The following is a 110,268-nucleotide window of genomic DNA, read 5'->3' on the forward strand; positions in this document are numbered from 1 at the left end:
TCGCCCTGGCGCTGGCCCTGTCGCGCGGCCCGCTGCTCCTGCGCCTCGCGGGGGCGGCGGGCGCCGCCTCGGCCCTGGTCGGCGTGGTCCTGACCCTGTCGCGCGCGTCCTGGCTGACCTTCCCGATCTCGGCCGCCCTCCTGATCCTGCTGGTCTACCGCGACCGCCTGTTCTCCCGGACGAGCCTGATCGTCTTCGGCCTGCTGGCGGTCGTCGGCGCCGTCGCGGCGCTCTACGCCGGCCCGCTGATCTGGGAGCGGCTCACCGCCGACGACGGCGGCTCGGCCGCCCAGCGCGGCCCGCTGAACGCCGCGGCCCTCGCCCTGTTCGAGCAGTTCCCGATCTTCGGCGTCGGCCTGAACAACTTCGGCAACCAGTTCGCGGTCCTCGACAGGACCGGCCTGTCCCGGCTCGCCGGACTGTTCGACCGGTCGAACCACGTGGTGCACAACCTGCACATCCTGATCCTCACCGAGGTCGGGGTCGTCGGCTACGCGGCCTTCGCGCTGGTCTTCGGCATCGGCATCGCCCGGGGCTTCCGCGCCGCCCGCCGCGCGCCGGTGGGCGATCCGCTCGCGGCGATCGCGGCCGCCTGCGCGGTCGGCCTGATCGCGCACCTGCTGCACGGGCTGGTCGATCCGGGCTTCCGCCTGAATCTCGGCATCGCCGAGCTGCTCTACACCGGCCTCGGGCTGATCGCCGGGGTGCGGGCGGCGCAGCGTCGCAGGGCCGTCGCAGCGTCCCGGGCGGTGGCGTCGACGGGCCCGATCGGCGCGGCGCGCGCCCGACCGGAGCGGGTCCCCTCGCCGCGCGGCCCTTCGCGCGCGGAGCCGCCTCGGCGTCGCCCCTCCCTCGCAGCGTACGGAGACCGTCCGTGAGCGCCGTCAGCCTCAGCGTCCTGATCGTCACCTACAATGCCGGCCGGGACATCGAGACCTGCCTGGACCTGCTGGCGGCGAGCCGGGTGAGACGCCCCTACGAGGTGATCCTGGTCGACAACGCCTCCACCGACGGGACGCCGGAGCGCGTCGCGCGGGCGTTTCCCTGGGTGCGGGTCATCGCCGAGCCGTCCAATCACGGCTTCGCGGGCGGCAACGCGCGCGCGCTGGAGCACGCGCGCGGCACCGCGATCCTGCTCCTCAACCCCGACGCGTTCCTGCACGACCCGGACGCGCTCTCGGGCCTCCTGGACCATCTCGACGCGCATCCGGATGTCGGGGCGGTCGGCCCGCGCCTGACCTTCCCGGACGGCACGCATCAGGTCGGTGACGCCGGCTACGAGCCGCGCCCGCTCTCGATCCTGGTGCACGCCGCAGGCCTGTCGGGCCGCCTCGGGCTGCGCGGCCTCTACCTCGCGAGCCGCCAGGCCAGGGGGGCGCGGGCCCTCGACGTCGACTGGATCTGCGGGGCCTGCCTGCTCCTGCGCCGCTCGGCGATCGCCGCGATCGGCGGCCTGGAGAGCCCGATGTTCCTCTACGGCGAGGACGTGGACTGGGGCTGCCGCCTGCGCGATGCCGGCCTGCGCGTCGCCTACCGCCCGGACATCGCCGTCACCCATCTCCAGGGCGGCTCGGGAAGCGCCCGCTCGGCCCGCTGGCTCGACGGCCTGGCAGCCATCTACAGCCTGCGCAATGCCGGGCGGCTCCTGTCGTCGCCCGCCTTCTTCTCCGGCCCGCTCCGGCTCGGCTTCACCCTGCGGGCCGTGGCCTACGGTGTCGCGGCCCGGCTGCGCCGGCAGCCGGACCTCGCCCGCAAGGCCGAGGACATGCGCAGGTTCTCCGGGCACCTGCGCAGTCTTCGTCTCCGACCGCGATGAACCGTCACGGCCGTTTGCGGATGAACACCATGTGGTAGCCCTTGAAAGGACCCGGCGTGAGCCGGAACAGCAGCTCCCAGAACTTGCCCAGGACGATGTTCTCGCCATGATAGAACGGCTGCCCGTCGAAACTGTAGGTGAAGTGCTCGAACCGGTCAGTTGGGAAAAGCCGCTTCCGCGCCGCCTCCGTGTTCATCGTGTAGAGCGGCACGAACGAGTCGATCTCGACCCGCCGCGGCTCGACGAGGCGCAGCACCCGGGCGTGCAGCCGCTTCGGCACGAGCCGCGCCCCGATCCCGACATAGCCCCAGCGGTTCGGCGTCCAGGCGCAGAGCCAGCCGCCCGGCGCGAGCACCCGGCCGAGCTCCGCCGCGGTGACCTCGGGGTGCTCGATATGCTCGAGGACCGAGAAGGCCGAGATCAGGTCGAAGCTCCCGTCCGGAAATGGCAGCACCCCGTCGTGACCGATCAGCCGGACCTCGTCGGCCGACCGGTTGCCGAGGACCGCCTCGTCGACGTCGCAGGCGACGACCTGGGCGCAGCGCCCCCGGAAGTCGCCGAGGCTTCGGCGCAGTGGGACCGGGTCATCGCTCCACTTGCCGCGCCCCGCGCCGAACTCCATGACCCGCATGTCGGAGCGGAGCAGCGCGTTGACGCGCACGATGTACTCCATCCGGTGGTCGTGCCGGGAATAGCCCCCGGCTCCCATCTCCCGGAACAGACGCTGTTCGACCGTGACCATGCCTCAGGCTCCTCTGAACGTGCTGCGCCGACGGCGCATATGAAATCCGGGGGATCGGGCGGGCGCCCGACGGTGGCGATCCTCGGCACCCGCGGGGTGCCGGCGGCGCACGGAGGGTTCGAGACGCTGGCGGAGCGCCTCGCGCTGGAGCTCGTGGCGCGCGGCTGGCGGGTCGAGGTCTATTGCCAAGTGCGCGAGCCGGCGCCGCCAATGGTCTGGCGCGGGATCCTGCTGATCCCGGTCGCGGTCCGGGGCGACGGCGCCGTCTCGACGATCGTGTTCGACCTGAAATGCACCCTGCGGGCGGCGTTCCGGCCGGCCCTGCCCCTCGTGCTCGGCTACAACACCGCGGTGTTCTCGCTGTTCTACCGGCTGACCGCCAAGCGCAGCGTGATGAACATGGACGGCATCGAGTGGAAGCGCGACCGCTGGTCGAAGCCCGCCAAGGCCTGGTTCTGGCTGAACGAGCGGCTCGGCAGCCTGTTCTCGACCCACCTCGTGGCGGACCACCCGGAGATCGCCCGGCATCTCGCCCGCCGGACCTCGGCCGCCCGGATCACCACCATCGCGTACGGCGCCGACCCGGTGCTGGAGGCCTCGACCGAGCCGCTGGCGACGTTCGGCCTGCGCCCGCGGGATTACGGCCTGCTGATCGCCCGGGTGGTGCCCGAGAACCTCGTGCTCCAGATCGTCCGGGCCTGGAGCGAGGTCCGGCCGGGCCTGCCGCTGCTCGTGCTGGGCAAGCTCGCGGAGTCCGACCCGTACCACCGCGCCGTCCGCGCGGCGGGCGGCCCGGACGTGATCTTCGCCGGCGCGATCTACGAGGCCGAGCGCGTGGCCGCGCTCCGCTTCCACGCCCGGTTCCACATCCACGGCCACACCGTGGGCGGGACCAACCCGTCGCTGGTCGAGGCGCTGGGGGCGGGCTCGCCGATCCTCGCCCACGACAACCCGTTCAACCGCTGGGTGGCAGGGCCGCAGGCGCTGTACTTCGGTGACGAGACCGAGCTGCGGCGGGGCATCCTCGGCCTGGTGCGGGCCGGGCCGCGCCGCCTCGCGGTCATGGGCGAGGCGTCCCGTCGCCGCCACGCCGAGGCGTTCACGTGGCGCGGCATCTTCGACGCCTACGAGCGCGTGCTGCGCCGCCAGCTGGCGCCCAGCCGCCAGGGCCGGGAGGTGCGGCCCGCCGTCCGCCGCGAGCACGGGCGCGCGTGAGCCGGGCACCGGCCCGGCGCGTCCGGATCTAGCGCCCACGGCCCGCCTCCGGGCCGCGGCCGCCGCTGCGGAGCTGCCGCTGGACCAGCATCGTCACGGTGCCGGCCGGGACGTCCCGGAGGCTGCAGACCCCGATCCCGATCGTCGCGCCCGCGCCGATGGCGACCGCCCCCTGCACGGCGGCGTGCGCGCCGACCACGGCGCCGTCGCCGAGATGGGGGCCGTCGGCGGGGAACGGCTGGCTCGGGAAGACCCAGTCCCGCGGCCCGACCAGGGTGCCGGGCAGGAGCGTCAGGTCGGCGCCCCCGGTGCCGCAGAAGGCGACCCGCGCCGGGTGCGGCACGAACAGGCCGGGCCCGAGGCGCGAGCCCGGATGCAGGCAGGCGCCGGTCAGCCGCAGGGACAGGTCCGCCATCAGGGCGGCGCAGCGGCGCCAGCCCCGGCCGTGCAGCAGGTGCGCGGTCCGGTGGAGGATCGCCACCTGCATGGCCGGCAGCGTGAGGTGCATCGCGCGCCGCAGCCGCGAGGTCGGCTTGCCCCCCGTCGTCTGGCGCAGGACGCGGGCGAAGTCGGCCGCCAAGAGGCGCCGCAGGCCCGGCAGGGTGACGTGGTCGGTCATCGGGCCGCTCACGCCGCCCCCCCCCGGCCGGGAAGCGGCCGCCAGGGCTGCGGCATGACCTCCTCGTCGGCCTGGACGGGCTTGAGGATGGTGGTCCGCGGGCCGATCCGGGCCCGGTCACCGATCGGGACGGCGCCGAGCACGATGGCGCCCGCCTCCAGGACGACCTCGTCGCCCAGCACCGGCAGGCCGGGGCCGCCGCCGATGTCCTGGTCGGGCTCCTTCAGCAGGCCGCCGATGGAGGCCTGGATCCCGAAGGCGGCGTCGCGGCCCACGGCGCCGGCGATGACCGTCCCGTAGGGCTGCGGCAGGAACAGGCCGCCGGCGATGCGGCTGGAAGGCGGGATGTCGGCGCCCGTCCACCAGCCGTTCACCAGCCACAGCAGCCACGCCGCCATCCGCCAGCCGCGCTCGTGGGCGTAGCGGGACAGGCGGTAGAGCCAGACCGCGTGGTAGCCCCGGCGCAGGCGGGCCGGTCCGCCGCCGCGGCGGCGCCAATGATCGCGGTCGGCGGACAGGGCAGCCCGCACCTCGGCCCACCGGAGACGCCCCGCCTCCGCGTCCGCTCCGCGCGAGAGACGCAGATCCGGTCCAGCGGCTGTCTCGGACATACGCAGTCCTCCGGTTTTTCCCAACGCGACAACTCTGCAACCATAAATTGAGCTTGCGGTTGCAAGCCATACGCAGCCTGCCACGATGCAATCGTAGGTCGCAGTTTTCAGTCAGGCTTCACCGAGAGATGCTTCGCTTGGTAAACCGATTGTCGGGACGGAGGCGCGCCGGCGGGCTGCGCTACGGCGCGAACCTGCTCGGTCAGGCGGCGGGGCGCGGCGTCTACCTCGCGGCCGGCTTCGCGGCCTTCGTGATGGTCGGCCATTTCGCCGGCCCGGCGGCGCTGGGCCGCTACGGCCTCGCCCTGGCGATCCTCGCGGTCGCGCTGATCGCGTCGGATTTCGGCACCACCCTGACCTTCGGGGCGCGGCTCGGCGCGGTCGGGCCGGAGATGCGGGCGGCCGAATTCGGCCGGATGCTGTCGGCGCGCCTCGTCCTCGGTCTCGGGACCGGCGCCGCACTCCTCGGCGTCCTGCCGATGCTGCCGGACGCGATCCGGCCCGCCCTGGCGCTGGCCGCTCTCCTCATGCCGCTCGCGGCCGCCCGCTTCCTCGACGCCCTGTTCCAGGTCTGCGGGCGGCCGGGCTGGTCCGTCTGGCCGTCGCTCGCCAACGCCGCCCTGCTGATCGGCGGGACGGCACTCGCGCTCTGGCTGCAGCTTCCGGAGGCGGCGCTCAGCCTCGTGGCGGTGGCCGCCGGCATCGCGTACGGCGCGGTCGGGCTGGCGCTGGCGCTGCGCCTCGTGCCCGCCCGCCCCGCCTCGCTGCCGCACGCCCTCGCGACCATCCGCGCCGCGGCGGGGGTGGGCGTCTCGAACGCCCTCGGCTCGCTCAACGGCCGGATCAGCCTGATGATGCTGGCCGCCTTCGCGGGCGCGGCCGAGCTCGGCCAGTTCACGGCCGGCTTCCGGTTCTTCGAGCTCGGCGCCGCGGTGGCGATCACCCTGTGCGCCCCGCTGGTGCCGGTCTTCGGGCGCGCCGTCGGGCCCCTGGGCGACGGACGGTCGCGCGCCGGCACCACCGCCCTGCGCGCGCGGGTCCGCGGCGCGCTGGTCCCGATCCTCGCCGCGTCCTGCGCCGGAGCGGTGGCGACCTGCGCCCTCGCGGAGCCGCTGGTGCGCCTCGCCTTCGGCCCGGATTTCGGCCGCGCCGTCCCGGTGCTGCGCATCGCCACCGGGATGAGCGTCCTGCTGATCGCCGCCACGATCCTGTTCGCGGGCCTCGTCCCGCTGGGCCGGACCGGCTTCGCGGTGCGCGGGAGCGCGGCGGCCTGCGCCACGAACCTCTTCGCCTGCACGCTGCTGATCCCCTGGGATCCGCTCCTCGGCGCGGGCATCGCCGCGCTGCTCGCCGAGGCCGCGATGCTCGGCGTCCTGGCCCAGGCCTTCTGGCGGGAGGCCGGACCGCCCCTCGCCCTGGCCGACGTGCCGATCCTCGCCGCGCCGGCCCTCCTCACCGTCCTCGCCTGGGCCGCCGGTCCCGCCGCCCTGGCGCCCGCGGCGGTGCCCGCCGCCGCGGCCCTCTCGGCCGCCCTCGCGGGGTGGCTGTGCCTGCGCCGCGCCCCGACCGATCCCCTCGACCTCCCGCTCCCGGAAGCCTCCTCATGAGCGATCGACCCGTGCTCTCGGTCATCATCCCGACCTACAACCGCGCCGACACGCTGCGCCTGTGCCTGAGGGCCTTCGACCGGCAGGAGACGGACGCGCCCTTCGAGATCGTCGTCTGCGACGACGGCTCGACCGACCACACCGGGACGGTCGTCAGCCGCGCCGTCGCCACGGCCCGGATCCCCGTGGTGCACCTGCGCCAGGAGAATGCCGGGGCGAACGCCGCCCGCAACCGCGCCATCGCGGCGGCGCGGGGCGAGCGCCTCCTGATCGTCAACGACGACACGATCCCGGTCCCGAGCCTCGTCGAGGCGCACCGCCTCGCCCACGCCCGGCGGGGCGGTCGTGAGACCGCGATCCTCGGACGGATGACGATCGACCCCGCCCTGCCCTTCTCGCCCTTCTCGGCGCTCCACCACGACGCCTCCTACGACGCGCTGGCGGGCCGCGACGCGGTCGGCTGGGACGCGTTCCTGACCTGCAACGTCAGCGTCGACCGGCGCTTCCTGGAGGAGGCGGGCGGCTTCGACCCGAAGCTGTTCTGGCACGAGGACATCGAGCTCGGCGAGCGGCTGGCCCGGCGCGGCATGCGCCTGTTCTACGCGCCCGAGGCGCTGGGCTACCACCACCACCTCCTGGACGAGGCGGCCTACCTGCGGATCGCCGAGCGCGAGGGCGCGGCGCTGGTGCTGTGGTACCGCAAGCGCCCGGACCTCGTGGCGGATCTCGGCCGGCTCGGCCTCGTCGGGCCGCCGCCGCTGGGCGCGGCGGCGCGCCACCGGGTCGCCGACCTCGCCATGCCGCAGGCGCTCCTGCCCGGCTGGCAGATGGCGGCGCGCGCGCTGACGCGGATCAGCCCCGAGGCCGGCCGCAGCGTGTGGCGGCGGCTGTTCCAGCGGCGCAAGCGCCTCGCCATCGCCCGGGCGCTCGCGGCATGAGGTGGCCCCGCACGGTCCTCGGCGCCCTGTCGGCCCTGCTCCTGCCGGTCCTGTCCGCCTGCGGGCCGGCCGACGCGCAGGTGCAGCAGAACATCCTGGTCGATCCCGCCGGCGGCGCGAAGCCCGGCTACACCACGGTGGCGCGGCTCGCCGACGTGCCCTTCGCCAGTCTCGGTCCCGGATCGAGCGTGCTGGTCCGCGGCGGCAGCTACGGCGACGTCGTGTTCGTCGGGTCCCGCGGGACCGCGGCGGCGCCCGTGACGGTGGCGGCAGAACCCAGCACGCAGCCGCGGCTGTCCAACTCCGTGGTGTTCGAGAACGCCGCCTACGTCACGGTCACGGGCCTGAGCGTCCAGGGCGCGGTCAATTCCGGCTTCATCATCCGCCGGGGATCGAGCCACGTCACGGTCGCGGGCTCGACCGTGTCCCGCTCCGGCCTGGGGATCTGGATCGGCGACGGTGCCGGGGCGGGTCACCGCATCACCGGCAACACCCTCGCCGACAACCAGACCCACGGCGTGGCCGTCGACGTGATCAACGCGCCCGCGGAGGATCCGAGCTACATCCTCGACAACACCGTGACCGGCAACGGCATCCACGGGATGGAGATCAACGGCTCCGGCTACGTCGTGGAGGGCAACCGCGTCTCGGGCAACGGCGTGGGGATGTCGGGCACCTCGGGCATCCACGTCTACGCCAAGGACGCCGCCCAGGACGCCGGCGACCGCAACATCATCCGGTACAACATCGTCACCGGCCAGAAGGAGACCACCGGCCAGGACGGCAACGGCATCCAGATCGACCAGTGGTGCGACGGCAACATCGTCGCGTTCAACGTCGCGGCCGACAACGACGGCGCCGGGATCAACCTGTTCGACGCCGGCTCCAACACGGTGGTCAACAACACGACCACCGGCAACATGCGCGATTCCGGCGGCAAGCACGTCTATCGCGGCGAGATCGTGCTGGCCTCCGACTACACCAAGCAGGTCGACCGCACGTCGAACAACCGGGTGCTCAACAACATCGCCTACGCGACCCGGCCGAACGTGGCCGCGATCGTGGTCGAGGCGACCACCACCGACAACAACAACGCGATCGGGCCGAACTTCCTCGGCAGCGCCGTCGGCGCCCCGCTCTACCGCTGGGGCACGCAGGCCACCGGCGACGGGGCGAGCCTGCCGCTCGACGGTCAGGGTCCCGACCTCACCGGCACGCCCGCCTTCCGCGATCCCGCGAACCCCATGGCCGGCGGGCTCGCCCTGACGGCGCCCCCGGCCCGCGCCGGCCTCCCGCTCGGCGCCACCCGCGACATCGCCGGCCAGGCCTACGCCCCCGGCGAGGCCCCGACCTTCGGCGCCTACAGGAGCCCGTAACATGCTTCGCATCGGCATCGACGCGCACGTGCTCACCGGCAAGCCGCAAGGCAGCCGGACCTGGCTCGTGAACATCATCGGGCGCGCCGCCGCGCGCCACCCGGACGCCACCTACGTGGTGTATTCCGGCGACCCGGAGGCCTGCGCCCGCATCGTCTCGGGCGACAACATCGAGCACCAACGGCTGCCGCGCGTGCCCGCGACCGTGCGGCTGACCCTGGTCTGGCCGTGGCTGTTCCTGCGCGACCGTCTGGACACGCTGCTGACCACCTACATCGCCCCGCCGCTGGTGCCGGGCGACCGGCAGGTGGTGGTGGTCCACGACATCCTGTTCGAGACGCATCCCGAGTTCTTCCCCTGGTCGATGCGCTGGCGGAACAAGATTCTGACCCGGCTCTCGGCGCGGCGCGCCAAGCTGGTCCTGACCATCTCCGACTACAGCCGCGACTCCATCGCCAACGTCTACGGCATTGCGCGGGAGCGCATCGCCGAGGTGCGCTGCGGCTCCACGCCGCCGCAGGCGGTCACGGAGCGGACGCCGCTCGCCGACGGGCGCCCCTACCTGCTGATGGTCGGCCGGCTGGAGCCGCGGAAGAATCTCGGCCTCGTCCTCGACGCCTTCGCGCGGCTGCCGCAGGGCGCGGCCCGGCTGATCGTGGTCGGCAAGGGCGACGGCGAGCGGCCCGAGACCCTCGACCGCCTCGCCCGGACGCCGGACGCGGTGCACATCGCCGGCATCGACGACCGGGGCCTGTCGGACCTCTACGCCCGGGCCGCCGCCCTGGTCTTCCCGAGCCGCGGCGAGGGCTGGGGCATCCCGGTGCTCGACAGCCTCGCCCGGGGGACCCCCGTCATCGCCTCGAGCCTGACGGCCATCCCGGAAGCCGGCGGCAGCGCGGCGAGCTACTTCGACCCGGACGCGCCCGACCGGGTCGACCGTCTCGCGGAGCTGATGGGCGCGGCGGTCGAGGGGCGGCTGCCCTTCGACGCCTGCGCCGCGCGGGCCCACGCGGCGCGCCACGACTGGGACGGGCCGGCCGCCACCTTCGTCGACCTGATGCGCCGGAGCTTCACGGCCCGCACGCATCTGCGCGACCTGATCCTGGCCGCGCCGAACCTGCGGGGGTGACGCGAGAGGGTGGCGCGAGAGGGCGCCGTCGGCCGGCCTAGCGCGCGGCCCCGAGCGCGCCGACGGCGGGGCTCTCCGGACCCTCGTCGGCGATGGGATCCTGGATCAGCGTCCAGTAGCCCAGGGCCGCCACCAGGGCGATCACGGCGCCGGTGATGAAGGCCATGGAGAAATGGCCCGTGCCGCCGACGATGAAGCCGGTCACGGTCGGCGCCAGGGCGCCGCCGATGTAGCCGCCGAAATTCTGCATGGCGCCGAGCGACGCCGTGCAGCTGGCCGGCGCCGCCACGGAGGCCATTGCCCAGGCCGACGACGAGCTCATGTAGACCAGGAACAGCGAGGCCGAGATGCAGGCGATCGCGAGGGTGTCGCTCGGCGTCAGCGCCGCCACCACCGTGAACGCGGCGGTCGCCACCAGGGAGCCGACCATCGGGATCTTGCGGCTGCGGATCGGGTCGACGCCGCGGCGGACGAGGACATCGACGACGCGACCGCCCAGGATCCCGCCCAGCACGCCGAAGGCGAAGGGGATCGAGCCGACGAGGCCGGTCTTCTGCAGGGTGAAGTGCCGCTCGATCTCGAGGTAGCTCGGCAGCCACGCGGTGTAGAGCCACGTCATGTAGATGCAGCCGAAATAGCCGACGATCATCCCCCAGCTGGTTCGGAACCCGAAGAGCCGCCGCCACGCGCTCCAGGTGACCGCGCGGCCGGCGTTCGGGGCATCGCCCTCCTCCAGGAAGGCCCGCTCCCCCGGCGTGAGGTCGGTCTCGCGCGGGTTGCGGAACACGAGGTAGACGATCGCCGCGAGGACGAGGCCGGCCGCGCCCATGATGACGAACATCGCCCGCCAGCCGAAGCTCACCATCAGGAAGGTCAGCAGCGGCAGGGCCAGGAAGGTCCCGAGCGAGGAGGCGCAGTTCCAGATCCCCGTGGCGGTGCCGCGCTGGCGGATGTTGAACCAGTCGCGGGAGACGCGGGCGCAGGTCGGGAGATGCGGCGCCTCGCCGATTCCGAGGACGATCCGGGCGCTCACGAACTGCCAGAACGACGTCACCGCGCCGCCGAGCATCTGGCCGAACGACCAGCAGGTCAGGCCGAGCGTCAGCGTCAGGCGCGGGCCGAGCCGGTCGGCGAGCGCCCCGGCCGGCAGCTGCGCGAAGGCGTAGGCCCAGAGGAAGGCCGAGAGCAGCAGGCCCATGTCGGGGATCGAGAGGCCGAGATCCTCGCGGATCAGCGGGTTGGCCACCGCGAGGGTGGCCCGGTCGACGTAGTTGACGACGCCCGCGGTCACCAGCAGGGCGAGCGAGATCGTCTGGATGCGGCGCACGCGCGGCGTTGCGGCCAGGGCCATCGTGTCCTCCCCGAATGACGGGCCCCTTGGGGGTCTCCGCGGCCGGCCGGTCCTTCGCGACTCGTGGCGGCCGCGTAGCATTCTGCACCGAACGCCGCCGGACGGAAGGGCCGCCGCCCCTCGCCTCGCGGCGCCGGGCGTCGTAGACGGGCCGCTCCGTCACCCTCCGAGTCCGCCCGTTGCGCCTGATCCAGATCACCCACCACGACCTCGACGGCTACGGCGCCTCGACGGTCGCCGCCGCCTGCGCCCCGGTCGAGCGCGTCGTCCACGTGCCCCGCTACAGCGATGTCGGCCCGGTCTTCGAGGACGAGATCCGGCGCCTCGGCCGCGCGGCGGAGCGCGAGATCCTGCTGATGACCGACCTCGGCCTGGAGGAGCAGACCATCGCGGGCCTGAAGAAGTTCGCCGCGATGAACCGGCGCCGCGAGGACGGGCAGAAGCACCGCCTCGTGGTCCTCGACCACCACGCCTCCTCCCTCGACCAGATGCGGCGCCTGGGCCTGGACGCGGCGCCCGACGCCGAGCGGCCGGCGCTCCACCGGATCGACCTGGGCGACCCCGAGATCGCCGTGCTGATCGAGGACGACATCTGCGCCACGCGGATGGCCTTCGAGCACCGGGCCCTGTTCGCCGCGCACGAACCCGCGACCGACCTGTCGAGCCTGCTCACCGCGGTCGATGCCCTCGACCTGTGGCGCAAGGAGAGCCCCGCCTTCCGGGGCGGCCTGGCCCTGGACGAGCTGTTCTGGGAGGTCGTGTCGAGCTACGTGCCGGTCGGGCATCCCTGGCACGACCGGTTCGTGTCCGAGATCCTGCTCGCGGCCGCCGCCGCCCTGCGGGACGGGGCGAGCCCGGCCGAGCTGGAGCGCCGCGCCTCGGCGCTGCGCGCCGGCGTGGTCGACACCCTGCTGCGCGACGCGCCGGACGACGACCCGGCGCTGACGACGCGCATGCGGCTCGCCCGGGCGCTCGCCCGCTCGGACTCCCTGTTCCGCCCGCTGAAGGACGGCACGCTCCTGTCCTTCGCCCTCGATTCGGGCACCTTCCAGCGGGTCTCCGACCTGATCATGGACGCGGGCCGGGCCAAGCGCGTGGTCAACGTCCAGCGGATGGGCACGCTGTCGTTCCGGTCCAACGACGGCACGGCGCTCGACGGCGCCCGCCTGTTCCGCGGCGGCGGCCACCGCGACGCGGCGGGCGGCCGGCTCCAGAGCGGTTCGGCCTTCTCGATGGCGGACGCGATCGCCCAGGTGGAGCCGGTACTGAACCCGGAGAAGCCCGCGGGTTCGGACAGCCCCTTCGCGGCGCTGAAGAACTGGAAGGGCTGAGCGACCGGCCTAGAGCCGGAAATCCTCGCCGAGATAGAGCCGGCGCGCGTCCGGGTTCGCCACGATCTCCTCGGGCGTGCCCTCGGTGAGGATGCGGCCGGAATGGGCGATGTAGGCGCGGTCGATCAGGCCCAGCGTCTCGCGGACGTTGTGGTCGGTGATCAGCACGCCGATGCCGCGCTGCTTCAGGTGCTTCACGAGGTCCTGGATGTCGCCGACCGCGATCGGGTCGATGCCCGCGAAGGGCTCGTCCAGCAGCATGAAGGTCGGCGACGAGGCGAGCGCCCGGGCGATCTCGCAGCGCCGCCGCTCGCCGCCCGAGAGCGCGATCGAGGGCGACTTGCGCAGGCGCGCGATGTCGAACTCCTCGAGCAGCGAGTCGAGCTTGCGCGCGCGCGCCTTGCGGTCCGGCTCGACCACCTCCAGCACCGCCCGGATGTTGTCCTCCACGGTGAGCCCGCGGAAGATCGAGGCCTCCTGCGGCAGGTAGCCGATCCCGAGCCGCGCCCGCTGGTACATGGGCAGGTGCGTGATCGGCAGGCCGTCCAGGGTGATGTGGCCGCGATCGGCCGCCACCAGCCCGGTGATCATGTAGAAGATCGTGGTCTTGCCGGCGCCGTTCGGCCCGAGCAGCCCGACGGCCTCGCCGGTGCGCACGGTGAGGCCGGCCTCGTGGACGACCGTGCGGGCGCCGTAGCTCTTGCGCAGGCCGCGCACGCTGAGGATGCCGAGACCGCCCTCCTCGGCCGCGGACCAGCCGTCGGTCTCGGCCGGCTGTTCGGCCTGCCGCGCGCGCCGGCCGAACAGCCGGCCGAGCCAGCCCGTCCGGGCCGGCTCCTGCGGGCCCGCCTGGAACGCCACGGCGCCGCTCAATCGACCTGCGCCTTCGGCCTGGGCGGCGGCTGGCTGCAGCCCTTCGCCTTGCCGTCCTTGGCGTCGGACTTCTCGCCGGGCACGAACAGGGCCGAGACGCGGCCGCCCGCCACCGGGTCCATGTTCGCGCGCCCGGTGTTCATGTCGTAGACGAGCCGCTGCCCCCGGGTGACGTTCTGGCACTGGCTCAGGACGACGTTGCCGGTCAGCACGATCCGCTTGGCGTCCTGGTCGAACACCGCGTGATCGCCCGTGGCGACCTGGTCCTTCTGCACCACCGTCACCGGCCCGGCGCAGTCGACCTTCTGGATCCCGTTCTCGGCGGGGTTCCGCGGCGCCGCGTCGGCGCCCTCGTCCCGCGCCTCAGGCTTGGCGTCGCCCTTGGCGCCCTTGCCCGGCGCGTCCTTGCCGCGCTTGTAGGTCACCGTCATGGTCGAGCAGCGGATGGTGCTGTCGCCCTGCACGGCCACGACGTTACCGGCGAAGACCGCCTTGTTCTCCCGGTCGAACACGTCGAGCCGGTCGGCGTCGATCTTGATCGGATCCTTGCCGCCGCCGCCGATATTGCCGAAGGGCGAATCCTTGCGCGCCGGCTTCTCGGCCAGCGCCGGGCCGGCGAGGACCAGCCCGGCCGCCAGGGCGGCGCAGAGGAGGCGGGCGGCGCTCATCGGGCACCGTCCGCGGCTTCGGCGTCCGAGGTCAGGATGCGGGCCTGGGGCTTCTCCCCCGGCGCGTCGCTGACGATGACCACGTGGACGTTGCCCACGAAGGAGATCCGCTTGCCGTTCTCGACGACGTCGAGGGTGTCGGCCTTCACGTTGGCCCGCGCGCTCGAGACGGTGACGGGCTCCTGCGAGCTGATGGAGCCGGTCTTGAACGCGACGGCGGCGGAGCGCAGGCGCGCCTCCTCGCCCTTGTCGGTCCAGATGCGGATGTCGTCCTTCAGGTCGAGCGCCTCGCGGGCGGTGTCGAACAGGCCCGACGTCGCCGAGAGGCGGGCGATGCCGCCCTGGTCGTCGGTGGCGATGTGGCCGCGCATCTGCTGCAGCTCGATCTGGCTCGGCTTGCGGACATCCTGGAGGGCGGCGTCGGCCGTCACCTCGTAGCCGCGCGTGCCCTGGCGGAAGCCCGAGAGCCGCGGGTTCTCCATGCGGACCTTGGAGCCGGCCAGCGTCACCGGGCCGACCGAGACGCCCGGCAGCTGCGCCGCGAAGGGATTGAATAGGTAGCCCAGCAGCAGCGCCACCGCGCCGCCGGCGACCACCGGAATCAGCCGGCGCATGGTGCGCACGCGTCCGCTGTGGCGGTACGCCCGGGCGTGGGCCCGGGTCCGCGCCGCCGCGACCGCCTGTCCGTTGCCGGCTTCAGCCTCGACCGGGTTCATGCAGCGTCCGTGAGGCGCGCCCGAGGCGCGCGAGAGGGTTCGGCTCAGACGCCTGCGGCCCCCACCGCGCCCGCGCCTTCGGCCGGGCAATGATCCCGACCGGTGGCGAAGTTATGGCTCGACCATTTCCGAATGATCAACCGAACCCACAATCATCCCGAACGGATGTGTGTGGAGACACACGCCGCGCGCGGCGTCCCGGCAGCGCGCGGCGCGGGTCTCCGTAGTCCTACGCGCCCCGCGCGGCCGCGAGCGCCGCCGCCACCGTGCGGGCGAAGGCCGCCGGGTCGCGGGGGCTGTCGCCGTCCTGGATGCGGGCGAGGTCGAGGAGTGTGCCGGCGGCCTGCGGCACCTCCGATTCGGGCGCCGCGGCCAGCGCCCGAATCAGCGGGTGGCGCGGGTTGATCTCCAGGACCGGCTGCCCGGCACCGGCCCGCCCGGCCCGGCGCATGAGCCGCTGCATCTGCAGGTCGGGTCCGCCGGTGCCGGCCGAGAGGACCACGGCCGAATCGACGAGCCGGTCGGTGGTGCGCACGTCCGAGATCTCGGCGCCGAGGGCCGTCTTCACGGCGGCGACGAAGGCGTCGATGCCCTCAGGCGCCTCCGGCTGCTCGCCCTCCGGCGCGAACTTCGACAGGTCGAGGCCGCCCTTGGTGATCGAGCGGAGCGGCTTCTCGTCGAAGGTGCCGAGCTGATCGGGCCAGAAGGCGTCGACGTGGTCGGAGAGGAGCAGCACCTCGAGGCCGCGGGCCCGGAAGCCCTCCAGCTGCGGCGACGACTTGAGCGCCTCGGCGTCGTCGGCGACGAGGTAGTAGATCGCCTCCTGGCCGTCCTTCATGCGGGACACGTAGTCGGGCAGCGAGGTCCAGCCCTCGACCGCCGAGGAGCGGAAGCGCAGGAGCGGCGCGATCTCGCCCCGGCGCTCGAAATCCTCGTAGATGCCCTCCTTGAGGACGGGGCCGAAATTCTCCCAGAAGGACTGGTAGCCCTCCGCGTCCTTGGCGCGGGTGGCGAGTTCGGAGACGACGCGCCCGGTGACCGCGCGGCGGATCCGGGCGAGCGCCGGGGTCGATTGCAGCATCTCGCGGGAGACGTTCAGCGGCAGGTCCTCGGTGTCGACGACGCCCTGGACGAAGCGCAGCCACGGCGGCAGCAGCTCGGCCTCGTCGGTGATGAACATCCGCCGGACATGCAGCCGGACCTTGCTCTGCCGCTCGTTCTCGAGGGCCTGGAACGGCTTCGAGCCGGGGATGAAGAGCAGCGCGGAGAACTCGAGCTGCCCCTCGGCGCGCCAGTGGAGCGTCGCCCACGGCTTGTCGAAGTTCATGCCGATGGAGTGGTAGAATTCCTCGTACTGCTCCTCGGTGACCTCGGACTTCGCCTTGCGCCAGAGCGCGGTGCCCTGGTTGGCCGACTCGTCCTTGCCGTCGCGCACGACGGCGATCGGCACCGTGATGAAGTCGGCCCATTTCCGCACGAGATGGTCGAGGCGGTAGGGCTCGAGGTACTCGTCGGCATCCGCCTTGAGGTGCAGCACGATGTCGGTGCCGGGCTCGGCCCGCGTCGCCGGCTCCAGCGTGTAGCTGCCCTGTCCCTCCGAGGCCCAGGTCCAGGCCTCGTCGCTGCCGGCGCGGCGCGACGTGACGGTGACGCGGTCGGCGACCATGAAGGCCGAGTAGAAGCCGACGCCGAACTGGCCGATCAGGCTCGGGCGGTCCTCGGCCTTGGCGGATTCGAGCGTCTGCGAGAAGGCCCGCGTGCCGGAGCGCGCGATGGTGCCGAGGTTGGTGGCGAGATCCTCCTTGGTCATGCCGATGCCGGCGTCCGACACGGTCAGGGTCCGCGCCTCCTTGTCGGGCGCGATGCGGACCTTGGCGTCCGGCGGCAGCGCGCTCGCCGCCGAGGTCAGGGCCTCGAACCGCCGCCGGTCCATGGCGTCGGCCGCGTTGGCGACGAGTTCGCGCAGGAAGATCTCGCGGTCGGAGTAGAGCGCGTGCACGACGAGGTCGAGGAGGCGTCCCACCTCCGCCCCGAATTCGTGCCGCTCGATCGTCTCGCTCACGGGTGATGCCTCCGCTGTGGGGAAATTGCGGTGGCGATATGCTGGCGAACGGGGCCGTTTTCAATGCGAAAGACGGCCGCCCCCGGCCTCCGACGCGCGCCGCGGGCAGCGCCCCCGCGCGCCGCGACCGGTCAGATCTCGATCTCGGTGCCCACCTCGACGATCTGCCGGGTCGGCAGGCCGAAATGGGCGCCGGTGCGCTCGGCGTTCCGCTTCATGAAGGCGAACAGGCCTTCCCGCCACGGCGCCATGCCGGGATGGGTCGGCGACGGGATCACCACCTCGTGGCCCACGAAATACGTCATGTCCTCCAGATATTCCGGCGGCAGCAGCCCGCTCGCCACCGCGCATTGCAGCCCCTCGGGGATCGAGGCGGTCTGCATGAAGCCGTAGCGCAGCACGACGCGCTCCATGCCGGGCGTGTACTTCGAGATCGCCTTGCGGATCCCCTGCGCCACCAGCGTGACCTGCGCCCGCTCGCTCGCCGGGATCACCGGCTCCTCCTCGTAGACGACGGTGATCAGCAGGATCCGCTCGTGCAGGCAGCGGCTGCGCTCCAGCAGGCGGCCGAGCGCCATCGGGATGCCCTCGGTGGCGGCGGTCAGGAAGGCCGCGGTGCCGGGCAGCGTCACCGGCGGGTGCGAGCCGAGGCTGGAGAGGAAGGAGGCCTCGGACATGCGCATGGTCTGGCGGACGGATTCGAGGACGTGGTTGCCCTTCATCCAGGTCAGCATCAGGAAGGCGACCACGCCGGCGAGCAGCAGCGGAAACCAACCGCCCTCGAACAGCTTCACGCTGTTGGCGGAGAAGAACACGAGGTCGATGCCGAGGAAGAAGCCGTTGACCGCGAGGACCAGGACCGGGTTGTAGCCCCAGCGGAGCGCGATCAGCGCGGCGAGCAGCGTGGTGATGCCCATGAGCGCCGAGACCGCGATGCCGTAGGCGCCGGCCAGGGCGTCGGAGGAGCCGAACACCACCACGGCCGTCAGGGTCGCCACGGCGAGCAGCCAGTTCACCGCCGGCACGTAGATCTGGCCGCGCTCGTCCTCATCGGTGTGCACCACCCGCATCATCGGCATGAAGCCGAGCTGGATCGACTGCTGGGTGAGCGAGTAGACGCCCGAGATCACCGCCTGCGAGGCGATGACGGTCGCCATCGTGGCGAGCGCCACCAGCGGGTAATGCGCCCAGTCCGGCGCGAGCCGGTAGAACGGGTTCTCGATCGCGCTCGGGTCGGCGATGATCAGCGCGCCCTGGCCGCAATAGTGGATCAGCAGCGCCGGCAGCACGAGGCCGAACCACGCGATCCGGATCGCCGGGGCGCCGAAATGGCCGAGATCGGCGTACATCGCCTCGCCGCCGGTCACCGCCAGGAAGGCCGCGCCGAGCATCAGGAAGCTGACATGCCAGCCGGCATGGATCAGGAAGTCCACCGCCCGGAACGGGTTGGCCGCCGCCAGGATCTCCGGCGCGTGCAGGATGCTCGGGACCGCGAGCAGGACCAGGACGACGAACCAGACGAGCATGACCGGCCCGAACACCCGCCCGATGGCGGCGACGCCCTTGTGCTGGACCAGGAACAGCCCGACCAGGATGGCGAGGGTGATCGGCACGACGTACGGCCCGAGCGCCGGCGCGTCGATCTTCAACCCCTCGATCGCCGACAGCACCGAGATCGCCGGCGTGATCGCGCCGTCGCCGTAGAGCAGCGCCGCGCCCACCAGCCCGACCACCAGGAGCAGCGCCTTCCACGTCCCCGGCCGGGCGTGCCGCGCGCCGAGCAGCGCCAGCATGGCGACGATGCCGCCCTCGCCGCGGTTATCGGCGCGCAGGATCAGCACCGCGTATTTCAGCGACACGATCAGGATCAGCGACCACAGGATCAGCGACACCGCGCCGGTGGCCGCTGCCGGCACCGAGGCACCGCCGCTGGTCGCGGCCTTCACGGCCTCCTTGAACGCGTAGAGCGGGCTCGTGCCGATGTCGCCGTACACAACGCCCAGCGCGCCCAGCATCAGCGCGCCGCCGGGCCCGTGCCGGACCGCGCCGGGCTTGCGCGCCACCGGCGCCGCCGGACGATCGACCGCCGGGGCAGCCGCGGAAGGCAGGGCTTGGCTCACGCTCGGGTCCGGTCGATGGCGTCGCGGTTGGCCGAAATCTTAGCGAGTCGGTCGCGCGGCGATAGACTCGGCAGATCTCCCGAGCGACCGCGGCGAAGACTTGTCACCCGAACGTGATGACAGTCGAGCGACCGCTTCGGCCCCGCCGCTCCGGCGGCGCGCGGGGCCCGCCGGTCAGGCGGCGTCGAGCCCCAGGTCGATGATCGCCGCCGAATGGGTGATCCAGCCGCAGGAGATCAGGTCGACCCCCGAGGCCGCGACGGCCCCGACCGTCTCGCGGGTGATCCGGCCCGACGCCTCGGACAGGGCGCGCCCGTCGATCATCGTCACGGCGCGGCGGAGCAGGTCGGGCCCCATATTGTCGAGAAGCACCGCGTCGATCCCGACCGACAGGGCCTCCTCCAGCTGCTCCAGGCTGTCGACCTCGCACTCGATCTTCACCAAGTGGCCGGCCCGGGACCGGGCGCGCTCGATCGCCGGGACGATGCCGCCGGCCACCGCCACGTGGTTGTCCTTGATCAGCACCGCGTCGTCGAGGCCGAAGCGGTGGTTCGAGCCGCCGCCGGCCCGGACCGCGTGCTTCTCCAGGGCGCGCAGGCCCGGCGTCGTCTTGCGGGTGCAGACGATCGAGGCCTTGCCGTGCGGGCGCGCGGCCTCGACGAGGCCGTGGGTGGCGGTGGCCACGCCCGACATCCGGCAGAGCAGGTTCAGCGCCACGCGCTCGGCCGTCAGGATCGCCCGCGCCGGCCCCTCGAGGCGCAGCACCACGTCGCCCGGCGCCACGCGGGCGCCGTCGCCGCGCTCGACCGTCACGGTGACGGCCGGGTCCACCAGCGCGAACGCGATGGCAGCGGCGTCGGTGCCCGAGATGACGCCGTCCTGCCGGGAGGCGATCACGCCGCGCATCCGCTCGCCCGGGGGCACGATGGCGTCGGTGGTGATGTCGCCGGCCCGGCCGAGATCCTCCAGCAGGGCGGCGCGCACCACGGGCTCCACGAGGAGCCGCGGCAGGGGGAGGATCTCATCGGAGAGAACCGACTGGGTCATGGCGTCAGCGCCTCCTCGGCGGACGGGGTCGCGGCGATCGGGTCGGCCAGCGCAGCCTCGGTGTGCGCGGCCGCGGCGAGATGGGGGAAGTCGCTGCGCCAGTGGGCGCCGCGGCTCTCCCGGCGAGCGAGCGCGCCGCGGGCGATGAGCAGCGCCACGAGGGCGGCGTCGCAGGTCTCAGCCCCCGCCTCGAGGACGGCGACGGCTTCCTCGAGGCCGGCGGCGTCGCGCACGACGCCGACCCTGCGCTCCATCAGCGCGCGGATCGCCGACAGGTCGCCGGCGGCACGGACAGACACGGCCTCGGGCACGATCGCGGCGGGCGGCGGCGCGTCGAGCCCGTCGGCGATGAAGCGCGCGTAGGCGAGGCCCTCCAGCAGGGAGTTGCTGGCGAGCCGGTTGGCGCCGTGCAGCCCCGTGGAGGAGACCTCGCCGCAGGCGTAGAGGCCCGGCACCGAGGTGGCGCCGTACGCGTCCACCTTCACGCCGCCCATGTGGTAGTGCGCCGCCGGGCGGACCGGGATCGGCTGCACGGCGGGGTCGATGCCGGCGGCGGCGCAGAGCCCCGCCACGGTCGGGAAGCGCGTCGGCATCGCGGCGCCGAGCGCGCCGCGGGCGTCGAGATAGACCGTGCGGCCCCGCTGCAGCGCCTGGAAGATGCCGCGGGCGACCACGTCGCGCGGCGCGAGGTCGCCGCCCGCGATGCCGGCCATCACGGCGGCGCCGGTCTCGTCGATGAGGCGGGCGCCCTCGCCGCGCAGGGCCTCGGTCGCGAGCGGCATCGGGTCGGCGCCGGCCGCGATGGCCGTCGGGTGGAACTGCACGAACTCCATGTCGCGCATCACCGCGCCGGCCCGGGCGGCGAGCGCCAGCCCGCGGCCGACGGCGCCCGGCGGGTTGGTGGTCGCCGCGTAGAGGGCGCCGACGCCGCCGGTGGCGAGCACCACCGCGCGGGCCGGGATGCGGAAAAGCGCGCCGTCGCGCTCGGCGACGATGCCGGCGACCGCCCCGCGCGTGTCCCGGAGCAGGTCGCAGGCCCGCGCCGTGACGACCTCCACGGACGGCGCCGACAGCACGGCCCGCACGAGCCCTTCGAGGACGCGGGCGCCGGTGGCGTCGCCGCCGGAGCGGACGATGCGGCGGCGGCCGTGGGCCGCCTCGAGCCCGAGGGCCAGCGCGCCGTCGTCGGTGCGGTCGAACGGGACGCCGATCCGCACGAGCCAGTCGATCAGCGCGGGGCCCTCCGCGGCGACCCGGAGCGCCACGTCGGGCTCGGTGAGCCCGGCGCCGGCGGCCTTCGTGTCGGCGGCGTGGAGCGCCGCCGCGTCGTCGGCGCCGACCGCGGCCGCGATGCCGCCCTGGGCCCAGCCGGTGGCGGTGCCGAGGCCGAGGGCCGAGGCCGTGACCAGCGTCACCGGGCGGGGCGCGAGGCGCAGCGCGACGCTGAGGCCCGCGACGCCGCCGCCGACCACGACGACGCGGTCGGCGCTGTTCGGGGAGATCGCGTTCATCGTGTGCGCACCTCGAGCATGCGCTCGACCGCGGCCCGGGCGCGGTCGGCGAGCGCCGGGTCGACCGTGACCTCGTGGGTCATCGTCTCGAGCGACCGCCGGATGTTGCGCAGGCTCATCCGCTTCATGTGCGGGCACATGTTGCAGGGCTTGATGAACTCGATGTCCGGGTTCTGCGCCGCGATGTTGTCCGCCATGGAGCACTCGGTGACGAGTACTACCTGCTTCGGCCGCTTCTCGACGACGAAGTCCATCATCATCGCGGTGGAGCCCGAGAAGTCCGATTCGGCCACCACGTCCGGCGGGCATTCCGGGTGCGCGATCACGGTCACCCCGGGATAGCTGTCGCGGACGTCGCGGATGTCGGCCGGGGTGAAGCGCTCGTGCACCTCGCAATGGCCGGCCCAGGTCAGGATCTCGACCTCCGGGATCTCGGCCTGGACGTTCTGCGCGAGGAACTCGTCGGGGATCATGAGGACGCGGGGGGCGTTCAGCGACCTGACCACCGCGACGGCGTTGCCGGAGGTGCAGCACAGGTCGGACTCGGCTTTCACGGCCGCCGAGGTGTTCACGTAGGTCACGATCGGCACGCCCGGGTATTTGGCGCGCAGGCCGCGCACGTCTGCGGCGGTGATCGAATCGGCCAGCGAGCAGCCGGCGCCGATGTCGGGGATGAGCACGGTCTTGCTCGGGTTCAGGAGCTTGGCCGTCTCGGCCATGAAGTGGACGCCCGCCAGCACGATCACGTCGGCGTTCACGTTCACCGCCTCGCGGGCCAGCGCGAGGCTGTCGCCCACGATGTCGGCCACCGTGTGGAAGATCTCGGGCGCCTGGTAGTTGTGCGCCAGGATCACGGCGTTGCGCTCCCGCTTCAGGCGCAGGATCGCCTCGATGTCGGGTGCGAGCGCCGGCCACTCGATCGCGGGGACGTGCCGGCTGACGCGTGCGTACAGATCCGGAAGGGGCAGGCCCGGGATCGTCGTGCGGGAGACGGGTGCAACGGTCGCCGTCATGGCGTCCTCCATTATGCTCAGTTTGAGCATTGTGCCGTCTAACTTATGGGGGCCGGACGCGCCTGTCCAGATATGCTAGCTGTGAGCATAAATCTTTTGCGGTGCGATGTTACGCTGCGCCGCCGAAGGCTCGAGCGCTCAGCAGAAGGTCGCTGGGTCAGGTCCGATCCGGCCGTCGGCCCGGTCGAGGCCGGCGATCCGCGCCATCTCCTCCGCGCCGAGCTCGAAGTCGAACAGCGCGATATTTTCGGCGATGCGCCGCGGGGTGGCGGTCTTGGGGATTGCCACGCATCCGATCTGGATCTGCCAGCGGAGCACCACCTGGGCGGGCGTCTTCCCGTGCGCTTCCGCGATTGCGAGGATGACCGGGTCGTTCAGCTCCTTGCCCCGGCCCAGCGGGCTCCACGACTCGGTCACGATCCCGTGACGGGCGTCCTCCGCGCGCGGTTCTTTGCGCTGGAAATAGGGGTGCAGCTCGATTTGGTTGACGGCCGGGGCCACGTCGGTCTCGCCGATCAGCGTGGCGAGATGCTCGGGCGAGAAGTTCGACACGCCGATGGACTTCGCGCGGCCCTCCTTCCGGAGCTCGATCAGCGTCTTCCAGGTCTCGACGAACAGGCGACGCTGCGGGCACGGCCAGTGGATCAGGTACAGGTCGACATAGGGGAGACCGAGTTGCCGCAGGCTCTCGTCGAATGCGCGCCGCGCCTCGTCGCGGCCCTGGCGGTCGTTCCAGAGCTTCGTGGTGACGAAGATCTCCTCGCGGGGGATCCCCGCGTCCCGGATGCCGCGCCCGACGCCCGCCTCGTTGCCGTACGCCGCGGCCGTGTCGATCAGACGATAGCCGGCGCGGAGGGCCTGTCCGACGAGATCCGGAGCCTGGGCATCCGAGAGCTGCCAGCAGCCGTAGCCGATCTGCGGGATGTGTCGGCCGTCGTTGAGCGGCAGGGTCGGGATAGCCATGAGGCGAGGCTCCGGTGTCGTGGTCCGATCAACCCAAACGCTCGCAGCGGGACGCGTTCCAAGGCGTCACCGTTCTCGCGAGCGCAGCGAGGCAAGGACAGAGCGATCGGGTCACGACATGGGTCCAGCGCCCGTAGCGGCGGAGCCGCGCTGAACGGGCGCAGTCTGGACAGGATCTAATCCATCCGGCCGGACGTTGGCGCACCAGATTCCAAGCTGCGCGCGGCGTCCCACGCGCGGTGCACGGGCTGGATGGCAGCATGACAGACGCGACTCCGACGAAGCCGCTCGCGCTGACGCGGCGGGCCGTGGTGGAGGGCTGTGCGGTGGCCGGCGCACTCGGCGCCCTCGGGTTCCGGCCCAGTCCCGCGATGTCCGCGGCGGCGCCGGGCGATCCGGCTCCGCAGACCATGCCGGTGCGGCTCAGCATCAATGGCCAACCGCACGATCTCGTCCTCGACACCCGCACGACACTCCTCGACGCTCTGCGCGAGCACCTCGCGCTCACCGGCACCAAGAAGGGCTGCGATCACGGCCAGTGCGGGGCCTGCACGGTCCTGGTCGACGGCCGGCGGATCAATTCCTGCCTGACGCTCGCCGCGATGCACGAGGGCGACCCGATCACCACGATCGAGGGCTTGGCGGACGGGGACAAGCTTCACCCGATGCAGGCGGCGTTCCTGGAGCATGACGGCTTCCAGTGCGGCTACTGTACGCCGGGCCAGATCTGCTCGTCGGTCGGCATGCTGAGCGAGGCCAAGGCCGGCTGGCCGAGCCACGTCACCGAGGACGTCGCGGCGACTCCGACGCTCAGCGACGCCGAGATTCGCGAGCGGATGAGCGGCAACATCTGCCGCTGCAGCGCCTACCCGAACATTGTCGCGGCGATCCGCGACGCCGCCGCCACCAAACTCTGAGGAGGCGGAGATGAAGGCCTTTGCCTACGAGCGCCCCGCCACCGTGCAGGACGCCGCGAAACTCGCGGCCGAGCGGCCGAACGCCAAGTTCATCGCCGGCGGCACCAACCTCCTTGACCTGATGAAGCTCCAGATCGAGACCCCGGCCACGTTGATCGACGTCAACCGGCTGCCGCTCGACACGGTCGAGGCCACGCAGGATGGCGGCCTGCGCATCGGCGCGCTCGTCCGCAACGCCGACCTGGCCGCCGACCCGCGGGTCCGGAAGGACTACGCCGTGCTGGCGAAGGCGCTGCTCGCCGGCGCCTCGGGCCAGTTGCGCAACAAGGCGACGACGGCCGGCAACCTGCTCCAGCGGACGCGGTGCTACTATTTCTACGACACCGCTATGCCCTGCAATAAGCGTGAGCCCGGCTCGGGCTGCTCGGCGATCGGCGGGTTCAACCGCATCATGGCGGTGGTCGGCGCGAGCGAGGGCTGCATCGCCACCAACCCGTCCGACATGAACGTCGCCATGCGGGCCCTCGACGCGACGGTGGAGACCGTCAACCCGGACGGGCAGGCGCGCAGCATCCCGATCGCCGACTTCCACCGGCTGCCCGGCGACACGCCGCAGGTCGAGACCGAGCTGCGCAAGGGCGAGATCATCACGGCCGTGACGCTGCCGAAGCCGGTGGCCGGCACGCACATCTATCGGAAGGTCCGCGACCGGGCGTCCTACGCCTTCGCGACCGTGTCGGTGGCCGCCGTGATCGCTGGCGCCGAAGGCGGCAAGCCTCAGGCCGCGCGGCTCGCCTTCGGCGGCCTGGCGCACAAGCCCTGGCGGGTGGCCGAGGCCGAGACGGCGCTGGTGCAGACCGGCTCGGCCGACGCCGCCGCCGACGCGGTGCTCAAGGGTGCCCGCGGCTACGGCAGCAACGACTTCAAGATCCCGCTGACGCGCCGGACCCTTCGGGCCGTCGTGGCGCAGGCGACCCGCGCGTAGATCCCGGCAAGGACCGTTCCCATGGAGATGAACCAGCCGATCGGCCGGACGCCCCTCGACGACCGGCCCGACGGGCTCGTCGGCAAGCCGCTGAACCGGGTCGAAGGCAAGCTCAAGGTCACGGGTCACGCGCCCTACGCGTACGAGACCCGGGCCCTGAAGACCCCCGCCTACGGCTTCATCGTGCCGGCGGCGATCGCTTCCGGCACGATCCGGTCGATCGACGCGGAGGCCGCCCGCAAGGCGCCCGGCGCGATCTTGGTGATGACCCACGAGAACGTGCCCGAGCAGGGGGAGAAGAAGGAGCAGGTCTGGCCGCAGCTCCAGGGGACGGAGGTCCGGTTCTACGGGCAGCCGGTCGCCTTCGTGGTCGCCGAGACCTTCGAGCAGGCGCGCGCCGCCGCGATGCTAGTCAAGGTCCGGTACGACGCGGCCAAGCCCAAGGGGCTGCTCAAGGACAGCCTGGCGGCGGCCTACGAGCCGAAGCCGGTCAATTCGCCGCCGGATTCCAGGCTCGGCGACTTCGACGCCGCCTTCGCGGCCGCACCGGTCAAGCTCGACGTGGAGTATGTCACGCCGAACCAGATCCACGCGCAGATGGAGCCGCACGCCACCATCGCGTCCTGGGAGGGCGACGGGGTCGTGCTCTACACGGCCAACCAGATGCCGAACCGGGGCCAGAAATCCCTCGGCTCGGTGCTCAAGCTCCCCCCCGAGAAGGTGCGCATCGTCAGCCCCTATATCGGCGGCGGATTCGGCGCGAAGCTGCAGGTCCAGCCGGAGGCGACGCTCGCGATCCTGGCCTCGAAGGTGATCCAGCGTCCCGTGAAGGTCGCGCTCACCCGGCAGCAGGAGTTCCACGTCGCGACCCACCGGACCGACACGATCCAGCGGATCCGCCTCGGCGCCGACCGCGACGGCCGTCTCTCCGCGATCAGCCACGAATCCTGGTCCGACACCGCCGAGGGCGACGGGTTCTTCGAGACCTCGGCCAACGTCACCCGCTCCCTGTACGCCGCGCAGAACCGCGTGACGCGCCATCGGCTGGTCAACCTCAACATGCCGATCGCCTCGGCGATGCGCGCTCCCGGGGAGGCCGTAGGCCAGCTCGCCTTCGAGTGCGCCATGGACGAGCTCGCCGAGCAGCTGAAGATCGACCCGATCGAACTCCGGGTGCGCAACGAGCCGGCCGAGGATCCCGAGAAGAAGGTCCCGTTCTCGACCCGCAAGCTGGTGCCCTGCATGCGCGAGGGCGCGCGCCTGTTCGGCTGGGACAAGCGGCAGGCCGCGGGCTCCCGGCGCGAGGGCAACTGGCTCGTCGGCATGGGCATGTCGGCGGCCGCGCGCCTCAACCCGCTGATGCCGTCCGCCGCGAAGGTCCGCCTCGGACCGGACGGCGTGCTGGTGGTGCGGATGGCGATGACCGATCCCGGCACCGGCACCTACACGATCCTGACCCAGATCGCCGGCGAGATGCTGGGGCTGCCGCCCGAGCGCGTGCGGGTCGAGATGGGCGACACCGACTTCCCGTTCGCGGCCGGCTCCGGGGGATCCTTCGGCGCCGGCTCGGCGGGCTCGGCGCTCTACGTCGCCTGCGACAACCTCCGGCAGGCCCTGCTCAAGGCCGGCGACCTCAACCCGGACGGCGCCACCTTCCGCGACGGCGCGGTCACATCCGGCAACCGCACCGAGTCGCTTACCGATCTCGCCAAGTCCGGGCTGGAGGCCTCCGGCGAGATCAAGCCCGGCGAGATGAAGCAGAAGTTCTCGCAGTACTCGTACGGAGCGCACTTCGCCGAGGTCGGGGTCGACGTCGATACCGGCGAGATCCGGCTCCGGCGGATGCTCGGCGTGTTCACCGGCGGGCGCATCCTCAACGCCAAGACCGCGCGCAGCCAGGCGATCGGCGGCATGACCTTCGGCGTCGGCGCGGCTCTGATGGAGGATGCGGTGGTCGATCCGCGCTACAGCTACTTCGTCAACCACGACATGGCCGAGTACCACGTGCCGGTCCACGCCGACCTTCCAGAGATCGACGCGGTGTTCCTGCCGGAGCTCGACGACAAGGCGAACCCGCTGAAGAGCAAGGGGCTCGGCGAGCTCGGCATCTGCGGCGCCGGCGCCTCGCTCGCCAACGCGATCTACAACGCCACCGGGATCCGGGTCCGCGACTACCCGATGACCCTCGACAAGATGCTCAAGGGCTTCGAGGAGCAGGAGGGCCAGGCGCAGCGGCGGACCTGAGGGCCAGACTGCCCGGGGGCCGCGCTCGCCGGCGGGGCGACGGCCCCAGTTGACGCAGGCGCGCCCAGGCGGGACACCCGGCGAAAAGCCGCCCGCGGGGAGCGCCCGGTGTCCGACAGCCAGCACGATGACCGCCGTCCGCCGGCCCGCTTCAACGCGGCGCGGTACTGCCTCGCCGAGAACGCGCGCCTGCGTCCCGACAAGACCGCCCTGGTGATGGTCGGCGACGGCACCGCGGACCGCCTCAGCTTCGGCGAAGTCGAGCGGGCGGTGCGCGGCATCGCGGCGGGTTTCCTCGGCCTCGGCCTGAGGCCCGGCGACCGGGTGATGATCCGGATGGGCAACGAGGCCGACTACGTCCTCGTCTACTTCGGCGCCCTGGCGGCCGGCCTCGTGGCGCTGCCGTCCTCGCCGCAGCTCACCGAGAGCGAGGCGGCGTTCCTCATGGACAATTCCGGGGCCGCCGCCGTGGTGATCGGAAGCGGCTGCACGGTCGCGCCCGAGGTCCTGGGCGGGCGCCTCCTGCTCGACGCCGCCGCGGTCTCCGCCCTGAAGGCTGGCCCACCCCTGCCCGACTACGCCGACACCGCCGCCGACGACCCGGCGATGCTGATCTACACCTCCGGCACGACGAGCCGGCCGAAGGGCGTGCTGCACGCCCACCGCGCCGCCTACGGCCGCCGCCCCATGCTCGACCACTGGCTCGGTCTCACCGAATCCGACGTGATGCTCCACGCCGGCACCATGAACTGGACCTACACGCTGGGCGTCGGCCTGAGCGATCCCTGGTCGGTGGGCGCGACCGCGGTGCTCTACAACGGCCCGCGCGATCCCGGGGTCTGGCCGCGCCTGATCGCGGCGTACGGCGCGACCCTGTTCGCCGCCGTCCCGACGCTCTACCGCCAGATCCTCAAGTACGGCGACCTCGGCGCCCACGACCTGTCGAGCCTCCGCCACGGCTGCACGGCCGGCGAGCCCCTCGCGGTGGAGCTGCTGGAGGCTTGGCGGCAGGCCACCGGCAAGCCCCTCTACGAGGCGCTGGGGATGAGCGAGATCTCGACCTACATCTCCAGCGGCCCGACCATCCCGGTGCGCCCCGGCTCGCCCGGCAAGCCGCAGCCGGGCCGGCGGGTGGCGATCCTGCCCGTGGCGGGCGAGCCCGTGCCGCTCCAGGCCGGAGAGAGCGGGCTCCTCGCCGTCCACCGGACCGAGCCGGCGCTGATGCTCGGCTACTGGAACCGGCCGGAGGAAGAGGCGGAGGTCATGCGCGGCGACTGGTTCGTCGGCGGCGATCTCGCCCGCCTCGACGCCGACGGCTACCTCTGGTTCGAGGGCCGCAACAACGACCTGATGAAGGCGATGGGCTACCGGGTCTCGCCGAACGAGGTGGAGGCGGTGCTGTCGACCCACCCGTCCGTGGCGGAAGTGGGCGTCGCCGAGCTGCCGGTGCGGGCGGACGTCTCGGTCATCTGCGGCTTCGTGGTGCTGCAGGCGGGCGCCGAGCCCGAAGCGGAGGCCCTGCTCGCGTGGTGCGCCGAGCGGCTCGCCGCCTACAAGCGCCCGCGGGAGATCCGCTTCCTCGACGCCCTGCCGCGTACGGCGAACGGCAAGGTCCAGAGGAAGCGGCTGGCCGAGGCGGTTACGGGATGATGCGCGGAGGCCTTCCTACAGCAGCGTCCCGCGCAGGATGAGCAGCGCCACCGAGAAGTAGATGACGAGGCCGGTGACATCGACCAGCGTCGCCACGAAGGGCGCCGAGGCGGTGGCCGGATCGAAGCCGATCCGCTGGAGCAGGAACGGCAGCATCGAGCCGGCGAGCGATCCGAAGGTCACGATCCCGACCAGCGCCGCGCCGACCGTGGCGGCGACCAGCGGCCAGTGCGCGCCGTAATCGTAGAGGCCGAGCTTCTGCCACGCGACGATCCGGATCACCGCGATCACGCCGAGGATCGCGCCGAGGAAGATCCCGGTCGGCAATTCGCGCAGCGCCACCCGCCACCAGTCGCGCAGGCGGATCTGGTGGAGCGCCAGCGCCCGGATCAGCAGCGAGGTCGCCTGCGAGCCGGAATTGCCGCCGGAGCTCATGATGAGCGGGATGAACAGGGTCAGGACGATCGCCTTCTCCAGCTCGCCCTCGAAGCCCTGCATGGCCGAGGCGGTGAGCATCTCCGACAGGAACAGCGCGCACAGCCATCCGGCCCGCTTCCGGATCATCGTGAAGAAGCCGATATCCATGTAGGGCTCGGGCAGCGCCTCCATGCCGCCGAAGCGCTGCACGTCCTGCGTCTGCTTCTCGATCATCGCGTCGATCATGTCGTCGACGGTAACGATGCCTATCACGTGGCCGACCGCGTCGACGACCGGCAGCGCCAGGAGGTCGTACTTGGAGATCAGCCGGGCCGCCTCCTCGCGGCTGGCCGTGGGCGAGACCGCGAGCGGCCGGCGTCCCGGCGCGACGCTGAGCACGTTGTCGCCCGGGTCCCCCGAGATCAGGCGCCGCAGGGGCACCGCCTTGGTGAGCGCGCGGGTGCGCGGGTCGAGCACGAAGATCGCGTAGATCGTCTCCCGGGTCTTCTCGACGTGGCGGATGTGCTCCAGCGTCTGGCCCACCGTCCAGGTCCCCGGCACGGTGACGAACTCGGTGGTCATCAGCGAGCCCACGGTCTCCTCGCCGTAGGCCGACAGGCGATCGACAGCGCCGCGGGTCTCGGCGTCGAGGCGGGCACGCAGGTCGGAGCGGCCCGGCTCCTCGATCTCGCGGAACACGTCCGTGACCCGGTCGGCCGACATGCCCGACAGGTAGCCCGCGACCCGGTCCCGCGGCAGCATCTCGATGATGTCGGCGGCGCAGTCGAGTTCCGGCTGGTCCAGCACCTCGATCGCCCGCTCCAGCGGCAGGCCGAGCAGGATGGCAGCGGCGACCTCGGGTGCCTCGTCGTTCAGGGCCTCGACGATGTCGGGCGCCCGTTCGTCCGACAGGCGGGCGGCCAGCACGGAGGGATCGACGCGCGTATCGAAGGGGGCGATCTCGTTCATGGCCTCGCCTCGTGGGTTACGAGGCGACGCGGCGCCGGTCATCCTGGGTCTGGGCCGTGGCCGGCCGCCGCGTCGGTCACCCCGCGGCCGGGCCTCTCAGCGGCTCAGGCGGAACGACGGCACGGGGCCGGGCACGGCAGGCACGATCGGTCGGGCACGTCGCTTCGCGGGTCGCTGCTGGAATGGGAGCGCGACACCGTCGAGGACACCGTCGCGCGGGTGCGTCGTGCGCCCGGGCGCGGGGCCCGTCAAGCCGAAACCGCGCCCATCCGCAGCCGATGCCGAACAGGGCTCCGGCGGGTGGCCGCGCGGCCACGGAACGACCCCGCGCCGCCCACGGCCAGGCTCCCTATGAGAAATATAAGTGTTGTGCTCGCTTGTATTGCGTCCAAGATATTGCCTATATGGATCGCAGCAACAGCGAGGAGAAACGCCATGGCTTGGTCTGCCCCAATCGTGTCCGAGATCTGCGTCGGCATGGAAGTCACCAGCTACGAGTCCGCCGAGATCGACACGTTCAACTAGGTCGCGCGCGGTCCGGAGCGCGGTTCGCTCCGGCCTTCGTGGCCTCTCTATCCATCGCATCAACTTACCTGGAGGAAATCATGGCTTGGTCCGCCCCCGTCGTCTCCGAGATCTGCGTCGGCATGGAAGTCACCAGCTACGAGTCCGCTGAGATCGACACCTTCCACTAAGACGTCGCTCTGACGTTTCCGGGCGCTGCTTCATCCGAAGCGGCGCCTTTTTCTTTGCGCGCTCGACACGAGTCGCGCCTCGGCTTGACGGGTCGCACCAAACCTGTGCCGCTGCGGCGCCCCGGACCAGCCGGGCCTGCGGAGCGAGCGAGGACCAGTTTGGCGGACAGCGCGCACACGGCCGATCGGTCGATCCCCCCCTGCCCGATCACCGGTGCCCCCGCTCTGCGCTGCGTCGAGCGCCTGGACGCCGGCTTCCTGACGCTCCTCTGGCACTATTCCGGCCGCGTCGATGTCGGGCCGCTGCTCCGCCCCGCCGGCACGTTCCGGCTCTGGGAATCTCCTACGGGACTGATCTTCTTCGATCCGCCGGTGGCCGGCGACGCGGCCTTCTACCGGGCGTTTTACGGCCGGATCGCCGCGCACGATAAGCTCGCCGGCCCGGAGACGGAGCGCCTGGAATTCCGCCAGGCCGCCGCGCACGTCCCGTCCGGAGCCCGGGTGCTCGATGTCGGCTGCGGCCACGGCGGGTTCCGCGCCTACGTGCCGGACGCCACCTATACCGGCCTCGATCCGAACTTCTCCGCCGAGGACCCGACCGGCGCGATCCTCGACGAGACCGTGGAGGCGCACGCGGCGCGCGTCGGGCCAGTCTACGACGTCGCCTGCGCGTTCCAGGTGATCGAGCACGTGGCGGACCCGCTGGGTTTCGCCCGGGCGCTCGCGGCCTGCGTCAAGCCGGGCGGCGTGGTCCTGATCGGCACGCCGCTCTGGCCCTCGCCCAACACCACGGTCCCGAATTTCGTCATCAACGCGCCGCCCCACCACCTGACGTGGTGGACGCCCAGAGCCCTGGAGGCGCTGGCCGGGACGCTCGGCTGCACGCCCGAGGCCGTCCACGCCATCGGCATGGACCGGCACGATTCGCTGATCCACTGGATGGCCAAGGTCAGCCCCGTCCGCTGCCGCGACCGCTTCTTCCGGCGGACGTGGTCCTGGGCGGCGGCGCTCGCCTTCGCGTACGGCGTCGGCGCCGTCCTCGACCGCGTCCTGCCGGTGCCGAAGCGGACCCGCCCGAACGCGCTGCTGCTCGCGGCGCGCAAGGCGGCCTGACCCGTCACGCCACGAACAGCCCCGCGATCGCCGCGCTCGTGAGGTTCGACAGCGTCCCCGCGAGGATGGCCCGCAGGCCGTACCGGGCGACCTCCGAGCGCCGCTCCGGGACGAGGCTGGAGAAGCTCGCGAGCTGGATCGCGATCGACGCGAGATTCGCGAAGCCGCACAGGGCGAAGCAGACGATGGCCTGCGCCCGCGGCTCGAGGGTCCCGGCTTTCAGGACCGGCGACAAATTGGCGTAGGCCAGGAACTCGTTGAAGGCGAGCTTCTGGCCGATCGCCCCGCCGACCAGGGTCGCCTGGTCCCAGGGCACGCCGAGCAGCCACGCCAGCGGGGCGAGCGCCCAGCCAAGCACGCCCTCGAACGAGGCGGACGGGTAGCCGATCCAGCCGCCGAGGGTGCCGAACAGGCCGTCCGCCAGCGCGATCAGCCCGACGAAGGCGATCAGCATGGCCCCCACCGAGACCGCCACCGCGAGCCCCTTCTGAGTGCCGTCGGCCGCCGCCTCGATGATGTTGGCCGCCCGCGTCTCGCCGAACTCCACCCGGGTGGTGGCGATCCGGGTCGGTTCCGTCGAGGGCATCAGGATCTTGGCGTAGACGAGGCCCCCCGGGATCGCCATCACGGAGGCCGCGAGCAGGTAGGTCATGGGCACGCCGAGCGCCGCGTAGCCGGCCAGGATCGAGCCCGCCGTCGACGCGGCGCCGCTCGACATGACGGCGAACAGCTCGGCGCCGGTCAGCAGGGCGAGGAACGGGCGCAGGGCGACGGCGATCTCGCTCTGGCCGATGGCGATCGTGATCACCGCCGAGAACGACTCGATCGGCGAGGTGCCGAGGATCCGCCGGAGCACGGCGCCGAGCCCGCGGGCGAGCACCTGCATCACGCCGAGGTGGTAGAGCACGCCGATCAGCGCGGAGACGTAGAGGATCTGCGGCAGGACCCGCAGCGCCAGGATGAAGCCCGAGCCGCCGAACAGCTCGAACATCTTCGGCTCGACGAGGCCGCCGAACAGGAAGGCCGTACCGCGGTCGCCGTAGGACAGCACGGTCACGACCGCGTCCGCGGCGGCGCGCAGCGCGGCCTGCCCGGCGGGCAGGAACAGGACCAGCGCGCCGAGGCCGACCTGCAAAGCCAGTCCCGTGAGGACCACCCGGGGACTGATCGCCCGCCGGTTGGTCGAGAACAGGAACGCGACCGCGAGCAGCACGAGCAGGCTGAGGCCGGCATGGGTCAGACGGTCGAGCATCGCGTCCTTCGGGTCCGAGCTTGGCCGGAGCGCATGGAAGGATCGGGCCAGTGGCCGTCAAGTAGGGCTCTCAGGCGCGAGATAGGGCGCGAAGAGGTCGCGGACCTGCGCAAAGCCCCAGTCCCGATCCGCTTCCGTCAGGGCGGTGCCGCCCTGGAGACGGTGGCTCATCCAGTGGCTCGACACGATCCAGGCGTTGTCGATGAGCCGCCCGAGCGCGTCCGGGGAAACGCGCAGCCGCCCCGCCCGCACGGCCGCCTCGAACACGGCGCGGGCCAGCGCCTGGGTCTCGGCCCGCAGCGCGTGCACCCGGGCGCGCAGGGCCGGCGCGATATCCACCATGGCGATACCGTCGCGGTAGACGCAGCGGTAGCGCCACATCAGGTCGAACCACGCCCTCTGGTAGGCGAGCAGCGCCTCCGGCGCCGCGGGATCGGCGGGCATCCGGCCCGCCACCGCCACGGCCTCGGTCTCGAAGGCCGTGAACAGGGCTTCGACGAGGCCGCGCTTGCGCGGGAAATGGTACTGCAGATTGCCCTCGCGGATCCCCGCCGCGGCCGCGATCTCCGCCGTCGTGACGTGGCCGAGGCCGCGGGCATTGAACAGCGCGAGGCTGACGGCGAGGATCCGGGTGCGCGTGTCGGGCGACGCGGCCGCGGGACCGGGCTCCGGGCCGACCTCCCGCTCGCACTCGACCCTCCGACCCTCGCCCCGCGACATGATCCCGTCCCCGTCTAGGGTGTTCACCCTAGACAATCCGGCCGTCGGGGCCTATCCCCCGTGGACGATCCGATCCAGATCGGCGGCACGGGGGGCGCGGTTTGGCACAGCGGTTCCAACTCGCGGGCGCGGTGGCCCTGATCACCGGGGCGGCGAGCGGCATCGGCGCGGCGCTGGCCGAGGGCCTCGCCGCGAAGGGCTGCACCCTTCTCCTGGTGGACCGAGACGAGACCGGCCTCGCGGCCGTCGCCGCGAAGATCCGCGGCGTCACGGTGGAGACGCGCGTCCTCGACCTCACGGATGCCGAGGGGATCCGCGCGCTGCCCGCCTGGGTCGCGGAGCGGTCCGGGCATCTCGACCTCCTCATCAACAATGCCGGCGTCGCCCTCGGCGGCCGGTTCGACGAGACGCATCTCGACGATTTCGAGTGGCTTCTCGACATCAACCTGCGCGCCGTCGTGCGGATGTGCCACGCCTTCCTGCCGATGCTCCGCGCCCGGCCGGCGGCGCAGATCGTCAACCTGTCGAGCCTGTTCGGTCTGATCGCGCCGCCGGGCCAGGTCGCCTACTGCACCAGCAAGTTCGGCGTGCGCGGCTTCTCGGAGGCGCTGCGGCACGAGTACGCCGGCACCGGCCTCGGGGTGACGGTGGTCCACCCGGGCGGCGTCGCCACCGCCATCTCCCGCAACGCCCGCGGCCGGCGGCCGCCGAGCGATCCGGAGGCTGCGAAGCGCGCGGCCGTAGAGGACGAGGAGGCGCGGGAGGCGTTCGGCAAGCTCCTGACCCTGGCGCCCGCCGACGCGGCCGCCGACATCATCCGCGGCATCGAGGCCCGGGCGCCTCGGATCGTCATCGGCAAGGACGCGAAGAACGCCGCGCTGATCCAGCGGCTGATGCCGGTGGGCTACTGGAAGACGATCGTGCGCCTGTCCGGCGGGACGCTCTGAGATGGCGAGCCTGCGCGCGTATCTCGGGGCCTACATGGTCCGCAGCCGGGTCCGCGGCCCCCTGTCCCGGGCGCGGGACGCGGCCGCGTTCCGCCGGATCTTCGAGGCACCGACCTTCCCCGACCCCAAGGGCGTCACCTACGAGCCGGGCATCGTCGGTGGCGTGAAGGGCGAGTGGGTCCGGCCGAAAGCGGGCCCCGGCCGGCGGATGCTCTACATCCACGGCGGCGGCTTCATCGCCTGCTCGCCGCGGACGCACCGTCCGGTCACCGGCGCGCTGGCGAACCGGGGCTTCACGATCTTCGCGCCCGAGTACCGCCTCGCCCCCGAGCACCCGTTCCCCGCGGCGGTCGACGACGTCACGGCGGTATGGGCGGCGTTCAGCGCCGAGGGGGCCGCCTGCGTGGCGGGCGAGTCGGCCGGCGGCAACCTCGCCCTCGTGCTGATGGGCGAGGCCCGCGCCCGCGGCCTGCCGATGCCCTGGGCGGCGGCCCTGTTCTCGCCGGCCACGGACTTCATGTCCGAGGACGGATCGCGGGTGACCAATGCGTGGCGCGACGCCATGTTCGACCCGCAGGCGCTCGCGGCGATCCGGCCGATGTATCTGGGCGCCGCCGATCCGGCCGATCCGCGGGTCTCGCCGCTCTACGGCGACCCGACCGGCTTCCCGCCGCTGCTGTTCCATGTCGGCGCCCGTGAGGTCCTGCGCGACGATTCCGTGCGCATGGCGGAGCGGGCCCGCAGGGCCGGCGTCGAGACGGAGCTCAAGCTGTTCCCGGTCGTGTCCCACGCCTGGCAGTTCGCCGCCAGCATGCTGCCGGAGGCGCGGACCTCCCTCGACGAGGCCGCGGCCTTCCTGACGGCGCACGCGCCGCACGCCCCGTCCGGGAGCACCCAGCGATGACCGAGCCCGCAGACGAGACCCTGGCCGTCCTGATCGTCGGCGCCGGATTCTCGGGGCTCGCGATGGCGATCCGCTGCCGGCAGGCGGGAATCAGCCCGCTGCGGGTGATCGAGAAGGCCGACGGCATCGGCGGCACGTGGCACGACAACACCTACCCGGGGGCGGCCTGCGACGTCCCCTCGCACCTCTACTCGCTGTCCTTCGCGCCGAAGGCCGACTGGAGCCGGATGTACGCGCCGCAGCCGGAGATCCTGGCCTATCTCCGGGACACCGCCGAGCGGAACGGCCTGACACCCCTGATCCAGCTCGGGACGACCTTCACCGGCGCCACCTGGGACGCGGCGCGCGCCCTGTGGCACGTGGAGACCGACCGGGGACCGATCACGGCGCGCGCGATCGTCGCGGGCATGGGCGGGCTCCACCATCCGGCCTACCCGGACATCCCCGGCCGCGACGCGTTCGCCGGCCCCGCCTTCCACACGGCGGCCTGGGACCACTCCGCGGTGCTGGCCGGCAAGCGGGTCGGGGTGATCGGCACCGGCGCCAGCGCGATCCAGGTGGTGCCGGAACTCGCTGCCGTCGCGTCGCACCTGACGCTGTTCCAGCGCACCCCGCCCTGGATCATGCCCAAGAACGACCACGCCATCGCGGAGCGGGCCCGGGAGCGCTACCGGCGCCTGCCGCTCAGCCGGCGGCTCGAGCGGGCGCGGTTGTTCTGGCTGCACGAGGTGCGGGCGCTGCTCGGCTTCACCAAGGTCTCGAAGCTCACCGGCCAGGCCGAGTCCCTGGCGCGGCACCATCTCGCCAAGGCGGTCCCCGACAAGGCCCTGCGGGCGAAGCTGACGCCGAATTACCGCCTCGGCTGCAAGCGGGTGCTGATCTCCGACGAGTACTACCCCGCGCTCCAGCGTCCGAACGTCACCCTGGAGACGGACGGCATCGCCCGGATCACCGAGACCGGCGTGACCACCGAGGCCGGGCGGCATCACGACCTCGACGTGATCGTCTATGCCACGGGCTTCGACGTGGCCGCGACCTTCGCGCGGATGCACCTCGTCGGCCGCGACGGCCGGAGCTTGACTGAGGCCTGGTCCGGCGGCGTGGGCGCCTATCAGGGCATCACGGTCGCGGGATTCCCCAATTTCTTCATGCTGCTCGGGCCCAATACCGGGCTGGGCCACAACTCGGTCATCTCGATGATCGAGATCCAGGTGCAGCACGTCCTCGACTGCCTGAAGGCGCTGCGCCGCGGGAGGCAGACCATCGAGGTCCGGCCGGAGGCCCAGGCCCGGTTCGTGGACCGGATCCACAGCCGCATGGCCGACAGCATCTGGCAGGCCGGCGGTTGCCGCAGCTGGTACCTCGACGCGTCCGGGCGCAACAACACCCTCTGGCCCGACTCGGTGATGGCCTATCGCCGGAGCGCCCGCCGGGCCCGGCTGGGGGATTACAGGCTCGGCTGATCGGGGCCTGCGGCGCAGTCACGGATCCGCCCGCGCCGACGGGGGCGGACGCGATCCGGCGCGCGCTGTCAGAACGCGAAGCCGGCTTCCACCGCGAAGGCCTCGAGACCGGGCAGCGACGCGTCGAACAGCGGCCGAGCGCCGAACGCGTCGCCGGCGCGCACGAAGAGCGTGACCTTGGCGTTGCGGTGCGGACCGAACACGCAGACCAGGCGACCGTCGTCCTTGAGCTGGTTCAGCAGCGCCTGCGGCCGGACCTCGACCCGGCCGTTGATCAGGATGACGTCGAAGGGGCCCTGCTTGGGCGCACCGTCGGCGATCGGGCCTTCGATCACCTGGGCGGAGGCGCCGAGCCGGGTGCGCGCCGCCGCGGCGAGATCGGGCACCGATTCCAGCGCCGTCACCTGCGCGCCGAGTTCCGCCATGACGGCGGCGGCGTAGCCGTAGCCGGTGGCGACGTCGAGGGCGGCGACGCCCGGCCGGACCCGCAGGGCCTGGATCATCCGGGCTACGACCATCGGGGCCGGCATGCAGCGGGTCTCGCCGCCGGCCTCGCCCAGGTTCAGGGTCTGGTCGATATACGCGAAGGGCTCGCGGCCCTTCGGCACGAAGGCCTCGCGCGGCACGGTGTCGAACGCGTCGAGCACCGTGTTGTCGTTCACGTCGAAGGTCCGCAACTGGCAGTCGACCATCATCCGCCGCGCCTGCGCGTAATCGATCATCGATACGTGTCCTCGAACCGGATCGGAACGCCGCGTCGGCCGGACTCCGGCGGACGGCCGGCAGCCCCGGCCAAGCCTAAGCTTCCCGGACGGGGGGCGTTTTCGGAGATCATTGCCCAAAACGCAAGGTGAGCCGACGCGACAGCCGAAGATGGCCCCGGAGGACGCGGCGGCGCACCGAATCCCGGCCGACGTTACGGCGGCCGCGGAGTGTCGCCTCCCTGCCGCCCGGGCCGGTCGCACTCCCCGGCGGACCGTTGAATAAAGAGTGCAGAGCGAGCGGGCGGTCCGCGAGGCCGCCGCCACCGGGAGACATCATGACGCCGATCAACCAGCCGATCCTGACCCGCGGCCTCGCCGCCGCCCTCGCCGGACTCAGTCTCGGCCTGATGGGATCCGGCCCGGTCGTCGCGCAGGAGACGCCCGCGACCGCCGCCCCGCCGCCCAGCGTCCAGGTCGATCGCGGCTCGGCGCTCTACGGCCGGCCCGAGGGCGGCGCCGCGGCCAAGCTCGCGCCGGTGGCCGGACCGCCTCTGGCGACCGCGGCCGCCAAGCTGCCGCTCGACAAGCTGAAGGTCCCGGAGGGTTTCAAGATCGAGGTCTACGCCAGCGGCCTCGCCAACGCCCGCGAGATGACCCAGGCGCCGGACGGCACGCTGTACGTGGGCACCCGGACGGTGGGGAAGGTCTACGCGGTGCTGCCGAACCCGGACGGTGACGGGAAGCGCGCGGTGAAGACCATCGCGACGGGCCTGCACCGGCCGAACGGCGTCGCGTACCACGACGGTGCCCTCTACGTGGCCGAACTCTCGAAGATCTGGCGCTACGATGACATCGCCAACCACCTCGACGGTGCGGCGAAGCCGACCCTGGTCTACGACGACCTGCCGAAGGACGAGGCCCACGGCTGGAAGTTCATCGCCATCGGCCCGGACAACAAGCTCTACGTCCCGGTCGGCGCGCCGGGCAACATCGTGATGCCGCCGGACACGCACGCGCAGATCCGGCGCATGGACCTCGACGGCAAGAACGCCGAAGTGGTCGCCCGCGGCGTGCGCAACACCGTCGGGTTCGACTGGAACCCGAAGACCAAGCAGCTCTGGTTCACCGATAACGGCCGCGACTGGGTCTCCGAGGACATCCCGAACGACGAGCTGAACGTGCTCACGGAGCCGGGCAAGCAGCATTTCGGCTATCCGTACTGCCACCAGGGCACGTTCACGGATCCGGAATACGGCTGGGGCCATGCCTGCTCGGAATTCACCGCGCCGGCGGCGCTCCTCGGCCCGCACACGGCCTCCCTCGGCCTGCGGTTCTACACCGGCACGCAGTTCCCGGAGGCTTACCGCGACGCGATGTTCGTCGCCCGGCACGGCTCGTGGAACCGCACGACCAAGCTCGGCGGCGACGTGGTCGTGGCTAAGCCCGGACCGGACGGCAAGACCGCCGCGGTTGAGCCGTTCCTGACCGGCTTCCTCCAGGACAACAAGTATGTCGGCCGGCCCGTCGACGTGCTGGTCGCCAAGGACGGAGCGCTGCTCGTCTCCGACGATTACAACGGCGCGATCTACCGCGTCAGCTACGGCCGGTGATGCGCCGCCCCACCCGGGCAGCCCGCGGGCTGGTCCCCGCCCTCGGCGGGCTGCTGCTGGCGGGCGCGGCGCTCGCCGCCCCGGACGCGGCGATGCAGGAGCGCCTCGCCCCCTGCATCGGCTGCCACGGGGCCGGCACGTCGGCGACGGAGGGCGTGCCCTCGCTCGGCGGGCAGCTCCCGGACTACGTGGTCACGCAGCTCTTCCAGTTCCGGGAGAAACAGCGGGAGGCGCCGCCGATGAACGAGGTCGCTGCCGGATTCTCCGACGACGACCTGCGCGCTTACGCCGACGCGGTGGCGACGCTGCCGCCGCCCGCCTGGTCCGGGCCGCCGGCCGACGCGGCCCTGGCGGCGCGCGCGCAGGCGCTGGTCACCAAGCACCAGTGCAATTCCTGCCACGGGCCGGATCTCGCGGGCCGGGACGCGATCCCGCGGATCCGCGCGCAGCGGGAGGAGTATCTCGCCAAGGCGCTCGCCGGCTACAAGTCGAACGCCCGGCCCGGCTACGACCCCGCCATGAACGAGGTCGCGCAGGCCCTGAGCGACGCGGACATCAAGGATCTCGCTGCCTACGTGTCACGGCTCTGACACGACGTCCCGCTGACCGCGCCCACCCGTCATCACGAGCGCAGCGAAGTGACCCAGGGCGGCGCGCGGCGTGTCAGCGTGGCGCTGCCTCGCTCGCTTCGCTGCTCTCGCAACAACGGCAGCGCTGGGATCACCCGTCGCGCGTCACCCCACCACGCGCAACGCGTCGCCCCGCGCCAGCGGCCCGCCGGCGATCACCTCCGCGTAGACGCCGAGGTCGCGGTGCCCGAGGCGCGCGTCGAGGGTCCAGGGGATGTCGCAGTCGCGCACGCCGCTGACCGGGTCGACGTTGGTCGCCGCGCATCGCACCGTCCGCTTGGTGATCTTGAGCCGCAACCCGCTCGGCGCCTCGACCACCTGCCCGACCATCTCCAGCTCGGCGAAGGGTTCGAGCCCCTCGACCAGCAGGTTGCCGCGGAAGCGCAGCGGGTCCACGGGCGCGCCGAGGTAGTCCTCCACCGCGGCCACGCTCGCCCGGTTGATGAGCGACACGTAGCCGGTCGGGGAGTCGGTGAACCGGTACTGCGGCGGCGCGGCGAGGACCTTCGGCTCGCCCCGGAGGCTCTCGGGGACGTAGCGCCGCATCAGCTCCGCGAGGCCCTCGCGACCCGCCTCGGTGTCGAGCCGGAAGGCCTGCGGGTCGCCGTACCCCTCCACGGTCAGCGTCGCCGTGGCATCGTCGTAGCGGGTGCGCAGGCGGGCGAGCGCCTCGTCGCGCATGAGCATCAGGTACTTGGTCTTGGGCTGGTGGCGGGGCGCAACCGCGTTGAAGCCCGACGGACCGTTCTCGATGGCGTAGAGCCGGTCGCCCGGGAAGTGGCCGCTGGTCTCGAGCTCCGCCCGCTCGACGGGTTCGGGGCTCAGGCCCTTCACCGGGTAGCGATACAGGGCGCTGACATGAATCAATGCGGTCATGCGCGGAGCGTGGCCCTGAAATGATCCGGCGCGCAAGAGCTTCGCGGCCCCTTGTGGTGCTCAATTGCAACACCACATCGGGTCTACCGGCGGCCACCACGGCGCCGGGGCCCTCGCGCGGCGGATAGCCGGAGGGCGACGTTTCGGTGGCGCCGCGCCTCTCATCGGGCGGCGGATGCCGGTACGGGAGGGTTGTGCATGAACTTCGAGAAGTACACCGAGCGCGCCCGCGGCTTCGTGCAGGCGGCTCAGAACCTCGCGATGCGCGAGGGACATCCCCAGCTTCAGCCGGGCCACCTGCTCAAGGTGCTGCTCGACGATCCGGAGGGCCTCTGCGCCGGCCTGATCGACCGCGCGGGCGGCCAGTCGCGCGTCGCGCTGGCTCAGACCGAGCAGTGGCTCGCCAAGCAGCCGAAGGTCTCCGGCAACGCGTCCGCCCCGCAGGCGACACGTGAGCTGATGCGCCTGTTCGACACCGCCGAGAAGGCCGCCGAGAAGGCGGGCGATTCCTACGTGACGGTGGAGCGGCTGCTCCTTGCCCTGGCGGTGGAGAAGGATTCCGAGGCCGGCCGCGCGCTCCAGGCGGCAGGCGTCACCCCGGCTTCGCTCAACGCCGCGATCAACGCCCTGCGCAAGGGCCGCACCGCCGACAATGCCTCGGCCGAGAACGCCTATGACGCGCTGAAGAAGTATGCCCGCGACCTCACCGAGGCCGCCCGAGAGGGCAAGCTCGACCCGGTCATCGGCCGCGACGAGGAGATCCGGCGGACCATCCAGGTCCTGTCCCGGCGGACCAAGAACAACCCGGTCCTCATCGGCGAGCCCGGCGTCGGCAAGACCGCGATCGTCGAGGGTCTGGCCCTGCGCATCGTCAACGGCGACGTGCCCGAATCCCTGCGGGACAAGAGCCTCCTCGCCCTCGACATGGGTGCGCTGATCGCCGGCGCGAAGTATCGCGGCGAGTTCGAGGAGCGGCTGAAGGGCGTGCTCTCCGAGGTCACGGCGGCCGAGGGCGGCATCATCCTGTTCATCGACGAGATGCACACGCTGGTCGGCGCCGGGAAGGCGGACGGCGCCATGGACGCCTCGAATCTCCTGAAGCCCGCGCTCGCCCGCGGCGAGTTGCACTGCGTCGGCGCGACCACGCTCGACGAGTACCGCAAGCACGTCGAGAAGGACGCGGCGCTCGCCCGTCGCTTTCAGCCGGTCTTCGTGTCGGAGCCGACCGTGGAGGACACGGTCTCGATCCTGCGCGGCTTGAAGGAGAAGTACGAGCAGCACCACGGCGTGCGCATCCAGGATTCGGCCCTGGTCGCGGCCGCGACGCTGTCGAACCGCTACATCACCGACCGGTTCCTTCCCGACAAGGCGATCGACCTCGTGGACGAGGCCGGCTCGCGCCTGCGCATGCAGGTCGATTCGAAGCCCGAGGAGCTCGACAACATCGACCGCGAGATCGTCCGGCTGAAGATCGAGGGCGAGGCGCTCAAGAAGGAGACCGATTCCGCCTCCCGCGACCGGCTGGTTCGGCTGGAGAAGGAACTCGGCGACCTGGAGGAGCGCTCAGCGGCGATCACCGCCCGGTGGAAGGCCGAGAAGGACAAGCTCGGGACGGCGGCCGGCCTCAAGAAGAAGCTCGACGAGGCCCGCAACGACCTCGCCGCGGCGCAGCGCCAGGGCCAGTACCAGCGCGCGGGTGAGCTCGCCTACGGGGTCATCCCGGGCCTGGAGAAGCAGCTCGCCGAGATCGAGGCGAAGGCGGAGAACGGCCGCGACGCGATGATGGAGGAGGCGGTCACGCCCGCCCACGTCGCCGGGGTCGTCTCCCGCTGGACCGGCGTGCCGGTCGACAAGATGCTGGAGGGCGAGCGGGAGAAGCTCCTGGCCATGGAGGAGGCGCTGTCCAAGCGCGTCGTCGGCCAGCGCGAGGCGGTGGAGGCGGTCTCGACCGCGGTCCGGCGCGCCCGCGCCGGGCTTCAGGATCCGAACCGGCCGATCGGCTCGTTCATGTTCCTGGGCCCGACGGGCGTCGGCAAGACCGAGCTGACCAAGGCTCTGGCCGGCTTCCTGTTCGACGACGACACGGCGCTCGTGCGCATCGACATGTCCGAGTACATGGAGAAGCACGCGGTCGCCCGGCTGATTGGCGCGCCTCCGGGCTACGTCGGCTATGAGGAGGGCGGCGCCCTCACCGAGGCCGTGCGGCGCCGGCCTTACCAGGTCGTGCTGTTCGACGAGGTCGAGAAGGCGCACCCGGACGTGTTCAACGTCCTGCTGCAGGTTCTCGACGACGGGCGGCTCACCGACGGCCAGGGGCGGACGGTCGACTTCCGCAACACGCTGCTGATCATGACCTCGAATCTCGGGGCCGAGTATCTGGTGAACCAGCCCGCGGGCCAGGACACCGACGCGGTCCGCGAGGAGGTGATGGGCGTGGTGCGGGGGCACTTCCGGCCGGAATTCCTGAACCGGGTCGACGAGATCATCCTGTTCCACCGCCTCGCGCGGTCGGAGATGGGTGCGATCGTCGAGATCCAGCTCGGGCGCCTGCAGAAGCTCTTGGACGATCGCAAGATCACCCTGGAGGTCGACGAGGAGGCCAAGAACTGGCTCGCCGACAAGGGCTACGACCCGGCCTACGGGGCGCGGCCGCTGAAGCGGGTGATCCAGAAGAACGTCCAGGATCCGCTGGCCGAGCTGGTGCTCTCCGGCAAGGTCCACGACGGCGAGACGGTGCCGGTCCGCCTCGGGCCGATGGGCCTGATGATCGGCGACGTGACGGTCGGGGCCGAGCGCCGCCCGGTCAACGCGACGCTGAACTGATCGGCCGGACGGTCGAGGGGCGGCGCACCGGCACTCGGTGCGCCGCCCGGTCCGTCGCGCCTCTCGGACACGGGCCCTCACGAGGCGGCCCCCGCGGGAGGACGGGCGCGCGGCACCGACCGTCGAGGCCGGGATGAGCTAGTGCGCTGGACAGGGCGGACGGGTGCCCGAATCCTGGCGCCATGCGCCCTGCCGTCGCCGCCCTTCTCGTCGCCGTGCCGCTCGCCGCAGCGGCGGACGATCTCCCGCCGCCGGTGGCTGCGGCCATCGCCGAGGTCGAGGCCGCCTGCGGATCCGCGCCGGCGACTCTCGATCCGTTCGTCATCGACCGGCAGGACGTGAACGGTGACGGGGTGACGGACTTCATCCTCAACGTCGGCGGCCTCCGATGCGGCGACGAAGAAGTCTCTCAGTGCGGCCTCATGGGATGCCCGAAGATCGTCCTCGCATCCTCGAAGAACGGGTTCGTCGTGGTGCTGGACATCTACGCGCACGACCTCCGGTTTCGCGCGCTGAATGGCCGGCCGGCGGCTTCGGCGAACGACGAGGGATGGAATTGCGGCTCGGTCCGGAGAGGGCCGGGCCGCACGACCTTCCTGTGGGACGGGACGCGCTTCGCCTGCGCCGAGTAGAGGTTGTCTGGCTCTCCGGCGCCGCAGGCAGGCGGTCGCTCCCCGGGTCGACGCTCGGGGAAGCGCCGGGAGAGCACAGGACCGGTCACCCACCCTCGCTGGATGCGCGGATGTCCGATACGGCTTCGGCGCCCTCGCCGGTGACGTCGCCCTGTCGAGCGGCGCCCTCATTCCCGCTGTCGACCGTGCCCACAGCGTCGCGGTCACCATCCGTCCGGACGGCGCGAACGCGCTGCGCGCCTGGGTCGAAGGAAGGCCCGGCACGTAGCCTCCATCGGGGCCGCGATGAGCTAGTGCGCTGGACAGGGCGGACGGGCCTGAGGATCCTGGCCGCATGCGTCGCGCCCTCGCCGCCCTGGCTCTCGCCCTCCCGCCCGCCGTCCCGCTCACCGCCGCGGCGGACGATCTCCCGCAGCCGGTCGCGGCGGCGGCCGCGCGGGCCGAGGCGTCCTGCGGGTCCGAGCCGGCCACGCTCAAGCCGGGTTTCATCACCCGCCAGGACGTGAACGGCGACGCTGTACCGGACTTCATCCTGGATTTCGCGGCCGTCCAATGCGGCGATGACGAGTCCGCCGCGTGCGGCACCGCGGGCTGCGAGATGCAGGTCTTCGCCTCGACGACGGACGGGTTCGTGGACGCCTTCGACGCCGTCGCCCACGACCTCCGATTCCGCACGGTGGGAGGCCGCCCGGCGGTCATCGTCGATATGACCGGGGCGACGTGCGGACGATCCGGGCAGGATCCGTGCGGCGCGATCGCCGTCTGGAACGGCAGGACATTCGGCCGGACACGGTAGGGTGCATCCGCGGACCGCAGCCTTCCCCCATCGCGCCGCCGTTCCCGTCCCGCCGCATCGGCGCCGCGCCCCGGCGCGCCCCGGCGCGGACAGCACGGGAGGGGCCCCCGGCGATCGGTTCACGCCCGCGCGCGTCACGAAGCCTTTGCCGGACGGCGCCCGGTCGGCCAGGGTGGGACCGCGTGCGGCGGGCGCGCCCTGACTGGAGCCAGACGAATTGATCCGATCGCATCTGACCTTAGCCGGAGTCCTCGTGTCCATGATTGCAGCCGCACCGCCCCTGATGGCAGCGCCCGACGGCATCCGCGCGGTGACCTTGTCGAGCGGCGGCCTGGCCGAAGTGACCCTGGTCCATGCCGTCGACGGCGACGGGACGATCGGGCTCAGCGTCCGGCCCGAGCAGGTCGACGACATCCTCAAGAGCCTCGTCGTGCGCGATCCCGTCGGAACCGTCGGCGCCCTGCGCCTGGACGGGGTGGATCAGGCCGACGAGACCCTGCGGACGATGCCGTTCACCGCGGACGACCTGTCCGCGCCGACCCGCCTCGTGGGCAAGCTGCAGGGCGTCCCGATCCGGGTCCAGAGCGGCGGGCGCACGCTCGAAGGGCGGGTGCTCGGCGTGTCCGAGCGGAATGCCGGGACTGAGACCGGCGACGTCTCGATCCTGACCGTCCTGACCGCGACCGGCACGCTCGAATCCGTGCCGATCGAGGACGGCGCCTCCGTGACGATCCTCGACCCGGCCATGGCGGCCAAGATCGCCGAGGCTATCGCGGCGGCCGGGAAGACCAAGGTCGGCGACGCCCACCGGGTCGAGATCGCCGTCTCCGGGCAGGGCCAACGCGAGGTCCGGTTGACCTACGTCGTCGCCGCGCCCGTCTGGAAGACGAGCTACCGCATCGTCGATGGCGGCGGCGGCCGCGCGAACCTGCAGGCCTGGGCCATTATCGAGAACGCCCTCGGCGCCGACTGGACGGGCGTCGACGTCACCCTCTCGTCCGGCTCGCCGGTGGCGCTCCTCCAGCGCCTGCACAAGCGCTACTGGCGCAAGAGACCGGAGGCGCCGGTAATGGTCGAGGATGTCGGCATGCCGGACCTCGACCCGGGCACGGTCGCGTCGAAGTCGGTCGCGCGCCTGCGCGCCCCGGCCCCCGCCGCCGCGCCCCTTCCGGCCCCGATGGCGCGGATGGACACCCGCGACAGCCGCATGGAGGCCGCGGAACCGAGCTACGACGCCGCGGCCGCCACCGCGGGCGCCGCCGCCAGCGAGGGGGATGTCGCGGCGAACTTCACGCTGCCGCATCCGGTCGATCTGCGCGCCGGCGGCACGCTGTCGGTGCCGTTCCTCGATATCGAGATCGAGGCCGAGCGGGTCGCCCTCTGGAAGCCAGGCCAGGGGGTTCACCCGATCGCGGCCCTCCGGATCCGCAACAGCGCCGGCGCGACCCTGCCGGCGGGCCTCATCACCCTCTACGACCGCAAGGCCGGCTACCTGGGGGACGCCCGTCTGCCCGCGACGCCCGTCGGCGAGCAGCGGCTCGCCAGCTTCGCCCTCGACCGCAAGGTCGCCGTCCAGGCGGAGACCGCGCCGAGCGACGCCCTGACCAAGATCACCGTGGTCGACGGCGTGGCGCGCGCGACGGTGATCGCCCGGGAGGTCACGACCTACACGATCAAGGGTGCGCCGGACGCCGCCCGCTCCGTGATCATCGAGCATCCCCGACGGGATGGCTGGACCCTCACCGCGTCCGCTCGCGACGGCGAGACCCCCTCGGCCTATCGCCTCAAGGTCGCGGTTCCCGCCGGCGGGACGGCCGAGACCCGGGCCGTGCTCGAGCGCGTCCGGATCGACGCCTACGACCTCGTCGACGCCGACGAGGCGCTGCTCGTCCGGTGGGCCTCCCTGGCGACCGACCCGGAGCTGGGCGGCAAGCTCAAGACCCTCTCCCAGGCCCGCGCCGAGGTCGCCGCGGCGACCCGGACCGTCGAGGAGATCGGCGAGCGCGCGGCGAAGGTGCAGGCGGAGCAGGAGCGCATCCGCAGCAATCTCGGCGCCGTTCCGAAGGACAGCGAGCTGGCGCGCCGCTATCTCAGCCGCATGGGTGCCCAGGAGGACGAGCTGGCGAAGCTCGATACCGCCCGGACCCAGGCCGAGGACGGGCTCAGGGCGTCGCAGGCGCGGATCCGGTCGCTGATCGCGGCGCTCTGAGAGCGGTCCCGGATCCCCGCGCGATCCGGGACCGCCCGATCGACGGCCATCCCGGCCCGGACGCGACCCGGACGCGGCCCGGCAGGGCCCTGTCCTAGGCGGGGCGGATGGCCGTCGCCAGATCGGCGGCCTGCGCGCGATCCCGGCACACCAGCCAGAGGTCGTCATGGGCCGACAGCTCGGCGTCGAACAGGTCCACGAAGTCCGCCGGCGGATCCCCGAGATCGGGCCAGTGGAACAGGCGGAAGCCCAGTGCCTCGAACAGCGGGAGGATCGGGCCCAGGTCCCACAATCGGTTGTTGCTCAGGGTCGCGTCGAGGCGCCCGGTGGCCAGGAGCGCGGCGTCCGAGATCGCCCCGCCCTCGCTCCAGGGGAACCAGCCGCGGCCGTAATCCAGGGTGTAGCGCTGCGCCGTCACCGACAGCCAGCCGACATGGCCGGTCCGGCGCTCCGGGCGCTCGAGCGGGCGCAGCGCCGTCGTCATGCGGCCGCCGCGGGTCGGGGCCCAGTAGGCGCGGCCCTCGCTCGCCGCCAGCAGGAGACCCTCCGTGGCTTCCGCCGGTACGACCCCGGCCGGTGCGGAGCGGTCCTCGTTCCAGGCCGGCAGGCTCATGACGCAGGCCCGGGGCCAGCCACCGCGGCAGGCCGCCACCATCACGCCCCAGCCCGACAGGCCGCCCGCGAAGGGCCGGGTCCCGTCGATCGGGTCGCCCACGAAGGTCCAGGCGTCGCGGGCGAGCAGCGCCCGGGCCGCCGCCTGTCCGAGATCCTCGGCGGTCTCCTCCTCGATCAGGTCGGGGCCGAACCGCGCGTGCATCAACCGGCTGACGGCGAGGTCGGCCTCGGTCAGCGCCTGGCCGAGATCCGGACCCTTGTTGCTCATCGCGAGGCCTCCCGCCCGCATGGCGAGGGCCAGCGGGGCCGCCTCCTCGGCGAAGGCGAGCATCGCCGCGAGGACATCCGGCGCGGGTGCGGTGGGCGAGAGGGTCATGCGGCGAACAGTTCGGGGCTTCGGAGCATCAGGGCCTGGACGAGAACCAGGGTCTTGAGATCGGGCAGGCGGCCGGCCCGGGCCTGTTCCGCCAGCGCGGCCAGCGGCATCTCCACGGCCACCACCTGCTCGCCCTCCGCGTGCAGGCCCCCGCCAAGGCCGACCCGGTCGGCCGCGGCGTAGGGCGCCAGGTAGAGCCAGAGGCGCTCCGAGGACACGCTCGGCATGCTGTAGGCGTGGGCGACCGGCTCCAGCCGGGTCAGCCGGACGCCCGCCTCCTCCATCGCCTCCCGGATCGCCGTCGCCTCGGGGGCGCCCCCGTCGAGGCCGCCCGCCGGGGCTTCGTCGAACTCGGCCGACTCACCCCAGAAGGCGGGCCCGACCCGCGCCTGACGGACGAGCAGCGCCACGCGCCGCTCGGGATCGTAGGGCAGCACGCAGGCCGCCTGCCCGTGGTCCTCCAGCGCCCGCCGCACGGTGCTGCCGTCCTGCAGCGTCAGCGTGGCGATGCCGAAGGTGTTCCAGCCGCGGTGGATCACCTGCAGCGGCAGGGCGGGCGGGATCTCGACCATGATCCGGTCAGCGCTTGGTGCTGGCGGCGGTCTGGCCGAACATCACCTTCTTGGCATCCTCGCTCATGGTCTTGCCGAAATCGGGATTGACCTCCGGGGCGCGGGCATAGGCCGCCTTGGTGGCGGGCCGCTCGGCGATCGCCGTCAACCAGCGCTTGAGGTTCGGGTGCTCGTCGAGGTTCTGCCCCTGCTTCTCCCACGGTACGATCCAGGGATAGCAGGCCATGTCGGCGATGGAGTAGTCCGGCCCGGCGACGAAGGCGCGGTCGGCCAGCCGCCGGTCGAGGACGCCGTAGAGCCGGTTGGTCTCGTTGACGTAGCGCTTGATCGCGTAGTCGATCTTCTCGGGCGCGTACTGCGAGAAGTGGTGGTTCTGGCCGAGCATCGGGCCGAGGCCGCCCATCTGCCAGAACAGCCATTGCAGCACCTCGGCCCGGCCGCGCGCGTCACCCGGGATGAAGCGCCCGGTCTTCTCGGCGAGGTAGAGCAGGATCGCCCCCGACTCGAACAGCGTGACCGGCGCGCCGCCGCCCGCCGGCTCGTCGTCGACGATCGCCGGCATCCTATTGTTGGGCGCGATCTTGAGGAAATCCGGGTTGAACTGCTCACCCTTGCCAATATTGACGGGATGAATGCGGTAAGGAACGCCCGCTTCTTCGAGAAACATCGTGATCTTATGGCCGTTCGGCGTCGGCCAGTAATGGAGTTCGATCATCGGCTGGTGTCCCGCTATGCCCCCGGCGGACGGGAAGTGGGTCGGCGCGCCGCTCCGGTCAAGCATGGTGCCGGCGACGACGCCGGCGGCGCATGCAGGGCTGGGCATCCGGGCCTCACCCGCCGGCGCAGCCCTGGACGTCGACGTGGACGGCGTAGAGCGACTGGCTCGCCGCCATGAACAGGCGGTTGCGGTGCCGGCCGCCGAAGCAGAGGTTGGCGCAGCGCTCCGGCAGCCGGATGCGGCCGATCGGCCGGCCGTCGGGGTTGAACACCATGACGCCGTCCAGGGCGTCGTCGCCCATGCCCCACCCGCACCAGAGATTGCCGTCGACGTCGCAGCGCAGCCCGTCCGGCGTGCCCGGCCCGGCATCGATCAGGACCCGCCGGTCGCGGAGCGTGCGGCCGGCGACCACGTCGTAGGCGACGATCCGCCGGGTCGGCTGCCCGCGCGATTCCACGAGGTAGAGCACGCGGCCGTCGGGTGAGAAGCACAGGCCGTTGGGGCCGGCGAGGTCGGTGGCCACGGCCTCCAGCGCACCGGTGACCGGGTCGAGCCGGTAGACGTTCTGCGGCAGTTCGGGCTCGGCGCGCACGCCTTCGTAGAACCCGCCGATCCCGAAGGGTGGGTCGGTGAACCAGACCGCGCCGTCGGCCGCGGTCACCACGTCGTTGGGCGAGTTGAGCCGGCGGCCCTCGAACGCGTCCGCCAGGACGGTGATCGCGCCGTCATGCTCGGTCCGGGTGACCCGACGACCGCCGTGCTCGCAGGTGACGAGCCGCCCCTGCCGGTCGCGGGTGTTGCCGTTGGCGAAGCCCGACGGCCGCCGGTAGAGGCCGACCGCCCCGCTCTCCTCGTCCCAGCGCAGGATGCGGTCGTTGGGGATGTCGCTCCAGAGCAGGTAGCGTCCGTCGCCGAACCAGACCGGCCCCTCGCACCAGCGGAAGCCGGTCGCGAGGCGCTCGACCGCCGCGTTGAACACCCGGTAGCGGGCGAAGGCGGCGTCGAGAATCTCGACCGCCGGGTCCGGGTAGCGCGGGCTCGGTGTCCACACGGGCAGGTCCCTGTCACTCGCGGCGATCGTCACCGTTCCGGCGCGGGCCGGCAAGGCCCGCCGCGCGGACGCGGGCGCAGCACCGCGGCGACGCTGCGGCGACGAGGGCCGGAAGCGCCCGGCACGGCGATCCGGGCGCACCATCCTCCACCCCCCAGTGATGGCAGGCGCCGGTTCGACAGCGGGGCGGTTCGGCCCTCGTCCCGGCCCGAACGCTACCGCGCCCCAATTTGTCTGACAAGTGGTATGCGACGGCCAGGCCGCCGCGAAGGGCCGATCCCGGAAGCGTCGGCGCGCACCGCGCCGCGCCTTGCGGGGGAACGGCGGAACCGCTACGGCATTGAGGCCGTGTGGCAGTCGGGGTGTGGCGCAGTCTGGTAGCGCACCTGGTTTGGGACCAGGGGGTCGTAGGTTCGAATCCTATCGCCCCGACCATTCGATCAGGAGCTTGTCGAGTCAGATGCCGAGCGCCCGCATCTTCCGTCCGTCTCGGGACGCCACGCAGTCGGGCCTCGCCCGGACCAAGCAGTGGATCCTGGAGTTCGACCGGACCAGCCCGCGCGAGATCGATCCGCTGATGGGGTGGAACGGGTCCTCGGACATGCTCCAGCAGGTGCGCCTGGAATTCGACACCGAGGAGGAGGCCGTGGCCTACGCGAAGCGCGAGGGGATCGCCTACCGCGTCGAGCAGCCGGCCAAGCCCGTCCAGCGCAAGGGCCTGTCCTACTCGGACAATTTCAAGTTCAACCGCACGGCGCCCTGGACCCATTGAGGCCGTCGCCGCCGCGTCAGGCCTCGCGGCGCGCCTTCCACGCCGGGTAGGGCGAATCGCCCGGCGGACGCAGCTGCGTGACGCGCATCGGCTGCGCGTCGAGGGGCTGGCAGAGTTCGGCGTAGATCGACGCGCTGCCGGCGCCGTAGGTCTCGGCCTCCTCGGCCGAGAAGGCGAAGTAGCCCTCCTTGAAGCCGGCCAGGCGCATCGCGGCGTGGCACATCGGGCACGGTCGGCCGCTCGCGTACATCACGCAGTCGCCGAGGTCGCGGCGGCCGAGGAGGCGGCTGGCCTCGCGCAGCGCCACCATCTCGGCATGGGCGCTGGGGTCGTTGGTCGCGTGTACGGTGTTGGCCGCGCGGACCAGCACGGTCCCCTCCCGCACGATGACCGCGCCGTAGGGCGCACCGCCCGCCTCGACATTGGCGGCGGCGAGGGCCACCGCCTCGCCGATATGGTCCTCGTGCGTCGACATGGATGGGCTCGACATGGCTGAGCTTTCCTCCGCTGGCGCGCCAACGCCGCGCGCGGCCGGAAGTTCAGCGCTCCGCGCTCAGAACGCGTAGCGCACCGTGCAGTAGGGCATCGTCTCGGCGAGCAGGGCCTTGAAGCGGGTGAGCCAGCGGCTCTTCCAGCCGGCCCGGTAGCGCAGGTTGGTGCCCCCGCCCTCCGAGACCTTCGCCTCCTGGATGTCCGGCCGCCAGAGCAGGTCCTCGGCCTTCGGGTGCCAGCCGAGATTGACCGCGTGCAGATCCGCGTTGTGGGTCAGCATGATGATCTCGCACTTGAGCTGCGCCTTGGCGGCGTCGGACAGCGTCGCGTCGATCTCGGCGAACAGCGCCCGCCAGTCGGCCTCCCAGCCCTCGTAGAGGATCACGGGCGAGAAATTGGCGTGGACCTCGTAGCCGGCGGCCACGAACTCGTCGATGGCGGCGATCCGCTCGGCGATCGGGGCGGTGCGCACGTCCACGATCCGGGCGATCCGCGCCGGCATGAGCGAGAAGCGGACGCGCGTCTTGCCCTGCGGATCGTAGGCGAGGAGGTCGCGGTTGACGGCCTTGGTGGCGAAGGAGGCCTTGGCGTTGGGCAGGGTGCGGAACAGCGCGACCAGGGCGCGCACGCCGTCGCTGACTGCCGCGTCGACCGAGAGGTCGCCGTTCTCGCCGATATCGTAGACCCAGTGCTCCGGATCGATCGGGTCCGGCTCCGGCAGGCGCCCCTGGCGGCCGGCGTGGCGGGCGATCGCCGCGCAGGCCTGCTCGAGGTTCACGAACAGCGAGATCGGGTTGGAGAAGCCCTTGCGGCGCGGCACGTAACAGTAGGCGCAGGCCATGGCGCAGCCGTTGGAGGTCGAGGGCGCGATGAAGTGGGCGCTGCGGCCGTTGGGGCGCATGGCGAGGCCCTTCTTCACGCCGAGGACCAGCGTCGAGCGCTTGATCCGCACCCAATCCTCCACCGAGCCGGCGTTGCCGTGGAGTCCCGGGATGTTCCAGTGCGACGGCACGACGATGCGCGCGGCGTCGGGAAAGCGCGCCAGGATGTCCCGGCCCAGCGGGAAGTCGCCGACAGTGGGCTCGTGATAGATCGTCCGGATATCGAGCAGGTCGCGGGTCAGGGCCATGGACGATCCGGGGCCCGGAAGCGGCCCGCGACCCGATATGGTGCGCGGCGACGCGGCCGGAATGCCTTGCGACCCGGAGTCTCTCTTCGCGCGGCGCGCGAAAAGCTCGGGATCGGGCGCGGCGCGCGTTGATCGTTCAACGATATCTTACGATTCGGTGCCATGAGTCCCTCATCTTCGAGTGGACGTGCGATGATCGTTCGGGACCAGGAGAGATCCGAGCCGGGCTCACCCGGCTCCGGTGAATCTCTCGACCCTGCAGATCCGAGGTGGGGCGCGCTGATCCGGCGGGATCAGCTGGAGGCCATGCGCGGGAGCGTGCTGGCGGCCATCCCGGTCAACATGCTGCTCGGCGTGGCGAGCATGCTCGTCGCCTACAGGAGCGGGCACGGCACCGTGGGGGCCATCTGGTTCGCGGCGTCGACCAGCGTCAACCTCCTGCGAATCGCCCTCTGCCGGATCCCCTGCCTCGGCCTGGCGCTGACCGCCGACATGACGCCGAGCCTGGCCGCGGCCGCCGCGCGCTCCGTCGACCGGCACCTGCGCGTCTTCACGGTCGCGGCGTTCCTCTCCGGACTGGTCTGGGCCTGCCAGCCGCTCCTGTGCGACGGCTACACGACCGCCGAGACCCTGTTCTACCTGACCATCACCTGCGGCGTGACCGCGGGGGCGGTGACGCACGGGATCGCGTACGCGCGCATCCCCCTCGCCTTCATCGCCCTGCCGCTGCTGTCCGTCGTGGCCTGCCTCGCCTATGCCGGCGACTTCGACCGGAACTGCCTCGCGGCCTGCGTGCTGCTCTACTTCCTCGCCCTGACGCACACGGCGTTCCGCAGCGAGTCCGTGTTTCGCGAGGCGAGCCGGCTCAAGAACGAGGCCCACGCCCTCGCCCGGTCCCGCGCCGAGGCCCATGCCAGCGCCAGCGCCCTCGTGGACGAGATGCGGTGGCGCGCCACGCACGACGATCTCACCGGCCTGCTGAACCGCGCGGGCTTCCTCCAGGCGACGGAGAACCGGCTCCGCACCGGGACCCTCAGCCTGCTGATGCTCGACCTCGACGGGTTCAAGTTCGTCAACGACGTCTACGGCCACAAGGCGGGCGACCGGGTGCTCGTCGAGGTGGCGCGCCGGCTGAAGGACGCGCTGCCGGAGAACGGTCTCGCGGCCCGGCTGGGCGGCGACGAGTTCGCGGTGCTGTACGATCCCGTGACGTCGGGCGTGCCCGACGACGTCATGGCGGCGAACCTCATCGCCGCGGTGTCCCAGCCGTTCGACGGCTTCGACGCGGGCCGCCTCGGGGTCAGCATCGGCGTCCACGCGAGCGCGGAGCCGAGCTTCACCGAGATGCTGAGCTGCGCCGACGAGGCGCTCTACGCCGCGAAGGCCGCCGGGCGGAACCGCTACCGGGTGTTCGATTCGGGCCTGCGCGAGGGGCTGCAGATGCGGCGGGACCTGGAGCGCGACCTGTCGCAGGCCCTGGTCGAGAACGCCCCGAAGGTCTGGTTCCAGCCGATCTACGCGGCCGATGGCCGGACCCTGGTCGGGCTGGAAGCCCTGATCCGCTGGGAGCATCCGCGGCTCGGCTGGATCGCGCCCCCGGACCTGATCGCCGCCGCCGCGATGGCCGGCCTGACCGAATCGCTGCTCCGCTACATCCTCGAGCAGGTCTGCGCGATGCTGGAGATCCTGCATCGCCGCGGCCTGAGCGGCGTGCGCGTGGCGATGAACGTCTCACCCCGGGAGATGGCGCAGGTCCCCGTGGACGAGATCGTCATCGGGCGCCTGAACCTCCTCGGCCTGCCGCCCACCATGCTGGAGATCGAGATCACCGAGGAGACGGCCCTCGACATCGGCGCGGTGCAGGGCAAGCTGCAGGCGCTGTCCCGCGCCGGTATCCGGGTCGCCCTGGACGATTTCGGCATCGGCTACTCGTCGCTCTCCTCGCTGCGCCAGCTCAAGGCGGACCGGATCAAGATCGACCGGAGCTTCGTCACCGGCCTCGGGGCGAGCGACGACAAGCGCGGGCTCGTCCTCGCCGTCCTCGGCCTCGGCCGGCTGCTCGGGCTCGACGTGGTGGCGGAAGGCGTCGAGTCGGCCGAGGACCTGAACATCCTGCAGGCGATGGGCTGCCCGTTCCTGCAGGGCTACCATCTCGGCCGCCCGATGCCGGTGGAAGATCTGGAAGCCACCCTGCTCAGCACGCGCATCGCCGCGGCCTGAGCCGGTGCCGGCGCGCTCCGCTCAGAACCGCCCGGCATCCGCCGGATCGCGGCGCACCAGCCGGCGCGCCGCCGCGCGCCACAGGCGGTCCGGCATCCCGTAGAGCAACACGAGCGCCGCGCACCCGGCGATCGCCAGCAGGAACAGCCAGGCCAGCGCCTCGAGGATGGGTCCCGGCGGCGTTCCGGACTCGGTCCGGTCGTACCAGAGCGGGTCCGTGTCCCAGGGCGGATCGTCGTTGTCCACGGCAGAACCCTCCACCGCGGGTCCGAATGCGGCCCGGGGCGCTCGCGCGGCGGTGACCGGTGAATCGGTCCGCGTCACTCCTCTGCCGGCCCGGTCCGCACACGCCTGACCGGGTCCAGCGCGGTCACGCTACAGGCCCCGCCGCGCGCCCTTCGAATACCCATTTCGGACTACGGCCTTCGACCGGCCGCGCTTTTCCACATCCAACTTTCTCCGCAATTTATTGCTTAGTTTGCGGGCTATGGCATTCTGACCGTCTAAAAGACTGCGTGACCTGCCATGAGATCTGCCAAACGCCTGTGGCGCGAGCGCTGGGCGCTGTGTTCGATGCTGGCCCTGTCGGCCGCCTGCGGGCTGCCGGCGCGGGCGGCGGACATGCGCATCGAGGCCGCCAAGATCACCGGCGGTGATCTCTGGATCATCGGTTACGCCGACGATCCGGGGGTGGAGATCACGCTCGACGGCCAGTTCCCCCACCGGACCGACAGCCGCGGCTATTTCGAGTTTCGCGTCGTCTATCATCCGGCCACCTGCATCGCGACGCTGCGGACGCCGAAACAGACCCGCAGCATCGTGGTCGGCGAGTGCGGCCAGCAGGGGCCGCAGGCGCCCGGGCTCGCCGGCCCGGCCGGCCCGCGCGGCGAGACGGGTCCGCGGGGCGAGGCCGGGCCTCCCGGCGAGCGGGGCGCGATGGGACCGCCCGGGCCGCCCGGACCCCAGGGGCCAGCCGGCGCGGAGGGCGTCGCCGGACCGCCGGGCCCGCCGGGCGAGCGCGGCCCCATCGGCATGGCCGGCGCACCGGGGCTGATGGGGGCCATGGGCCCGCCCGGCCCGCCCGGGCCGCCCGGCGGCACCCGCGGGCAGCCGGCTTCCCCGAGCGCCGCGCCGAAACCGAACCCGTCGGCCGCGCTGGCAGGGCCGGCGCCGAAGCCGCGGCCGCCGGCGCGGGCGCGCCGCGCACCCGAGCCGGAATCCGCGCCCGAGGGACCGCTGGATCTGGAGCCCGACGCCGGCGGCGGCGGGATGGACCGCTACTAGGCGCGGACCGGTGTCGACCGCAGGGCCAGCCGCGGAACGGGCCACCCTGCCCGGCCGGGGGCGACGCGTCGGCCCCCAAGTCTCGCGTGGCTGCACGCCGGCAATAGTCTTTGGAAGAGCGTATTTATGCGACTTAACAACTCAATTCGCTCGCGTGCCGCGCTGTCCGCGCCGGGTGTGTCACCTTAATGCCCCAACGCCGCACATTCCGCCGCCAGACCCGCACCGAGGCGAGCCAAAGCGCCCGGTTTGCGCTAAGCGTGACGGTGGGGCGGGCTTGATCGGAGACGAGCGAAACGCCGTACCTTGGCCGTTTTCGTCTCGGACTTCCGGACCGAAAGAGACCGCAAGGGCTTGTTCATCGTGACACGACGTCCACCAGCGAGTTGCCCGACGTTCCGCCTGGCCGGGATGGTGTCCGGACTCGCGATGCTGGCTGCCATGCCGGCATCGGCCGAGACTCTGGAGAGCGCTCTCGCGAAGGCCTATCAGGGCAATCCGAGCCTGAACGCCAGCCGTGCGGGCGTGCGCGCTATCGACGAGAACGTGGCGATCGCGCAGTCGGGCTACCGGCCGACCGTCAACGTCAACGCCGCGATCGGCGTCCAGTACCTTCAGACGCGCTCGTCCAGCACGGTCGCGACGGCGGCCACCGGCGGCACGGCCGCGACCACCGCCGGATCGGCCCTCGGGACGACGGGCGGCGGCCTGGGCGGAACGGCGGGCGCCGGGACGACCGGGACCGGAACGACCACGGGGATCGGGACGACGGGGATCGGGACCGCGGGCGGCACCACCGGCATCGGAACCTCAGGTGCCGGGGCGGCGGGATCCGCGACCGGCGGCGAGGGCCTGTCCGGCGGCGCGACCTCCGACATCGCGAGCCAGGTCATCACCTCCCGGCGGACGACGCGCACCACCTACCTGCCGAGCTCCGCCAGCCTGAACGTCACGCAGACGATCTTCAACGGCTTCCAGACCGACAACACGGTCCGGCGCGCGGAGTCGCAGGTCTACAGCCAGCGCGAGAGCCTGCGCTTCACCGAGCTGTCGGTTCTGTACAGCGCCGTCCAGGCGTACATGAACGTGCTCAGCAACACGGCGACGCTGGAGCTGAACCGGAACAACGTCGAGGTTCTGGAAGAGCAGCTCCGCCAGACCCGGGACCGCTTCAACGTCGGCGAGGTGACCCGGACCGACGTCGCGCAGGCCGAGGCCCGACTGGCCGGCGCGCGATCGCAGGTCGCCCAGGCCGAATCGACCCTCCGCACGAGCATCGGCGTCTACCGGCAGAATATCGGCGTCGAGCCGCGCCAGCTCGCGCCGGGTCGGCCGCTGGACCGGTTCGTGCCGCGCAGCCTCGATCAGGCGATCGCCGTCGGCCTGCGCGAGCACCCGCAGGTCGTCTCGGCCATCCACAACGTCGACGCGAGCGAGGCCCAGGTGAAAGTCCTGGAAGGCCAGCTCGCCCCGCAGCTCAGCCTGCAGGGCTCGCTCAGCCAGCTCTACGACCAGAACGGACCGAACCAGAGCTTCTTCGTCGGCTTCGTCGGCGGACGGCTCTCGATCCCGATCTACGAGGGCGGCCAGACCTACGCGCAGATCCGGCAGGCCAAGGAGTCGGTCGGCCAGGCCCGCATCCAGGTCGACCAGATCCGCGATCAGGTCCGCGCCCAGATCGTCGATTTCTGGGGCCGGCTCGAGGCCGCCAAGGCGCAGGTCATCGCCGCCCAGGCCCAGGTCCAGGCCAACGAGGTGGCGCTGAACGGCGTGCGCGAGGAAGCGCGCGTCGGCCAGCGCACGACCCTCGACGTGCTCAACGCGCAGCAGGAACTGCTGAATTCCCGGGTGAACCTCATCGTCGCCCAGCGTGACCGGGTCATCTTCTCCTACGGGGTGGTCCAGGCGATCGGACAGTTGACCGCGCGCTTCACGGCGCTCCCGGTCGAATACTACAGCGCCAAGGTTCACTACGATCAGGTCAAGGATCTCTGGTTCGGCCTGCGCACCCCGGACGGTCGCTGACGGCTTTTCCACGGGGAGTGTGTTGTGGGCGCGCTTGCCGTCACGAAACGGCATGGAATACTGATTGAACATCGATCCATTCGGGTCGCTTTCCAGTCTCCCATGCCCGAGTGCGCCTGCCGATGAGTGCAGCAAGCCCCAAGATCCCGGACTCGAAATTCCAGGACAAGGCTGCCGATAAGGCGCACGAGCCTTCGATGGAAGAGATCCTCGCGTCGATCCGGAGGATCATCGCCGACGATCAGGCCGCCAAGCCGGCCGAGGTCGCGGCGCCCGCTCCGGAGCCCGACGACGTGCTCGACCTCGCGGAGGTCGCCGAGCCGGTGATGCGCCCGCGCGTCGTCGAGCCGGAGCCGGAACCCGAGCCGGCCCCGGACCTGCTCGACTTCGACGCGATCGACTTCGAGGACCCGGTGACCGCCGCGCCCGAACCGGAGCCCGAGCCCGAGCCCGAGCCCGAGCCGGCCCCGGAGCCGCCGCCCCCACCGCCTCCGCCCCCGCAGCCCGTGCTCCAGGCCGCCCGCGCGCCCGAGCCGGAGCCCGAGGCCCTGGTCTCTCCGGCCACGGATGCCAGCGTCAGCGGCGCGTTCAACCTGCTGGCCCACACCGTGCTGACGCAGAACGCCCGGACCCTGGAGGATCTCGTCAAGGAGATGCTCCGGCCGATGCTGAAATCCTGGCTCGACGACAACCTCCCGGCCGTGGTCGAGCGCCTCGTGCGCGCCGAGATCGAGCGGGTGTCGCGCGGCCGCTGAGCCGGCGGCCTGGGTACGGCGGCCGCGGGCCGCCGTCCGCGTGTTGACGGGAGCGGCGTGACGGTCGAAAGCGGGGCCACCCCCGTTTGGACAAGCGCCGGCCCGTACCCGCGATGATGGACAAGACCTTCGAGCCCACCTCCGTCGAGGCGCGGATCTCCGCCGCCTGGGCCGAGGCGGACGCCTTCCGTGCCGGCCGGCCCGAGCGCGCCGGGGCCCCGCCGTACTGCATTGTGATCCCGCCGCCGAACGTGACGGGCTCCCTGCACATGGGCCACGCCCTCAACAACACGCTGCAGGACATCCTCTGCCGCTTCGAGCGCATGCGCGGCAAGGACGTGCTCTGGCAGCCGGGGACGGACCATGCCGGCATCGCCACCCAGATGGTGGTCGAGCGGCGGATGATGGAGCGTCAGGAGCCCGGCCGCCGCGAGATCGGCCGCGCGGCCTTCGTCGAGAAGGTCTGGGCCTGGAAGGCGGAATCCGGCGGCGCGATCGTCAACCAGCTGAAGCGGCTCGGCGCCTCCTGCGACTGGTCCCGCGAGCGTTTCACCATGGACGAGGGGCTGAGCCGGGCCGTGCTCAAGACCTTCGTCGTCCTGCACCGGCAGGGTCTGATCTATCGCGACAAGCGGCTGGTGAACTGGGACCCGAAGTTCCAGACCGCGATCTCGGACCTGGAGGTCCAGCAGGTCGAGACCAGGGGCCATCTCTGGCACTTCGACTACCCGGTGGTGGACGAGGCCGGCAGCGAGACCGGCGCCGTCATCACGGTGGCCACCACCCGCCCCGAGACGATGCTGGGCGACACCGGCATCGCGGTCCATCCCGAGGACGCGCGCTACACCGCGCTCGTCGGCCAGCGCGTGCGCCTGCCGCTGGTCGGGCGGCTGATCCCGATCGTGGCCGACACCTACTCGGATCCCGAGAAGGGCACGGGCGCGGTCAAGATCACGCCCGCCCACGATTTCAACGACTTCGACGTCGGCCGCCGCCACGGGCTCGGCCTGATCAACGTCCTCGACCCCGAGGGCCGGATGCTGCTCGACGGCAACGCCGAGTTCCTCGACAGCGTCGCGCCCGAGCCGGAGGCCCTGGCGCTCCACGGCCTCGACCGGGCGCAGGCCCGCAAGGAGGTGGTGGCGCTGATGGAGGCGCGCGGTCGGCTGCGCGCGATCGAGCCGAACACCCACGCGGTCCCGCACGGCGACCGCTCGGGCGTGGTCATCGAGCCCTACCTGACCGACCAGTGGTACGTGAACGTCAAGCCGCTCGCGGAGCGCGCCCTCCAGGCGGTGCGCGACGGGCAGACCAAGTTCGTGCCGGAGAACTACGAGAAGATCTTCTTCCAGTGGCTCACCAACATCGAGCCGTGGTGCATCTCGCGCCAGCTCTGGTGGGGCCACCAGATCCCGGTCTGGTACGACGACGCCGGCGGCATCTTCGTCGCCGAGAGCGAGGCCGAGGCGCAGGCGGCGGCCGACGCGCAGCACGGCCGGCCGGTCGCGCTCACCCGCGACGCGGACGTCCTCGACACGTGGTTCTCCTCGGCGCTCTGGCCGTTCTCGACGCTGGGCTGGCCGGACACGACCCCGGAACTCGCGCGCTTCTACCCGACCAACACCCTGGTGACCGGCAAGGACATCCTGTTCTTCTGGGTCGCCCGGATGATGATGATGGGCCTGCACCTCACCGACCGGGCGCCCTTCGACACGGTCTACCTGCACACCCTGGTGCGGGACGCGTCGGGCGCGAAGATGTCGAAGTCGAAGGGGAACGTCGTCGATCCGCTGGAACTGATCGATCAGGTCGGCGCCGACGTCCTGCGCTTCACCCTCTGCGCGCTGGCCGTCCAGGGCCGCGACATCAAGCTGTCCACCGACCGTGTCCAGGGCTACCGCAACTTCGCGACCAAGCTCTGGAACGCCGCCCGCTTCGCCGAGCTGAACGGCTGCCGCCTGGACCCGGCCTTCGACCCGCGCTCCGCCACCGGCGCGATCAACCGCTGGGCGCTCACCGAGGCGGCCCGCGCGGTCGACGAGGTCGCGGGCGCCCTCGAGGCCTTCCGCTTCAACGACGCGGCGGCGGTGGCCTACCGCTTCGTCTGGAACATCTTCTGCGACTGGTATCTCGAGCTCGCCAAGCCGGTGCTCCAGGGCGAGGGTGTCGATCCCGCGATCCGGGCCGAGACGCAGGCGTGCGTGGCGTTCCTGATCGATCAGGTCGCCAAGCTGCTCCACCCGTTCATGCCGTTCCTCACGGAGGAGCTGTGGGCGATCAAGGGCGCCGACCTGCCGGAGCGCGGACTGCTGACCCTGGCCGCCTGGCCGGACCTCGGCGGCCTCGCCGACGCGGCCGCGGAGGCCGAGGTCGGGTTCGTGGTCGATCTCGTCAGCCAGATCCGCTCGGCGCGGTCCGAGACCAATGTCCCGGCCGGCGCGCAGATCCCGCTGGTGATGGTCGGCGCCGCCCCGGAGGTGAGAGCGCGGGTTGAGGCGTGGCGCGACACGCTCCTGCGCCTCGCCCGACTGTCGGAGATCACCTTCGCGGAGACGCCGCCGAGGAACTCGGTCCAGCTCCTGGTGCGCGGGAGCGTCGCCGCGCTGCCGCTGGAAGGCGTGGTCGACCTCGCGGCCGAGGTCGCGCGCCTGAAGAAGGAGCAGGGCAAGGCGCAGGGCGAGATCAAGAAGATCGACGCCAAGCTCGGCAACGCCGACTTCGTGGCCCGCGCGCCCGAGGAGATCATCGAGGAGAACCGGGAGCGCCGCGAGAGCGAGGCGGCGCGGCTGGCGAAGATCGAGGAAGCTCTGGTCCGGCTCAGCGGGGACTGAGCGCCCGTCCGGGAGCACTCCGACGTGTCAGGCCCGCCCCGGGGGTGACCCGGCCCCGGAGGCTCGCCCGTCAGCGTCGGGTGCCGAGGGTTCCGGTGAACGCCCGCGGCCCGCCCCAACTGGCGGCGGACGCGTCGTTCGGGGTCCAGAAGCCGTCCTGCGACGCGCCCCGCGGATGCAGGGAATAGTCCGGTGGAACGTAGCCGCCCGACTGGTTCCAGTAGCCGGGCCGGAAGTTGGCCGCCGATTTCGCAACGCGCTCATCTCCGGGGCGGCGCGTATCGACGCTGTACGTTCTCTCGGAAACGCTGCGCGGCGCGCGACTTGCGACGACGGGCTTCGCGTCGAAGTAATCACGGTAATCCGCGTACGACTCGACCGCCAGCGCGCCGACAGTCGACCCGAAGAACATGGCGGCTGCCAACAGCACCTTCATTGTCGATTCCTCTGCCTACACACTCGGATCTGGCGGCATCGAGATTGCGCCGGCCCGCCGAACTGAGCGGTATTTAAGATCGACTCCCGGAAACGGGGGTGCCGGACAGCACGAGCCTGGATCCGGCCCAACCCGCGCCGGGTCGTCGGACCTCCGGTCTCGGTCACGCGCCGCGATCGCGCTGGGGCTCCGCGAGCGCTCGGCTACCTGTCCAAACGGTAATTTGATCGCCACGCCCGGGTCAGGCGCCGCCCCTTAGACAGATCCCATCGACGGCCGCGACCGCCGGCGTCGTCCCGATCAGTCCCGAGAGGTTGAGACCCCCCATGACCGAGACCCGTCCCACTGGCCGCACCTCGCGCCGCGCCCTCGCCTCCGTGGCGGCCGCCGCGCTGATCGCCGGCGGTGCCGTCGGCAGCGGCTATCTGCCGGCCGCGACCCCGGCCTACGCGCAGGCTCTGCCCAAGTCGCCGATCGAGGCGCCCGAGCACCCGCCGGGCTCGTTCGCCGGCATCGTCAACAAGGTGAAGCCGGGCGTGGTCTCGGTGAAGGTGAAGCTCGACGACTCGGCGAGCAGCGACGACGACGACGGTCCGAGCCAGGGGCGCAACCTCCAGAACGTGCCGCCGCAGCTGCGCGAGTTCTTCAAGCGCTTCGGCCAGAACGGACCCGGCGGGATGCAGCCCCAGCATCAGGGCCCGCGCGGCGCTGTCGGCTCCGGCTTCATCATCTCGGCCGACGGCTACGTGGTCACCAACAACCACGTGGTCGACCACGCCAAGACCGTGCAGGTGACGCTGGACGACGGACGCACCCTCGACGCGAAGGTCATCGGCAAGGATTCCAAGACGGACGTCGCCCTGCTGAAGATCACCGAGGGCTCGAACTTCCCGTACGTCCAGTTCGGCAAGGCCGCGCCGCAGGTCGGCGACTGGGTCGTGGCGATCGGTAACCCGTTCGGCCTCGGCGGCACCGTGACCGCCGGCATCGTCTCGGCCCGCGGCCGCGACATCGGCGCCGGCCCGTACGACGACTTCCTGCAGATCGACGCCCCGATCAACAAGGGCAATTCGGGCGGCCCGACCTTCAACGTCAACGGCGAGGTGGTCGGCATGAACACCGCCATCGCGTCCCCGTCGGGCGGCAGCGTCGGCCTCGCCTTCGCGATCCCCGCCGAGACCGTCCAGGCGGTGGTCGACCAGCTCCGCACCGACGGCAAGGTCGCCCGCGGCTACCTGGGCGTCCAGATCCAGCCCGTGACGCAGGACATCGCCGAGGGCCTGGGCCTCGACAAGGCCAAGGGCGCCCTGGTCGACCACGCCGAGAACGGCACCCCGGCGGCCAAGGCCGGCCTGAAGGCGGGCGACGTGATCGAGAAGGTCAACGGCGACACGGTGGACAGCGCCCGCGAGCTGTCGCGCAAGATCGCCGGCCTGAAGCCGGGCGCCAAGGTCGAGCTGAGCTACCTGCGCGGCGGCAAGACCGACACCGCCACGGTGACGCTGGGCACGATGCCGACCGACGGCACCAAGATGGCGAGCCGCGACGACGACTCGGGCAACGGCCAGCCGCGGCTCGGCCTGCAGCTCGCCCCGGCCGGCGATGTCGGCCTGTCGGATCAGGGCGTCGCGGTGGTCCAGGTCGATCCCGACGGCCCGGCGGCCGCCAAGGGTATCGAGGCGGGCGACGTGATCCTCGACGTCGGCGGCCAGAGCGTGGCCCGTCCGTCGGATGTGGCGACGCAGATCCGAGCGGCCGAGTCGAGCGGGCGCAAGGCCGTGCTGATGCGGGTGAAGAGCGGCAAGGGCCAGACCCGGTTCGTGGCGGTCTCGCTCAACAAGAAGGCCGGCTGAGGCCGGTTTCTCCCGGCGCGGGGTCCGCCCCGCGCCGTCTCGTGGTGACCTCCGACTCGCGCTGGCCGAACAGGCCGGCGCTTTTTCGTGTCCCCCTTTCCGCGACTGAGCGTCTGGGCGTCTCAGCGCCCCGGGACCGGTATGCCCAGTCCCGGCCCGAGCCGCGTCCGGCACCGTCCCAGCGCCGCGAAGGCGGCGTTCGAGTCCCGGGCGAGTCGCATCAGGTCTCCCAGCCGCGCCCGGCCGCGCGCGAAGGCGAAGAACACCGCGGCGATGTCGGGTTCGCCGTCCGGCGTGAGCGCCGAGGCCGCGAAAGCCGGGAGGGCCTGATCGGCCGGATCGCAGATCACGCGGACGGCCGCGAAGGGCAGGCCGTGCCGGCCCGCGAAGGACGCGGCCACGTGCGATTCCATGTCGACGGCCGCGGCGCCGGTGGTGGTCCGCAGGTCCGTCTTGCCGTCGACCGCGAGCACCGCCGTGTCGACGCCAGCCAGATCCGCCGGGATCACCCGCGGCCCGACGCCGGACAGGAGGTTGAGCAGCGTGGCCGACAGGTCGAGATCGGCGGCGCGCCGCCCCTCCTCGCTCACCACGCCGGTTCCGACCACGACGTCGCCGGGCCGGAGCGAGGGATCGAGGCCGCCCGCGATGCCGAAGCTGACAACCGCCCGGCAGCCGGGCTGGCCGCGGGCCTCCAGGAGCTGGCGGAGACGGTGAGGGTTGCCGCCGGCTCCCACGGCCTCGACCCCCTCCCCCGCCGCCATGCGGCGCTCGCGGGCGAGGCCGGTGACGGCCAGGACGGGTGCGGTGGGATCGATCATGGCGCGCTCGTGGACGAGTCCGGCGAGGTCCGCAAGAAGGCGTGAGCGCCGAGGCGGGGTCCGGGCCGGATCCGGCGCGGGGGGCGGTTCGTCCGGTCCCGCGGGATCGCTGTCTGAGGAGGCCACGTGTCTCGTCCCGGGGCTCGCGGATCGGCTGTCGGGACGGTCGAGCGCGCTGCGATCCGGCGGAGCGGAGCCGGCCCGCCGGGCCGGCCCCAGGACGTCGGCGGACGTCACATGCCGAACTGGACGCGCCGGCTGTTGCCACGCTTGAGGTTGCGGAAGCGCGCCATCGCCCAGAGCGGGAAGAACTTCGGGTAACCATGGTACCGCAGGTAGAAGACCCGCGGGAAGCCCGTGGCGGTGTAGCGCTCTTCCTTCCAGAACCCGTCCGCGCCCTGCGTGCGGGTCAGGAAGTTGATGCCCCGGGTCACGGCCGGGTCGTCGACCGCGCCGGCCGCCATCAGGGCGAGGAGCGCCCAGGCGGTCTGCGAGGCGGTGGACGAGCCGGGCTCGAAGGCCGGGTCGATCTTGTACGAGGAGGCGTCCTCGCCCCAGCCGCCGTCCGGGTTCTGGATCCGGATCAGCCAGGACACGGCCTTCTGGATGCGCGGATCGGCGGAGTCGACCCCGGCGGCGTTGAGGGCGCAGAGCACCGACCACGTGCCGTAGATGAAGTTCATGCCCCAGCGGCCGTACCACGAGCCGTCCTCCTCCTGATCATTCAGGAGGTAGTTCACGCCGCGGTCGAGGGCGCGGGAGGTCTCCCGGGTCTCGCCGAGCTGGGACAGCATCCCGACCACGCGCGCGGTTACGTCCGCGGTCGGCGGGTCGAGCAGCGCGCCGTGATCCGAGAACGGGATGTGGTTGAGGTACATGTGGTTGTTGTCGGCGTCGAACGCCGCCCAGCCACCGTCCTCGGATTGCAGCCCCTCGACCCATTCCCGGGCGCGGGCGATCGAGGCCTTGTAGTCCGGCATGCCGGCGACGAGGCCGTGCTGGTGCATGGCCCGGTCCATCGCCATCACCACCACGGCGGTGTCGTCGAGGTCGGGATAATGCGCGTTGGCGTACTGGAAGGCCCAGCCGCCCGGCCGGACCTTCGGCTTGCGCGCCGCCCAGTCGCCGACGATGTCGAGCACCTGCCGAGGCTTCAGCCAGTCCAGACCGGCGCGGGCCTGGGCCTCGGCCTCGGGGCCGCCGGCCTCGAGCAGCGCGTGGCTCGCGAGCGCCGTGTCCCAGACCGGCGAGACGCAGGGCTGGACGTAGGCCTCGTCGGCCTTCTCGACGACGAGCTTCTCGATGGCGTCGCAGGCGACACGGACCTGCGGGTGATCGGGCCGGTAGCCCATCACCTCGTACATCAGCACCGAGTTGACCATGGCGGGGAAGATGGCGCCCAGGCCGTCCTCGCCGTTGAGGCGCTCGCTCACCCAGGCGCGCGCCATCTCCATGGCGCGCTGCCGGCTCTTGCGCGGCAGGTGGTTCTCGACCCGCTGCAGCACCCGGTCGATGAAGCCGAAGATCGGGGTCCAGGGCCAGGTGGCGTGGGGCGAGCCCGGCCAGGAGCGGACGCTCTCCGGCGGGGTGACGAACAGCTCCTGCACGCTGATGCCGCGGGGATTGCGCGCCCGGGGCTTGGTCGCCTGCAGCACGAACAGCGGCACCACGGTGGTGCGGGCCCAGTAGCTGATCTTGTCGAGGTGGAACGGGAACCACTTCGGCAGGAACATCACCTCGACGGGCATCACCGGCACGGCGCGCCACGGCACCTCGCCGTAGAGGGCCAGCATGAAGCGGGTGAACACGTTGGCGTTGGCCGCGCCGCCGCGGGACAGGATGCCCTCGCGCGCCCGGCGCATGTGCGGCGCCTCGATGTCGTCGCCGATCATCTTGAGGGCGAAATACGCCTTGACCGTGCAGCTCATGTCGAACGGCCCCTCGTGGACGAGGGCCCATCCGCCGTGCCGCCCCTGGGTGCGGCGGAGGTAGCTGCCGATCTTGGCCTCGAGGTCGCCGGGGACCCGCGTGCCGCGGAAATGGTGGAACAGGATGTACTCGGACGGGATCGTGGCATCCGCCTCGAGCTCGAAGCAGATGTGCCCGTCGTCGTGCGCCAGGGCGGTCAGCGCGCGCGTCGCCTGCGCCACGCCGCGCTCGACGTCCTCGAGCGAGATCCCCTGAGTCTTCGAGCGCTGCAGCGCCTCGACTTTGCTAACGGCCTCTCTCATAGTCCTCGCCTCGAACGACCGCCTCGCGGCGGACGCCATGCCTCAAGCTGCGCCGCGCACCTGGGTTCCAGCACGCGCGGCAGATCCCGCACGCAAGGAACGTGCGGCCGTCTGGCCAGAGCGGATCGCTCCCTCGATCGTCGACGGCAGGCCGGTGGCGGTCCAATCGCCTGCCAGGACGAGATTGTCGTAGGCGGTTTCGGCCTTCGGGCGCCGCGCGGCTTCCGCCGGCGTCGCCGCGAAGGTCGCACGCTTCTCCTTTACGATCTGCCAGCTGGGCAGGTCGGGTGCAAGGTTGCACAACTGTGCGATCTCGGCCCAGATCTGCCGCGCGAGGTCTTCGCGGGGCACGTCGAGGAGCCGGTCGGCACCGCTGATCGTGACCGAATACCGGTCCGGATAGGCAAAAAGCCACTCCGTGAGGCTGTTGACGACGCCGAGGACGAGCGGGCTGCCGGGCTTCGGCACCAGCGCGAAATGCGCGTTCACGATAGAGCGGAATTCCACCGGTGCGAGGAGACCGGGCAACACCTCCCGGGCGACCCACGGCGGCAGCGCCAGCACGACGCCGTCCTCCGGACCGAGGGTCTCGGCACCGTCCGAGAACACGAGCTGCCCGACGCGGCTGTCCGCGAGGTCGAGGCCGCGCAGGCGCCGGCCGAGGCGGATCTCGCAGCCGCGGCTCGTGAGGTAGCGGATCGCCGGATCCACGAAGGCGTACGACAGCCCTTCGACGGCCACGAGCGGGCGGCAGGCCTTGCCGCCCGCCCCCAGGGTCTCGCGCAGGATCCGCGCCGCCAGCCCGACGTCGCTGTCGCGGGGCTCGGTGTTGAGGGCCGCGAGCAGCACCGGGTGCCAGAGGCGCCGGTAGAGCGTGCCCTCGCAGGCCATGTGGGCGCCGATCGTGCCGCCCGCGCCCTCCGCCTTGCCGGAGGCCGCGCGCAGGATCCCGAGGGGCGCGAGGTAGTCCCGCGCCCGGGTGCCGGGGACGCGGCGGGCCGGGCTCATCACCCACCAGGGCAGCCGCCCGGCGTTGGGCCGCAGCCGCCAGCGCTCGCCGGTCTTCAGGTCGGCGAAGTCGAACTCCGCCACGTCCGGCCCCACCAGGGCGTCGGCCGGCGCGCCGATCGTCCGGAGGAACCCGAGGGAATCGGCGTTGCCGGACAGGAGCAGGTGGTTGCCGTTGTCGATGGTCAGGCCGAGGGCCGGGTCGTAGTACGAGCGGCAGCGGCCGCCGGCCTGCTTGGCGGCCTCGTGCAGGACCACCCGGGCGCCGGATTCGGCGAGCGCGACGGAAGCGGCGAGGCCGGCGAGGCCGGCGCCGACGACGTGGACGGTGCCCATCAGATCAGGCCGTGCCGGACGACGACGCCCAGCAGCGCGAGCTTGCCGGGCTTCACCCGGGCGCGGGGCATCGCCCAGCCGCGCGCGAGCACCGCCTTGAGGTAGAGGTGATAGGCGGCGGCCATCAGCCGGGCGGCCTTGGTCGCCTTGCGGGGGCTGCGCCGGATGATCTCCCAGGTCGCCTGGTAATGGTCCTCGGCCTCGCGGGCGAGGGAGATGCAGACCTCGCCGATGCGGGGGTGGCCGATCGCCTCTGCCGGCGTCGGGTCGGTGAGGCCGATCGCCCGGAGCTTCTCGCGCGGCAGGTAGAGGCGGCCGCGCTCGGCATCCTCGTCGATGTCGCGCAGGATGTTGGTAAGCTGGAGCGCGCGGCCCTGGTGCCACGCCAGCCGGATGCCGTCCGCCTCCGGCATGCCGAAGATCCGCACCGACAGCCGGCCGACCGCGCTGGCGACCCGGTCGCAGTAGAGGTCGAGGGTCTCGGCGTCGGGGGCGACGATGTCCTCGACGGCGTCCATCGCCATGCCGTCGATGACCGCCTGGAAATCCTCGCGCTTCAGGCCGAATCGGCGCACGGGCTCCACGAGGTCGCGCACCCGCGGGGCCGGGCGGCCGGCGTAGAGCGCGTCGATATCGGCCCGCCAGCGGTCGAGCTCGACCTGCCGGACGGCCCGGGTGCCGCCGTCGTCGGCGACGTCGTCGACGGCGCGGCAGAAGGCGTAGACGGCGTACATCGCCTCCCGCCGCTCCTTCGGCAGCAGGCGCATCGCCGTGTAGAAGGAGGAGCCGGCGGCGGGCAGCGCCGGGGCGGCGCTCGCGTGGTCCTGGGCGGGCGTGGCGGTGGCGGTCACGAGCGGATTCCCTGAGCCGCGGCCCGGACGGTCCGGCCGCGGAAGGGCCGGCGCGCCAGGGTGGCGGCGACGCCGCCCAGCGCCGTCAGCGCGAAGGCGGCCTTGCCGTGATGGACTTTCTCCGAGAGCGGGTCGCGCTCCAGCAGGCCCCGGCTCAGCACGACGGCGAGCCGGTGGATGGCGGCGATCTCCAGCGACAGGCGCAGGTCGTCGATCAGGTCCGGCAGGACCGCGCCCTCGTCGAGGAGGTCGAGGCAGCGCTGCGCCAGCTCGCGGATCGCGGCCCGGAGCTGCGGCGGCGCCTCGGCCTTGCCGAGCATCGCCACGGTGGCGCCGTGACGGTCGAGGCAATCCTGTGGGAGGTAGACCCGGTCGAGCGCCGCGAAGTCCTTGCCGCAATCCTGGAGGTGGTTGATCACCTGGAGCGCCGCGCAGATGGCGTCGGACGCCCGGTAGACCCGGGCCGGGTCTTCGCCGTGCACGTCGAGGACGTAGCGGCCCACCGGCATCGCCGAGTAGCGGCAGTAGTGGATCAGCTCGTCCCAGTCCGCGTAGCGGTTCTTGCGCGCGTCCATGCGGAACGCGTCGAGGAGTTCCAGGGCGTGCCGGGGCGGCAGGCCGCGGGCCGCGAGCTCGCGCTTCAGCGGCTCGGCCTCGGGATCGGACGGCCCGGCGCCGGTGAGCGCGTCGGCGAGGCGATCGAGCAGCTCGATCTTGCGTTCGGGCGACAGGGCGGCGTGATCGGCCACGTCGTCGCCGGCGCGGACGAAGTTGTAGAACGCCAGGATCGCGCCCCGGTGGCGGGGATGGATCAGGTGCGAGGCGACGGGGAAGTTCTCGTCGCGGTGCCCCTTGCCGGAGCGCGTCGCGGTGGCGGAATCGAGGGTGCTCATGCGAGGTAGCCCGCCTCCCGGAACCACGTGATCGCGTCCGACAGGCCCTCGCGGTACGGCCGGGCCGTGTAGCCGAGTTCGGCGCGCGCCTTCCTGTCCGAGAAGAACATCCGGTAGCGCGACATGCGGATCCCGTCGATCGTCGCGAAGGGCTGCCTGCCGGTGACCCGCGCGGCGAGCTGCGCGAAGAACGCCACCGGGTAGACGGCGGCCCGGGGCAGATTCACGGTCGGCGGCTTGCGCCCGACCATGCCGGCGATGTCGGCGAGCATCTGCGAGAGGAACACGTCCTCGCCGCCGAGGATGTAGCGCTCGCCGATGCGGCCCTTGCGCAGCGCCAGGAGGTGCCCCTGGGCCACGTCGTCCACGTGGGCGAGGTTGAGCCCGGTATCGACGAAGGCCGGCATCTTGCCGAGCGCCGCCTCCTGGATGATCCGGCCGGTCGGCGTCGGCTTGACGTCGCGGGGACCGATCGGCGTCGACGGGTTGACGATCACCGCCCGCAGGCCGTCCCGGGCGACCATCTCCTCGACCACCCGCTCGGCCACGACCTTGCTGCGCTTGTAGGCGCCGATCGCGGTCTCGGGCGTCAGCGGCATGGTCTCGTCGGAGGGCGTGACGCCGTCGGCCGGCGGTTTGATCGTCGCGACGCTCGACGTGTAGACGACACGCTCCACGCCGGCCTCGAGCGCCGCGCGCATCATCAGGCGCGTGCCGTCGCGGTTCGTGCGGACGATCTCCTCCATGTCCGGCGCCCAGAGCCGGTAATCGGCCGCGGCGTGGATCAGGTAGCGCTGACCGCGCATCGCCGCCGCCACGGCGGCCGGGTCGCGCATGTCGCCCTCGGCGATCTCGACGTCGGTCCAGGTGAGGTTGCGGCGGGGGCTCGACGCGCGCACGAGGATGCGCACCGGGAAGCCGGCCCGGCGGAACACGTCGACCAGGGCTGAGCCGAGGAAGCCGCTCGCGCCGGTGATCAGCACGGGACCGACCTCGGACGGGCCGGAAGCTGGGGCCTCTGCCATCGCGGATCTGGAGGATTACCGAAAACCAGTGCGGCCGGGGATCCCCAGCCGCGCCGCGCTTGTGTCATCGAACCGCCCGAGCGGCAAGCTTGAGCGGTGCCGGACAGGGTCGCGCCGCGGCGCGGCACGCGCCCGTGGGCGTGTTACGCACAACAGGCGGGGCCGTCCCGGCAGGGCCCGGCACGGGACGCGCGGCCCGATCCCCGCGGCCGCGGGCAGCTCGGGCCCGCGGCCTACGCCGCGACCCACGACGCGACCCACGCCGCGACCTTGCCAGGTCGCGAAAAACCGACTATGCGCCGCCCCTCGCGTTCGCTCCGGCCGGGGGCTGAACGGACGGTGCCGCTCGCGGCACAGGGCTCTCCCAGATCCCGTCGTCCGGTGTCTCCGCCTTCGATCAACCGCTCGGGCCTGAAAATCGGCTCGAAGGGCTTGGCGCCGAGCGTAGCGCGAGATGAACCGGCCCGAATCAGCCGCCTTCCGGCGGCCGGGCTCCTTTTGACGATGAAAGGCCCGACAATGCCTCTCTACGAGCATGTGCTCTTGGCCCGCCAGGACGTGACGTCCCAGCAGGTCGAGACGATGATCGACACCTACAAGGGTGTGATCGAGCAGAACGGTGGCCGTCTCGAGAAGATCGAGATGTGGGGCGTGAAGTCCCTCGCCTACCGGATCAAGAAGAACCGCAAGGCGCACTTCGCCCTCCTCAACATCGACGCCCCGCCGGCCGCCATCGCCGAGATGGAGCGCCAGATGCAGATCTCCGAGGACGTGCTGCGCTTCATGACCATCCGGGTCGAGGAGCTCGATTCCGAGCCGTCCGCCATGATGCAGAAGCGCGACCGCGACGACCGCAAGGATCGCGAGCGCGGCCGTCGTCGCGATGACGAGGGCTTCGGCGGTGGCGGCTTCGGCGGCGACCGTGGTGACCGCGGCGATCGCGGTGACCGCGGCGAGCGCAGCTTCGGCGGGGAGGGCTAACCCATGGCATTCGGTGCTGGTGCGGGCGGCGGACGCCGTCCCTTCTTCCGTCGTCGCAAGACCTGCCCGTTCTCCGGCGCGAACGCGCCGAAGATCGACTACAAGGACGTCAAGCTCCTGTCCCGCTACGTGTCCGAGCGCGGCAAGATCGTGCCGTCGCGGATCACCGCGGTCTCGGCCAAGAAGCAGCGCGAGCTCGCCCAGGCGATCAAGCGCGCCCGCTTCCTCGGCCTGCTGCCCTACGTGATCAAGTAGGCCATCAGAACCCGCCGGCCCGGCATCTGCCCGGGCCGGCCCTCCCAGAGGGCGGCTCGCGCCGCCCGATCGTTGGGGCGCGTAGCCGCCTCTAACCCTGCCGTACCGGCAGCGGGACAGCGGAATTCATGGCACAGCACATCGGCATCGGTATCGGCGCGGGCCTCGTCTCCGCACTCCTGTTCGGGGTGCTGCTGAAGGCGACGCCGCTCGCGATCCTGCTCTACCTCGTGGCGCCGCTGCCGATCCTGATCGTCGGCCTGGGCTGGAGCCACAAGGCCGCGCTCGCCGCGGCCGCCGCCGGCAGCCTCGCGCTGGTCCTGGTGATCGCGCCCTTCCTGGGACTGGCCTTCGCGGCCTACATCGCCCTGCCCGCCTGGTGGCTCGCCTACCTCGCGCTCCTCGGGCGCGAGACGCCCGCTGGCCTCGAATGGTACCCGACCGGCCGCCTGCTCGGCTGGATCGCCGCCACGGCCGCCCTCGCCTTCATCGCCATCGCGGTCCTGTCGTCGCCGAACCACGCCGCCTTCGACGCGCAGCTGCGCGGGCTCGCCCAGACCCTGGTCCAGACGCGGCTGCCCTCCGCCCGCCCGTCCCCCGAGACCCCACGCGCAGATGCCCCGCGCGCCGACGCGCCCTCGACCGGCGGCGAGGCGGGCGGCAAGGACGGGGCGGCGACGCCCGGTCCGGCCCCGCAGGCCGACGCCGACCCGGCGGACGTCACGCGGGCCGAGGTGGCGGACGCCCTCGCCCGCGTCGTGCCCGCCTTCGCGGCGAACGGCCTCGCCCTGCTGCTGGCCTTCTACCTCTGGGCGTCGGCCCGGATCGTGAAGATCTCCGGCCGCCTGCCGCGGCCCTGGCCCGACATCCCCTCCGCCGCCATGCCGCGCAGCACGCTCGTGGCGGTCGCGGCGGCCGTCGGGATGTGCTTCGCGCCCGGCTATGTCGGCGTGTTCGGGGTCGCGCTGCTCGGCGCGTTCAGCGCCGCCTTCGCCCTCCAGGGACTCGCCGCCTTCCACGACCGCTCCCGCGGCCGGCCGGGGCGCGGGCTCATGCTGTTCGGCATGTACCTGATCCTGTTCGTGACCCAGGGCATCGCCCTGGTCGCCCTGACCCTGTTCGGCCTCGCCGACACAGCCCTCGACCGCCGACGCCCCAAGGGCGATCCGGCGCCGTGAGACCCCGGCCCGCGTGGCCGAACACCTGAAGGAGAAAGACCATGGAAGTGATCCTGCTCGAGCGCGTGGCCAAGCTTGGCCAGATGGGCGAGACCGTGAATGTCCGTCCGGGCTTCGCCCGCAACTTCCTGCTCGCCCGCGGCAAGGCCCTGCGCGCGACGGAAGCCAACAAGAAGCACTTCGAGGCCCAGCGCGCCCAGCTCGAGGCCCGCAACCTCGACCGCAAGAAGGACGCCGAGGTCGTCGCCGAGAAGCTGAACGGCCAGAGCTTCGTCCTCATCCGTCAGTCCGGCGAGACCGGCGTTCTCTACGGCTCGGTCTCGACCCGCGACCTCGCCGAGGTCGTCGCGAAGGAGGGCTTCACGGTCGATCGCGGTCAGTTCACCCTGAACCAGCCGATCAAGACGCTGGGCCTTCACACGGTCCCGGTGGTGCTGCACCCCGAGGTCGAGGTGGAGATCACCGTCAACGTCGCCCGCAGCCCCGAGGAGGCCGAGCGTCAGGCCCGCGGCGAGTCGGTGACCGAGCGCGAGGCGTTCAACCTCGACGACCTCGGCCTCGAGGTCGGTCAGGCGCTGGCCGATGCCGGCGAGGGCGCCGACGACCGCGGCTGATCCCCGTTTGCAGGCTTGACCGGCCGGCGAACCGGCCGGTCGGGCCTGCGGCGGCGTGGCCGGGCAGCGAGGCCGACCCCGCCGTGTATACCGGTGAACACTGGGGATGATGGTCCCCGAGACTTGACACGTTCCAGTTTTGTTCCAGCATGGACGCCCGCCCCTCGCGAGAGTCGGCGGGCGTCCGCTTTTCCGCGCCCCGGCCCGGGAGAACCGGCCGTCGGCTAGGCTTCGGTAACCATACCGGCGCCAAGGTCGTGCGGTGTGATCCTGGCGCGCCCGCCGCGGCGCCTGATACGGAGTCGTCCGCCGATGGCCTTGCCCAATGCGCTCACGGCCAAGCTCGAAGCGGTCCAGGCCGAGTACCGCGTCGCCCCGCACAACATCGACGCGGAGCAGGCGCTGCTGGGCGCGATCCTGGTGAACAACGACGCCTATTACCGGGTGTCGGACTTCCTGCTGGCCGAGCACTTCATGGAGGATGCCCACCAGCAGATCTTCACGGTGGCGGCCTCCCTGATCAAGGCCGGCAAGCTCGCCACGCCCATCACCATGAAGACCTATCTGGGCGACGCCGATTTCGGCGGCCAGACGGTGATGCAGTACCTCGCGCGCCTCGCCGCCGACGCGACGACGGTGATCAACGCCGGCGAGTACGGCCGCACGATCTACGACCTCGCCATCCGCCGCCGGCTGATCACCATCGGCGAGGATCTGGTGAACGGCGCCTACGAGGCGCCGGTGGAGCAGGCGCCCCGGGACCAGATCGAGGAGACCGAGCGACGGCTCTACGAGCTGGCCGAGGCCGGACGCTACGACGGCGGCTTCCAGAAATTCTCGGACGCGCTGACCGCCGCGGTCGACATGGCCGCCAAGGCCTACCAGCGCGACGGCAAGCTCTCGGGCATCGCCACGGGTCTGTCCGACCTCGACGCCAAGATGGGCGGCCTGCAGCCCTCCGATCTGATCATCCTCGCGGGCCGCCCGGCCATGGGCAAGACCTCGCTGGTGACCAACATCGCCTTTAACATCGCCAAGGCCTACCGCGGCGAGAAGCAGCCGGACGGAACGACCCGGACCGTGAACGGCGGCATCGTGGGCTTCTTCTCGCTGGAAATGTCGGCCGAGCAGCTCGCGACCCGCATCATCGCCGAGCAGTCGGGCGTGCCCTCCTACAAGATCCGCCGCGGCGACATCAGGCCCGAGGATTTCTACAAGATCACCGACGCCGCCCGGGACATGCAGACGATCCCGTTCTACATCGACCAGAGCGGCGGCATCTCGATCGCCCAGCTCGCCGCCCGGGCCCGGCGCCTGAAGCGCCAGAAGGGCCTCGACCTGCTGATCGTCGACTACCTCCAGCTCCTCTCGGGCTCGGGCAAGCGCAGCGACAACCGCGTGCAGGAGATGACCGAGATCACGACGGGCATGAAGGCGCTCGCCAAGGAGCTGGCCGTGCCGATCATCGGCCTGTCGCAGCTCTCCCGTCAGGTGGAGAACCGCGACGACAAGCGCCCGCAGCTCGCCGACCTGCGCGAATCGGGCTCGATCGAGCAGGACGCCGACGTCGTCATGTTCGTGTTCCGCGAGGAGTACTACGTCGGGAACAAGAAGCCCCGCGAAGGGACCGAGGAGTTCTTCGCCTGGGAGGCCGAGATGCAGCGCGTCCACGGCAAGGCCGAGGTGATCCTCGGCAAGCAGCGTCACGGTCCCACCGGCACCGTGGAGCTGCAGTTCGACGCGAACATCACCCGGTTCTCGAACCTCGCGCAGACGGACCGGATCCCCGAGCAGATGTGAGCGTCGCGCCGTCATCGCGAGCGCGGCGAGGCGAGCCGGGCCGGCGCGCGATCGCCGAGTGTGGCGCCGGCTGGGTTGCTTCGCTCCGCTCGCAAGGACGGTGAGGAGCTTTGCTGACCAGGGCTCGGAGCGATGTCCCGGTCGTTCTGGCCTTCGTCGGGAGCCGCGAACCATCGCCAAGCCCGGCCGTTGTGGGAGGGTGTGTCCCGCCGCGGCAGGAGCGACGATGAGCGAGCCGACCCCTCCGAAGATGCCGTACTGGCACGTCTACACCGATGTGGAGGGTGTCAGCCGCCAGGAGCTGTTCCACCTCGAGCGGTTCAAGTTCGAGGGGATCAACCCCGAGACCGCGCCGCAGTGGAACGACAAGATGGACCCGGCGCCGTCGGTCGTGACCTTCACGGTTCTGCCGGTCGGCTGGGTCGGCGAGTGGCACGAGAATCCGCGGCCGCAATGGATCGCCGTCCTGTCGGGCCGCTGGTTCGTCGAGACGATGGACGGCCACCGGGTCGAGATGGGCCCGGGCGAGCTGATGATGGGCGAGGACCAGAACACCAAGGCGCGGGACGGCCGGAAGGGCCACCTGTCCGGCACGGTGGGCGACGAGCCCTGCACGATGATCGTGACCGGGCTGCAGGTCGAGCCGACCGTCAATCAGCCCGGCCGCTTCAAGTAGGGGCGGCTCCATGGACGGCTTCGAACTCACGCAGCCGCGCTTCAAGGCCTACATCCTGCCGAACGCGCCGCTGCAGAAGCTCGCGGACGGGTTCCGCTGGACCGAGGGCCCGGTCTGGTTCGGCGACCGCGACGAGCTCCTGTTCTCGGACCTCCCCAACAACCGGGTGATGCGCTGGTCGGAATCCGCCGGCCTGAGCGTCTACCGCGAGGCCAGCGATTTCGAGAACGGCCACGCCCGCGACCGCCAGGGGCGGATGCTGTCCTGCTCGCACCGCGGCCGGCGCATCCATCGGACCGAGCTCGACGGGCGGGTCACGGGCCTGGTCGAGCATTACCGGGGGCGACGCCTGAACTCGCCCAACGACATCGTCTGCAAGTCGGACGGGACGATCTGGTTCTCGGACCCGCCCTACGGCATCCAGACCGACTACGAGGGCGGCAAGCAGGAATCCGAGCTGCCCGCCGCCGTCTACCGCTTCGATCCGCGGGACGGCTCGCTGCGGGTGGTGGCCGACGACTTCCAGGGGCCGAACGGGCTCTGCTTCTCGCCCGACGAGCGCAGGCTCTACATCGTCGAGACCGGGCTGCAGTTCGACACCGATCCGCTCCAGCACGTGCGCGTCTTCGACGTGGCCGAGGACGGCAGCCTGTCGGGCGGCGACGTGTTCTGCCGGATCGCGCCCGGTAACGCCGACGGCATCCGGTGCGACGAGCACGGCAATGTCTGGTCGAGCGCCGGCGACGGGGTCCACTGCATCGACCCCGGCGGCGAGCTGGTCGGCAAGATTTTCGTGCCCGCGACGGTCGCCAACCTCACCTTCGGCGGACGCAACGACAGCCGCCTGTTCCTGTGCGCCTCGCAGGCGCTCTACGCGATCTACGTGAACGTGCGGGGAGCGCCGCTCCTGTGAGCGGCGTGCGGGCCCTCGCGGGGTTCGGCCGCACGGTCGCGGACCTCGCCGTCACGGAGGCCTTCTACCGGGACGGGCTCGGCTTCGCGCGGGCTGCCCCGCCGGAGCCGGTTCCCGCCGCGCAGGCGGAGGCGATGGGGCTCGCGGACCGGCGCGCCACCCAGCTGCGCATGCGCCTCGGCGGGCAGACCGTGACCTTCCTGGCGGTCGATCCGCCCGGCGCGCCCTACCCAACCGATCCCGCGGCGACCGACCCGTTCTTCCAGCACCTCGCGATCCCAGTCCGCGACATGGAAGCCGCGGCCGCGCGACTGGCACGGCTCGCCCCGACGCCGATCAGCCGCGGCGGGCCGCAGCGCCTGCCGGCCTCCACGGGGGGCGTGACCGCCTACAAGTTCCGCGACCCCGACGGGCATCCCCTGGAGCTGATCTTCTTCCCCGACGGCCCCGCGGCCGCCCGCTGGCGCGACGCGCCGGGCCTGTTCCTGGGGATCGATCACTCGGCGATCACCGTCACCGACCTCGACGCCACCCTGGCCTTCCTGACCGGCCCCCTCGGGCTGGCGGTGACGGAGCGCGGCCTGAACCGCGGGCCGGAGCAGGCGCGCCTCGACGGCGTCGACGATCCGCAGGTCGACGTGATCGCCCTGGCGCCGCCGGACCCCGCGCCGCACGTGGAGCTCCTGCATTACCGCACGCCCGTGACCGAGCGGCGGCTCGTCGTCGAGCCCGCCGACCGGGCCGCCACCCGCTACCTGTTCACCGCAGCGGATTCGCGGGCCCTGTCGCGGCGCCTGCGCGAGAGCGGGCGAACGCCGCGGACCTCCGCCGACGGCACGGCAGCCTACTGCGCCGGCCCGGACGGACACGGCTTCTTGTTCGTGCGCGGCTGAGGCCTCCGTTCCGGGAGCGTGCGCCCGGGCTTGACGCGTCGCCCCTCCGGCGTCCAATCCGGCCGCCCCGGAGGTGAGTTAGATGCCGCTCCTCGCCCTGCCCTTTCCGGCCATCGATCCGGTGGCGATCGCGATCGGGCCGATCACGATCAAATGGTACGCGCTCGCCTACATCGCCGGCCTCATCGGCGGTTGGTACTACGCGCGCCGCCTCGTCATGGCCGACAGCCTCTGGGGCGTGGTGAAGCGCCCGCAGGTCGTCGACATCGACGACCTCGTCGTCTGGGTGGCGCTCGGCGTCGTGCTCGGCGGGCGGATCGGCTACGTGCTGTTCTACAATCTGCCGATGTACATCGCCGATCCGTGGGAGATCCTGGCGATCCGCAACGGCGGCATGTCGTTCCACGGCGGCTTCATCGGGGCCATCCTGGCCTTCGTGCTGTTCGCCCGCGGGAAAGGTCTCAACGCCTACACGCTCCTCGATATCGGCGCCGTGGTGGTGCCGATCGGCCTGTTCTTCGGCCGGATCGCCAATTTCGTGAACGGCGAGCTCTGGGGCCGCGTGGCGCCGGACTTCCCCTACGCGATCGTGTTCCCGAGCGGCGGCCCGCTGCCGCGCCACCCGAGCCAGCTCTACGAGGCCGCCACCGAGGGCCTGCTGCTGTTCATCGTGATGGCGGTCAGCGTCCGCCGGTTCGGCTTCCGCAAGCCCGGGCTCCTCGGCGGCATCTTCGTCCTCGGCTACGCGCTGGCCCGGACCTTCTGCGAGTTCTTCCGCGAGCCGGATCGCCAGCTCGGCTTCCTGTTCGGCGACCATCTCGGTCCGATGGGCGGCGGCGTGACCATGGGCATGCTGCTGTGCGTGCCGATGATGATCGTCGGCCTGACCTACATCGTGCTGGCCGCGACCGGCCGGACACGGCCCCGCCATCCGGTGGAAGCGCCGGCCGCCGAGGCCGCCCGCAAGGCGGCCGTCGAGGCGTGACCCCCCTCGGAACCGAGATCGCGGCGCTGATCCGGCAGAACGGGCCGATCGGCGTCGACCGCTACATGGCCCTCTGCCTCGGCCACCCGGTCCACGGCTACTACCGCACCCGCGATCCCCTGGGCGCTCAGGGCGACTTCACCACCGCGCCCGAGATCAGCCAGATGTTCGGCGAACTGCTCGGTGCCTGGACAGCCTACGTCCGCGGCCCGATCGGGTCGCCGGATCCGCTCCTCCTGGTGGAGCTGGGGCCCGGCCGCGGCACGCTGATGGCGGACGCGCTGCGCGCGTTGCGGGCAGCGCTCCCGGGCGTGCGCGTGGCACCGCACCTCGTCGAGACGAGCCCGGTGCTGCGGGTCGCGCAGGCGCGCGCCCTCGCCGGGACCGGTGCCGCGTGGCACGACAGCGTCGACACGCTGCCCGAGGGGCCGGCGATCATCCTGGCCAACGAGTTCTTCGACTGCCTGCCGGTGCGCCAGTTCGAGCGCCGGCCGTCGGGCTGGCACGAGCGGCAGATCGGTCTCGATCCGGCGGGCGGCCTCGCTTTCGGCCTGTCGCCGGAGCCGGTCCCGGGCCTCGCGGCGGACGGCCCGGACGGCGCGCTGATGAGCGTGCCGGCGGCCGGCCTCGCGCTGATCCGCGCGCTGGCGCGGCGGCTGTGTTCCGAAGGCGGCGCCCTGCTGGCCATCGATTACGGCCATGTCCGCCAGGGCTTCGGCGACACCCTCCAGGCGCTGGCGGGACATCGCTTCGCCGACCCGCTGGCGGAGCCCGGCGAGGCGGACCTGACGCATCATGTCGATTTCGCCGCCCTCGCCCAGGCGGCGCGGGCCGAGGGCGCCGCGATCCACGGCCCCGTCGATCAGGGCGACTTCCTGGCCGCCCTCGGACTCGGGGCCCGTGCCGAGCGTCTGAAGGCACGGGCGAGCCCCGCGCAGGCCGCCGCGATCGACGCTGCGACCGCGCGCCTGACCGATCCGGCCCGGGGCGGGATGGGAAGCCTGTTCAAGGTGCTGGCGGCGAGCGGCCCGTCCGTCGGGCCGCTCCCGGGATTTCCGGGGCTCTGAGCCGCCGGGACGATGCGCGGCCCCGTACGGGCCGGCTACTCTCAGCCGAAGGAGCCGAAGCCGGAATCGGTCTGGCTGGCGGGCCGCGGAGTCGGCGGCGCGGGCGGGTTGAGGTCGGTCGGGTCGAAGGCGGCGGGCTCTCCCGTGACGGGGTGGGCAGGCGCGCTCGGAATCCGGGGCTCTTCGGCCTCGGGCGTCTCGGGCAGGGCGTCGGTCTCGATCCCTCGTGACATCGCGATCCTTCTCAAGGCGGGGCCGGATCGGCTCCGTACTGCAATGCAGCAAGAATCTGACGGTTGAACGACATCGTCAAGGGTCCGCCCTTGCGCTATCGGGGCGCGACAGGGGCAAGCGCGAGGCCGACCGTGACCGCAGGCATGTTCATCGAGGCGCCGGAACTCTCCGCCCATGCGGGCGTCCGCCACGCCTTCTTCACCCGCGTCGGCGGGGTCTCCGAGGGCCTGTACGCGTCGCTCAACGGCGGCCTTGGCTCCCAGGACGCGCCGGAGCGCGTCGCCGAGAACCGGGCGCGGATGTGCGCGCAGCTCGGCCTGCCGCGGGACCGGCTCGTGAGCCTGTATCAGGTCCACTCGGCCGACGTGGTCACGGTCGAGGCCCCCTTCGCGGCGGAGCGGCCGAAGGCCGACGCCATGGTGACGCGGGTTCCGGGCCTGGCGCTCGGCATCGCCACCGCGGATTGCGGGCCGATCCTGTTCGCGGATCCCGAGAACGGCGTCGTCGGCGCCGCCCATGCCGGCTGGAAGGGTGCGCTCACCGGCGTGATCGGCGCGACCGTGTCGGCGATGGAGGCGCTCGGGGCGCGGCGCAGCCGCATCGTCGCCGTCCTGGGACCGACGATCGGTCAGGCCTCCTACGAGGTCGGTCCGGACTTCGTCGCGCGCTTCGGGAGCGATGCCCCCGGCATGGAGCGCTTCCTCGGCCCCGGCACGCGGCCGGGGCACGCCCAGTTCGATCTTCCGGGCTTCATCCTGGCCCGGCTCGGCGAGGCCGAGATTGGCGAGGCCACCGCACTCAATCTCTGCACCTACGCCGATCCGGAGCGGTTCTACAGCTACCGGCGGACCACGCATCGCGGCGAGGCGGATTACGGCCGCCTGATCTCCGCGATCACGCTGGTGCCCTGACGAGCCAGTGCGACCTCGGAAAGGGGCTGCGACACTTTGTCGATCCTCGGCCCGAAAAAAAGCGTAGCCGTAAATGAACCTTGGCCATTCGACCGCGTTTAGGGGTCAAGGTGCCGGGGAAAACGGCGGGTTGCCACAAGGGGCCGCGAGAGCGGTCGGCGACACCGCGGAGCGCAAAGCAACCCTGGAACCGCTGGAACGCAGCCAGATCCGGTTCCGCAACCGTCCGCCCGTGGGACGGCGCGGACCACCAGTGAGGACCAGATCATGAAATCCATGCTCCGTGTGACCACGGCCCTCGCGGGCGTCGCCTTCGCGGGTTCGGCCTTCGCCGCCGACCTGCCGCGCCGCGCCGCCCCGCCGCCGGTGTTCACCCCCGTCCCGGTCTTCACCTGGACCGGCGCCTACTTCGGTATCAACGCCGGCTACGCCTTCGACGCCAGCGACCGCAACACCGGCAACACCTTCGCCGTCCCCTTCCCCTACGCCGCCCCCGGCACCGTCGCCTCCTTCCGCAACCGCAGCCAGGACGGCTTCTCCGGCGGTGGTCAGATCGGCTACAACTACCAGTTTACCCCGGGCTCCGGCCTCGTGATCGGCTTCGAGGCCGACGCCCAGTACCTCGACTTCGGCCGCAGCCGGAACAGCGCCTTCATCTCCGGCGCGCTGGCCCCCGGCTACTACGTCACCGACCCGCGCGGCCTCTCCAGCCTCGACTTCTTCGGCACCGTCCGCGGCCGCCTCGGCTACGCCTTCGACCGCACCCTCGTGTACGGCACCGGCGGCTTCGCCTACGGCTCCGGCAGCGCCGACCGCTCCTTCGGCGGCTACGCCGGCAACGACAGCTTCCGCACCGGCTGGGCCGTCGGCGGCGGCATCGAGTACGCCCTGCCCACCGACTCGTTCCTGAACTTCTTCCGCTCCTCGGCCGTGACGCTCAAGGTCGAAGGCCTGTACGTCAACCTCGACCGCGGCACCCGCAACCAGGGTGCGTTCGTCATCAACGCCGCCAACAACTTCCCGGTCGTCTACAGCGGCGTCGGCCGCCGCGACGACCAGTTCGCCGTCGTCCGCGCCGGCCTGAACTACAAGTTCGGCACGTTCTAGGATCGCGTCGGCGCGGCCGCGGCCGCGCCCCCCACTCGGCATGCAGGAAGCCCGGCCGGCAGGTCGGGCTTCTCGCGTTTCGGGATAGGCGGATGAAGTTTTCGCAATCCCCCTGACAAAGCGTCGCCGCGCACCCATGTCCTAGCTGCCATGCGGCGCGTTCGGGCCCGCGGGTGAGATTCGAGGAGGACGACTCCATGAACAGCGAAGAACGCGACGTCATTTCGGGAATCTTCCAGCGGCTGGAGCAGGCGCAGACCCAGCCCCGCGACGCGGAGGCGGAGCGCTTCATCGCCGACAAGCTCCGCGCGCAGCCCTACGCGCCCTACGCGATGGCGCAGCTGATCTACGTGCAGGAAGAGGCGATCAAGAGCCTGAACCAGCAGCTGGAGCAGGCCCGCAGCCAAGCGGCCCCGGCCCAGTCCTCCGGTGGTGGCGGCTTCCTGTCGAGCATCTTCGGCGGCGGCAGCCAGCAGCGCCAGGAGCCCCAGCCCGGCTACGGGCAGCCGCGTCCGGGCGGCCAGCCCTGGGGCAATCAGGGCGGCCCGCCGCAGGGATATCCGCAGCAGGGCTACCCGCAGCAGGGCGGCTACCCGCAGCAGCAGGGCGGCCCGTGGGGCGGCCAGCCCCAGGCGCCGGCGCGCGGCGGCGGCTTCATGGCGACGGCCCTGCCCATGGCGGCCGGCGCGGCGGGCGGCATGCTCCTCGGCAGCGCCCTGTCGAACGCCTTCGCGGGCGGCCATTCGAGCCTCGGCAGCGCCGCGGCCGCCGGTCTCGGCGGCGGGGGCGAGACCGTCGTCAACAACTACTACGGCGACGGCGGCAACCAGGATCTCGGCTCGGCCCTCGACAACAGCGGCGGCGACATGGGCAGCTTCCAGGACGCCGGCTACAGCGATCCGGGCGGTGATTTCGGCGGCGACCTCGGCGGCGGCGACGACAGCGACTGGACCTGATCGTCCCGGATAGGCAGCGGAAGGCCCGGTCGCGTCAGGCGCGGCCGGGCCTTTCTCGTATCCGGAAGGTCCGATCCGCGACCGGGGCCGCGTCGGCCGCTCAGAGGACCTCGACCCGCGCCCCCACCGGCACGCGCTCGTAGAGGTCGATGACGTCGTCGTTCATCATGCGGATGCACCCCGACGAGACCGACTGCCCGATCGTGTTGGGCTCGTTCGTCCCGTGGATCCGGTAGAGCGACGAACCCAGGTAGAGGGCGCGGGCGCCCAGCGGGTTCTCCGGGCCGCCGGCCATGTGGCGCGGCAGGTCGGGACGGCGGGCCAGCATCTCGGCCGGCGGCGTCCAGTCCGGCCACTCCGCCTTGCGGCTGACCGTCTTCAGCCCGCTCCAGGCGAAACCGGGGCGACCGACGCCGATCCCGTAGCGCAGGGCGCGCTGCCCGGCCTGCACCAAGTAGAGATGCTTTCCCGCGGTGTCGATCACGATCGTTCCGGGCTTCTGCCGCCCCGTGAAGGCCACTTCCTGGCGCTGGTACTCCGGCGAGACCGCGCGGCCGATCCGGCCCGGATCTCCCTGGGGCGCACCGTAGGGCTGAGGGGCGCCGGAAGCCTGGCCATAGGGCTGGCCGTAAGCCTGCCCGTACGCCTGCCCGTAACCTTGCGCCGGCTCCGGCTCGACCGGCACCAGCTCGCCGGAATAGGCCGCGACGCGCTGCTGCGGCGCCGCGCGCTGCGGCCAGCCGCGCCCGGTCGCGCCGCCGGCGCTGCCGGTGACGAGATACTCGATCAGCCCGCCGCCGTAGCCGCCCTCGGCGTAGCGCGCCTGCTGCGCCCGGGCGGGGCCGCACAGCACGAACGCGGCCGCGGCCACACCCATTCCCAGACGGACTGAACGCCGCATCGTCGCATGCTCCCGAGCCGGTGCCCGTGCTCCCGGCCCGCGAACGATCCCGTCGAATTTTACCGAATCCGGTGAACGAACGTGGTGAATCGCCGGGGCGGCCCGGCCCGTCCCCGGCCCGTCGCGACCAGCGTGAATCGGCGGTTAAGCCCCGACGAGGCCCTGGGTCCCCGGGCGCAGTGAGCCGGCGGTAAGAAGCTCGGCAGTCACAGTCCGCTAACCGTTATAGTAGACAGTCGCGGCGACGGAACCCGAACGCTCACGCCCGGACGATGACCCAGAAGCGCTATCGCATCGAAGACAGTCTCGGGCTTCCCGCGGCTCCCCCTCCCGGACCCGGGGCGTCCGCCTCGAGCGAGCGCCTGGAGGAGATCTTCAACGCCATCCAGGACTTGCGCCGCGTCACGCAGATGAGCGCGAGCGAGACCATCGAGTCGTGCCGCCGCGAGCTGCACGAGGCGCTGGCGATGCGCACCGAGCTCGACGTGATGAAGGAGGCGATCACCCGCACCAAGTCGGAGCTGGCGACGCTGCACCGGACCGAGAACACCGGCAAGGGCATGCGCCGGGCGGCCGACGAGCTCGACGCGGTGGTCGACTCGACGGAGCGCGCCACGACACAGCTCCTCGGCGCGATCGAGGAGATCGAGAGCCACGCCGGCATGCTCAACGCCGCGACGCTGCCGCCCGGCACGAAGCAGCACGTCGACGTGATCCTCGAGCGCGTGATCACCGCCTACGAGGCCTGCAACTTCCAGGACCTGACCGGCCAGCGGATCACCAAGATCGTCAGCGTGATGAAGTTCATCGAGGAGCATCTCGACCGGCTCATCGCCACGTGGTCGGAACTCGACAGCTTCAAGGAGCTCATCACCGTCATGCCGGTGCCGACCTCCCTGGACGACGAGAGCTCGCTGCTCAACGGGCCCAAGCTCGACCACGACATCGGCCACGTCGACCAGAGCGACATCGACTCGCTGTTCGACTGATCGAGCCGACCGGGCGCGCGATTTTTGTCGCCGCCCCGGTCCCCCTGGCGGTCCGGAACGCTTAGATCTGCGGTATGAGCCGCAGAGCCCTCTCAGACCTGCCCCCCGACACCTTCGACGACGGCCGCGACGCCGAGCGGGACGAGGCCGCCGACGAGCCGGAAGCCGGCCTCCCCGAGACGGAGGCGCCGGAGATCGATTTCGACTTCGAGCCGGGCGCCGTCCAGGCCGGAACCGAGGTGATCCGCCGGTTCTGGTCGACCCTGCCGTCCTCGCCCGGCGTCTACCGGATGTTCGACCATCGCGGCGACGTCCTCTACGTCGGCAAGGCCAAGAACCTGAAGGCGCGGGTCGGCTCCTACGCGCGGGGCCAGGCGCACTCGAACCGCATCGCCCGGATGATCTCGCAGACGGCGGCGATGGAGTTCGTCACCACGGCGACCGAGACCGAGGCGCTCCTCCTCGAGGCCAACCTGATCAAGCAGCTGAAGCCCCGCTTCAACGTGCTGATGCGGGACGACAAGTCGTTCCCCTACATCCTGGTCACCGACGACGGCCCCGCCCCGCAGATCGTCAAGCACCGGGGCGCCCGGCGCCGGAAGGGCAATTATTACGGCCCGTTCGCCAGCGTGTGGGCGGTGAACCGGACGGTGAACGCCCTGCAGCGCGCCTTCCTGCTGCGCACCTGCACAGACAGCTACTACGAGAACCGCACCCGGCCCTGCCTGCTCTACCAGATCAAGCGCTGCTCCGGCCCCTGCACGGGTGAGATCGCCAAGGACGACTACGCGACCATGGCGGATTCCGCCCGGGCGTTCCTCGCCGGCAAGTCGAACGCCGTGAAGGACCGGATGCGCGCCGAGATGCAGGAGGCGTCCGAGGCGATGGAGTTCGAGCGCGCCGCCCGGTTCCGCGACCGCATCGCCGCCCTGTCGGCGATCCAGGGCGTGCAGGGGGTCAACACCCAGGGCGTCGAGGAGGCGGACGTGTTCGCCCTCGACGAGCAGGCCGGCCAGTTCTGCATCGAGGTGTTCTTCTTCCGGAACTTCCAGAACTGGGGCAACCGCGCCTATTTCCCGAAGGCCGACCGGACGATGACGCCCGACGAGGTGCTGGGCTCGTTCATCGGCCAGTTCTACGACGACAAGCCCGCGCCCCGCACGGTGCTGACGAGCCACGCGATCGAGGACGCGGAGCTGGTCGCGGCGGCCCTGTCGAGCCGGGTGGAGTACCGCGTCGAGATTCACAGGCCGAGCCGCGGCGAGCGGAAGAACCTCGTCGACTACGCCCAGCGCAACGCCAAGGAGGCGCTGGCGCGGCGCCTCGCCGACACGGCCTCGCAGGGCAAGCTCCTCGCCGCCCTCGGCCAGGCCTTCGGGCTCGACGGGGCGCCCCGCCGGATCGAGGTGTACGACAACTCGCACATCATGGGCACGAACGCGGTCGGCGGCATGATCGTCGCCGGCCCGACGGGCTTCATGAAGGCGCATTACCGCACGTTCAACATCAAGTCCGAGGATCTGACCCCCGGGGACGATTACGGCATGATGCGCGAGGTGCTGCAACGGCGCTTCAAGCGGCTCGTGAAGGAGGCGCCGCGCACGGAGCGCGAGGCGGCCGTGGCCGCCGCCGAGGGCGGCGTGCCGGAGCCGGTGCCAGCCCCGGCGGAGGAGAGCGAGGCGTTCCCGGCCTGGCCGGACCTCGTGCTGATCGACGGCGGCAAGGGCCAGCTCGACGCCGCGCGGGCGGCGCTGGATGAGGTCGGCGTGGCGGGCGTGCCGCTCGTCGGCGTCGCCAAGGGCCGCGACCGCGATGCGGGCCGGGAGACGTTTTTCGTGCCCGGCCGGCCACCCTTCAAGCTTCCGCCGCGCGACCCGACGCTCTACTTCGTGCAGCGGCTCCGCGACGAGGCGCACCGCTTCGCCATCGGCAGCCATCGGGCCAAGCGGAAGCGTGAGATGGTGAAGAATCCGTTGGACGAGATCGCCGGCATCGGTCCGAGCCGCAAGCGCGCGCTGCTGCACCACTTCGGGACCGTGAAGGCGATCGAGCGCGCCGCCTTCGAGGATCTGGCCAAGACCCCGGGCGTGAACGCCGCCACCGCGCGGGCGGTCTACGACTTCTTTCATGCCGGCGCCTGAGAACCCGGCCGCGATGGCCGAGGCGGAGTCTGGGGCGTTGACGCCCGGGGCCCACTCTGATTTCACCCCTCCGATGAACGCCGTCCTTCCCCGACGACGGTCGCCGGCCTGGACGCTCGCGAATTGCCTGACCTACGGGCGCCTCGTTGCCGTGCCGGTGATGGTCGCGCTGCTGTTCTGGCCCGAATCCCACACGGCGCGGTGGACGGCGCTGGGGGTGTTCGTCGCGGCCGCGATCACCGACTACCTCGACGGGTACGTCGCCCGCACCTACCACCAGAGCTCGGCGCTCGGCCGGATGCTCGATCCGATCGCCGACAAGCTCTTGGTCTCGGCGTGCCTGCTGATGCTGGCGGCGGACCACACCATCGTCGGCTCGAATATCTGGGCGGCCATCGTGATCCTCTGCCGCGAGGTGCTGGTCTCCGGCCTGCGCGAGTATCTGGCGGAACTGAAGGTCGGCGTGCCGGTCAGCCGGATCGCGAAGTGGAAGACCACCGTGCAGCTCCTGGCCCTCGGCTTCCTAGTGGCCGGTCCGGCGGGCGAGACGGTGCTCCCGGGAACCGAGCCGATCGGCCTGACGCTCCTGTGGCTCGCCGCCGCGCTCACGCTCTGGACCGGGTGGGACTACATGCGGGCCGGGATCAAGCACGTCATCGACGATCCGCGCTGAGGGATCCGTCTCCGGGACGCGCGGTCCCTGCCCTGTCTCCGGTACGGTGATGCGATGAAGCTCGTCTATTTCGCCTGGGTCCGCGAGCGGATCGGCCGCTCCGAGGAGGAGCTGGCGCCGCCGCCGGAGGTCGCCACCGTCGCCGATCTCGTCGGTTGGCTCCGGGGCCGGGGCGAGGAATACGCCTACGCCTTCGAGGATCCCGGCGTCGTCCGTGCCGCGATCGACCGGGCCCACGCCAAGTCGGACGCGCCGATCGCGGGGGCCCGCGAGATCGCCTTCTTCCCGCCGATGACCGGCGGCTGAGACCCGGCCGCGCCGCGCACGTAGTTCGCCGGGGTTGCTTCGGGTCGGCTTCCGCGGTCATTGGCGCCGTCGCTCCGGCTGCACCTCATGCCGAACGGCGCGCGGGCCGAGCCAAGTTCTCTACGGGTTCGGCCCGCCTCAGGACGCGACACGCCGCGGAACGCCCAAGCTGGCATTGCCGTTATCCGCTACCGAAATCGGTATTGGAGTTTCAGCATGCGCATGACCTTGCTCGCGACCGCCGCCCTGTTGAGCCTCGGCGCCGCCGCGCAGGCCCAGACCACGGTGATCGAGCGCGACCGCCCGGCCGTCGTCGTCGACCGTCCGGCCTCCGAGTCGAAGTCCGTGACCGTCCACGACCACGGCGACGGCTGCGTCACCAAGACGGTGCGCAAGGAGAACGACATGGGCGACTCGAAGACCGTCAAGAAGGAGACCTGCGACTGAGGCAGGGAAGCGGGCCGGGCCGGAGCGCCGTCGACGCCTCCGCCCGGCCGATCCTTTGCCCGGCCGCTTGGTTGCCCGGCGCCGGTCCTAGCGCCAGCCCGCGTCGATGAAGTACGCGTGGGCCGTACACATCCGGGCATCGTCCGAGGCCAGGAACAGGACCAGCGCGGCGACGTCGGCCGGCTGGATCCGACCGTCCAGGCACTGCGCGGCGACGATCTCCGCCTCGCCCTCCGGCGAGTACCATCGCTCCTGGCGGGGCGTCTGAACGTTGCCCGGCACGATCGACGCCACCCGGATGTTGTCGCGGCCGAGGTCGCGGGCGAGCGCCCGGGTCATGCCCTCGATCGCCGCCTTGGCGGTCTGGTAGAGCGGCATTTCCGTCAGCCCGAGATGCCAGCTGATCGATCCGAAATTGAGGATCACGCCACCGCCGGCGCGGCGCATGGGTGGGACCGCCGCCTGGGCCGCGAAGAACAGGTGGCGCAGATTCACCGCCATCCGGTCGTCCCAGTAGGCGGGCGTCACGTCCGCGAGAGCGTGGCGGTCGTCGTTGCCGGCATTGTTGATCAGGATGTCGAGCCCACCGAGGGCCGTGTCGGCCTCGGCCACCAGCGCGCGGACCGCCTCGATATCGGTCAGGTCGCAGCGCCGGTAGAGCGGGGCGTGCGCGGCGCCGGGCGCGAGGCGCGCCACCACGGCGCGGGCCGCATCGTCCGCGATATCGCAGAACAGGACGCGGGCGCCCTGCCCGACGAAGGCCTCGACCAGCCCCTCGCCGATGCCCGAGGCACCACCGGTCACGAGGACGCGCTTGCCGGCGAGGCTGGGATACCGCGCGCGCTGATCGCCCGTCGCCGTCATCGACCCTCCTCGACGTGGCTCGCCCGGCCGGAATTTGTCCGAGTTTATCACGGTGGCCACCCGCGGCAACGGCGGCGCGGCCGTCCGACATTCGCGAAACGTTAACGGTTCGCGAATGAGATCGCCGGGTCTTCTAGAAAGGAACACCCGATGCCCCTGCGCCTGGAACTCAAGCCGTTCGAGCGGCTGATCATCAACGGCGCGCTGCTCCGCAACGGCGACCGTCGCTCGACTTTCCTGATCGAGACGCAGTGCAAGTTTCTGCGCGAGAGCGAGATCATCACGGAGAGCGAGGCCGACACGGCCTGCAAGCGTCTCCACCTGACGCTGACGGTTATCTACCTCGCCGACGACCCGACGCAGGGCATCGACCTGTTCTTCCGGCAGGCCACGGATCTGCTGGGACTCGCGCCGGCCGCCGCCGGGCAGATCGCCGCGATCGCCCAGGCGGTGGAGGCCGGCGAGTATTACCGGTCGCTCAAGCTGAGCCGCAAGCTCGTCGAGTGGGAGGCGGCCGGCGCCGAATCGCCGGCCGAGGTGCCGGACGCCGCGGCGGCTCGCTGACCGGCACGCGGCCTCAGCCGGGATTGCCCTGCAGGCCGGCGGCGATGTGATTGTTGATCGACACGAGCGTGGCGATCTTCTCCGGCGTGGGAGCGATCATCGTGTCGATGCAGCTCTGGAGCACGAACACGCCCAGGCGTCCGACGCCCTGCTTCACGTCGGCGGGGAGCGGGTTCTCCGCGGACGTCGCCTCGGAGGTCAGCAGCGTCCAGACCCGCTGGTTGAACGACAGGGCCTCGTTGATGCGCCCGGCGTCGCCGCTGGCGAGCCCCTGGCTGGCGCCGATCAGCTTCTGCGCCGCCTTGAGCAGCACGGCGGATTCGGCTTCGCGGGGCGACAGCGCGCTGTGGGAGGTCTTGGCGTAGGCGTTGGCGGCGTAGTTCATCGGCGGTCCAGCCCCGTCGTCGGGCCTGCCACTGAGGCAAGCTAGCGCGTAGCTGTCGCAGATCAGGAGTTAAAAGCGCGTGAGCGCCGCATCCGCCATGATGCCGCCGGGTTGGTTATCGACGACGCTGTGCGGCCGAAAGGAACCGGCCCCCGGACCCCAACCCCGATGTTGAATTTCGTTCTCGGAACTGTTGCCGGCGGCCTGATCGCCTGCGTGCTGACCATCGCGGCGGCACGGCAACCCGAAGTGCAGTCCCGACTGGGCCTCGTGCCGGTGGCGCCGGCGACCCTGGCGGCGGTCACGAAACCGGCCGAACCCGATTGCGGCCGGAGGACGGAGCCGACCCCGAAGATCGGCTCCCAGGAGATGCTGTTCAACCGCCAGAGATTCTGGTCGGTCGCACCATAATCAGAACGTGCCGATCAGCATGAGCAGCATCGTCGTGGCGACGGTGGTGCTGACGAAACCGCACAGGGCGGCCGCGAAGGACGGACCGGTGCGGGTGACGGTGGGCTCGATGTCGTTCGAGAGCGTGGCGGGGGTCATCGGCGCAGAACCTTCTCGGCGACCAGCGTCGCGCGTATCGGGGTGATGCTTCAGGAACGGGACGGCCGAGGTGCGATCGCGCACCCGGTCAGTCGCAGCGGTTGATTTTCTTGGCGATCCGCAGACCCCGCAGCTCGCTGCGGAGGTCGATGGCCACGACGCCCTCTCCGCATCGCTCGAACGCGTCGCGGGCATCGTCGTAGCGGTCGCCCACCTCGTCGAGCGTGTCGCAGACGCGGTCATGGTTGCCCAGGCGGGCTTCCTGACGCGCCTGGAAGCGCAGGGCGTTCGCCTCGTCGACCTTGCGCTGGGCTTCGATGCAGGACGGCAGGGCCGACGCGGCGGAAGTCAGGGCGAGGCCTGCCAGGAGGCTGGCGAGGCAGCGGGTCAGAGTGACCGACTTGGCACTCACGGGAACACTCACACACGGTTTGTGATGGCAGATCCGCGGGCGGTCCTGCCGGGCTTCTCGGAGCGGCTCAGGTCCACTCCTTCTCTGTCCGCTGAAACAGTGAAGCTGACGTGAAAGTTCCGCCCCGAATCACCGCTTCCGGCGCAGTCGGGAGGTCAGGATTGCGGAGAGTGGCACGGGGGCCGCACCCATCGGATCGACGCCGACATCGTACTGCTTCGGCATCGGCTTGAGCTTGCCGTGGCTGTGGCCGTGGAGGTTCAGCGCGCCCCGGCTCATGCCGTTCCAGGTACGGAACGCGTAGTGGCAGAGCACCACCATCCGCCCCTCGACGGCGAGTTCCGCGTAGTGCCGGACCGACGCCCAGCCGGGCGCCGTGAGCGTGTCCGGCCCGTCGTTGTTGCCGGCGATCAGGTGCTTCTCGCCGTTCAGTCCGGCGAGGATCGCGCGGATCCGGTCACCGCTCGGGCCGAGGGCGAAATCGCCGAGGTGCCAGACCGTGTCGCCGGGCGCGACCGTCGCGTTCCAGGCCGCGATCAGGCCGGCATCGTGGGCCTCGAGGTCCGGGTAGGGCCGGTGGTCGAAGCGCAGGGCCCGCGGGTCGCCGAAATGCGTGTCGCCCGTGAAGAAGGTGGTCACCGCTCTGCTCCGCCTTGCCTCAGCGCCTTCCTGGACGCCTTCCTCGACGCCTTCCTCGGCGCCTCGCCCGGCAACGCCGCCGGACTGCCGCCGAAAGCGGCGCGCGGCCGCGTTGTTCCCGCCGGCCCGCGTCCGCCTGGCGCGTTGACGGCCCGCGCGCCAGGGTCGAAGCCTCGTCGGGCGAGGCGCCAGCGGGAGGGCACGGGGCATGCTGGGAACGGTGGGGTTCGCGTTCCTGGCCGGCCTGCTCTCGGTGCTCTCGCCCTGCGTGCTGCCGCTGATCCCCATCGTGCTCGGCACGGCGGCGGCCGAGCATCGCCTGGGTCCGGCGGCTCTGGCGGCCGGCCTCGCCATCGCCTTCACGGCCATCGGGCTGTTCGTCGCGACGATCGGCTTCACCATCGGGCTCGACGGCGACGTGTTCCGGCGCGCCGGCGCGGTGCTCCTGGTGCTCCTGGGCGTCGTGCTGATGCTGCCGCGGCTCCAGGCCCGGGTCGCAACGGCGGCCGGCCCGGTCGGCGCCTGGGCGGAGGACCGTTTCGGCGGCATCGGCTCCGGGGGATTGCCCGGCCAGTTCGCCGTGGGCCTGCTGCTCGGCGCGGCCTGGAGCCCCTGCGTGGGACCGACCCTGGGGGCGGCCTCGCTCATGGCGGCGCGGGGCGAGCATCTCGGGGGCGTCGCCCTGACCATGCTGGCCTTCGGGATCGGCGCCGCGGCCCCGCTGATGCTCCTGGGCCTCGTCTCCCGCGAGGCGCTGCTGCGCTGGCGCGGCGGCCTCGCCGCGGCCGGCCGGGCCGCGAAGGCCGCGCTCGGCGCCGTGATGGTCGTGCTCGGGCTGCTGGTGCTGACGGGCCTCGACAAGCGGGTCGAGGCCGCGGCCGTCGCGGCCTCGCCGGACTGGCTCAACGCGGTGACGACGCGCTACTGACTCCGCGAAGACCCCGCGAAGACCCCGGGTTATCCGGAACGGAGTTCGGCCATGAGCGATGCCCCCCGCCTGACCAGTCTCGCCCACGGCGGCGGCTGCGGCTGCAAGCTCGATCCGGCCACCCTGCGCCAGCTCCTCGCCCAGCAGCCGGCGGCGGGCCCGTTCGAGCGGCTCCTCGTCGGCAACGAGACCGCGGACGACGCGGCGGTGTGGGAGCTGGAGGACGGCACCTGCCTCATCGCCACCACGGACTTCTTCACGCCGATGGTGGACGACCCCATCGATTTCGGCCGGATCGCCGCGACGAACGCCATCTCGGACGTCTACGCCATGGGCGGCCGGCCGCTGTTCGCGCTGGCGATCCTCGGGATGCCGCTCGGCAAGATCGACCCCGAGGTGGTCGCGCGGATCCTGCGCGGCGGCGCGGAGCAATGCGCCGCGGCCGGCATCCCGGTGGCGGGCGGCCACTCGATCGACGCGCCGGAGCCGATCTACGGTCTGGCGGTGATCGGGACCTGCCGCCGCGAGGCGGTGCGGCGCAACGCCGACGCGGTGGCCGGGGACGCCGTCCTGCTCACCAAGGCCCTCGGGGTCGGGGTCTACTCGGCGGCGATCAAGCGGGCGACCCTCGACGAGGCCGGCTACCGCGACTTCATCGCGACCACGACGCTGCTCAACCGGATCGGGACCGATCTCGCCGCCGAGCCCGCCGTGCACGCCCTGACCGACGTGACCGGATTCGGCATCCTGGGGCACGGCCTGGAGATCGCCCGCGGCGCCGGCCTCACGCTCACCCTCGAGGCCGACGCCCTTCCCCTGCTGCCGCAGGCGGAGGCGCTGGCGCGCGCGGGCGCGGTCACCGGCGCCTCGCACCGCAACTGGGCGGCGTTCGGCGAGGCCGTGGACCTGCCGGCCGACTTCCCCGAGTGGCGCCGCCATCTCCTGACCGATCCGCAGACCTCGGGCGGGCTGCTGGTGACCTGCTCGGCCGACCGGGCCGACGCGATCCTGGCGCGCATCCGGGCGGCCGGCTACCCGGCGGCGGCCCGGATCGGCCGGATCGAGGCCGGCCCGGCGCGGATCCGCGTGGCGGCCTGACGGGCCGCCCGCCCCGAGAGGCAATCTTCAACCTTCCCGTCCACTCTGCCGCCCCGCACGAGACCCGAGCCGCCGCCAGAGCCGCCGTGACCGACGCCGCAGACATGTCACCGCCCGCCCACGGCGTCGCCGGCTGGCCGTTCGGGCGCAGCGCCGGCGCGCCGGCCCGTCCCGCGTCGCTCCCCGACGGGCGTCCGTGGCCGCGGATCCGCGTCGTCACGGTGGCCGGCGCGGGTGCCGCGCTCGCCGAGACCGTCGCGTCGGTCCTGCGCCAGGGCTACCCGGAACTGCGGCACGACCTGCTCGACCCGGCGGCCGGCCGCGCCGCGGCGGCGCGCATCCTGTCGGTTCCCGATCCGGAGCACCTGTTCTGGCTCCGCGCCGGCGACCTGCTCGCGCCCGGTGCGCTGACCGCCCTGGCGCTGGAGGCCGCGCTCACCGGCGCCGACGCGGTGGCGGGGCTGCGCGTCCTGTTCGACGACGTCGTCCGCGGCCTCGACGGCCCCGGGGCCGCGGACGGCGGGATCCTCTGGCGGCGGGACGCCCTCGCGCACGCGATCATCGACGCCGACGGGACGCTCGACGCCGCCTCCGCCTGGTCGGCGATCCCCGCCGATCGGCGGAGCCTGATCGGCCGCCCGATCCTGCTCCACAGGCTCGACGCGCCGCTGCCCCCGCCCGCCGCCGGCCTGTCGATCGTGTCGCTGACCGGGACCGGAACCCGCGGGGGCGCGGGCGTGGCCCAGCGCCGCCTCGCCGAGGCGCTGACGCTCGCGGGCCACCGGGTCGCGGAGGTGACGTTGAGCGGACGCCCGGAGGCCGCCGAGTGGCGCGACGACTTCCCGCAGGCGGAGGCCGCGGTCGCGGCGGCCGCCCCCGATCTCGTCCTCGCCGGCAACCTGCACGGCGCCACCCGCAGCCTCGACGTCGTCGGCCGCCTGGCGCGGCGCGGTCCGGTCGGCCTCGTGCTGCACGACCTCTTCCCCCTGACAGGCCGGTGCGCCCACCCCCGCGACTGCTGGCGCGCCGCGTCCGGCTGCGACGCCGCCTGCCCCGGCCCGGACGAGTACCCGGAGCTGGCGCCCGGCCGGATCGCCGGGATGCACGAGCGCAAGCGCGCGGTGCTCGCCGGCGCCGCGCCCGGATCCCCGACGCGACCCTCCGCGCCCTGGCTGCTGGCCAATTCCGACTGGACGCTGGCGCGGGCGCGCGAACTCGCCCCGCCCGGCAGCGTGATCGAGCCCGTGCGGCTGGCCTTCCCGACCGCCGTGTTCCGGCCCGGCGATCGCGCGGCGCTGCGCGGCACGCTCGGTCTGCCGGCCGACGACGTCCTGATCCTCGTCTCCTCGGTCATCGTCGACGGGCCCGACAAGGGCTTCGCCGATCTCCGGGCCGCGCTTCAGGCCGTGGCGGGCCCGGGCGTCGGCGTGGTGGCGGTCGGCCGGCTCGACGATCCGGCCCGGCTCGGCGTCGCGAACCTGTACGCGCCCGGCCTCATCGCCGACGAGGCGCTCCTGGCCGCGTGGTACGGGGCCTGCGACCTCCACGTCACCGCCAGCCGTCACGAGACCCTCGGGCAGACGCCGATCGAGGCCGGCCTGTGCGGGGTGCCGACGCTCGCCTACCGCACCTCCGGCCTGACCTCGGCCGTGATCGACGGCGTGTCGGGCCGCCTCGTGCCGGTGCGGCCGGGCGCCCTCGCCGAGGCGCTGGCGGCACTGGTCGGCGACAGCGAGGCGCGCGCGCTGCTCGGCGCCTTCGCGCGCATCGCCCTGGAGAGCCGCTACAGCCCGGCCGCCTCCGCGCTGTCGCTGGACGCGGTCTTCCGGCGTCACGGTCTGCCGAGCGCCCCGACGGGCCCGCGCTTCGCCCCCGGGATGCTCGGGCACTTCCCGTTCGCGGCGGACCTGCGGGCGGGCGCGGCCGGCACCGTCCCGGCGATCTCGCGCCCGCTCGTGCGCCGGCTGCGGCGGGCCAAGCAGATGGTCTTCGGGCGTCGGATGCCGCTCCTCGTGCGCCGGTGCCTCTACCTCGCCGGCGCGCTGCGCCGGAGCCAGACGTGACGGCCCGCGGCGACAGGGCCGGCGAAACCGCGGGCGGCGTGGCCGGCGGCGTGGCCGGCGACGTGGCCGGCGACAATGCGGGCGGCGCGCGGGCGGCGCCGACTCGGCGGCGGATCTACCTCGATCAGACCCATCTGCGCGCCCACGTGACGGGGATCGAGCGAGTCACCCTAGACCTGTTCGCCCCGGACCGGCTCGCCCCGCACGCGGTGCGGCCGGTGACCGCGGGCTCCCTGCCCGGCATGATCGCCGCGCAGCAGCTCGGCCTGCCGGCGCGTGCGCTGATGGATCGGGACGCCCTGTTCCTGTTCCCGGGCTTCCCGCCCGGGCCGCTCTGCGCCGTCGCGGCGTCGCGCTGCCTGCTCTACGTCCACGACACCTTCCTGCTCACGCGGACGGAGGATCTGAGCCTGCGCAGCCGGCTCTACATGAGCCCCAGCTTCGCCCTGGCCCTGCGCTGGTGCCCGAACCTGTTCGTTAACAGCCGCACCACCGGGGCGGACGTGCGCGCGCTCTGCGCCCGACGCGCCCGCGTCGCCCTGCTGCGCCCCCCCGTCCGCGACGCCTTCGGGCTCGCGCACCTGCCGGGACCGGCGGCCTACGCGCCGGGCCGGCCGCTGCGCATCCTGGCCATCGGCACCATCGAGCCGCGCAAGAACTATCCGGCGACCCTCGCGCTGACGGCGGCGCTCATCCGCGCCGGTATCCCGGCGGAGCTCCACCTCGTCGGCCGGGTCGGCTGGGGGCAGCACGCCTTCCTGGACGCACCGCCGCCGTTCCTGCACCGCCACGGGTACCTCGCCGACGCCGAGCTGCGCGCCCTCGCGGGGTCGTGCCACCTGCTGGTCTCCACCTCCAAGGCGGAGGGCCTCGGCCTGCCGCTGCTGGAGGTCCAGCACGGCGGCCTTCCGGTGGTGGCGCCGGACGACCCGGTGTTCCGGGAGGTCCTGGGGGCGTCGGCCCTGCTGATCCGGCCGGAGGAGCCCGACGCGGCCGCGGGCGCCCTCGCCGGCTGGATCCGCGACGGCGCCCTGGCCCGCGCCGCCGGAATGAGTCGGGCCAACGTCGCACGCTGGAACGCGATCGCGGCCGAGGACGGCGCGCGCTTCCGGCGCTTCCTGGCCGGCGATTCCGCGGTTTACGATGCGCTGGAGTCAATTGTCGCACACGCGGGCACCGCCTGAGGCGACCTGCGTAGTCCCCAACAAATCGGGAACTTTTCACGCCCGATTGTCGTGACAGTCAGGACTGCATCTGTAAGCGATATCTGCCAGCTTCCTGAAGCAAGTGCCGCATCGGGGCGACACTACTGGTCCGGTATGTTGATTGCTGGGCTCCCGAAGAAGGCAGCGCCTCGGGCGGGCACCTGTTCCAGATCGGCACGGAGCTGGTCAGAAAGGGAATGGGCGACGGGGCGGGTGACGGGCGGCGGTCTCCGCCGAGGCAGGTCAGGGAGCGAGGCGTATGTTCGACTTCTCGACGCGGATGAGCGGCGAACGGCCCGTGCGGATGGTGCTGCCGCAGGTCGCGCCGCCGACGGACGGCCGCGTGATCCTGCGGCGGCTGTGGCGCGGCAGCGGCTTCATCGTGCTGGGCGGCCTGTTCATGGTCGCCGTCGCGGTGGCGCTCCTCGGCCTGATCCCGCCCCGCTACACGTCGAGCATCCAGATCCTGGTGGATCCGAGCGACCTGCGCGTCGTCGAGAACGACGTGAACGCGCGCCAGCCCCAGGCCGACAGCGGCGTGTCGATCGCCGAGAGCCAGGTGCGGGTGATCCAGTCCGACAGCGTCCTGCGCCGAGTGATCGCCAAGCTCCACCTCGACAAGGACGACGAGTTCGTGCTGCCGGACGGCAACAACCCGACCCTCACCTGGATCAAGGGCGCGCTGGGCATGCTGCCCCCGCCGGCGAGCCGCGACCCGGTCTTCACGGCCCTCGACACGCTGCAGAATCGGCTCACCGTCCGGCGGGCCGAGCGGACCTTCGTGATCGACGTCTCCGTTCAGTCGCGCGATCCCGAGAAGGCCGCCCGCATCGCCAACGCCGTCGGCGACGCCTACTTCGCCGAGGAGGCCGCGGCCCGGACCGAGACCGCGCGGCGCGCCTCCGACGCCCTGGCGGGGCGGCTCAACAGCCTCAAGCGCGACGTCGAGCAGGCCGAGAGCGCCGTGGTGCGCTACCGCGAGGATCACAAGCTCGTGGCCGCCAGCGGCCGCCTGCTCACCGACCAGCAGCTCGGCGACCTGAACCAGCAGCTCGTCACCGCCTCCATCAAGACCGCGGAGGCCAAGTCGCGCCTCGATCAGGCGCGCCGGATGCGCTCGTCGGATCCCAGCACCGCCCTGCCGGAGATGCTGCAGAGCCTGGAGATGCAGGCCCTGCGGCAGCAATACGCCACGCTGTCCCGCAACACCGCGGAGCTCGCCACGCGCCTCGGCGAGCGCCACCCGGCCATGGCCGAGCAGTACGCCCAGCAGCGCGACCTGCAGCGCCTGATCCAGCGCGAGAAGGAGCGGATCATCGAGACGACCCAGAAGGATTACGACCGCGCCGCCGCGAGCGAGGCCGCGATCCGGGCCAATCTCGACCGGGTGAAGAACGAGACCGCGTCCAGCGACCGGGCCTATGTCGGCCTGCGCGAGCTGGAGCGGACCCTCGACGCCCGCCGCGGCATCTACGAGGCCTATCTGAAGCGCGCCCGCGAGGCGAGCGAGCAGGAGCGGCTCAACACCACCAACGTCCGGATCATCTCGGCCGCGGTCCCGGCGCGCCAGCGGACCTTCCCGCCCTCCCCCAAGATCGTCCTGCCGGTGGCGCTTGTCCTCGGCCTGCTGCTCGGCGGCGGCATCGCCCTGCTGCTCGGCGCCGACAGCGACCGTCGCCGCAGCCTGCGCGCCGCCACCCGGCCGGCCGCGAGCTTCCGGGCCGCCGATGCGTGACATCGGCGAGATCAGCCTCTACCTGGGCGCTATGGATCCGGTCCTCGGGGAGGCACACACGGTGAGCGCCCCGGCCCCCGCGGCGTCCGGATCGCCGCAGACGGGCGCGACCGTCGAACTCTTCGGCTACCGGTTTCACACCGGTCCCGCCGCGACCCTCGTAGCCGACGTCGCGGCCCGGCGTGACGGCCGCCCGCGCATGATCGTGACGGCGAACGTCGATCACATCGTCCAGCTCAGCGAGAACGCGCCGTTCCGCGAGGCCTACGCGCGCGCCGCGGCCCGGACCCTCGACGGGATGCCGCTGGTCTGGCTGGCCCGGAAGGCGTGCGCCCAGCCCGTTCACCGGATCACCGGCCACGACCTCCTGGGCTGCGTCCTGGCCGACCCGCCGGCCTTCGCGCGGCGGGTCTTCTTCGTCTCCGCCCGACAGGACGCGGCGGACGCGCTGGCGACCCGGCTGCAGGCGGCGGGCCTTCCGCCCGGCGCCGTGGCGAGCGCCGTGCCACCCTTCGGCTTCGAGCACGACGCGGCCTACAGCCGCGCCCTGGCGGAGCGGATCCGCGCCCACGGGACGACGCTGCTGGTGATGGGCGTCGGCGCGCCCAAATCCGAGATCTGGGTGGATCGCCACGGCCAGACGCTCGGCGAGCCGGTGGTCTTCTGCGTCGGCGACGCCCTCAACGTCGCCGCCGGGTTCCTGCCGCGCGCCCCGCGGCTGATGCAGCGCCTCGGCCTCGAGTGGATCTACCGGTTCCTGCAGGCGCCGCGCCGGCTGTTCCGGCGCTACTTCATCAAGTCGTGGCGCTTCATCGGCCTCGCCGCGCGCGACCGGTTCCGGCGGCGCGCCGGCTGACTCAGCGCCGCTCCGCGAACAGGTCCGGCCGCCGCAATTGGAGCGCGAAGAGCAGCGTCAGCGACTTCATGTCGGTGATCGCGCCGCGGCGGCCCATGGCGGCCAGTTCCGGCAGCGGGATCTCGTGGACCGCCACGGCCTCGCCCTCGGCGGCGAGACCGCCGCCGGTGCCGGTCCGGTCGGCCTCGCCGTAGGCGGCGAGGAACAGGTCCATCCGCTCCGTGGAGATCCCCGGCATCGACCAGGCGCTGGCGACGAAGTCGAGGGCGCTGAGGCGCAGGCCCGTCTCCTCCATCGCCTCGCGCCGCGCCTCGTCCTCGGAGGCGCCCTCGTCGAGGAGGCCGGCCGGCACCTCGATGTGGCTCGGCGGCCCGCCCGAGTAGAGGACCGGCGCCCGGAACTGCGAGACGAGCGTGGCGACCCGCCGCTCCGGATCGTAGGGGAGCACCGCGACCGCCCGGCCGTGATCCTCCATCTCCCGGGTGATGCGGCTCCCGTCCTCCTGCATCACCTCGGCGACGAGGTAGCGCGCCCAACCGTCATGTACGAGGCGCACGCCCCCGATCCGTGGTGCCATTCCGATCTCGCCCTGCTCCTGGAGCCCGACGGATCGTTCAGGAATGCGGCGGCCTTGCGGACACGGTGATGCGGAAGCGCAGGCGCCCCGCGGGCGGCCCCTCCAGACGCTCGGCGGCGTCGAGGCGGGCGCCCTCCTCGCGCACGAGGTTGGGGATGTCGAGGGCGGCTAGGGGGTCGGTGCAGGTCACCACCAGCGTCCGGCCGGCGGCGAGGCCGCGCAGCGCCTTGCGGGTGCGCAGGACCGGGAGCGGGCATTTCAGGCCGCTCAGGTCGAGGTCGACGCAGTCCGGATCCTCGTCCCGCACGCCGGAAGCTCCCGAACCGGCGCGGATGCCGGCCCGGCGGTCTTAGGCACCGCGGCGGCCCGGCGCCAGCGGCGTCCTCACCACACGTGATAGCCGAAGGCGGGTCCGGCATAGCTGTCCGGCGCCGTCCAGACATAGCGGGGACCGTTGTAGCCGTACTCGAAGCCGCGGCTCGGGACCGGCGCGTAGGCGTAACCGTAGCCGAACGGCGCGGGATAGCCGTACTCGCCGTAGTAGCTGTACTGCGGCCGCCCCCGCGCCGCCACGGTGCCGGCGATCCGGCCGCCGGCCCTGTGATGCCAGCGCCCCGGGGCCGGTCCAGCGCCCTCCAACCGCGCCAGGTCGGCCGCTCGCGCCGTGCTCGAGGCCACCGGAACGGAAGCCATACCGGCGAGGATGACGGCGATGATGCGGATCATGATTCGGCCTCTCCCCGGGCGTCGCGCCCTGTCGGAACGTTCCATTAGCACGTTCCAACGGCGATTCGCGCGGGCGGCGTGAGCCGCTCAGCCGGGTGCTAGAAGACGCATTCCGTGAAGGCCGGACGCACGCAGGCGCCCCAGCGACCCTCGTAGTCGGCGAGGAGATCCTCGGCCCGCGTCCGCCCGGCCGCGACGACGGCCTCGAGCGGCTGCAGGTAGATCACCTCGTCCCGGCCCTCGGCGTCGCGGCGGCCCCGGGCCCGGAGGCCCGCGCGGGCGATCGCCAGGGCCTCGGCGGCGACGGCCCCGAGCGTGGTATTGGCCACCGGCGTCGCGAGCCCCAGCCGCGGCGCCGTGGCGCGGGCGGCCTCGCGGTTGGCGAGGCTCCACCCCTTCACGAGGTCGAGGGCCGCGTCGAGGGCCGCGTCGTCGTAGAGGAGACCGGTCCAGAAGGCGGCCTGAGCGGCGATCATGCCGGGGCCGCCGACATCGGCGCCGCGCATCTCCAGGAAGCGCTTGAGCCGCACCTCGGGGAAGGCCGTGGAGGCGTGGTTGGCCCAGTCCGAGACCGTGGCGAACTCGCCCGGCAGCTGCGGGAGCTTGCCGGCCATCAGGTCGCGGAACGAGGCGCCCGACACGTCGTGGTAGGTGTCGCCTCGCTTGACGAAGTACATCGGCATGTCGAGCAGCCAGTCGACGTAGGCCTCGTAGCCGAACCCCGCGTCGAAGGCGAAGGGCAGCATCCCGGTCCGGTGGGCATCCGTGTCGCGCCAGATCTCGGACCGGCGCGACAGGAAGCCGTTCGGCCGGCCGTCGGTGAAGGGCGAGTTGGCGAAGAGCGCGGTCGCGACCGGCTGCAGCGCCAGGGACGCGCGCATCTTGCGCACCATGTCGGCCTCGGAGGCGAAGTCGAGGTTCACCTGCACGGTGGCGGTGCGCAGCATCATGTCGAGACCGAGGGACCCGACCTTCGGCATGTAGCCGGCCATGATTCGGTAGCGGCTCTTGGGCATGACCGGCGTCTCGTCCCGGCGCCATTTCGGGCTCATGCCCAACGTCAGGAAGCTGATGCCCAGGGGATCGGCCACCCGCTTCGCCGCGGCGAGGTGCGTGGCGAGTTCCGCCGCCGTGGCGTGCACGTCGGCAAGCGCCGCGCCCGACAGCTCGAACTGGCCGCCGGGCTCGATCGAGATCGCGCCGCCCGCCTCCGCCGACAGGCCGATGATGTTGCCGAGATCGAGGATCGGCTCCCAGCCGGTCTCACGGGCGAGTCCGTCCAGGAGCGCCCGGATGCCGCGGTCCCCCTCGTAGGGGACCGGCGCCCGGGTCTCCCGATAGAACGGGATCTTCTCGTGCTCGGTGCCGATCGCGAAGCGCGCGCGCGGCTTCTCGCCCGCCGCGAACCATTCGATCAGTTCGGCGCGCGTGGTGAGCGGCGTGGTGTCGTTGCTGTCGCGCGCCATGCGCTGCCTGCCCGTGCGTCTGACGTGTGCCTGGGAACGGGCGCGCCGGACTGCTCCGGCGGATCCACCCGGTACAAACCCGCTCTCGCGAGCGGGATCCGGGCGGACACCCGCCCCCGACCCCGATGAGCACGCGGCGCAGGCGGCGTCCGATCCGGGACATAATCGAGCCGCCGTGAACCCACAACGCGGCGGTCTCGACCGGCGCGCCGCTTCACGTCTGATCCGGGGAAACAATCGACCGGCGCGGTCCTTCCATGTGCGCGGGCACACATGGATCGGGGCGGCGCGCGTCAGCGCGCGTCGCCGAGCACCGCCTGCACCAGCGTCAGCACGGCGACGGCGGCGGTGTCGGCCCGCAGGATGCGCGGCCCCAGGGAGAGCGCCACGGTGTTCGGCCGCGCCCGGATCAGCGCCCGCTCCTCCTCGGAGAAGCCGCCTTCGGGACCGACCAGCACGGCGAGCGGAGGGGGCGCCAGCGGGTCGCCAGCCGCCCGCAGGGCCGCCACCGGGTCGCGCACGGGCGCGTCCTCGTCGCAGAACACGAGAAGCCGCCCGGGCGCGAGGCCCGCGAGTGCGGCCGGCAGGCGCTCGGGCTCCGGACAATCGGGAATCGCCAGGATCCCGCACTGCTCGGCGGCCTCGACCGCGTTGGCCCGCAGCCGGTCCATGTTCACGCGATCGCCCTGCGTGAACCGGGTGATGACCGGTCGGATCGTCCCGGCCCCCATCTCCACCGCCTTCTGCGCGAGATAGTCGAGGCGCGCGCTCTTCAGCGGGGCGAACAGGTAGTGAAGGTCGGCGCCCGCGGGCTGCGGACGCGTCTGCGCGGCGACGTGCAGGTCGGCGCCCTTGCGCCCGGTCTGGACCAGATGGGCGCGCCACTCGCCGTGGCGGCCGTTGAAGACCAGGACCGGATCGTCCGGCCCCCGGCGCAGCACGTTGAGAAGGTAGTTCGCCTGAGCCCGGTCGAGGGGCAGAATCACCCCCGCCGCGAGATCGGCCGCGACGTGGAGGCGCGGAGCGGTGAAGTCATAGGTCGGCATGGCGGCGTGGTCGCGCGGGCCGGCGGGCCTGTCAACGCGGGGACCGCGCCCGAAAGTGTTGCCGAATGGTTACGAGCCCCGGTTTTCGGCAGCCAGTCCACCGGTGCATGGCGCAGCCGGTTTGCCGCTCGAATGACGCCACAATCCTATGGCGAACCCAACGGAACGGAAGAGAGCCGGCCGCTCGCGGATTCGGCAGGGGCGTCGAGGGAGTCGCGGAATGGCGAAGGGGAGTCTGAAGCTGGGGGCGGCGGTGCTGGTCGGCACCGTCCTGTTCGGCACGGCGGCGTTCGCGCAGAGCGCGGCACCGGAATGCGGTGCCATCCAGAAGACCCTGGCCGAGCGCAAGGCTCTGGTCGGCCGCGCCAATGCGGCGTCGCAGTCCAAGAAGAAAATGACCCCGCAGGAGGCCTGCGCCCTGTTCGGGAAGCTCCAGTCCAACGGCGCGGAGGGCATCAAGTGGATCGCCGCCAACAAGGAATGGTGCTCGATCCCCGATTCCTTCGCCGAGGGCTTCAAGGCCGACCACGTGAAGGTCAGCGGCATCCGCACCAAGATCTGCAGCGTCGCCGCCCAGGCGACCAAGATGGAGGCGCAGGCCCGCGCCCAGGCGCAGGCCCAGGCGGGTGGCGGCGGCGGCGGGCTGCTCGGCGGCCCGGGCTTGACCGGAAGCTTCAAGCTGCCGCAGGGCGCTCTCTGAGATCGTCTGAGAGGATCGCGGATCCGGCGCGGGTCCCCCCTCGGCAGCGGCGGGGGACTCACGTGCGGGACGACCGGAGATCCGACCGATGAACGGCACGGTGTTTGACGACGGGCGACCGGCCGACGCGGTCTCCGGGCACTGGGTCGACCGGCGGGCGCCCCGGCCCTGGCGCCCGTACCTGCGCCTGGCCCGGATCGACCGGCCGATCGGCTGGTGGCTCCTCCTCCTGCCCTGCTGGTGGTCGGCCGCCCTGGCGGCGATCGCCGCGGACCAGGCCTTTCCCGACCCCTGGCACTGCCTGCTCTTCCTGATCGGCGCCGTGGCGATGCGCGGGGCGGGCTCGACCTACAACGACATCGCCGACCGCGACCTCGACGCGCAGGTCGAGCGCACGCGCCTGCGCCCCCTGCCCTCGGGCCAAGTGCGGCCGCGCCACGCCGCCCTGTTCCTGGTGATCCAGGCCCTGATCGGGTTGGCCGTCCTGCTGCAATTCAACGCGGAGGCGGTGATCATCGGTCTCTGCTCGCTGCTGCCGGTGGCGATCTACCCGTTCATGAAACGGGTCATGCCGTTGCCGCAGGCGATCCTGGGACTGGCCTTCGCCTGGGGGGCTCTGATGGGCTGGGCCGCGGTGTTCGCCCGCCTCGATCCGCCGGCGCTCCTGCTCTACGCGGGCGCCCTGTGCTGGGTAATCGGCTACGACACGATCTACGCGGTGCAGGATATCGAGGACGACGAGATCGCGGGGATCCGCTCCTCGGCCCGCCTGTTCGGCCGGCACGTGCGGCTCGCCGTCGGGCTCTGCTACGCGCTGGCCGCTCTGTTCGTGGTGCTGGCCGCGCGCGGGGCCGGAGCGGGGCTCGTCGGGTATCTGGGGGTCGCCGCCTTCGCCGGGCACCTCGCCTGGCAGGTCCTGTCGCTGCGCGAGCGCGACGGGCGCGGGGCTCTCACGCTGTTCCGGTCGAACCGGGATGCGGGCCTGATCCTGTTCGTCGGCCTCACCGCCGACGCGCTGCTGCGCAACATGTTCTAGGGGCCGTCGGCGCCCTCAGGTGCGGGCGATGATCTCGTTCTCGCCGCGGAAGATCTGCGGGCGCGCGGGGAGCCGGCCGGTCTTGCGGCGGGCCAGGAAGCGCGGGCGACGGCGGCCGAGGCCGGCGTGGCGGCGACGGATGCAGACCTGACCGAGAATCAGCCGGCCGATCTGCTGGGAGACCGGGACGAGGAGGCCGTCCTCCCGGACGATCATCCGCACGAGGCCCGCCCGCGCCGCGATGTCGCGCCACAACGCGACCACGTCGTCCTCCTCAAAGCTGCCGAGGCGCTGCAGCACGTCGCCTTCGGCGTCGACGAGGATCAGGCTGAACCGGTCGGCGCCCACGATCTCCGCGTCCTCGGTGGCGTAGGCGAGCGCGATCCCGACGGCCCGGCGCGCGCCGGGGGCGCGGCCGATCACCGGCAGCGGCGAAGCGACGAAGCGGGGCGCGGTGTCGGCACCGTGCATCGGGTGTCCTGCGTGGCTTTTGTCCGTGGCCGGGGAAGTGTTCATCGGTCCGAGTCCCTGGAGCAAGTGGCGACCCCTGTCGGGCCGTCCGTTATGCCAAGCAAAATCGCACCCGAACTCCTCCGCACCGCTTAAGAGCCGTCGTTAAGCGAATCTGGACAGCGCTGTCATTTGCGGAATGCTCAATGCTTCCTTGAATGCTCAACATTTCCTTGCGCAGATCGGTCGTTATCGATCGATCAACCAGCATCCTTGTGGCGCTGCGGGCGCCGCCGTACAACGGGGCGACCCGGCGCGCGATCCTCCGCGCCGGGTCTTCTCAGCCCGACCGGGTGAGCCCAAGCGGGCCCGGACGTCCGCCCGCCGGACGGGCGGGCCGGCGGGGCCCTCGCGGGCCGCACGGATTCCACGCGGAGCGCGATGCCAGAGCCTCTCACCGACGATGCCGTATCCGCCCTGATGCCGGAGTTGCGCGCCGTGATGCGCGAGGCCGCCGACATCGCGCGGCCGTTCTTCAGGCTCGGCGGGCAGACTTCGGCCCGCATCTGGTCGAAGGCCGGCGGCTCGCCGGTGACCGAGGCGGACGTGGCGGTCGATGCCTTCCTGAAGGTGCGTCTGAGCGCCCTCGTGCCGCGGGCGGCATGGCTGTCGGAGGAGACCGCCGACGACCCGGCGCGCCTCGGCCACGACCTCGTGTGGATCGTCGATCCGATCGACGGGACGCGGGCGTTCCTGTCGGGCCATCCGGACTGGTCGATCGCGGTGGCGCTCCTGTCGGGCGGCGAGCCGCTGATCGGCTTCGTCCACGCGCCGGTGGGCGACGCGGATTACGAGGCCGTGCGCGGGCGCGGCGCGACGCGGAACGGCGAACCGATCCGCGTCGATACCAGGCAGAGCCTGCCCGGCGCCCGCGTCACCGGCCCGAAGCCGATGCTCGACCGCCTGGCCCGGGGCGCCGGAGCGGACCCGGATTTCGAAGTGATCGCGCGGATCCCGTCCCTCGCCCTGAGGCTCGCCCGCGTGGCGGACGGGACGGTCGATATCGGGATGATCTCCGGGAATGCCCGCGACTGGGACCTGGCCGCCGCCGACCTCGTTCTGCGCGAGGCGGGCGGGGTGGTCTGCGATTTCTCCGGGGCTGCGACGCCGTACAATCGCGCCGACCCGGTGCACGGCGAGTTGCTCGCCGCGCCGGTGGGCCTGCGCGACCCGGTTCTCGCCGCCTGGGACCGCTGAGGCCGAGGCCCCGCGTGTCCGCGGCGAGCGACCTCAGGCCGTCGCGGTCTCGCGGATCTTCACCGCGGCGGGCGCGAGCCCGAGACGCTCGGCGAGATGCCAGTGCAGTTCACGCGGGGAGTGGTAGTTGTAGGACCGGTCGATCAGGTCGCTGAGATCGGCCCCGGTCTGGTCCGCGGTCTTGGCCCGCGCCAGCTTGCCGACCCGGAAGGTCGGGGCATCGGTGACGGGGGAACGGACGCCGCGGCGCCGTGTATACTCGAATAACATCACTGTCTTTTCTTTTCTGGACCGGACGTTGGCTGCGCCCGGCGTCGTTTCTGGGATATTGCCTCCGACGCGACCGGAACCCGGGCAGTCTCGCCCGGGCAGGCAGCGTCGGAAGGGGGAACCGCGTCTGGCGGCCGCTTCATGCGCCACCCGCAATCCTCAGTTGCACACTTCGGCGCATTGAGGGCGCGGGAGGCGCCTCGGAACCCGCGACGGTCAGGCCGCCTGCAGGTTGCCGGCGGCGTCCTTGCCGCTGCGCTTGTCCGTGAGGATCTCGTAAGCGATCCGCTGGCCTTCGATCAGGTTGCGCATCCCGGCGCGCTCGACGGCCGAGATGTGGACGAACACGTCCTTGCCGCCATCGTCGGGCTGGATGAAACCGTAGCCCTTGGTCTCATTGAACCACTTCACAGTGCCGGTATTCACGTAGTGTACCTCGTTCGTCCATAGGCCATCCGCGCGGCACGAGGGCCGCGTGATGCACCACGGTCTTTCTGGATTTGGCCAGTGCGGCGGGGCGCGAGTCGCTGAACCTTGAACAGCGTCAGCCTCGGTGGATAAGCCCCCCGAGGACGTATTTAGGCGCAGGCTGCGGCCGCAACAAGGCATGGGCGGCGTATCATCTGCGTCGCAGGCCGGGATCGGGAGGGGGCCGAGCGGCACCGCCCCCTGTGATTCCGGGCATTCACGATGCATATACGGAATGCGCTCAAGCAGTTAAGGCGCGTGGCTCTGGACGATACATGGCAGGCATCTCGGTCTCGCTGGACGGTGCGAACATCCAGCTCTCCTTCCAGAAGGACGATCAGGCGACGGCGGTGGTGATGGATGCCCGCGCCGCCCGGGCGCTGGTGCGCG

At 72.1% G+C, this 110,268-nt stretch carries 108 protein-coding genes and 1 tRNA gene (2 of these 109 only partly in view); 62 read left to right on the forward strand and 47 right to left on the reverse strand.

All coding sequences use genetic code 11. The features are described from left to right. Positions 1-878: the 3' portion of an O-antigen ligase family protein gene (locus BM314_RS07350; protein ID WP_091977700.1), read on the forward strand. Its footprint begins 751 nt before the window's first position; only the last 878 of its 1,629 coding nucleotides appear in the window; its start codon lies off the left edge, out of view; its stop codon occupies positions 876-878. Then, complete coding sequence (locus BM314_RS07355; RefSeq protein ID WP_091977701.1) at positions 875-1,816, forward strand: glycosyltransferase family 2 protein; 942 nt, start codon at positions 875-877, stop codon at positions 1,814-1,816. The genes BM314_RS07350 and BM314_RS07355 overlap by 4 nt, the downstream gene beginning before the upstream one ends. 4 nt (positions 1,817-1,820) lie before the next feature. Here BM314_RS07355 and BM314_RS07360 read toward each other — a convergent pair whose 3' ends face one another. Further along, positions 1,821-2,558 (reverse strand): class I SAM-dependent methyltransferase, encoded by a 738-nt coding sequence (locus BM314_RS07360; RefSeq protein WP_091977703.1) that lies wholly within the window; start codon positions 2,556-2,558, stop codon positions 1,821-1,823. Between the two features lie 39 nt (positions 2,559-2,597). Between BM314_RS07360 and BM314_RS07365 the strand changes: the two genes are divergently transcribed. Continuing rightward, on the forward strand, positions 2,598-3,773 hold the full coding sequence (locus BM314_RS07365) for a DUF1972 domain-containing protein (RefSeq protein WP_244539878.1): 1,176 nt from the start codon (positions 2,598-2,600) through the stop codon (positions 3,771-3,773). A 28-nt stretch (positions 3,774-3,801) separates the two neighbouring features. On the opposite strand, the gene BM314_RS07370 is transcribed toward BM314_RS07365, so the two are convergent. Beyond that, complete coding sequence (locus BM314_RS07370) at positions 3,802-4,392, reverse strand: serine acetyltransferase (RefSeq protein WP_091977704.1); 591 nt, start codon at positions 4,390-4,392, stop codon at positions 3,802-3,804. Between the two features lie 8 nt (positions 4,393-4,400). Next, the gene (locus BM314_RS07375) at positions 4,401-5,003 is read right to left on the reverse strand and encodes a serine acetyltransferase (RefSeq protein ID WP_091977706.1); all 603 of its coding nucleotides are present in this window, start codon (positions 5,001-5,003) and stop codon (positions 4,401-4,403) included. A 149-nt stretch (positions 5,004-5,152) separates the two neighbouring features. On the opposite strand from BM314_RS07375, the gene BM314_RS07380 reads away from it, so the two are divergent. Genes BM314_RS07380 through BM314_RS07395 form a run of 4 tightly spaced genes read left to right on the forward strand, consistent with a single transcriptional unit; the run spans position 5,153 to position 10,053 of the window. Continuing rightward, positions 5,153-6,610 (forward strand): lipopolysaccharide biosynthesis protein, encoded by a 1,458-nt coding sequence (locus BM314_RS07380; RefSeq protein ID WP_244539879.1) that lies wholly within the window; start codon positions 5,153-5,155, stop codon positions 6,608-6,610. Next, positions 6,607-7,548, forward strand: a complete 942-nt coding sequence (locus tag BM314_RS07385; protein ID WP_026604531.1) for a glycosyltransferase family 2 protein — start codon at positions 6,607-6,609, stop codon at positions 7,546-7,548. The genes BM314_RS07380 and BM314_RS07385 overlap by 4 nt, the downstream gene beginning before the upstream one ends. Further along, positions 7,545-8,924 carry a right-handed parallel beta-helix repeat-containing protein gene (locus BM314_RS07390; protein WP_091977709.1) on the forward strand — a complete coding sequence of 460 codons (1,380 nt, stop codon included), beginning with the start codon at positions 7,545-7,547 and terminating at the stop codon, positions 8,922-8,924. Before BM314_RS07385 ends, BM314_RS07390 begins: the two co-directional genes overlap by 4 nt. Position 8,925: 1 nt before the next feature. Then, a complete protein-coding gene (locus tag BM314_RS07395; RefSeq protein WP_020090581.1) occupies positions 8,926-10,053 on the forward strand; it encodes a glycosyltransferase family 4 protein in 1,128 nt (375 codons plus the stop codon). A 37-nt stretch (positions 10,054-10,090) separates the two neighbouring features. On the opposite strand, the gene BM314_RS07400 is transcribed toward BM314_RS07395, so the two are convergent. Beyond that, a complete protein-coding gene (locus tag BM314_RS07400) occupies positions 10,091-11,404 on the reverse strand; it encodes an MFS transporter (RefSeq protein WP_091977710.1) in 1,314 nt (437 codons plus the stop codon). A gap of 179 nt (positions 11,405-11,583) precedes the next feature. Between BM314_RS07400 and BM314_RS07405 the strand changes: the two genes are divergently transcribed. Beyond that, positions 11,584-12,735: a dimethylmenaquinone methyltransferase gene (locus tag BM314_RS07405; protein ID WP_091977711.1), complete on the forward strand. Its 1,152-nt coding sequence runs from the start codon at positions 11,584-11,586 to the stop codon at positions 12,733-12,735. Between the two features lie 9 nt (positions 12,736-12,744). Here the strand turns inward: BM314_RS07405 and lptB are convergent, their stop codons facing one another. From lptB to BM314_RS07450, 9 genes are all read right to left on the reverse strand, one after another. Beyond that, entirely contained in the window at positions 12,745-13,542 is a 798-nt protein-coding gene (gene lptB, locus BM314_RS07410; RefSeq protein WP_244539887.1) for an LPS export ABC transporter ATP-binding protein, read from the reverse strand. 62 nt (positions 13,543-13,604) lie between these two features. Next, entirely contained in the window at positions 13,605-14,276 is a 672-nt protein-coding gene (locus BM314_RS07415; RefSeq protein WP_056531813.1) for an LptA/OstA family protein, read from the reverse strand. Continuing rightward, on the reverse strand, positions 14,273-14,992 hold the full coding sequence (gene lptC / locus BM314_RS07420; RefSeq protein WP_042671243.1) for an LPS export ABC transporter periplasmic protein LptC: 720 nt from the start codon (positions 14,990-14,992) through the stop codon (positions 14,273-14,275). Before lptC ends, BM314_RS07415 begins: the two co-directional genes overlap by 4 nt. 229 nt (positions 14,993-15,221) lie before the next feature. Next, complete coding sequence (gene htpG, locus BM314_RS07425; protein ID WP_091977713.1) at positions 15,222-17,054, reverse strand: molecular chaperone HtpG; 1,833 nt, start codon at positions 17,052-17,054, stop codon at positions 15,222-15,224. Between the two features lie 131 nt (positions 17,055-17,185). Beyond that, positions 17,186-19,174 (reverse strand): potassium transporter Kup, encoded by a 1,989-nt coding sequence (locus BM314_RS07430; protein ID WP_026604533.1) that lies wholly within the window; start codon positions 19,172-19,174, stop codon positions 17,186-17,188. A 174-nt stretch (positions 19,175-19,348) separates the two neighbouring features. After that, complete coding sequence (nadC, locus tag BM314_RS07435) at positions 19,349-20,221, reverse strand: carboxylating nicotinate-nucleotide diphosphorylase (protein WP_091977714.1); 873 nt, start codon at positions 20,219-20,221, stop codon at positions 19,349-19,351. Further along, positions 20,218-21,732, reverse strand: a complete 1,515-nt coding sequence (locus BM314_RS07440) for an L-aspartate oxidase (RefSeq protein WP_091977715.1) — start codon at positions 21,730-21,732, stop codon at positions 20,218-20,220. Before BM314_RS07440 ends, nadC begins: the two co-directional genes overlap by 4 nt. Next, complete coding sequence (gene nadA, locus BM314_RS07445) at positions 21,729-22,745, reverse strand: quinolinate synthase NadA (protein ID WP_091977816.1); 1,017 nt, start codon at positions 22,743-22,745, stop codon at positions 21,729-21,731. The genes BM314_RS07440 and nadA overlap by 4 nt, the downstream gene beginning before the upstream one ends. A gap of 138 nt (positions 22,746-22,883) precedes the next feature. Further along, positions 22,884-23,708, reverse strand: a complete 825-nt coding sequence (locus tag BM314_RS07450; protein ID WP_091977716.1) for an aldo/keto reductase — start codon at positions 23,706-23,708, stop codon at positions 22,884-22,886. Positions 23,709-23,968: 260 nt separating this feature from the next. Between BM314_RS07450 and paoA the strand changes: the two genes are divergently transcribed. The 4 genes from paoA (at position 23,969) to BM314_RS07470 (ending at position 29,504) form a co-directional block, all read left to right on the forward strand. Further along, positions 23,969-24,625 (forward strand): aldehyde dehydrogenase iron-sulfur subunit PaoA, encoded by a 657-nt coding sequence (gene paoA, locus BM314_RS07455; protein ID WP_091977717.1) that lies wholly within the window; start codon positions 23,969-23,971, stop codon positions 24,623-24,625. 10 nt (positions 24,626-24,635) lie between these two features. Next, entirely contained in the window at positions 24,636-25,610 is a 975-nt protein-coding gene (locus tag BM314_RS07460; protein WP_091977718.1) for an FAD binding domain-containing protein, read from the forward strand. A 21-nt stretch (positions 25,611-25,631) separates the two neighbouring features. Further along, positions 25,632-27,854, forward strand: coding sequence for a xanthine dehydrogenase family protein molybdopterin-binding subunit (locus BM314_RS07465; RefSeq protein ID WP_091977719.1), 2,223 nt, complete (start codon positions 25,632-25,634; stop codon positions 27,852-27,854). Positions 27,855-27,962: 108 nt separating this feature from the next. Continuing rightward, entirely contained in the window at positions 27,963-29,504 is a 1,542-nt protein-coding gene (locus tag BM314_RS07470) for an acetate--CoA ligase (protein ID WP_091977720.1), read from the forward strand. Between the two features lie 15 nt (positions 29,505-29,519). Here BM314_RS07470 and mgtE read toward each other — a convergent pair whose 3' ends face one another. Then, positions 29,520-30,890: a magnesium transporter gene (gene mgtE, locus BM314_RS07475; RefSeq protein ID WP_020090596.1), complete on the reverse strand. Its 1,371-nt coding sequence runs from the start codon at positions 30,888-30,890 to the stop codon at positions 29,520-29,522. A gap of 435 nt (positions 30,891-31,325) precedes the next feature. On the opposite strand from mgtE, the gene pqqA (BM314_RS07480) reads away from it, so the two are divergent. From pqqA (BM314_RS07480) to BM314_RS07490, 3 genes are all read left to right on the forward strand, one after another. After that, complete coding sequence (gene pqqA, locus BM314_RS07480; protein WP_007559223.1) at positions 31,326-31,415, forward strand: pyrroloquinoline quinone precursor peptide PqqA; 90 nt, start codon at positions 31,326-31,328, stop codon at positions 31,413-31,415. An 80-nt stretch (positions 31,416-31,495) separates the two neighbouring features. Then, a complete protein-coding gene (pqqA, locus tag BM314_RS07485; protein WP_020090597.1) occupies positions 31,496-31,585 on the forward strand; it encodes a pyrroloquinoline quinone precursor peptide PqqA in 90 nt (29 codons plus the stop codon). Positions 31,586-31,744: 159 nt separating this feature from the next. Next, positions 31,745-32,698, forward strand: coding sequence for a class I SAM-dependent methyltransferase (locus tag BM314_RS07490; RefSeq protein WP_020090598.1), 954 nt, complete (start codon positions 31,745-31,747; stop codon positions 32,696-32,698). 4 nt (positions 32,699-32,702) lie between these two features. Here BM314_RS07490 and BM314_RS07495 read toward each other — a convergent pair whose 3' ends face one another. After that, positions 32,703-33,950 carry a NupC/NupG family nucleoside CNT transporter gene (locus BM314_RS07495; RefSeq protein WP_020090599.1) on the reverse strand — a complete coding sequence of 416 codons (1,248 nt, stop codon included), beginning with the start codon at positions 33,948-33,950 and terminating at the stop codon, positions 32,703-32,705. Between the two features lie 57 nt (positions 33,951-34,007). Continuing rightward, positions 34,008-34,697 (reverse strand): TetR/AcrR family transcriptional regulator, encoded by a 690-nt coding sequence (locus BM314_RS07500; protein ID WP_244539880.1) that lies wholly within the window; start codon positions 34,695-34,697, stop codon positions 34,008-34,010. A gap of 74 nt (positions 34,698-34,771) precedes the next feature. Here BM314_RS07500 and BM314_RS07505 point away from each other — a divergent pair, with 74 nt between their 5' ends. Genes BM314_RS07505 through BM314_RS07515 form a run of 3 tightly spaced genes read left to right on the forward strand, consistent with a single transcriptional unit; the run spans position 34,772 to position 37,984 of the window. Further along, complete coding sequence (locus BM314_RS07505; protein ID WP_091977722.1) at positions 34,772-35,617, forward strand: SDR family NAD(P)-dependent oxidoreductase; 846 nt, start codon at positions 34,772-34,774, stop codon at positions 35,615-35,617. Between the two features lies 1 nt (position 35,618). Beyond that, a complete protein-coding gene (locus tag BM314_RS07510; RefSeq protein WP_091679093.1) occupies positions 35,619-36,521 on the forward strand; it encodes an alpha/beta hydrolase in 903 nt (300 codons plus the stop codon). After that, a complete protein-coding gene (locus tag BM314_RS07515; protein ID WP_091977723.1) occupies positions 36,518-37,984 on the forward strand; it encodes a flavin-containing monooxygenase in 1,467 nt (488 codons plus the stop codon). The genes BM314_RS07510 and BM314_RS07515 overlap by 4 nt, the downstream gene beginning before the upstream one ends. Positions 37,985-38,052: 68 nt before the next feature. Here BM314_RS07515 and BM314_RS07520 read toward each other — a convergent pair whose 3' ends face one another. Beyond that, positions 38,053-38,706 (reverse strand): protein-L-isoaspartate O-methyltransferase family protein, encoded by a 654-nt coding sequence (locus tag BM314_RS07520; RefSeq protein ID WP_091977724.1) that lies wholly within the window; start codon positions 38,704-38,706, stop codon positions 38,053-38,055. A 317-nt stretch (positions 38,707-39,023) separates the two neighbouring features. Between BM314_RS07520 and BM314_RS07525 the strand changes: the two genes are divergently transcribed. Further along, positions 39,024-40,298, forward strand: a complete 1,275-nt coding sequence (locus BM314_RS07525) for a PQQ-dependent sugar dehydrogenase (protein ID WP_170868060.1) — start codon at positions 39,024-39,026, stop codon at positions 40,296-40,298. Continuing rightward, the gene (locus BM314_RS07530; RefSeq protein ID WP_091977725.1) at positions 40,298-40,888 is read left to right on the forward strand and encodes a c-type cytochrome; all 591 of its coding nucleotides are present in this window, start codon (positions 40,298-40,300) and stop codon (positions 40,886-40,888) included. Before BM314_RS07525 ends, BM314_RS07530 begins: the two co-directional genes overlap by 1 nt. Positions 40,889-41,032: 144 nt before the next feature. Here BM314_RS07530 and BM314_RS07535 read toward each other — a convergent pair whose 3' ends face one another. Continuing rightward, the gene (locus BM314_RS07535; RefSeq protein WP_042671271.1) at positions 41,033-41,803 is read right to left on the reverse strand and encodes an MOSC domain-containing protein; all 771 of its coding nucleotides are present in this window, start codon (positions 41,801-41,803) and stop codon (positions 41,033-41,035) included. A 198-nt stretch (positions 41,804-42,001) separates the two neighbouring features. Between BM314_RS07535 and clpB the strand changes: the two genes are divergently transcribed. The 4 genes from clpB to BM314_RS07555 all read left to right on the forward strand — a co-directional run bounded on the left by clpB (position 42,002) and on the right by BM314_RS07555 (position 48,263). Further along, positions 42,002-44,626 carry an ATP-dependent chaperone ClpB gene (gene clpB, locus BM314_RS07540; RefSeq protein ID WP_091925350.1) on the forward strand — a complete coding sequence of 875 codons (2,625 nt, stop codon included), beginning with the start codon at positions 42,002-42,004 and terminating at the stop codon, positions 44,624-44,626. A 182-nt stretch (positions 44,627-44,808) separates the two neighbouring features. Next, positions 44,809-45,258, forward strand: a complete 450-nt coding sequence (locus tag BM314_RS07545) for a hypothetical protein (RefSeq protein WP_091977726.1) — start codon at positions 44,809-44,811, stop codon at positions 45,256-45,258. 334 nt (positions 45,259-45,592) lie between these two features. After that, a complete protein-coding gene (locus tag BM314_RS07550; RefSeq protein WP_091977727.1) occupies positions 45,593-46,054 on the forward strand; it encodes a hypothetical protein in 462 nt (153 codons plus the stop codon). 259 nt (positions 46,055-46,313) lie between these two features. Then, the gene (locus tag BM314_RS07555) at positions 46,314-48,263 is read left to right on the forward strand and encodes a DUF4139 domain-containing protein (RefSeq protein ID WP_244539881.1); all 1,950 of its coding nucleotides are present in this window, start codon (positions 46,314-46,316) and stop codon (positions 48,261-48,263) included. 94 nt (positions 48,264-48,357) lie between these two features. Here the strand turns inward: BM314_RS07555 and BM314_RS07560 are convergent, their stop codons facing one another. The 4 genes from BM314_RS07560 to BM314_RS07575 form a co-directional block, all read right to left on the reverse strand. Then, positions 48,358-49,254 carry an inositol monophosphatase family protein gene (locus BM314_RS07560; RefSeq protein WP_091977729.1) on the reverse strand — a complete coding sequence of 299 codons (897 nt, stop codon included), beginning with the start codon at positions 49,252-49,254 and terminating at the stop codon, positions 48,358-48,360. After that, positions 49,251-49,826: an NUDIX domain-containing protein gene (locus BM314_RS07565; RefSeq protein WP_091977730.1), complete on the reverse strand. Its 576-nt coding sequence runs from the start codon at positions 49,824-49,826 to the stop codon at positions 49,251-49,253. Before BM314_RS07565 ends, BM314_RS07560 begins: the two co-directional genes overlap by 4 nt. A gap of 7 nt (positions 49,827-49,833) precedes the next feature. Then, positions 49,834-50,541 carry a glutathione S-transferase N-terminal domain-containing protein gene (locus BM314_RS07570; RefSeq protein WP_091977731.1) on the reverse strand — a complete coding sequence of 236 codons (708 nt, stop codon included), beginning with the start codon at positions 50,539-50,541 and terminating at the stop codon, positions 49,834-49,836. 115 nt (positions 50,542-50,656) lie between these two features. Next, the gene (locus BM314_RS07575; protein ID WP_056531771.1) at positions 50,657-51,595 is read right to left on the reverse strand and encodes an SMP-30/gluconolactonase/LRE family protein; all 939 of its coding nucleotides are present in this window, start codon (positions 51,593-51,595) and stop codon (positions 50,657-50,659) included. Positions 51,596-51,953: 358 nt separating this feature from the next. On the opposite strand from BM314_RS07575, the gene BM314_RS07580 reads away from it, so the two are divergent. Continuing rightward, positions 51,954-52,030 (forward strand) — tRNA-Pro (locus BM314_RS07580). 25 nt (positions 52,031-52,055) lie between these two features. Next, positions 52,056-52,367 (forward strand): ETC complex I subunit, encoded by a 312-nt coding sequence (locus BM314_RS07585; RefSeq protein WP_020090615.1) that lies wholly within the window; start codon positions 52,056-52,058, stop codon positions 52,365-52,367. Positions 52,368-52,383: 16 nt separating this feature from the next. Here BM314_RS07585 and BM314_RS07590 read toward each other — a convergent pair whose 3' ends face one another. Together BM314_RS07590 and BM314_RS07595 are read right to left on the reverse strand one after the other, a co-directional pair. Beyond that, entirely contained in the window at positions 52,384-52,842 is a 459-nt protein-coding gene (locus BM314_RS07590) for a nucleoside deaminase (protein ID WP_091925371.1), read from the reverse strand. Positions 52,843-52,920: 78 nt separating this feature from the next. Then, positions 52,921-53,988 carry a spore photoproduct lyase family protein gene (locus tag BM314_RS07595; RefSeq protein ID WP_091977732.1) on the reverse strand — a complete coding sequence of 356 codons (1,068 nt, stop codon included), beginning with the start codon at positions 53,986-53,988 and terminating at the stop codon, positions 52,921-52,923. A gap of 306 nt (positions 53,989-54,294) precedes the next feature. Here BM314_RS07595 and BM314_RS07600 point away from each other — a divergent pair, with 306 nt between their 5' ends. Beyond that, positions 54,295-56,208, forward strand: a complete 1,914-nt coding sequence (locus tag BM314_RS07600) for a putative bifunctional diguanylate cyclase/phosphodiesterase (protein WP_175556273.1) — start codon at positions 54,295-54,297, stop codon at positions 56,206-56,208. Between the two features lie 21 nt (positions 56,209-56,229). Here the strand turns inward: BM314_RS07600 and BM314_RS07605 are convergent, their stop codons facing one another. Next, positions 56,230-56,454, reverse strand: coding sequence for a hypothetical protein (locus tag BM314_RS07605; RefSeq protein WP_091977733.1), 225 nt, complete (start codon positions 56,452-56,454; stop codon positions 56,230-56,232). Between the two features lie 279 nt (positions 56,455-56,733). On the opposite strand from BM314_RS07605, the gene BM314_RS07610 reads away from it, so the two are divergent. From BM314_RS07610 to BM314_RS07625, 4 genes are all read left to right on the forward strand, one after another. Continuing rightward, complete coding sequence (locus BM314_RS07610; protein ID WP_244534804.1) at positions 56,734-57,492, forward strand: collagen-like domain-containing protein; 759 nt, start codon at positions 56,734-56,736, stop codon at positions 57,490-57,492. Positions 57,493-57,921: 429 nt separating this feature from the next. Beyond that, the gene (locus BM314_RS07615) at positions 57,922-59,517 is read left to right on the forward strand and encodes a TolC family outer membrane protein (protein ID WP_280142537.1); all 1,596 of its coding nucleotides are present in this window, start codon (positions 57,922-57,924) and stop codon (positions 59,515-59,517) included. 197 nt (positions 59,518-59,714) lie between these two features. Further along, positions 59,715-60,272, forward strand: a complete 558-nt coding sequence (locus tag BM314_RS07620; protein WP_091977735.1) for a PopZ family protein — start codon at positions 59,715-59,717, stop codon at positions 60,270-60,272. Between the two features lie 113 nt (positions 60,273-60,385). Continuing rightward, on the forward strand, positions 60,386-63,103 hold the full coding sequence (locus tag BM314_RS07625; RefSeq protein ID WP_091977736.1) for a valine--tRNA ligase: 2,718 nt from the start codon (positions 60,386-60,388) through the stop codon (positions 63,101-63,103). A gap of 70 nt (positions 63,104-63,173) precedes the next feature. On the opposite strand, the gene BM314_RS07630 is transcribed toward BM314_RS07625, so the two are convergent. Then, positions 63,174-63,539 carry a hypothetical protein gene (locus BM314_RS07630; protein WP_091977737.1) on the reverse strand — a complete coding sequence of 122 codons (366 nt, stop codon included), beginning with the start codon at positions 63,537-63,539 and terminating at the stop codon, positions 63,174-63,176. Between the two features lie 326 nt (positions 63,540-63,865). Here BM314_RS07630 and BM314_RS07635 point away from each other — a divergent pair, with 326 nt between their 5' ends. After that, complete coding sequence (locus BM314_RS07635; RefSeq protein WP_091977738.1) at positions 63,866-65,392, forward strand: Do family serine endopeptidase; 1,527 nt, start codon at positions 63,866-63,868, stop codon at positions 65,390-65,392. A gap of 122 nt (positions 65,393-65,514) precedes the next feature. On the opposite strand, the gene BM314_RS07640 is transcribed toward BM314_RS07635, so the two are convergent. From BM314_RS07640 to hpnA, 6 genes are all read right to left on the reverse strand, one after another. Further along, positions 65,515-66,213: a phosphorylase gene (locus tag BM314_RS07640; RefSeq protein WP_091977739.1), complete on the reverse strand. Its 699-nt coding sequence runs from the start codon at positions 66,211-66,213 to the stop codon at positions 65,515-65,517. A 233-nt stretch (positions 66,214-66,446) separates the two neighbouring features. Continuing rightward, positions 66,447-68,444, reverse strand: a complete 1,998-nt coding sequence (gene shc / locus BM314_RS07645; RefSeq protein ID WP_056531748.1) for a squalene--hopene cyclase — start codon at positions 68,442-68,444, stop codon at positions 66,447-66,449. 42 nt (positions 68,445-68,486) lie between these two features. Further along, positions 68,487-69,788: a hydroxysqualene dehydroxylase HpnE gene (gene hpnE, locus BM314_RS07650; protein ID WP_091977740.1), complete on the reverse strand. Its 1,302-nt coding sequence runs from the start codon at positions 69,786-69,788 to the stop codon at positions 68,487-68,489. Beyond that, the gene (gene hpnD / locus BM314_RS07655) at positions 69,788-70,639 is read right to left on the reverse strand and encodes a presqualene diphosphate synthase HpnD (protein ID WP_020090629.1); all 852 of its coding nucleotides are present in this window, start codon (positions 70,637-70,639) and stop codon (positions 69,788-69,790) included. The genes hpnE and hpnD overlap by 1 nt, the downstream gene beginning before the upstream one ends. After that, positions 70,636-71,532 carry a squalene synthase HpnC gene (hpnC, locus tag BM314_RS07660; RefSeq protein WP_091977741.1) on the reverse strand — a complete coding sequence of 299 codons (897 nt, stop codon included), beginning with the start codon at positions 71,530-71,532 and terminating at the stop codon, positions 70,636-70,638. The genes hpnD and hpnC overlap by 4 nt, the downstream gene beginning before the upstream one ends. Beyond that, a complete protein-coding gene (gene hpnA / locus BM314_RS07665; protein WP_026604540.1) occupies positions 71,529-72,557 on the reverse strand; it encodes a hopanoid-associated sugar epimerase in 1,029 nt (342 codons plus the stop codon). Before hpnA ends, hpnC begins: the two co-directional genes overlap by 4 nt. A 519-nt stretch (positions 72,558-73,076) precedes the next feature. Between hpnA and rpsF the strand changes: the two genes are divergently transcribed. The 10 genes from rpsF (at position 73,077) to BM314_RS07715 (ending at position 81,919) form a co-directional block, all read left to right on the forward strand. Continuing rightward, positions 73,077-73,538, forward strand: a complete 462-nt coding sequence (gene rpsF / locus BM314_RS07670; RefSeq protein ID WP_020090632.1) for a 30S ribosomal protein S6 — start codon at positions 73,077-73,079, stop codon at positions 73,536-73,538. A 3-nt stretch (positions 73,539-73,541) separates the two neighbouring features. Beyond that, a complete protein-coding gene (rpsR, locus tag BM314_RS07675; RefSeq protein WP_007561044.1) occupies positions 73,542-73,793 on the forward strand; it encodes a 30S ribosomal protein S18 in 252 nt (83 codons plus the stop codon). Between the two features lie 128 nt (positions 73,794-73,921). Beyond that, positions 73,922-74,971 carry a DUF2232 domain-containing protein gene (locus BM314_RS07680; protein ID WP_091977742.1) on the forward strand — a complete coding sequence of 350 codons (1,050 nt, stop codon included), beginning with the start codon at positions 73,922-73,924 and terminating at the stop codon, positions 74,969-74,971. Between the two features lie 41 nt (positions 74,972-75,012). Continuing rightward, complete coding sequence (gene rplI / locus BM314_RS07685; RefSeq protein WP_020090634.1) at positions 75,013-75,585, forward strand: 50S ribosomal protein L9; 573 nt, start codon at positions 75,013-75,015, stop codon at positions 75,583-75,585. Between the two features lie 312 nt (positions 75,586-75,897). Continuing rightward, a complete protein-coding gene (locus BM314_RS07690; RefSeq protein WP_020090635.1) occupies positions 75,898-77,385 on the forward strand; it encodes a replicative DNA helicase in 1,488 nt (495 codons plus the stop codon). A 226-nt stretch (positions 77,386-77,611) separates the two neighbouring features. Continuing rightward, positions 77,612-78,061, forward strand: a complete 450-nt coding sequence (locus tag BM314_RS07695; protein WP_091977743.1) for a cupin domain-containing protein — start codon at positions 77,612-77,614, stop codon at positions 78,059-78,061. Positions 78,062-78,071: 10 nt separating this feature from the next. Continuing rightward, positions 78,072-78,974, forward strand: a complete 903-nt coding sequence (locus tag BM314_RS07700) for an SMP-30/gluconolactonase/LRE family protein (RefSeq protein WP_091977744.1) — start codon at positions 78,072-78,074, stop codon at positions 78,972-78,974. Further along, on the forward strand, positions 78,971-79,867 hold the full coding sequence (locus BM314_RS07705; protein ID WP_091977745.1) for a VOC family protein: 897 nt from the start codon (positions 78,971-78,973) through the stop codon (positions 79,865-79,867). Before BM314_RS07700 ends, BM314_RS07705 begins: the two co-directional genes overlap by 4 nt. 82 nt (positions 79,868-79,949) lie before the next feature. After that, positions 79,950-80,852: a prolipoprotein diacylglyceryl transferase gene (gene lgt / locus BM314_RS07710; protein WP_091977746.1), complete on the forward strand. Its 903-nt coding sequence runs from the start codon at positions 79,950-79,952 to the stop codon at positions 80,850-80,852. After that, positions 80,849-81,919, forward strand: coding sequence for a class I SAM-dependent methyltransferase (locus BM314_RS07715; protein WP_091977747.1), 1,071 nt, complete (start codon positions 80,849-80,851; stop codon positions 81,917-81,919). The genes lgt and BM314_RS07715 overlap by 4 nt, the downstream gene beginning before the upstream one ends. Positions 81,920-81,960: 41 nt before the next feature. Here BM314_RS07715 and BM314_RS07720 read toward each other — a convergent pair whose 3' ends face one another. Beyond that, on the reverse strand, positions 81,961-82,152 hold the full coding sequence (locus BM314_RS07720; RefSeq protein ID WP_012322302.1) for a hypothetical protein: 192 nt from the start codon (positions 82,150-82,152) through the stop codon (positions 81,961-81,963). A 144-nt stretch (positions 82,153-82,296) separates the two neighbouring features. On the opposite strand from BM314_RS07720, the gene pgeF reads away from it, so the two are divergent. From pgeF to BM314_RS07735, 3 genes are all read left to right on the forward strand, one after another. Beyond that, positions 82,297-83,064 carry a peptidoglycan editing factor PgeF gene (gene pgeF, locus BM314_RS07725; protein WP_056531731.1) on the forward strand — a complete coding sequence of 256 codons (768 nt, stop codon included), beginning with the start codon at positions 82,297-82,299 and terminating at the stop codon, positions 83,062-83,064. A 267-nt stretch (positions 83,065-83,331) separates the two neighbouring features. After that, complete coding sequence (locus tag BM314_RS07730; RefSeq protein ID WP_091977748.1) at positions 83,332-84,171, forward strand: outer membrane protein; 840 nt, start codon at positions 83,332-83,334, stop codon at positions 84,169-84,171. A gap of 197 nt (positions 84,172-84,368) precedes the next feature. Beyond that, positions 84,369-85,127, forward strand: coding sequence for a DUF2076 domain-containing protein (locus tag BM314_RS07735; RefSeq protein ID WP_091977749.1), 759 nt, complete (start codon positions 84,369-84,371; stop codon positions 85,125-85,127). Positions 85,128-85,227: 100 nt separating this feature from the next. On the opposite strand, the gene BM314_RS07740 is transcribed toward BM314_RS07735, so the two are convergent. After that, positions 85,228-86,028 carry a L,D-transpeptidase gene (locus BM314_RS07740; protein ID WP_091977750.1) on the reverse strand — a complete coding sequence of 267 codons (801 nt, stop codon included), beginning with the start codon at positions 86,026-86,028 and terminating at the stop codon, positions 85,228-85,230. A gap of 272 nt (positions 86,029-86,300) precedes the next feature. Here BM314_RS07740 and BM314_RS07745 point away from each other — a divergent pair, with 272 nt between their 5' ends. The 5 genes from BM314_RS07745 to BM314_RS07765 all read left to right on the forward strand — a co-directional run bounded on the left by BM314_RS07745 (position 86,301) and on the right by BM314_RS07765 (position 90,584). Then, positions 86,301-87,017, forward strand: coding sequence for a protein phosphatase CheZ (locus tag BM314_RS07745; RefSeq protein WP_020090645.1), 717 nt, complete (start codon positions 86,301-86,303; stop codon positions 87,015-87,017). Positions 87,018-87,091: 74 nt separating this feature from the next. Beyond that, complete coding sequence (gene uvrC, locus BM314_RS07750) at positions 87,092-89,158, forward strand: excinuclease ABC subunit UvrC (RefSeq protein ID WP_091977751.1); 2,067 nt, start codon at positions 87,092-87,094, stop codon at positions 89,156-89,158. Between the two features lie 73 nt (positions 89,159-89,231). Next, positions 89,232-89,831, forward strand: coding sequence for a CDP-diacylglycerol--glycerol-3-phosphate 3-phosphatidyltransferase (gene pgsA / locus BM314_RS07755; RefSeq protein WP_020090647.1), 600 nt, complete (start codon positions 89,232-89,234; stop codon positions 89,829-89,831). Between the two features lie 54 nt (positions 89,832-89,885). Beyond that, entirely contained in the window at positions 89,886-90,137 is a 252-nt protein-coding gene (moaD, locus tag BM314_RS07760; RefSeq protein ID WP_091925415.1) for a molybdopterin converting factor subunit 1, read from the forward strand. 216 nt (positions 90,138-90,353) lie between these two features. Beyond that, positions 90,354-90,584 (forward strand): hypothetical protein, encoded by a 231-nt coding sequence (locus BM314_RS07765; RefSeq protein WP_020090649.1) that lies wholly within the window; start codon positions 90,354-90,356, stop codon positions 90,582-90,584. An 87-nt stretch (positions 90,585-90,671) separates the two neighbouring features. Here BM314_RS07765 and BM314_RS07770 read toward each other — a convergent pair whose 3' ends face one another. Then, positions 90,672-91,448 carry a D-xylose 1-dehydrogenase gene (locus BM314_RS07770; RefSeq protein ID WP_091977752.1) on the reverse strand — a complete coding sequence of 259 codons (777 nt, stop codon included), beginning with the start codon at positions 91,446-91,448 and terminating at the stop codon, positions 90,672-90,674. Between the two features lie 150 nt (positions 91,449-91,598). Between BM314_RS07770 and BM314_RS07775 the strand changes: the two genes are divergently transcribed. Next, the gene (locus tag BM314_RS07775; protein ID WP_056531717.1) at positions 91,599-92,012 is read left to right on the forward strand and encodes a flagellar biosynthesis repressor FlbT; all 414 of its coding nucleotides are present in this window, start codon (positions 91,599-91,601) and stop codon (positions 92,010-92,012) included. A 13-nt stretch (positions 92,013-92,025) separates the two neighbouring features. Here BM314_RS07775 and flaF read toward each other — a convergent pair whose 3' ends face one another. Next, positions 92,026-92,397: a flagellar biosynthesis regulator FlaF gene (gene flaF / locus BM314_RS07780; protein ID WP_020090652.1), complete on the reverse strand. Its 372-nt coding sequence runs from the start codon at positions 92,395-92,397 to the stop codon at positions 92,026-92,028. 168 nt (positions 92,398-92,565) lie between these two features. On the opposite strand from flaF, the gene BM314_RS07785 reads away from it, so the two are divergent. Next, positions 92,566-92,808 carry a hypothetical protein gene (locus BM314_RS07785; RefSeq protein WP_020090653.1) on the forward strand — a complete coding sequence of 81 codons (243 nt, stop codon included), beginning with the start codon at positions 92,566-92,568 and terminating at the stop codon, positions 92,806-92,808. Here BM314_RS07785 and BM314_RS30530 read toward each other — a convergent pair whose 3' ends face one another. The 3 genes from BM314_RS30530 to BM314_RS07795 form a co-directional block, all read right to left on the reverse strand. Beyond that, on the reverse strand, positions 92,809-92,946 hold the full coding sequence (locus BM314_RS30530; protein ID WP_020090654.1) for a hypothetical protein: 138 nt from the start codon (positions 92,944-92,946) through the stop codon (positions 92,809-92,811). A gap of 88 nt (positions 92,947-93,034) precedes the next feature. Beyond that, positions 93,035-93,358 carry a hypothetical protein gene (locus BM314_RS07790; RefSeq protein ID WP_012322287.1) on the reverse strand — a complete coding sequence of 108 codons (324 nt, stop codon included), beginning with the start codon at positions 93,356-93,358 and terminating at the stop codon, positions 93,035-93,037. Between the two features lie 129 nt (positions 93,359-93,487). Further along, positions 93,488-93,997: a metallophosphoesterase gene (locus tag BM314_RS07795; protein ID WP_091977753.1), complete on the reverse strand. Its 510-nt coding sequence runs from the start codon at positions 93,995-93,997 to the stop codon at positions 93,488-93,490. Between the two features lie 208 nt (positions 93,998-94,205). Here BM314_RS07795 and BM314_RS07800 point away from each other — a divergent pair, with 208 nt between their 5' ends. The 6 genes from BM314_RS07800 (at position 94,206) to BM314_RS07825 (ending at position 101,882) form a co-directional block, all read left to right on the forward strand. Beyond that, a complete protein-coding gene (locus tag BM314_RS07800; protein ID WP_091977754.1) occupies positions 94,206-94,925 on the forward strand; it encodes a cytochrome c biogenesis CcdA family protein in 720 nt (239 codons plus the stop codon). A 51-nt stretch (positions 94,926-94,976) separates the two neighbouring features. Further along, entirely contained in the window at positions 94,977-96,023 is a 1,047-nt protein-coding gene (gene selD, locus BM314_RS07805) for a selenide, water dikinase SelD (protein WP_091977755.1), read from the forward strand. A gap of 86 nt (positions 96,024-96,109) precedes the next feature. Then, positions 96,110-98,086: a glycosyltransferase gene (locus BM314_RS07810; protein ID WP_244539882.1), complete on the forward strand. Its 1,977-nt coding sequence runs from the start codon at positions 96,110-96,112 to the stop codon at positions 98,084-98,086. Then, the gene (locus BM314_RS07815) at positions 98,083-99,270 is read left to right on the forward strand and encodes a glycosyltransferase (protein WP_244539883.1); all 1,188 of its coding nucleotides are present in this window, start codon (positions 98,083-98,085) and stop codon (positions 99,268-99,270) included. Before BM314_RS07810 ends, BM314_RS07815 begins: the two co-directional genes overlap by 4 nt. Before the next feature lie 280 nt (positions 99,271-99,550). Continuing rightward, positions 99,551-101,026: a GumC family protein gene (locus BM314_RS07820; RefSeq protein ID WP_091977756.1), complete on the forward strand. Its 1,476-nt coding sequence runs from the start codon at positions 99,551-99,553 to the stop codon at positions 101,024-101,026. Next, on the forward strand, positions 101,019-101,882 hold the full coding sequence (locus BM314_RS07825; RefSeq protein WP_091925421.1) for a WecB/TagA/CpsF family glycosyltransferase: 864 nt from the start codon (positions 101,019-101,021) through the stop codon (positions 101,880-101,882). Before BM314_RS07820 ends, BM314_RS07825 begins: the two co-directional genes overlap by 8 nt. Before the next feature lies 1 nt (position 101,883). On the opposite strand, the gene BM314_RS07830 is transcribed toward BM314_RS07825, so the two are convergent. The 5 genes from BM314_RS07830 to BM314_RS07850 all read right to left on the reverse strand — a co-directional run bounded on the left by BM314_RS07830 (position 101,884) and on the right by BM314_RS07850 (position 105,697). Continuing rightward, on the reverse strand, positions 101,884-102,459 hold the full coding sequence (locus BM314_RS07830) for an NUDIX domain-containing protein (protein WP_026604542.1): 576 nt from the start codon (positions 102,457-102,459) through the stop codon (positions 101,884-101,886). Positions 102,460-102,496: 37 nt separating this feature from the next. Then, complete coding sequence (locus BM314_RS07835) at positions 102,497-102,766, reverse strand: sulfurtransferase TusA family protein (RefSeq protein ID WP_020090664.1); 270 nt, start codon at positions 102,764-102,766, stop codon at positions 102,497-102,499. Between the two features lie 77 nt (positions 102,767-102,843). Beyond that, positions 102,844-103,185 (reverse strand): hypothetical protein, encoded by a 342-nt coding sequence (locus BM314_RS07840; RefSeq protein WP_091977757.1) that lies wholly within the window; start codon positions 103,183-103,185, stop codon positions 102,844-102,846. Between the two features lie 98 nt (positions 103,186-103,283). After that, the gene (locus BM314_RS07845; protein WP_091977758.1) at positions 103,284-104,651 is read right to left on the reverse strand and encodes a glutamate--cysteine ligase; all 1,368 of its coding nucleotides are present in this window, start codon (positions 104,649-104,651) and stop codon (positions 103,284-103,286) included. A 293-nt stretch (positions 104,652-104,944) separates the two neighbouring features. Beyond that, positions 104,945-105,697, reverse strand: a complete 753-nt coding sequence (locus BM314_RS07850; protein WP_091977759.1) for a 16S rRNA (uracil(1498)-N(3))-methyltransferase — start codon at positions 105,695-105,697, stop codon at positions 104,945-104,947. Between the two features lie 220 nt (positions 105,698-105,917). On the opposite strand from BM314_RS07850, the gene BM314_RS07855 reads away from it, so the two are divergent. Further along, on the forward strand, positions 105,918-106,397 hold the full coding sequence (locus BM314_RS07855) for a hypothetical protein (protein ID WP_020090668.1): 480 nt from the start codon (positions 105,918-105,920) through the stop codon (positions 106,395-106,397). A gap of 88 nt (positions 106,398-106,485) precedes the next feature. Then, complete coding sequence (gene ubiA / locus BM314_RS07860) at positions 106,486-107,433, forward strand: 4-hydroxybenzoate octaprenyltransferase (RefSeq protein WP_091977760.1); 948 nt, start codon at positions 106,486-106,488, stop codon at positions 107,431-107,433. A 15-nt stretch (positions 107,434-107,448) separates the two neighbouring features. On the opposite strand, the gene BM314_RS07865 is transcribed toward ubiA, so the two are convergent. Then, a complete protein-coding gene (locus tag BM314_RS07865) occupies positions 107,449-107,904 on the reverse strand; it encodes a DUF6101 family protein (RefSeq protein WP_091977761.1) in 456 nt (151 codons plus the stop codon). Positions 107,905-108,324: 420 nt separating this feature from the next. On the opposite strand from BM314_RS07865, the gene BM314_RS07870 reads away from it, so the two are divergent. Beyond that, positions 108,325-109,140, forward strand: a complete 816-nt coding sequence (locus BM314_RS07870) for an inositol monophosphatase family protein (RefSeq protein WP_056531692.1) — start codon at positions 108,325-108,327, stop codon at positions 109,138-109,140. 33 nt (positions 109,141-109,173) lie between these two features. Here BM314_RS07870 and BM314_RS07875 read toward each other — a convergent pair whose 3' ends face one another. Together BM314_RS07875 and BM314_RS07880 are read right to left on the reverse strand one after the other, a co-directional pair. Beyond that, on the reverse strand, positions 109,174-109,410 hold the full coding sequence (locus tag BM314_RS07875) for an AsnC family transcriptional regulator (protein ID WP_091679178.1): 237 nt from the start codon (positions 109,408-109,410) through the stop codon (positions 109,174-109,176). Between the two features lie 216 nt (positions 109,411-109,626). Continuing rightward, entirely contained in the window at positions 109,627-109,836 is a 210-nt protein-coding gene (locus tag BM314_RS07880; protein ID WP_012322269.1) for a cold-shock protein, read from the reverse strand. Between the two features lie 317 nt (positions 109,837-110,153). Between BM314_RS07880 and BM314_RS07885 the strand changes: the two genes are divergently transcribed. Next, positions 110,154-110,268: the start of a hypothetical protein gene (locus BM314_RS07885; protein ID WP_020090673.1), read on the forward strand. The gene runs 275 nt beyond the window's last position; the window shows 115 of its 390 coding nt (coding positions 1-115); it begins with the start codon at positions 110,154-110,156; the stop codon falls past the right edge of the window.

The sequence above is a fragment of the Methylobacterium sp. 13MFTsu3.1M2 genome (assembly GCF_900112625.1).
In the GTDB taxonomy this organism is placed as follows: Bacteria; Pseudomonadota; Alphaproteobacteria; order Rhizobiales; family Beijerinckiaceae; genus Methylobacterium.

Coding starts and splice junctions, on each gene's coding strand:
- BM314_RS07415 (WP_056531813.1), bottom strand. CDS start 14,276: ATGAGCGCCGCCCGCCTCCTCTGCGCCGCCCTGGCGGCCGGGCTGGTC.
- BM314_RS07865 (WP_091977761.1), bottom strand. CDS start 107,904: ATGCACGGTGCCGACACCGCGCCCCGCTTCGTCGCTTCGCCGCTGCCG.
- BM314_RS07365 (WP_244539878.1), top strand. CDS start 2,598: ATGAAATCCGGGGGATCGGGCGGGCGCCCGACGGTGGCGATCCTCGGC.
- BM314_RS07560 (WP_091977729.1), bottom strand. CDS start 49,254: ATGACCCTCTCGCCCACCGCACCCGCGCCGGATGTCCTCGCGGCGATG.
- hpnA (WP_026604540.1), bottom strand. CDS start 72,557: ATGGCAGAGGCCCCAGCTTCCGGCCCGTCCGAGGTCGGTCCCGTGCTG.
- BM314_RS07465 (WP_091977719.1), top strand. CDS start 25,632: ATGGAGATGAACCAGCCGATCGGCCGGACGCCCCTCGACGACCGGCCC.
- BM314_RS07850 (WP_091977759.1), bottom strand. CDS start 105,697: ATGCCGACCTATGACTTCACCGCTCCGCGCCTCCACGTCGCGGCCGAT.
- BM314_RS07770 (WP_091977752.1), bottom strand. CDS start 91,448: ATGACGGCGACGGGCGATCAGCGCGCGCGGTATCCCAGCCTCGCCGGC.
- BM314_RS07720 (WP_012322302.1), bottom strand. CDS start 82,152: ATGTCACGAGGGATCGAGACCGACGCCCTGCCCGAGACGCCCGAGGCC.
- clpB (WP_091925350.1), top strand. CDS start 42,002: ATGAACTTCGAGAAGTACACCGAGCGCGCCCGCGGCTTCGTGCAGGCG.
- BM314_RS07820 (WP_091977756.1), top strand. CDS start 99,551: ATGTTCGACTTCTCGACGCGGATGAGCGGCGAACGGCCCGTGCGGATG.
- BM314_RS07375 (WP_091977706.1), bottom strand. CDS start 5,003: ATGTCCGAGACAGCCGCTGGACCGGATCTGCGTCTCTCGCGCGGAGCG.
- BM314_RS07775 (WP_056531717.1), top strand. CDS start 91,599: ATGCCCCTGCGCCTGGAACTCAAGCCGTTCGAGCGGCTGATCATCAAC.
- BM314_RS07545 (WP_091977726.1), top strand. CDS start 44,809: ATGCGCCCTGCCGTCGCCGCCCTTCTCGTCGCCGTGCCGCTCGCCGCA.
- rplI (WP_020090634.1), top strand. CDS start 75,013: ATGGAAGTGATCCTGCTCGAGCGCGTGGCCAAGCTTGGCCAGATGGGC.
- paoA (WP_091977717.1), top strand. CDS start 23,969: ATGACAGACGCGACTCCGACGAAGCCGCTCGCGCTGACGCGGCGGGCC.
- BM314_RS07370 (WP_091977704.1), bottom strand. CDS start 4,392: ATGACCGACCACGTCACCCTGCCGGGCCTGCGGCGCCTCTTGGCGGCC.
- BM314_RS07555 (WP_244539881.1), top strand. CDS start 46,314: ATGATTGCAGCCGCACCGCCCCTGATGGCAGCGCCCGACGGCATCCGC.
- BM314_RS07510 (WP_091679093.1), top strand. CDS start 35,619: ATGGCGAGCCTGCGCGCGTATCTCGGGGCCTACATGGTCCGCAGCCGG.
- BM314_RS07800 (WP_091977754.1), top strand. CDS start 94,206: ATGCTGGGAACGGTGGGGTTCGCGTTCCTGGCCGGCCTGCTCTCGGTG.
- hpnC (WP_091977741.1), bottom strand. CDS start 71,532: ATGAGCACCCTCGATTCCGCCACCGCGACGCGCTCCGGCAAGGGGCAC.
- BM314_RS30530 (WP_020090654.1), bottom strand. CDS start 92,946: ATGACCCCCGCCACGCTCTCGAACGACATCGAGCCCACCGTCACCCGC.
- pgeF (WP_056531731.1), top strand. CDS start 82,297: ATGTTCATCGAGGCGCCGGAACTCTCCGCCCATGCGGGCGTCCGCCAC.
- nadA (WP_091977816.1), bottom strand. CDS start 22,745: ATGACGGCGACCGTTGCACCCGTCTCCCGCACGACGATCCCGGGCCTG.
- BM314_RS07735 (WP_091977749.1), top strand. CDS start 84,369: ATGAACAGCGAAGAACGCGACGTCATTTCGGGAATCTTCCAGCGGCTG.
- selD (WP_091977755.1), top strand. CDS start 94,977: ATGAGCGATGCCCCCCGCCTGACCAGTCTCGCCCACGGCGGCGGCTGC.
- BM314_RS07855 (WP_020090668.1), top strand. CDS start 105,918: ATGGCGAAGGGGAGTCTGAAGCTGGGGGCGGCGGTGCTGGTCGGCACC.
- BM314_RS07680 (WP_091977742.1), top strand. CDS start 73,922: ATGGCACAGCACATCGGCATCGGTATCGGCGCGGGCCTCGTCTCCGCA.
- BM314_RS07590 (WP_091925371.1), bottom strand. CDS start 52,842: ATGTCGACGCACGAGGACCATATCGGCGAGGCGGTGGCCCTCGCCGCC.
- BM314_RS07565 (WP_091977730.1), bottom strand. CDS start 49,826: ATGGTCGAGATCCCGCCCGCCCTGCCGCTGCAGGTGATCCACCGCGGC.
- BM314_RS07550 (WP_091977727.1), top strand. CDS start 45,593: ATGCGTCGCGCCCTCGCCGCCCTGGCTCTCGCCCTCCCGCCCGCCGTC.
- BM314_RS07520 (WP_091977724.1), bottom strand. CDS start 38,706: ATGATCGATTACGCGCAGGCGCGGCGGATGATGGTCGACTGCCAGTTG.
- BM314_RS07730 (WP_091977748.1), top strand. CDS start 83,332: ATGAAATCCATGCTCCGTGTGACCACGGCCCTCGCGGGCGTCGCCTTC.
- BM314_RS07840 (WP_091977757.1), bottom strand. CDS start 103,185: ATGATCCGCATCATCGCCGTCATCCTCGCCGGTATGGCTTCCGTTCCG.
- BM314_RS07360 (WP_091977703.1), bottom strand. CDS start 2,558: ATGGTCACGGTCGAACAGCGTCTGTTCCGGGAGATGGGAGCCGGGGGC.
- BM314_RS07460 (WP_091977718.1), top strand. CDS start 24,636: ATGAAGGCCTTTGCCTACGAGCGCCCCGCCACCGTGCAGGACGCCGCG.
- BM314_RS07525 (WP_170868060.1), top strand. CDS start 39,024: ATGACGCCGATCAACCAGCCGATCCTGACCCGCGGCCTCGCCGCCGCC.
- BM314_RS07390 (WP_091977709.1), top strand. CDS start 7,545: ATGAGGTGGCCCCGCACGGTCCTCGGCGCCCTGTCGGCCCTGCTCCTG.
- BM314_RS07700 (WP_091977744.1), top strand. CDS start 78,072: ATGGACGGCTTCGAACTCACGCAGCCGCGCTTCAAGGCCTACATCCTG.
- BM314_RS07830 (WP_026604542.1), bottom strand. CDS start 102,459: ATGGCACCACGGATCGGGGGCGTGCGCCTCGTACATGACGGTTGGGCG.
- nadC (WP_091977714.1), bottom strand. CDS start 20,221: ATGACCCAGTCGGTTCTCTCCGATGAGATCCTCCCCCTGCCGCGGCTC.
- BM314_RS07600 (WP_175556273.1), top strand. CDS start 54,295: ATGCGCGGGAGCGTGCTGGCGGCCATCCCGGTCAACATGCTGCTCGGC.
- BM314_RS07395 (WP_020090581.1), top strand. CDS start 8,926: ATGCTTCGCATCGGCATCGACGCGCACGTGCTCACCGGCAAGCCGCAA.
- BM314_RS07515 (WP_091977723.1), top strand. CDS start 36,518: ATGACCGAGCCCGCAGACGAGACCCTGGCCGTCCTGATCGTCGGCGCC.
- BM314_RS07495 (WP_020090599.1), bottom strand. CDS start 33,950: ATGCTCGACCGTCTGACCCATGCCGGCCTCAGCCTGCTCGTGCTGCTC.
- BM314_RS07440 (WP_091977715.1), bottom strand. CDS start 21,732: ATGAACGCGATCTCCCCGAACAGCGCCGACCGCGTCGTCGTGGTCGGC.
- BM314_RS07740 (WP_091977750.1), bottom strand. CDS start 86,028: ATGCGGCGTTCAGTCCGTCTGGGAATGGGTGTGGCCGCGGCCGCGTTC.
- BM314_RS07620 (WP_091977735.1), top strand. CDS start 59,715: ATGGAAGAGATCCTCGCGTCGATCCGGAGGATCATCGCCGACGATCAG.
- BM314_RS07450 (WP_091977716.1), bottom strand. CDS start 23,708: ATGGCTATCCCGACCCTGCCGCTCAACGACGGCCGACACATCCCGCAG.
- BM314_RS07870 (WP_056531692.1), top strand. CDS start 108,325: ATGCCAGAGCCTCTCACCGACGATGCCGTATCCGCCCTGATGCCGGAG.
- lptC (WP_042671243.1), bottom strand. CDS start 14,992: ATGAACCCGGTCGAGGCTGAAGCCGGCAACGGACAGGCGGTCGCGGCG.
- BM314_RS07385 (WP_026604531.1), top strand. CDS start 6,607: ATGAGCGATCGACCCGTGCTCTCGGTCATCATCCCGACCTACAACCGC.
- BM314_RS07845 (WP_091977758.1), bottom strand. CDS start 104,651: ATGGCGCGCGACAGCAACGACACCACGCCGCTCACCACGCGCGCCGAA.
- BM314_RS07630 (WP_091977737.1), bottom strand. CDS start 63,539: ATGAAGGTGCTGTTGGCAGCCGCCATGTTCTTCGGGTCGACTGTCGGC.
- BM314_RS07625 (WP_091977736.1), top strand. CDS start 60,386: ATGATGGACAAGACCTTCGAGCCCACCTCCGTCGAGGCGCGGATCTCC.
- BM314_RS07635 (WP_091977738.1), top strand. CDS start 63,866: ATGACCGAGACCCGTCCCACTGGCCGCACCTCGCGCCGCGCCCTCGCC.
- BM314_RS07400 (WP_091977710.1), bottom strand. CDS start 11,404: ATGGCCCTGGCCGCAACGCCGCGCGTGCGCCGCATCCAGACGATCTCG.
- BM314_RS07570 (WP_091977731.1), bottom strand. CDS start 50,541: ATGATCGAACTCCATTACTGGCCGACGCCGAACGGCCATAAGATCACG.
- rpsF (WP_020090632.1), top strand. CDS start 73,077: ATGCCTCTCTACGAGCATGTGCTCTTGGCCCGCCAGGACGTGACGTCC.
- BM314_RS07610 (WP_244534804.1), top strand. CDS start 56,734: ATGAGATCTGCCAAACGCCTGTGGCGCGAGCGCTGGGCGCTGTGTTCG.
- moaD (WP_091925415.1), top strand. CDS start 89,886: ATGAAGCTCGTCTATTTCGCCTGGGTCCGCGAGCGGATCGGCCGCTCC.
- BM314_RS07535 (WP_042671271.1), bottom strand. CDS start 41,803: ATGACCGCATTGATTCATGTCAGCGCCCTGTATCGCTACCCGGTGAAG.
- hpnE (WP_091977740.1), bottom strand. CDS start 69,788: ATGGGCACCGTCCACGTCGTCGGCGCCGGCCTCGCCGGCCTCGCCGCT.
- ubiA (WP_091977760.1), top strand. CDS start 106,486: ATGAACGGCACGGTGTTTGACGACGGGCGACCGGCCGACGCGGTCTCC.
- BM314_RS07640 (WP_091977739.1), bottom strand. CDS start 66,213: ATGATCGATCCCACCGCACCCGTCCTGGCCGTCACCGGCCTCGCCCGC.
- BM314_RS07825 (WP_091925421.1), top strand. CDS start 101,019: ATGCGTGACATCGGCGAGATCAGCCTCTACCTGGGCGCTATGGATCCG.
- BM314_RS07785 (WP_020090653.1), top strand. CDS start 92,566: ATGTTGAATTTCGTTCTCGGAACTGTTGCCGGCGGCCTGATCGCCTGC.
- BM314_RS07695 (WP_091977743.1), top strand. CDS start 77,612: ATGAGCGAGCCGACCCCTCCGAAGATGCCGTACTGGCACGTCTACACC.
- pgsA (WP_020090647.1), top strand. CDS start 89,232: ATGAACGCCGTCCTTCCCCGACGACGGTCGCCGGCCTGGACGCTCGCG.
- shc (WP_056531748.1), bottom strand. CDS start 68,444: ATGAGAGAGGCCGTTAGCAAAGTCGAGGCGCTGCAGCGCTCGAAGACT.
- flaF (WP_020090652.1), bottom strand. CDS start 92,397: ATGAACTACGCCGCCAACGCCTACGCCAAGACCTCCCACAGCGCGCTG.
- BM314_RS07595 (WP_091977732.1), bottom strand. CDS start 53,988: ATGGCCCTGACCCGCGACCTGCTCGATATCCGGACGATCTATCACGAG.
- BM314_RS07530 (WP_091977725.1), top strand. CDS start 40,298: ATGCGCCGCCCCACCCGGGCAGCCCGCGGGCTGGTCCCCGCCCTCGGC.
- BM314_RS07765 (WP_020090649.1), top strand. CDS start 90,354: ATGCGCATGACCTTGCTCGCGACCGCCGCCCTGTTGAGCCTCGGCGCC.
- uvrC (WP_091977751.1), top strand. CDS start 87,092: ATGAGCCGCAGAGCCCTCTCAGACCTGCCCCCCGACACCTTCGACGAC.
- BM314_RS07875 (WP_091679178.1), bottom strand. CDS start 109,410: ATGTTATTCGAGTATACACGGCGCCGCGGCGTCCGTTCCCCCGTCACC.
- pqqA (WP_020090597.1), top strand. CDS start 31,496: ATGGCTTGGTCCGCCCCCGTCGTCTCCGAGATCTGCGTCGGCATGGAA.
- mgtE (WP_020090596.1), bottom strand. CDS start 30,890: ATGAACGAGATCGCCCCCTTCGATACGCGCGTCGATCCCTCCGTGCTG.
- BM314_RS07615 (WP_280142537.1), top strand. CDS start 57,922: ATGCTGGCTGCCATGCCGGCATCGGCCGAGACTCTGGAGAGCGCTCTC.
- rpsR (WP_007561044.1), top strand. CDS start 73,542: ATGGCATTCGGTGCTGGTGCGGGCGGCGGACGCCGTCCCTTCTTCCGT.
- BM314_RS07690 (WP_020090635.1), top strand. CDS start 75,898: ATGGCCTTGCCCAATGCGCTCACGGCCAAGCTCGAAGCGGTCCAGGCC.
- BM314_RS07585 (WP_020090615.1), top strand. CDS start 52,056: ATGCCGAGCGCCCGCATCTTCCGTCCGTCTCGGGACGCCACGCAGTCG.
- pqqA (WP_007559223.1), top strand. CDS start 31,326: ATGGCTTGGTCTGCCCCAATCGTGTCCGAGATCTGCGTCGGCATGGAA.
- BM314_RS07745 (WP_020090645.1), top strand. CDS start 86,301: ATGACCCAGAAGCGCTATCGCATCGAAGACAGTCTCGGGCTTCCCGCG.
- lgt (WP_091977746.1), top strand. CDS start 79,950: ATGCCGCTCCTCGCCCTGCCCTTTCCGGCCATCGATCCGGTGGCGATC.